This is a genomic window from Paenibacillus thiaminolyticus (assembly GCF_003591545.1).
GTDB lineage: Bacteria > Bacillota > Bacilli > Paenibacillales > Paenibacillaceae > Paenibacillus_B > Paenibacillus_B thiaminolyticus_A.
This window is the reverse complement of record NZ_QYZD01000021.1, coordinates 1-87,960: the sequence shown is the minus strand read 5'-3', so window position 1 is coordinate 87,960 and position 87,960 is coordinate 1. Positions and strand designations below refer to the sequence as shown.

74 protein-coding genes, 5 pseudogenes and 1 riboswitch are annotated in these 87,960 nt (G+C 52.8%); of the genes and pseudogenes, 62 read left to right on the top strand and 17 right to left on the bottom strand.

Annotated features, from left to right (window positions below):
• Positions 1 to 288: 288 nt before the first annotated feature.
• From DQX05_RS20475 to DQX05_RS20370, 22 genes are all read left to right on the top strand, one after another.
• Positions 289 to 567, top strand: coding sequence for a DUF1294 domain-containing protein (locus DQX05_RS20475; RefSeq protein ID WP_119795340.1), 279 nt, complete (start codon positions 289 to 291; stop codon positions 565 to 567).
• Positions 568 to 680: 113 nt separating this feature from the next.
• Entirely contained in the window at positions 681 to 1,115 is a 435-nt protein-coding gene (locus tag DQX05_RS20470; RefSeq protein ID WP_119795339.1) for a universal stress protein, read from the top strand.
• A 207-nt stretch (positions 1,116 to 1,322) separates the two neighbouring features.
• Positions 1,323 to 1,423, top strand: a riboswitch (purine riboswitch).
• Positions 1,396 to 1,539 carry a hypothetical protein gene (locus DQX05_RS30960; RefSeq protein WP_182914836.1) on the top strand — a complete coding sequence of 48 codons (144 nt, stop codon included), beginning with the start codon at positions 1,396 to 1,398 and terminating at the stop codon, positions 1,537 to 1,539. It overlaps the preceding riboswitch by 28 nt.
• An 81-nt stretch (positions 1,540 to 1,620) precedes the next feature.
• A complete protein-coding gene (purE, locus tag DQX05_RS20465) occupies positions 1,621 to 2,115 on the top strand; it encodes a 5-(carboxyamino)imidazole ribonucleotide mutase (protein ID WP_119795338.1) in 495 nt (164 codons plus the stop codon).
• Positions 2,112 to 3,311 carry a 5-(carboxyamino)imidazole ribonucleotide synthase gene (gene purK / locus DQX05_RS20460; RefSeq protein ID WP_182914835.1) on the top strand — a complete coding sequence of 400 codons (1,200 nt, stop codon included), beginning with the start codon at positions 2,112 to 2,114 and terminating at the stop codon, positions 3,309 to 3,311. The genes purE and purK overlap by 4 nt, the downstream gene beginning before the upstream one ends.
• Entirely contained in the window at positions 3,308 to 4,609 is a 1,302-nt protein-coding gene (purB, locus tag DQX05_RS20455; RefSeq protein ID WP_119795337.1) for an adenylosuccinate lyase, read from the top strand. The genes purK and purB overlap by 4 nt, the downstream gene beginning before the upstream one ends.
• 366 nt (positions 4,610 to 4,975) lie before the next feature.
• Positions 4,976 to 5,920 carry a phosphoribosylaminoimidazolesuccinocarboxamide synthase gene (locus tag DQX05_RS20450; protein WP_119795336.1) on the top strand — a complete coding sequence of 315 codons (945 nt, stop codon included), beginning with the start codon at positions 4,976 to 4,978 and terminating at the stop codon, positions 5,918 to 5,920.
• 15 nt (positions 5,921 to 5,935) lie between these two features.
• Positions 5,936 to 6,178: a phosphoribosylformylglycinamidine synthase subunit PurS gene (gene purS, locus DQX05_RS20445; RefSeq protein WP_087443057.1), complete on the top strand. Its 243-nt coding sequence runs from the start codon at positions 5,936 to 5,938 to the stop codon at positions 6,176 to 6,178.
• A 4-nt stretch (positions 6,179 to 6,182) separates the two neighbouring features.
• Positions 6,183 to 6,866, top strand: a complete 684-nt coding sequence (gene purQ / locus DQX05_RS20440; RefSeq protein ID WP_119795335.1) for a phosphoribosylformylglycinamidine synthase subunit PurQ — start codon at positions 6,183 to 6,185, stop codon at positions 6,864 to 6,866.
• Between the two features lie 82 nt (positions 6,867 to 6,948).
• On the top strand, positions 6,949 to 9,180 hold the full coding sequence (purL, locus tag DQX05_RS20435) for a phosphoribosylformylglycinamidine synthase subunit PurL (protein ID WP_119795353.1): 2,232 nt from the start codon (positions 6,949 to 6,951) through the stop codon (positions 9,178 to 9,180).
• A complete protein-coding gene (gene purF, locus DQX05_RS20430) occupies positions 9,165 to 10,637 on the top strand; it encodes an amidophosphoribosyltransferase (RefSeq protein ID WP_182914834.1) in 1,473 nt (490 codons plus the stop codon). The genes purL and purF overlap by 16 nt, the downstream gene beginning before the upstream one ends.
• Positions 10,638 to 10,966: 329 nt before the next feature.
• Positions 10,967 to 12,007, top strand: coding sequence for a phosphoribosylformylglycinamidine cyclo-ligase (gene purM / locus DQX05_RS20425; RefSeq protein ID WP_119795333.1), 1,041 nt, complete (start codon positions 10,967 to 10,969; stop codon positions 12,005 to 12,007).
• Positions 12,007 to 12,696, top strand: coding sequence for a phosphoribosylglycinamide formyltransferase (gene purN, locus DQX05_RS20420; protein WP_119795332.1), 690 nt, complete (start codon positions 12,007 to 12,009; stop codon positions 12,694 to 12,696). The genes purM and purN overlap by 1 nt, the downstream gene beginning before the upstream one ends.
• A gap of 424 nt (positions 12,697 to 13,120) precedes the next feature.
• A complete protein-coding gene (purH, locus tag DQX05_RS20415) occupies positions 13,121 to 14,668 on the top strand; it encodes a bifunctional phosphoribosylaminoimidazolecarboxamide formyltransferase/IMP cyclohydrolase (protein ID WP_119795331.1) in 1,548 nt (515 codons plus the stop codon).
• Between the two features lie 69 nt (positions 14,669 to 14,737).
• On the top strand, positions 14,738 to 16,036 hold the full coding sequence (gene purD, locus DQX05_RS20410) for a phosphoribosylamine--glycine ligase (RefSeq protein WP_119795330.1): 1,299 nt from the start codon (positions 14,738 to 14,740) through the stop codon (positions 16,034 to 16,036).
• 1,642 nt (positions 16,037 to 17,678) lie between these two features.
• Positions 17,679 to 18,041, top strand: coding sequence for a hypothetical protein (locus tag DQX05_RS20400; protein WP_182914833.1), 363 nt, complete (start codon positions 17,679 to 17,681; stop codon positions 18,039 to 18,041).
• Positions 18,042 to 18,063: 22 nt separating this feature from the next.
• Complete coding sequence (locus DQX05_RS20395) at positions 18,064 to 18,570, top strand: TetR/AcrR family transcriptional regulator (protein WP_259392139.1); 507 nt, start codon at positions 18,064 to 18,066, stop codon at positions 18,568 to 18,570.
• A 58-nt stretch (positions 18,571 to 18,628) separates the two neighbouring features.
• Complete coding sequence (locus tag DQX05_RS20390) at positions 18,629 to 18,862, top strand: hypothetical protein (protein ID WP_119795326.1); 234 nt, start codon at positions 18,629 to 18,631, stop codon at positions 18,860 to 18,862.
• 376 nt (positions 18,863 to 19,238) lie between these two features.
• Positions 19,239 to 20,069 carry an alpha/beta hydrolase gene (locus tag DQX05_RS20385; protein ID WP_119795325.1) on the top strand — a complete coding sequence of 277 codons (831 nt, stop codon included), beginning with the start codon at positions 19,239 to 19,241 and terminating at the stop codon, positions 20,067 to 20,069.
• Positions 20,070 to 20,238: 169 nt separating this feature from the next.
• Entirely contained in the window at positions 20,239 to 20,529 is a 291-nt protein-coding gene (locus tag DQX05_RS20380; RefSeq protein ID WP_119795324.1) for a hypothetical protein, read from the top strand.
• 249 nt (positions 20,530 to 20,778) lie between these two features.
• Positions 20,779 to 21,390, top strand: coding sequence for a DUF47 domain-containing protein (locus DQX05_RS20375; RefSeq protein ID WP_119795323.1), 612 nt, complete (start codon positions 20,779 to 20,781; stop codon positions 21,388 to 21,390).
• Between the two features lie 97 nt (positions 21,391 to 21,487).
• Entirely contained in the window at positions 21,488 to 22,489 is a 1,002-nt protein-coding gene (locus DQX05_RS20370) for an inorganic phosphate transporter (protein WP_119795352.1), read from the top strand.
• A gap of 96 nt (positions 22,490 to 22,585) precedes the next feature.
• Here DQX05_RS20370 and DQX05_RS20365 read toward each other — a convergent pair whose 3' ends face one another.
• Positions 22,586 to 23,215: an oligopeptidase gene (locus DQX05_RS20365; protein WP_119795322.1), complete on the bottom strand. Its 630-nt coding sequence runs from the start codon at positions 23,213 to 23,215 to the stop codon at positions 22,586 to 22,588.
• 305 nt (positions 23,216 to 23,520) lie between these two features.
• Here DQX05_RS20365 and DQX05_RS20360 point away from each other — a divergent pair, with 305 nt between their 5' ends.
• From DQX05_RS20360 to rlmD, 4 genes are all read left to right on the top strand, one after another.
• Positions 23,521 to 23,811 carry a YerC/YecD family TrpR-related protein gene (locus DQX05_RS20360; RefSeq protein WP_006678246.1) on the top strand — a complete coding sequence of 97 codons (291 nt, stop codon included), beginning with the start codon at positions 23,521 to 23,523 and terminating at the stop codon, positions 23,809 to 23,811.
• Between the two features lie 3 nt (positions 23,812 to 23,814).
• The gene (locus tag DQX05_RS20355; RefSeq protein ID WP_119795321.1) at positions 23,815 to 24,771 is read left to right on the top strand and encodes a sirohydrochlorin chelatase; all 957 of its coding nucleotides are present in this window, start codon (positions 23,815 to 23,817) and stop codon (positions 24,769 to 24,771) included.
• A gap of 188 nt (positions 24,772 to 24,959) precedes the next feature.
• On the top strand, positions 24,960 to 25,874 hold the full coding sequence (locus DQX05_RS20350) for a diacylglycerol kinase (protein WP_182914832.1): 915 nt from the start codon (positions 24,960 to 24,962) through the stop codon (positions 25,872 to 25,874).
• A gap of 1,094 nt (positions 25,875 to 26,968) precedes the next feature.
• On the top strand, positions 26,969 to 28,540 hold the full coding sequence (rlmD, locus tag DQX05_RS20345) for a 23S rRNA (uracil(1939)-C(5))-methyltransferase RlmD (RefSeq protein ID WP_119795320.1): 1,572 nt from the start codon (positions 26,969 to 26,971) through the stop codon (positions 28,538 to 28,540).
• Between the two features lie 57 nt (positions 28,541 to 28,597).
• Here rlmD and scfB read toward each other — a convergent pair whose 3' ends face one another.
• Positions 28,598 to 29,977 carry a thioether cross-link-forming SCIFF peptide maturase gene (gene scfB, locus DQX05_RS20340; protein ID WP_119795319.1) on the bottom strand — a complete coding sequence of 460 codons (1,380 nt, stop codon included), beginning with the start codon at positions 29,975 to 29,977 and terminating at the stop codon, positions 28,598 to 28,600.
• 97 nt (positions 29,978 to 30,074) lie between these two features.
• Positions 30,075 to 30,224 carry a six-cysteine ranthipeptide SCIFF gene (gene scfA / locus DQX05_RS20335; RefSeq protein ID WP_076321126.1) on the bottom strand — a complete coding sequence of 50 codons (150 nt, stop codon included), beginning with the start codon at positions 30,222 to 30,224 and terminating at the stop codon, positions 30,075 to 30,077.
• Between the two features lie 490 nt (positions 30,225 to 30,714).
• Here scfA and DQX05_RS20330 point away from each other — a divergent pair, with 490 nt between their 5' ends.
• The 9 genes and pseudogenes from DQX05_RS20330 to DQX05_RS20285 all read left to right on the top strand — a co-directional run.
• Positions 30,715 to 32,454: a S8 family serine peptidase gene (locus DQX05_RS20330; RefSeq protein ID WP_119795318.1), complete on the top strand. Its 1,740-nt coding sequence runs from the start codon at positions 30,715 to 30,717 to the stop codon at positions 32,452 to 32,454.
• A 484-nt stretch (positions 32,455 to 32,938) separates the two neighbouring features.
• On the top strand, positions 32,939 to 33,343 hold the full coding sequence (locus DQX05_RS20320; protein ID WP_119795317.1) for a DUF1259 domain-containing protein: 405 nt from the start codon (positions 32,939 to 32,941) through the stop codon (positions 33,341 to 33,343).
• A gap of 156 nt (positions 33,344 to 33,499) precedes the next feature.
• Positions 33,500 to 35,857 (top strand): helix-turn-helix domain-containing protein, encoded by a 2,358-nt coding sequence (locus DQX05_RS20315; protein WP_119795316.1) that lies wholly within the window; start codon positions 33,500 to 33,502, stop codon positions 35,855 to 35,857.
• 203 nt (positions 35,858 to 36,060) lie between these two features.
• Complete coding sequence (locus tag DQX05_RS20310; protein ID WP_119795315.1) at positions 36,061 to 37,272, top strand: M20 family metallopeptidase; 1,212 nt, start codon at positions 36,061 to 36,063, stop codon at positions 37,270 to 37,272.
• Complete coding sequence (locus DQX05_RS20305; RefSeq protein WP_119795314.1) at positions 37,247 to 38,662, top strand: MFS transporter; 1,416 nt, start codon at positions 37,247 to 37,249, stop codon at positions 38,660 to 38,662. Before DQX05_RS20310 ends, DQX05_RS20305 begins: the two co-directional genes overlap by 26 nt.
• 73 nt (positions 38,663 to 38,735) lie before the next feature.
• Complete coding sequence (locus DQX05_RS20300) at positions 38,736 to 39,923, top strand: amidohydrolase (protein ID WP_119795313.1); 1,188 nt, start codon at positions 38,736 to 38,738, stop codon at positions 39,921 to 39,923.
• Between the two features lie 303 nt (positions 39,924 to 40,226).
• A complete protein-coding gene (locus DQX05_RS20295; protein WP_119795312.1) occupies positions 40,227 to 40,667 on the top strand; it encodes a helix-turn-helix transcriptional regulator in 441 nt (146 codons plus the stop codon).
• Positions 40,664 to 41,854 carry a macrolide family glycosyltransferase gene (locus DQX05_RS20290; RefSeq protein WP_119795311.1) on the top strand — a complete coding sequence of 397 codons (1,191 nt, stop codon included), beginning with the start codon at positions 40,664 to 40,666 and terminating at the stop codon, positions 41,852 to 41,854. The genes DQX05_RS20295 and DQX05_RS20290 overlap by 4 nt, the downstream gene beginning before the upstream one ends.
• Before the next feature lie 6 nt (positions 41,855 to 41,860).
• Positions 41,861 to 42,238, top strand: a pseudogene (locus DQX05_RS20285) (M20/M25/M40 family metallo-hydrolase); the annotation flags it as partial.
• Here DQX05_RS20285 and DQX05_RS20280 read toward each other — a convergent pair.
• Positions 42,216 to 42,872: a class I SAM-dependent methyltransferase gene (locus tag DQX05_RS20280; protein WP_119795310.1), complete on the bottom strand. Its 657-nt coding sequence runs from the start codon at positions 42,870 to 42,872 to the stop codon at positions 42,216 to 42,218. The pseudogene DQX05_RS20285 and the gene DQX05_RS20280 sit on opposite strands and share 23 nt — an antisense overlap.
• A gap of 89 nt (positions 42,873 to 42,961) precedes the next feature.
• Positions 42,962 to 43,352 (bottom strand): annotated as a pseudogene (locus tag DQX05_RS20275) (hypothetical protein); the annotation flags it as partial.
• 259 nt (positions 43,353 to 43,611) lie between these two features.
• On the opposite strand from DQX05_RS20275, the gene DQX05_RS20270 reads away from it, so the two are divergent.
• From DQX05_RS20270 to DQX05_RS20260, 3 genes are all read left to right on the top strand, one after another.
• Positions 43,612 to 44,562, top strand: a complete 951-nt coding sequence (locus DQX05_RS20270; RefSeq protein ID WP_119795309.1) for a nucleoside hydrolase — start codon at positions 43,612 to 43,614, stop codon at positions 44,560 to 44,562.
• Positions 44,562 to 45,518, top strand: coding sequence for a nucleoside hydrolase (locus tag DQX05_RS20265; RefSeq protein WP_119795308.1), 957 nt, complete (start codon positions 44,562 to 44,564; stop codon positions 45,516 to 45,518). The genes DQX05_RS20270 and DQX05_RS20265 overlap by 1 nt, the downstream gene beginning before the upstream one ends.
• 113 nt (positions 45,519 to 45,631) lie before the next feature.
• Entirely contained in the window at positions 45,632 to 46,846 is a 1,215-nt protein-coding gene (locus DQX05_RS20260; protein WP_119795307.1) for a NupC/NupG family nucleoside CNT transporter, read from the top strand.
• 107 nt (positions 46,847 to 46,953) lie between these two features.
• On the opposite strand, the gene DQX05_RS20255 is transcribed toward DQX05_RS20260, so the two are convergent.
• Complete coding sequence (locus DQX05_RS20255; RefSeq protein WP_119795306.1) at positions 46,954 to 48,486, bottom strand: flavocytochrome c; 1,533 nt, start codon at positions 48,484 to 48,486, stop codon at positions 46,954 to 46,956.
• Positions 48,487 to 48,767: 281 nt separating this feature from the next.
• Between DQX05_RS20255 and DQX05_RS20250 the strand changes: the two genes are divergently transcribed.
• The 6 genes from DQX05_RS20250 (at position 48,768) to DQX05_RS20225 (ending at position 53,132) form a co-directional block, all read left to right on the top strand.
• Positions 48,768 to 49,319 (top strand): histidine phosphatase family protein, encoded by a 552-nt coding sequence (locus DQX05_RS20250; RefSeq protein ID WP_119795305.1) that lies wholly within the window; start codon positions 48,768 to 48,770, stop codon positions 49,317 to 49,319.
• 52 nt (positions 49,320 to 49,371) lie between these two features.
• Positions 49,372 to 49,569, top strand: coding sequence for a DUF2281 domain-containing protein (locus tag DQX05_RS20245; protein ID WP_119795304.1), 198 nt, complete (start codon positions 49,372 to 49,374; stop codon positions 49,567 to 49,569).
• Positions 49,559 to 49,900: a type II toxin-antitoxin system PemK/MazF family toxin gene (locus tag DQX05_RS20240; RefSeq protein WP_259392138.1), complete on the top strand. Its 342-nt coding sequence runs from the start codon at positions 49,559 to 49,561 to the stop codon at positions 49,898 to 49,900. Before DQX05_RS20245 ends, DQX05_RS20240 begins: the two co-directional genes overlap by 11 nt.
• 68 nt (positions 49,901 to 49,968) lie before the next feature.
• Positions 49,969 to 50,493 carry a DUF4241 domain-containing protein gene (locus DQX05_RS20235; protein WP_119795302.1) on the top strand — a complete coding sequence of 175 codons (525 nt, stop codon included), beginning with the start codon at positions 49,969 to 49,971 and terminating at the stop codon, positions 50,491 to 50,493.
• Positions 50,494 to 50,705: 212 nt separating this feature from the next.
• Positions 50,706 to 51,554 (top strand): AhlS family quorum-quenching N-acyl homoserine lactonase, encoded by an 849-nt coding sequence (gene ahlS, locus DQX05_RS20230; protein ID WP_119795301.1) that lies wholly within the window; start codon positions 50,706 to 50,708, stop codon positions 51,552 to 51,554.
• A gap of 414 nt (positions 51,555 to 51,968) precedes the next feature.
• Positions 51,969 to 53,132, top strand: a complete 1,164-nt coding sequence (locus DQX05_RS20225) for a copper amine oxidase N-terminal domain-containing protein (protein ID WP_259392137.1) — start codon at positions 51,969 to 51,971, stop codon at positions 53,130 to 53,132.
• Between the two features lie 102 nt (positions 53,133 to 53,234).
• Here the strand turns inward: DQX05_RS20225 and DQX05_RS20220 are convergent, their stop codons facing one another.
• The 7 genes from DQX05_RS20220 to DQX05_RS20185 form a co-directional block, all read right to left on the bottom strand.
• Entirely contained in the window at positions 53,235 to 54,023 is a 789-nt protein-coding gene (locus DQX05_RS20220) for a response regulator transcription factor (protein WP_119795300.1), read from the bottom strand.
• Positions 54,016 to 55,716 (bottom strand): sensor histidine kinase, encoded by a 1,701-nt coding sequence (locus tag DQX05_RS20215; RefSeq protein WP_119795299.1) that lies wholly within the window; start codon positions 55,714 to 55,716, stop codon positions 54,016 to 54,018. The genes DQX05_RS20220 and DQX05_RS20215 overlap by 8 nt, the downstream gene beginning before the upstream one ends.
• Positions 55,717 to 55,892: 176 nt before the next feature.
• The gene (locus tag DQX05_RS20210) at positions 55,893 to 57,548 is read right to left on the bottom strand and encodes an ABC transporter permease (protein WP_119795298.1); all 1,656 of its coding nucleotides are present in this window, start codon (positions 57,546 to 57,548) and stop codon (positions 55,893 to 55,895) included.
• Entirely contained in the window at positions 57,545 to 58,651 is a 1,107-nt protein-coding gene (locus tag DQX05_RS20205; protein WP_119795297.1) for an ABC transporter ATP-binding protein, read from the bottom strand. Before DQX05_RS20205 ends, DQX05_RS20210 begins: the two co-directional genes overlap by 4 nt.
• A 103-nt stretch (positions 58,652 to 58,754) precedes the next feature.
• The gene (locus DQX05_RS20200) at positions 58,755 to 59,777 is read right to left on the bottom strand and encodes an ABC transporter substrate-binding protein (protein ID WP_119795296.1); all 1,023 of its coding nucleotides are present in this window, start codon (positions 59,775 to 59,777) and stop codon (positions 58,755 to 58,757) included.
• Positions 59,778 to 60,512: 735 nt separating this feature from the next.
• A complete protein-coding gene (locus DQX05_RS20190) occupies positions 60,513 to 60,968 on the bottom strand; it encodes an S-layer homology domain-containing protein (protein WP_259392136.1) in 456 nt (151 codons plus the stop codon).
• Positions 60,969 to 61,256: 288 nt separating this feature from the next.
• Positions 61,257 to 61,823, bottom strand: coding sequence for an RNA polymerase sigma factor (locus tag DQX05_RS20185; RefSeq protein ID WP_259392135.1), 567 nt, complete (start codon positions 61,821 to 61,823; stop codon positions 61,257 to 61,259).
• Between the two features lie 354 nt (positions 61,824 to 62,177).
• Here DQX05_RS20185 and DQX05_RS20180 point away from each other — a divergent pair, with 354 nt between their 5' ends.
• The 4 genes from DQX05_RS20180 to DQX05_RS20165 all read left to right on the top strand — a co-directional run bounded on the left by DQX05_RS20180 (position 62,178) and on the right by DQX05_RS20165 (position 64,781).
• A complete protein-coding gene (locus tag DQX05_RS20180; protein WP_119795294.1) occupies positions 62,178 to 62,915 on the top strand; it encodes a M12 family metallo-peptidase in 738 nt (245 codons plus the stop codon).
• Positions 62,916 to 62,990: 75 nt separating this feature from the next.
• The gene (locus tag DQX05_RS20175; protein WP_119795293.1) at positions 62,991 to 63,629 is read left to right on the top strand and encodes a SurA N-terminal domain-containing protein; all 639 of its coding nucleotides are present in this window, start codon (positions 62,991 to 62,993) and stop codon (positions 63,627 to 63,629) included.
• 45 nt (positions 63,630 to 63,674) lie between these two features.
• On the top strand, positions 63,675 to 64,169 hold the full coding sequence (locus tag DQX05_RS20170) for a DUF4362 domain-containing protein (RefSeq protein WP_119795292.1): 495 nt from the start codon (positions 63,675 to 63,677) through the stop codon (positions 64,167 to 64,169).
• Positions 64,170 to 64,268: 99 nt separating this feature from the next.
• A complete protein-coding gene (locus DQX05_RS20165; protein ID WP_087443112.1) occupies positions 64,269 to 64,781 on the top strand; it encodes a ferritin in 513 nt (170 codons plus the stop codon).
• 93 nt (positions 64,782 to 64,874) lie between these two features.
• Here the strand turns inward: DQX05_RS20165 and DQX05_RS20160 are convergent.
• Together DQX05_RS20160 and DQX05_RS20155 are read right to left on the bottom strand one after the other, a co-directional pair.
• Positions 64,875 to 65,390 (bottom strand): annotated as a pseudogene (locus DQX05_RS20160) (sensor histidine kinase); the annotation flags it as partial.
• A 172-nt stretch (positions 65,391 to 65,562) separates the two neighbouring features.
• Entirely contained in the window at positions 65,563 to 66,834 is a 1,272-nt protein-coding gene (locus DQX05_RS20155) for a hypothetical protein (RefSeq protein ID WP_119795291.1), read from the bottom strand.
• A gap of 208 nt (positions 66,835 to 67,042) precedes the next feature.
• On the opposite strand from DQX05_RS20155, the gene DQX05_RS20150 reads away from it, so the two are divergent.
• The 4 genes from DQX05_RS20150 to DQX05_RS20135 all read left to right on the top strand — a co-directional run bounded on the left by DQX05_RS20150 (position 67,043) and on the right by DQX05_RS20135 (position 70,452).
• Entirely contained in the window at positions 67,043 to 67,741 is a 699-nt protein-coding gene (locus DQX05_RS20150) for a response regulator transcription factor (RefSeq protein ID WP_119795290.1), read from the top strand.
• Positions 67,738 to 69,105: a sensor histidine kinase gene (locus DQX05_RS20145; RefSeq protein WP_119795289.1), complete on the top strand. Its 1,368-nt coding sequence runs from the start codon at positions 67,738 to 67,740 to the stop codon at positions 69,103 to 69,105. The genes DQX05_RS20150 and DQX05_RS20145 overlap by 4 nt, the downstream gene beginning before the upstream one ends.
• A gap of 108 nt (positions 69,106 to 69,213) precedes the next feature.
• Positions 69,214 to 69,759: a PepSY domain-containing protein gene (locus DQX05_RS20140; protein WP_119795288.1), complete on the top strand. Its 546-nt coding sequence runs from the start codon at positions 69,214 to 69,216 to the stop codon at positions 69,757 to 69,759.
• A gap of 114 nt (positions 69,760 to 69,873) precedes the next feature.
• Positions 69,874 to 70,452: a PepSY domain-containing protein gene (locus DQX05_RS20135; protein ID WP_119795287.1), complete on the top strand. Its 579-nt coding sequence runs from the start codon at positions 69,874 to 69,876 to the stop codon at positions 70,450 to 70,452.
• Between the two features lie 58 nt (positions 70,453 to 70,510).
• Here the strand turns inward: DQX05_RS20135 and DQX05_RS20130 are convergent.
• Positions 70,511 to 71,529, bottom strand: a pseudogene (locus DQX05_RS20130) (LacI family DNA-binding transcriptional regulator).
• Between the two features lie 241 nt (positions 71,530 to 71,770).
• Between DQX05_RS20130 and DQX05_RS20125 the strand changes: the two are divergent.
• A pseudogene (locus DQX05_RS20125) lies at positions 71,771 to 71,883 on the top strand (butanediol dehydrogenase); the annotation flags it as partial.
• 507 nt (positions 71,884 to 72,390) lie between these two features.
• Here DQX05_RS20125 and DQX05_RS20120 read toward each other — a convergent pair.
• Entirely contained in the window at positions 72,391 to 73,119 is a 729-nt protein-coding gene (locus DQX05_RS20120) for a 3-ketoacyl-ACP reductase (protein WP_119795286.1), read from the bottom strand.
• A gap of 408 nt (positions 73,120 to 73,527) precedes the next feature.
• Between DQX05_RS20120 and DQX05_RS20115 the strand changes: the two genes are divergently transcribed.
• The 9 genes from DQX05_RS20115 to DQX05_RS20075 form a co-directional block, all read left to right on the top strand.
• Positions 73,528 to 74,466, top strand: coding sequence for a sugar-binding transcriptional regulator (locus DQX05_RS20115; protein WP_119795285.1), 939 nt, complete (start codon positions 73,528 to 73,530; stop codon positions 74,464 to 74,466).
• 541 nt (positions 74,467 to 75,007) lie between these two features.
• A complete protein-coding gene (locus DQX05_RS20110) occupies positions 75,008 to 76,189 on the top strand; it encodes an aldehyde dehydrogenase family protein (RefSeq protein ID WP_259392134.1) in 1,182 nt (393 codons plus the stop codon).
• 34 nt (positions 76,190 to 76,223) lie between these two features.
• On the top strand, positions 76,224 to 77,903 hold the full coding sequence (locus DQX05_RS20105) for a thiamine pyrophosphate-binding protein (protein ID WP_310735686.1): 1,680 nt from the start codon (positions 76,224 to 76,226) through the stop codon (positions 77,901 to 77,903).
• A complete protein-coding gene (locus tag DQX05_RS20100; protein WP_119795283.1) occupies positions 77,900 to 79,279 on the top strand; it encodes a class I adenylate-forming enzyme family protein in 1,380 nt (459 codons plus the stop codon). Before DQX05_RS20105 ends, DQX05_RS20100 begins: the two co-directional genes overlap by 4 nt.
• A gap of 14 nt (positions 79,280 to 79,293) precedes the next feature.
• Positions 79,294 to 80,001, top strand: coding sequence for a hypothetical protein (locus tag DQX05_RS20095; protein WP_119795282.1), 708 nt, complete (start codon positions 79,294 to 79,296; stop codon positions 79,999 to 80,001).
• The gene (locus DQX05_RS20090) at positions 79,998 to 81,161 is read left to right on the top strand and encodes a beta-ketoacyl-[acyl-carrier-protein] synthase family protein (protein WP_119795281.1); all 1,164 of its coding nucleotides are present in this window, start codon (positions 79,998 to 80,000) and stop codon (positions 81,159 to 81,161) included. Before DQX05_RS20095 ends, DQX05_RS20090 begins: the two co-directional genes overlap by 4 nt.
• Complete coding sequence (locus tag DQX05_RS20085) at positions 81,161 to 81,571, top strand: ApeP family dehydratase (RefSeq protein WP_119795280.1); 411 nt, start codon at positions 81,161 to 81,163, stop codon at positions 81,569 to 81,571. The genes DQX05_RS20090 and DQX05_RS20085 overlap by 1 nt, the downstream gene beginning before the upstream one ends.
• A gap of 17 nt (positions 81,572 to 81,588) precedes the next feature.
• Positions 81,589 to 83,550: a cyclic peptide export ABC transporter gene (locus tag DQX05_RS20080; protein ID WP_119795279.1), complete on the top strand. Its 1,962-nt coding sequence runs from the start codon at positions 81,589 to 81,591 to the stop codon at positions 83,548 to 83,550.
• 23 nt (positions 83,551 to 83,573) lie between these two features.
• The coding region (locus DQX05_RS20075; protein ID WP_119795278.1) for a non-ribosomal peptide synthetase at positions 83,574 to 87,960 on the top strand (4,387 nt) is incomplete at its 3' end.

The window sequence follows — 87,960 nt, the reverse complement described above, 5'->3', positions numbered from 1 at the left end:
CTGTACTCCTGCCGCTGTACTCCTGCCGCTGTACTCCTGCCACTGTACTCTTGCCCCTGTACTCTTGCTGCTGTACTCGCCACTATACTCCTTGCCCCTGTGCTCGTGCCACCGTGCTCCTGCCACTGCATTCTCTGTTGCCCCGTCTTGCCCCCCCATCCTTGTCCACTGCTTATGGGACAGGACAGCCTCTTCGTATGATTAGTCAACCAAGGATTCTTTCTTCGCAGTAGCCGCCTGCAGCGTCAAGTTGTATAATATTTGTAGGGGAAGGGGGATTCTTCATCTATGGACGGGACGCTGCTTGTATTTGTGTATTTGCTGGCCGTCAATATCGCAGGCTACCAGATGATGGCGGCGGACAAGCGCCGGGCGATTCGGCACCATAGGCGCATTCCTGAGCGGAGGCTGTTCCTGGCCGCCTGGCTGGGAGGTGCCCTGGGCGTGCTGACCGGGATGTACAACCAGCGGCATAAGACGCAGCATGTGACATTCACGGCAGGAATCCCATTCATCCTTATTGTGAATATTGTGGTGTTCGGTTATCTTTTTATCAAAATCGGGTAATAGAGGAGTATCGGTTCCGCAGGTGTGTGTCAACATATGCGATGTGGAACGTTCTTGGCTGTGCGATACTCTTATTACATAGCGTTGACTCTAAAGAAAGCGTGGTGGAATGTATGGTATTCAATCGGATTCTTGTCGCTTATGATGGATCGGAGCCATCGAAGAAGGCTTTGCGCCATGCCATCAGCCTGGCGGAGAACAATGCGGAAGCGAAGCTTCGCGTTGTGCATGTATTCCAGTTCCCGCAATATTTTATCGGAACCGCGTATGCGACGGCGACCGTCGAGACGAATGAAGAGCTGTACCAGTATGCCGAGCAGACGCAGGACGATGCGGAGCAGCAGGTGGCGCTGCTTGGCGATCGGGCAGAGGTGAAGCTGCTGCAGGGTCCTCCGGGACAATCGATCGTCGCAGAAGCCGAGGAGTTCGGCTGCGATCTGATCGTGATCGGCAGCCGCGGATTGAGCGGATTCAAGGAATTCGTGCTCGGCAGCGTTAGCCACCATGTCGTGCAGCATGCGAAGTTGCCTGTCCTCGTCATGAAATAACTTGATACCTTGGGAAGAACCGGCAGATGCGTATGCAGACACCGGTTCTTTTTTATTAGATAGGCATAACGAACTAAATCCGAACAATATGATATGTTACATGGATTATATTCGTATTTTAATCCTTGACATGGCTGTTACCCCTTGTTACACTGGAGTTGCTTGAACCATTGACGAATAATTTTTGAATTTTGAACTACGATTGATATAATTTCATCTTTCTGAACTCGTATAATTCCGGGAATATGGCCGGAAGTTTCTACCCAAGGACCGTAAATCTTTGGACTACGAGAATGACGACCAGACGGATACGCCGCAGGTCTGTTTGCTGCTGCCTGTCATCATGGGGCGGAAGGACGGACTTGGCTTCTTAGGCAGCCGGGGCTCCTTATTCTTGAGTTCGGAGATTGCGATCAGGGGGTAGCCATCCGCTGATTTTTTTATGTGCGTGACAGGGATTATTCGGAAGCAGGGCAAAAAATAGGGTGAAAGCAGGTGTACGACGATGGACAAGGACAACGTGCGGGTAGGCGTCATTATGGGAAGCACGTCCGATTGGGAGACAATGCGGCTCGCATGCGAGGTGCTGCAGGAATTCAATGTTCCGTTCGAGAGCAAGGTCGTCTCCGCCCACCGGACGCCGGACGAGATGTTCCGCTATGCCGAGACGGCGGAGGAGCGCGGGCTTCGCGTCATTATCGCAGGAGCGGGCGGGGCCGCCCATCTGCCCGGCATGGTCGCCGCGAAGACGGTGCTGCCGGTCATCGGCGTGCCGGTGCGGTCCTCGCAGTTGAACGGGATGGACTCGCTCCTGTCCATCGTGCAGATGCCGGCCGGCGTACCCGTGGCGACGGTGGCGATCGGACCGGCGGGCGCGACGAACGCCGGGCTCCTGGCCGTGCAGATGCTTGGCATGCACGATGAAAAGCTGCGCGCGCAGGTGGCAGCGCGCAGGGAAGCGGTGCGGCAGCAGGTGCAGGCCGCGGGGGACCTCGCATGAGGGCCCCTGCGGACGGCCGCATGCGGCCGCAGGCGAAGGCGCCGGTGCTGGCGCCTGGCGCGACGGTAGGCGTCCTCGGCGGCGGCCAGCTCGGCCGCATGCTGGCGCTGGACGGCGTGCGCCTCGGCTACCGCTTCGTCGCGCTTGACCCGGCGGCGGATGCGCCCTGCGCCGCGGTGGCCGACCTCATCTGTGCCGATTACGGCGATGAGGAGGGGCTGGCGGAGCTGGCGGCGCGCGCGGACGTCATCACGTACGAGTTCGAGAACGTGGACGCCCCCGCCGTCGAGCGGCTCGAGCGGGCCGCTCCCGTGCCGCAGGGCAGCCGCCTGCTTCGCCTGGCGCAGCATCGCCTGCGCGAGAAGGAAGCGCTGCAGGCCGCCGGCATTCCCGTCGCGCCGTTCGCGGCGGTCGCTTCGGCCGACGAGGTGCGCCGCGCGCTGCAAGCGTTCGGCGGCGGCGGCGTGCTGAAGACGGCCACCGGCGGCTATGACGGCAAGGGCCAGCGCACGCTGCGCCAGGAGAGCGAAGCGGAGGCCGCCTATGCCGAGCTGTCGGCGCTGGCCCCGGAGTTGGTGCTCGAGGCGTTCGTGCCGTTCGAGCACGAGCTGTCCGTCATCGCCGCCCGCAGTCCGTGCGGCGAGATCGCCGTCTTCCCGGCGGCGGAGAACATTCACCGGGAGCATATCCTCCACCTGTCCATCGTCCCAGCGCGCATTCCGGCCGGCGTGCAGGCGGAAGCCGAGCAACTGGCCCGCCGCATCGCGGAGGCGCTCGACGTGGTCGGCCTGATCGCAGTCGAGATGTTCCTCACCGCGGACGGTCAATTGCTGGTGAACGAGCTTGCCCCGCGCCCGCATAATTCCGGGCATTACACGATGGATGCGTGCCGCACCTCCCAGTTCGAGCAGCATCTGCGGGCCATCTGCAACCTGCCGCTCGGACCGACCGAGCTCGTCTCTCCGGTCGTCATGGCCAACCTGCTCGGCGAAGACGCGGCTGACATGGTACAATGGTTCCGTATGGACGACCCGGCTGCCGAGCGCTTCGGCGTAACGCCGAAGCTGCACTGGTACGGGAAGTCGGAAGCGAAGCCGAAGCGGAAGATGGGGCATGTTAATATCGTGGCCCCGAATACGGAAGCGGCGCTCGCTTGGATGAGAGAATCGAACATGTGGAGGAATACGAGACGATGATTGAACGTTATTCGCGCCCGGAGATGCGGGCCATATGGACGGAAGAGAACAAATTCAAGGCTTGGCTCGAAGTCGAGCTGTGCGCCTGCGAGGCATGGGCTGAGCTGGGCGTCATTCCGAAGGAGGATGCCGAGGCGCTGCGCGCCAAGGCGGGCTTCGATGTCGACCGGATTTATGAGATAGAAGCAGAGACGCGCCACGATGTTATCGCCTTCACACGCGCCGTGTCGGAGACGCTCGGACCCGAGCGCAAATGGGTCCATTACGGACTCACCTCCACCGACGTCGTGGACACGGCTTTGGGCTACCTGATGAAGCAGGCCAACGAGATTTTGGAGCAGGATCTGATCCGGTTCATTGATATATTGAAGGATAAGGCATTGGAATACAAGGATACGCCGATGATGGGCCGTACCCATGGCGTCCATGCGGAGCCGACGACGTTCGGCTTGAAGATGGCGCTCTGGTATGCGGAAATGCAGCGCAACCTGGAGCGGTTCCGTGATGCGGCGGACGGCGTGCAATACGGGAAAATCTCCGGGGCGGTCGGCACCTATGCCAATATCGACCCGTTCGTGGAGAAATTCGTCTGCGAGAAGCTCGGCACGAAGCCGGCGCCGATCTCGACCCAGACGCTGCAGCGCGACCGTCACGCGGAGTATATGGCGACGCTGGCCTTGATCGCGACGTCGCTCGACAAGTTCGCGACCGAGATTCGCGCGCTGCAGAAGAGCGAGTTCCGCGAGGTGGAGGAAGCGTTCGCCAAAGGGCAGAAGGGCTCGTCCGCGATGCCGCACAAGCGCAACCCGATCGGCTGCGAGAACATTTCCGGCCTGTCGCGTGTCCTCCGCGGATATATGCTGTCGGCATATGAGAATGTGCCGCTCTGGCATGAACGCGACATCTCGCACAGCTCCGTTGAGCGCATTATTTTGCCTGATGGCACGATGCTGCTGAACTATATGCTGAACCGCTTCATGAACATTGTAAAGAACTTGACGGTATTCCCGGAAAATATGAAGCGCAACATGCAGCGCACGTATGGCGTGCCGTTCTCCGGCCGCGTCATGACGAAGCTCATCGACCGGGGCTGGAGCCGCGAGCAGGCATACGACACGGTGCAGCCGCGCGCGATGCAGGCGTGGGAAGAGCAGCGCAGCTTCCGCGACATCATCGAGAGCACGCCGGAGATTACAGCGGTGCTGAGCGCGGAGGACATCGAGGACGCCTTCAACCCGTCCTGGCACTTGAAGCATGTCGATACGATTTTCGGCCAGCTTGGCTTGCTGGAAGGATAGGCTGAGTCTAAATTTCAATTCCTGCGGCGGTTCATTATAGAGGCGAGTCTATCAAGTGGAAGTCTATTCAAAACAAGTTGTGGAAATCTATTCAAAGCAAGTTAGAATGCAGGTTCACTTCATTTCACGTTCAATAATTTCAAGTCTATAAATGAAAAACTCAATACATGCAAGTTTATGCTTATTCGCCGCCCCCCTGTTTGCGGCGGATAAGCTGCTCGCGCAGGCCCTATCCCCAACGGGCCGAATGCGGCGAATGGCTCCCTGCCCTCCTGTCTTCCGGGAACCGTCCGCCGCAGCGGGAGCAACCAACGGGAGGGTAAGCAAGACGGCTTCAGCTTAGGAGAAACCGAGAGGAGCACAGGCATGTCTACCAACTCTATCGTATCAACGCTGGCGGATGCGATTCCGTTCCCGCTGCTTCACCGAGGCAAGGTGAGGGAGCTGTATGAATGGGACGCCGATACGCTCTTGATTGTCGTATCGGACCGCATTTCGGCCTTCGACTGCGTCCTTGAGCCGGCCGTGCCGGACAAAGGCACGGTGCTGAACCGGCTGAGCCGCTACTGGTTCGACCGGACGAAGCATATTATCGGCAATCATGTCATTCCTTGTGACGAGGAATGCCTGCGGACCGCATTGTCCGCCCGGATCGGCAACGAACCGGAACCTCATCAACGCATCTCATCTCTAGTATCCCTGTTATCTGAACGAATGACGCTCGCTAAGCGGGCGCAGCGCGTGGACTTCGAATGCGTCGTCCGCGGCTATGTCACCGGCGGAGGCTGGCGGCAGTATACAGCAAGCGGCGAAGTGAACGGCATCAAGCTGCCGGAAGGCCTGCGCATGAACGAGCGCCTGCCTGAACCGATATTTACGCCGGCGCGCAAGCATGACGAAGGCCATGACGAGGATGTCTCCTATGAAGTCATGGAGTCGCAGCTTGGGCCGGAGCTGGCCGGGCGGCTGCGTGACGCGAGTCTCCGGCTGTATCGATTCGCGGCGGAGGAATGCGCGGGCCAAGGATTGCTGCTCGCCGACTGCAAATTCGAATTTGGTCTCATTGATGGCGAGTTGGTGCTGATCGACGAATTGTTCACGCCGGACAGCTCCCGCTTCTGGGACGTCGGCAGCTATGCGCTCGATACAGATATCGACAGCTTGGACAAAGAGCCGGTCCGCCGCTATCTGGCCGCTTCCGACTGGGATCGGAGCAGCACGCCGCCGCCGCTTCCGGCGGAGGTCGTGGAGGCTACACGAGGACGTTATATCGCTTTATATAAACGAATAACCGCACAGAGATGGGCGTAAGGGGAGGAATTCACAGTGAAGGTAAAAGTGATTGTAACGACGAAGGCGAACGTGCTTGACCCTCAAGGCGCCGCGGTGGAGCGGGCGATGCATTCGATGGGGTACGAAGGCGTGGAGCATATGCGCATCGGCAAGTATATGGAATTCGAACTGGCGGCGGCGAATGAGGCCGAAGCGAAGGAACAGGTCGAGCGGATGTGCAAGGTGCTGCTGTCCAATCCGGTCGTAGAAGATTACCGATACGAATTGGAGGCGTAGAGCGATGAAGGTGGCTGTGCTTGTTTTTCCGGGATCGAACTGTGATATGGATTGCGTGCATGCGGTCCAGGATACGATGGGGGTCGGGGCGGATCGCGTCTGGCATACGGCGACGGATCTGGGTGGCTATGATCTGATCATCGTGCCGGGCGGCTTCTCGTACGGCGATTATTTGCGCTGCGGCGCCATCGCCCGCTTCGCGCCGGCGATGAAGGCGGTCGAGCAAGCCGCGAGGGAGGGGGCCTATGTGCTCGGCATTTGCAACGGCTTCCAGATTCTTACGGAGGCGGGGCTGCTGCCGGGCACGCTGCGGCGCAATGTGGGCCTCCAGTTCCGCTGTCATGCGGCTCCGATTCGGGTCGCCCGCCGCGATACGCCGTTCACGGCGGAATACGGCGAGGGCGAAGTGGTCAACATCCCGATTGCCCATGGGGAAGGCAATTATTATTGTGACGAAGAGACGTTGTGCCGCTTGAAGGAGCGGGGGCAGATCGTGTTCACCTACGAAGACAATCCGAACGGCTCGGTTGAGGATATTGCGGGCATCTGCAATGAAGCGGGCAATGTGCTCGGCATGATGCCCCATCCGGAACGCGCGGTCAGCGCCTGGCTCGGTTCCGAGGACGGCAGCCGGATGTTCACGTCGATTTTGAACGCTTGGAGGGAGAAGCATGCAGTCAACGCGTAACAATACGACCGCCGTATCGGCGGAACGGGCAGAACAGGAAGCGCGCCGGAAGCGGCAGTCTATGGAGAGCGCGCGTGACAATATGCGGCGGGAGCCGTCTCCGGATCAGATTGCGGCAGAGCGGCTGTATGCGGGCATGGGTGTAACGGATGACGAGTACGAGTTCATCTGCGAGCTGCTTGGACGCTGTCCGAACTATACTGAGATCGGCGTGTTCAGCGTGATGTGGTCGGAACACTGCGCGTACAAAAATTCGAAGCCGCTCCTGAAGCGGTTCCCGACGACGGGCGAGCGGGTGCTCGTCGGTCCGGGCGAAGGCGCGGGCATCGTCGATATCGGCGACGGCCAGGCGGTCGTGTTCAAAATCGAAAGCCACAACCATCCGTCCGCCATTGAGCCGTACCAAGGCGCGGCGACGGGCGTGGGCGGCATTATTCGCGACATTTTCTCGATGGGGGCCCGGCCGGTGGCCTTGCTCAATTCGCTGCGCTTCGGCAGCTTGAAGGAGGAGCGGGTCAAATATTTGTTCGAGCATGTCGTCGCGGGCATCGCCGGCTATGGCAACTGCATCGGCATCCCGACGGTCGGCGGCGAGGCGGTGTTCGACGACAGCTATGCCGGCAATCCGCTCGTCAATGCGATGTGCGTCGGCTTGATCAATCATGAGGATATTCAAAAGGGCGTCGCCAGCGGCGTCGGCAACCCGGTCTATTATGTCGGTCCTCCGACGGGACGCGACGGCATTCATGGCGCGACGTTCGCTTCGGAGGAACTGACGGCCGAGTCGGAAGCGAAGCGTCCGGCGGTCCAGGTCGGTGATCCGTTCATGGAAAAGCTGGTGATGGAATCGTGTCTGGAGCTGATTCAGTCCGGCATCGTGATCGGCATTCAGGATATGGGCGCGGCGGGCTTGACGTGCTCGAGCGCCGAGATGGCGAGCAAGGCGGGCAACGGGCTGGAGCTCGTGCTCGACGAGGTGCCGCAGCGGGAGACAGGCATGACTCCGTACGAGATGATGCTGTCCGAATCGCAAGAGCGGATGCTGTTCGTCATCGAGGAGTATAACGAGCCGATCGCAATGGAAATATTCGAGCGCTGGGGCGTGATCTGCCGCAAGGTCGGGCGCGTAACGGATGACGGCCGCTTGCGCTTGCTGTTCGACGGCGAGGTGGTTGCCGATATGCCGGTGCGGGGCCTGGTCGATGAATGCCCGGTCTATCACAAGCCGTCGCAGGAGCCGGCGAACTATGCGGCCAATCAGGCGCTGGATACGGCCGGATATCCGGAGATGACGGACGTCAATGCGGCGCTGCTGCAAGTGCTGGCCTCTCCGTCTGTCGCCAGCAAGGAGTGGGTGTACCGCCAATATGACAGCATGGTGCGGGCCAGCACGGCGGTGACGCCGGGCTCGGACGCGGCAGTCGTGCTTGTGCGCGGAACGCGCAAGGCGCTCGCGATGACGACGGACTGCAACGGCCGCTATGTGATGCTCGATCCGCTCATGGGCGGACGCATCGCGGTGTGCGAGGCGGCGCGCAATATCGTATGCTCGGGCGCCGAGCCGCTCGCTATTACCGACAACTTGAACTTCGGCAATCCGGAGAAGCAGGAGAACTTCTGGCAGATGGAGCAGGCGGTCGACGGCATGGCGGAAGCGTGCCGTGTGCTGAATACGACGGTCATCGGCGGTAATGTCAGTCTCTATAACGAAAATGCGCACGGAACGATCTACCCGACGCCGGTCGTCGGCATGGTCGGACTTGTGCATGATGCGGATCATATTACGACGCAAGGGTTCAAGCGCGAAGGCGATGCCATCCTGCTGCTAGGCCGAACGAAGGCGGAGCTGGGCGGCAGCGAGTTCCAATCGGTTGTCCATGGCGTGGCGGAAGGCCGTCCGCCGGAGGTCGATCTTGAGACCGAGCTGCGCCTGCAGCGGATGGTGCTGGCGCTCATTCAGGATGGCCTCGTGCAATCGGCGCATGACTTATCGGACGGCGGGCTGGCTGCGGCCTTCGCGGAATGCTGCATCAGCGGCGGCATCGGGGCGGCACTGGAGCTGGAAGCGGCCGGTCTGCGGAGCGACATCGCGCTGTTCAGCGAGAGTCAATCGCGCATCCTGCTCTCGGTTCAGCCGGGGCGGGCCGAGGAAGTGAAGGCACGCTGTGCGGCAGCGGGCATCCCGGTCGAAGGGCTTGGCCGGGTCGGCGGCGAGCAGATCGTCATTCGGGTGAACGGCAGTCCGGCTATCGAACTCCCGGTCCGGGAAGCGGAGCGGGTATGGAAGGATGCGATCCCATGTCTTATGCAATAAGCGGGGCTTATTATAACGAGGGCAGCGGCCGGGAAGGCCCGTTCGACCGGTTGAAAGAGGAATGCGGTATTTTCGGCGTCTTCGGTTACAAGGACGCGTCGACGCTGACGTACTACGGGCTGCACACGCTGCAGCACCGGGGCGAGGAGAGCGCGGGCATCTGCGTGTCCGGCGGCGATTCGTTCCGGTACCATCGGGGAATGGGACTGGTGAAGGAAGTGTTCGACGCCGAGCGGCTCGCGGAGCTGGAAGGCGATCGGGCAGTCGGCCATGTCCGCTACTCGACGTCCGGCGACAGCCGGCTGGCGAACGCCCAGCCGCTCGTTTTCAAGACACGGGACGGCGAGCTGGCGGTCGCGACGAACGGCAATATCGTCAACGCGCCGCAAATCCGCCACGGGCTGGAGCAGAAGGGCTCCATCTTCCAGACAACGAGCGATACCGAGGTCATCGCGCATCTGATTGCCCGCTCGGAGCATGACTTCGTACAGGCGGCGAAGGAAGCGCTGAAGGAGCTGGTCGGGGGCTTCGCCTTCCTGCTGATGACGAATGACCGGCTGCTGGCGGCATCCGATCCGCACGGGCTGCGTCCGATTGTGATGGGCCGCCTGGGCGACGCTTATGTGTTCGCCTCCGAGACATGCGCCCTGGAGGCAATCGGAGCGGAGCTGGTCCGCCCCTTGGAGCCGGGCGAGCTGATCGTCGTCGATACGTGGGGCCATCGCTCGGAACGGTTCGCGCCGGGGGCAAAGCGCTCGCTGTGCGCGATGGAATTCATTTATTTCTCGCGTCCTGACAGTCAGCTTCATGATGTGAATCTGCATACGGCCCGCAAGCATATGGGGATGCAGCTGGCGGAGGAGGCGTTCGTCGAGGCGGATATCGTGACGGGCGTGCCCGATTCCAGCATATCGGCGGCGATCGGCTATGCCGAGAAGACGGGAATTCCGTATGAAATGGGACTTATCAAAAGCAAATACACCGGCAGAACATTCATTCAGCCGAGCCAGGAGCTGCGCGAGCAGGGCGTCAAGATGAAGCTGAGCGCCGTGCGGAGCGTTGTCGAAGGCAAGCGGGTCGTCCTCATTGACGACTCGATCGTGCGCGGCACAACGTCGCGCCGCATCGTCAAGATGCTGCGCGAAGCCGGGGCGCGGGAGGTTCATCTGCGCATCGCATCCCCGCCGTTCCGCCATCCGTGCTTCTATGGTATCGACACGCCGACGAGCGAGGATCTGCTCGCTCATCGGCATACGGAAGAGGAGATGCGGAAGCTGATCGGCGCCGACTCGCTCGCCTTCCTGTCGAAGGACGGGATGATTGAGGCGATTGGCGGCAGCCATGCGGAGAAGCCGAGGGGCGGCTTGTGCCTGGCCTGCTTCGATGATGATTATCCGACCGGGCTGTACGGCGCGCGCGCCGCGGCAGGCGCGGAGGCGGCATCCGTCCGCCGGTAGGTCTTGAGGCCCAAGCGGCTCATAGAGAATCTACAAAGATAGGAACACCAAGGAAGAAAAAGGATGACGAAGTGCAAACGGGCCGAGCGCGATGGAATGCCTGATCCGGTTATGGCTGCGGCATTACGACATGATGATTAGTTCGGGAAATGCGCCTGAAGTCAGACGGTACAAAGGGATGCTAAAGCAGGCGGCATCAGAGGTATCACAATTGGTCAGAAAATGAGATGCACCGAAGCATCGCAGGAGCTAGGCTGGACCTGCGGAATTGCAGGAGGAAGGCGTCCCGCCTGGAGCGGGGCGAACCGGAGAGGGGAGACGCATACGTTATGTCTGAAGCTTATAAGCAAGCCGGGGTCGACATCGCGGCAGGCAACGAAGCTGTGGAGCGGATGAAAAAGCATGTGCAGCGCACATTCCGGCCGGAGGTGCTGTCGGGTCTGGGAGGATTCGGGGCGCTGTTCGGATTGGATGCGAAAAAGTATGAGGAGCCTGTGCTCGTCTCGGGCACCGATGGCGTAGGGACGAAGCTGATGCTGGCCTTCGCGGCGGATCGTCATGATACGATTGGCATCGATGCAGTGGCGATGTGCGTCAATGACATCGTCGTGCAGGGGGCCGAGCCGCTGTTCTTCCTTGATTACCTGGCTTGCGGCCAGGTGGTGCCCGAGCGCATCGAAGCGATTGTCAGCGGTATCGCCGAAGGCTGCCGGATGGCGGGCTGCGCCCTCATCGGCGGCGAGACGGCGGAGATGCCGGGCATGTACGCCCCGGGCGAGTATGATATCGCCGGCTTCAGCGTCGGCGTCGCCGAGAAGCGCCGCCTGATTACGGGCGAGACGATCCGACCGGGCGATGTGCTGCTCGGCCTCGCCTCCAGCGGCTTCCACAGCAACGGCTATTCGCTCGTGCGGAAGCTGTTCCTGGATCAGGCCGGCTATACCCTGGATGCGCGCGTAACGGCGGACGGCCGCACGCTGGTCGATGTGCTGCTCGAGCCGACGCGCATTTATGTGCGCCCGCTGCTAGAGCTGATGAACCGGGTTACGGTCAAGGGAGCGGCCCATATTACAGGCGGCGGCTTCCTCGAAAATATTCCGCGCATGCTGCCGGAAGGCACGGCGGCGCAGATCGATTACGGCACATGGCCGGTGCCGGAACTATTCCACCTGAGCCGCGAGATCGGAAGCCTAACCTGGACGGAGCTGTTCACGACGTTCAATATGGGCATCGGCATGGTCATCGCCGTAAGCGCGGACGAGGCGACAGCGGCGGAGGCCTGCCTGTTGGAACAGGGCGAGGCGGTATACCGCATTGGTACGGTTACGGAAGGCGAGCGCCAGGCTCGGATTCCGGAGGTGGGCTGCTGATGCGCACAGGAATTGAAGGGCAGGCGGCGGAATACGCCGGCACAGCGGCGCTGCAAATCACGCCGTCCGCCCGCACCTCCTCCCTGCCGCGAATTGCGGTATTCGCCTCCGGCTCGGGCTCGAACTTCCAAGCGCTGGCCGAGGCGTCGCGGGCGGGGCAGCTCGGCGGGGAGGTCGTGCTGCTCGTGTGCGACAAGCCCGGAGCCCGCGTAGTGGAGCGGGGGCGCGAAGCCGGCGTGCCGGCCGCAGTGTTCGAGCCGAAGCGCTATGAGAGCCGCGGACATTACGAACGCGACGTCCTGCGAACGCTGAGCCGGCATGGCGTACAATGGATCGCCCTGGCCGGATATATGCGGCTTGTCACGCCGGTGCTGCTGGAAGCGTATGAAGGCCGCATCCTGAATATCCATCCCTCATTGCTCCCGAGCTTTCCGGGCCTGCACGCGGTACGCCAGGCGCTGGATTACGGCGTGAAGGTGACGGGAGTGACCGTGCATCTGGTCGATGCCGGGATGGATACGGGGCCGATCGTGGCACAGGAGGCGGTCGCGATTGGCGAAGACGATACGCTTGAATCGCTGCTCGCCAAGATTCAGGAGGTGGAGCACCGCATTTACCCGCAGGTGGTGCGAAGTCTGCTAGCCGGGGCGCACGCCGGCCAACGGGCCGGTCAAGAGGACAAAGCATGATGCAATTGACTGCTGCACCGTTTCATTGAGGCTAGAGGCCTTGCGAAGTGACGGCTTCTGTTTCCGGGGAAATGATGCTTTTGATGGATAGTAGGATTTTCCCAAGGGGGCAGGATGGGTTACTGGAAGTCGCATCTGGACGAGGATTCTTTAACGCATTACAATGATAGCGGAGGAAAGTTTTTTGGTTATAAAATAGAATCGCCCGTGGAATAGCAGCCAGTCTACTACAGGCAAACTGTGACAACCCACAATAGCTTGTGAGAATCCACGGCAGCATGTGACAACGTGCAATAGCTTGTGAGAATCCATAGTAGATTGTGATTATCCACAATAGAGTGTGGCAACACGCAATAGACAGTGATATCGACGGAATATAAGTGATGGCTTGGAAATGGCGACTTGAATTAAGGGAGAGAGCATAATGACGATTCGTAGAGCGCTAATCAGCGTATCCGATAAGACGGGGATTGTGGAATTCGCACGCGCCCTGGCGGAAGCCGGCGTGGAGCTTGTGTCGACGGGCGGCACCAAGTCGCTGCTGGAGAGCGAAGGCGTTCCGGTTATCGGCATTTCGGAGGTGACCGGCTTCCCGGAAATTATGGACGGGCGCGTGAAGACACTGCACCCGGCTGTGCACAGCGGCCTTTTGGCCGTGCGCGGCAACGCGGAGCATACGCGGCAGATGGAAGAGCTCGGTTTGTCCTACATCGATCTGGTGGCGGTCAACCTGTATCCGTTCCAGGAGATGGTTGCGAAGCCTAGCGTAAGCTATGAGGAGGCAATCGAGAATATCGATATCGGCGGGCCGACCATGCTGCGCTCGGCCGCGAAGAACCATGCCGATGTGACGGTGGTTGTCGATGCGGCAGATTATGCAGGAGTGCTGGACGAAATCCGCCAGCAAGGGGATACGACGCTGGCAACCCGGAAGCGTCTGGCGGCGAAGGTTTTCCGCCATACGTCGGCTTATGATGCGCTCATTGCCGATTACTTGACGAAGCAGACCGGCGAGGCATGGCCGGAGCGGCTCACCATCACCTATGAGCTGGCGCAACCGCTCCGCTATGGCGAGAACCCGCATCAGGGGGCGGCATTTTACCGCCAGCCGCTGGCAGGCGCGGGCAGCGTCGCGACGGCCGAGCAGCTTCACGGTAAGGAACTGTCCTACAACAATATCAACGATGCCAATGCGGCGCTCTCGATCGTGGGCGAATTCGCGGACCCGGCTGTCGTGGCGGTGAAGCATATGAACCCGTGCGGCGTTGGTATTGGCCGTACAGTGGCGGAAGCCTACCGCAAGGCGTATGAATCGGACCCGACCTCGATCTTCGGCGGCATCGTAGCGGCGAACCGGCCGATCGATCACGAGACGGCGGAACTGCTGCATGAGATATTCCTGGAGATCGTTATCGCTCCCGATTTCAGTCCGGAGGCACTCGACATTCTCAAGCAGAAGAAAAATATCCGTCTGCTCCGCACCGGCACGGAGCCTGCGCCGTCGGAACGCAAGGCGGCCCGGCAGTTGACTTCGGTGGAGGGCGGATTGCTGGCGCAGGATACCGATGTGCATATGCTTGATGCCTCTTCCTTGACAACGGCGACGGAACGGGAGCCGTCGGCGGAGGAATTAGAGCAGATGTTGTTCGGCTGGAACGTGGTCAAGCATGTGAAGTCGAATGCGATTGTGCTCGTCAAGGACGGGATGACGGTCGGCATCGGCGCCGGACAGATGAACCGCGTCGGCGCGGCGTGCATCGCGATTGAGCAAGCCGGAGAGAAGGCGCGCGGGGCAGTGCTGGCATCGGATGCGTTTTTCCCGATGGGCGATACGCTGGAGCTTGCCGCGGCGGCGGGTATTACGGCAGTCATTCAGCCTGGCGGCTCGGTGCGTGACGAAGAGTCTATTGAGGTGGCGAACCGGAATGGCATGGCGATGGTGATGACGGGCGTGCGTCATTTCAAGCATTAGCACGAAAAGGCGACAGAGCGGTAACGAACCGGCTGAAGCGGAGATAATAGGAACGGGGGACTTCATCACATGAAAGTATTGATCATCGGCTCAGGCGGGCGCGAGCATGCGCTGGCATGGGCGCTGATGCAGAGCCCGAAGGTCAGCAAGGTGCTGGTGGCTCCGGGCAACGCAGGGATGGAGGATGTCGCGGAGAGGGTTCCATATCTGGTGACGGACTATGAAGGCATTGCAAAATATGCACTTCACCATAACATCGATCTTGTCGTCGTCGGCCCGGATGATCCGCTGGCGGATGGCATCGTCGATGTGCTGCAGGCGCACGGGGTGCGGGTCTTCGGTCCGGACCGCAAGGCGGCCGAGATCGAGGGCAGCAAGGTGTTCATGAAGGATCTGCTGCGCACCTACGGCATTCCGACCGCTGTTTATGCCGCATTCGAGGATGTGAAGGCGGCGAAGCAATATGTTTGCGGGCAGGCGATGCCGCTCGTTATCAAGGCGGATGGTCTCGCCGCCGGCAAAGGTGTCACTATCGTGCGGACCGTCGAAGAAGCGGAGCAGGTCTTGAATGAGGTAATGATTGAAGGCAAGTTCGGCGCCTCGGGCAGCCGGGTCGTCGTCGAGGAATTCATGCAAGGGCAGGAAATGTCGGTGCTGGCGTTCGTGGACGGCGAGACGGTGCTGTCCTGCGTGCCTGCCCAGGATCATAAGCCCGCATATGACGGCGACACCGGTCCGAATACCGGCGGAATGGGCACGTACAGCCCGCTGCCGCAGTTCCCGGAAGAGGTGTTCACGCGGGCGGTGGAGCAGGTGATCAAGCCAACGGTGCGCGCGATGGTGGCGGAAGGCCGCCCGTTCCGCGGACTGCTCTTCGCCGGACTGATGATAACGCCGGAAGGGGAGCCGAGGGTGGTCGAATTCAATGCCCGCTTCGGCGATCCGGAGACGCAGGTGGTGCTGCCCCGCCTGAAGACCGACCTGTTCGACGTGCTATGGGCCTGCACCGACGGCACGCTCGATCAGATCGAGCTCGAATGGCACGAAGAAGCCGCCGTATGCGTCATCGTCGCCTCGGAAGGCTATCCGGGCAGCTATCGCAAAGGAGATGTCATTACCGGGCTGGAGAAAGCGTCGAAGCGGGCGCTCCTCTTCCATGCGGGCACGGTTCGCGAGCAGGACGGGACATGGCGGACGAACGGCGGGCGGGTGCTCGGCGTCGTCGGACGCGGCCCGGATCTGACAGCTGCGAAGGCCAATGCGTATGAGGCGGTGCGCCAGATTCACTTCACAGGCATGCATTATCGGACCGACATCGCCGACAAGGCGAACCGCCAGTTAGCGGCGGGTTCCGTAGGCAAACTGTAACCTATCGTTGTCCTGATATAGAATAACGAGCCCGGCAGCGTATTTGCTTTTTTATCTGGGCAGGCATTAGAAAAATCGTGACTCTTGACCGCGTAACTGAGGTTGTGGAGTCACGGTTTTTTTATAGGCATGCGAATAGGTGTGTTTCAGGCTCTTATAGGCAATATCCCCGTTACTCAGGAGCTGGCTCTCTTCCCGGTCAGTGGCAACTCATACGTATGAAATCATGCTAACCTCCCATTGGAACCAACCGCTGTCGTGAGAACTGGTTATAGATCTGGTGAAATTGAGGCTGCCTGAAAAGGAGCGTGGACAAAGGCAGGTGAAGGGAGTAATGCTGTGTCTTGTACCTGACTAGAGAGGATATTAAAAGCAAAGGGAGCTGGAGGGAAATTAGCCTGACCGGATGGGAGAACGGAGCAAAGAATATTGGGAGGGATGTCTGAGCAGATGGGATACTGAAGTAAAGGGCGGAGAGCGGTCGTAGTTCTTTACATGAGGGTTGGGGAGTCGCGCTTTTTTGATGCGGCCTTTCAGATACTGTTACTGTGGTGACAGGCGAAGAACGTGATCTTTGGTTTGTCCTAGTAGTGAAAAACTATAAATGAACAGAACGGGGATGAGCTTAATATAAAAAGAAATCGATATACCGATTTTTGGGTTTGTGTTTTCCATTGCAGGTGGACGAATATCGTTGTTTCTCTGCTCTGCGCTAATCTTGTTATGTTAGCAAGTAGCCGGCATTGCGAATACATATGATATGGTTTTCATCATCAAGTTTTTTGCGGGTGTCGGCTTATGTAAACATATAATTCATGTTGGGTGACCGTGAATGCTATTTCCATGCGTAATTTTTCAATTTTTGAAAAGGAACCACTTGGCCCTGGTTTATAGCCAGCATATACAATAAGCGAAATTTGACCCGCGACAGCGATATAATAACTCCACGTTTCAAGAGAACCTCGTGTTCAATGTTCAGGCACATGTTATCACTAAGTTGAATGTGCATGATATTGCGCTTCATAAGTTCACCCCTATGGCGGATGATCTGGTTATTGGTGATATCAGCGATATGTCGGTATTGAGTGCGGATCCTCTGCCTATATTAGGCTTTTATTTAGGAATTAGTCAATCGTTATGGCACATATGCTTTTTATATTGGGTTCCCGTTAGTGAAAAATTTGGATACCAATGCCCGGGATTCCAGCACAAATGAAAAGGGTTCTATGCGTTTTCAGCAATTTGATTTTCATTTTTCTAATCAATCGCATGCGCAATTATCGCAACAAAAAGTTTTAAACATGGAGTTATGGATCATTGCAATACTACCTCCTTCAATTTTAACTTGTTGCTTCATCATCATCGGCCTTCTGGTTCAAATACGGATATGTTTTATTAGTCCCTCCTCTCAGCAGTGATTGCCTTATTGCCTTTCAGCCCATGACCCGACTCATGCTGGATTGGTTGTAACCCACAAATTTTTACAATATTATCCTAACATAATTGTTTCAGGTTGATTTTTTAAAGCTATTGATAAAATCGACAAAAATCTACATTTCTGTTTTCATAGGTCAATGTCGATCAGCCATAGGGAAAGACTGCGGCAATTCTCCGAAAAGGAGCAGGTCAACAGCCGGCGTCGGTGATTGTGAAGGAAGAAGGGAACGAGCTGACGGTGTCCGTGTCGGATCCGACGAAAAACCAAGGCAGCCTCATCCTCGAGATTGACAAGCCAGGGTTCGAGGTGCTGTCAAAATCGGATACCGTGACCGTCCTGGGGACGTCGCCAACGATTCAGCTGAAGGTGAACGCCGCCGGGTCGCTGGGGACGGCGCATCAGGTGAAGCTAACGTATGATGCGGAGGCGCCGGTTTATTTTTCGCCGGTTCAGGATGAGCAGCTAGCTCCTATTGCCGACGCCTTCGTATGGGATGGCGCCAATGCCAATACAAACTTCGGCAGCTCCACCTACCTGGTGCGAGGCCGGGCAGCGATTGTTTTTTGAAAGAAGCATTCAAGAGACGAGCATGGAACAGATCGCCGAAGCCGTACCGGTGGGGAAGATGACGATCTATAAATATTTTCAAAGCCAGGAAGGTCTGCTGGAGGCGATCATCGATCGCTTGATGGAGGAATCGTTCCAGCTCATGCAGACGGTGATGTCCGAGGCCAAGGACATCCGCGATCTGTTCGAGCTGCTGATGAATTACCGGGATTTCGGTCAGATCTCGCCCTTGTTCATTTCCGATCTGGTCCAGTATTATCCGGCCATCTTCACGAAATTGATGTCTTATCAGGAGAACCGGGTCATTCCCGTGTTCGAGGAAGCCTTGTTCCGCGCCCAGCAAGCCGGGCAGGTTCGCAAGGATCTGTCGCCCCACCTGATGGTGCTGTATATGATGTCGATGAAGGAATTCATGTCCCAGCCCGGGAGGCTGGAGGGCGGCTTCGGCCTGCGCACGCTGGCGGAGCAGCTTATGACGGTGCTGTGCCATGGCATATTGACCGATTGGGACGTGAAGCAGGGAGAATAATTTATGGCTGGTTCCTCATACTAATGTCGTAATCTTCGTACGATGGGAGGAACGACTGATGAAGGATCTGTATCCGCTGGGTCACGCGCTGACCCAGTTGTACTTGTCCCAGGAGCATAGCCGGGGGCAGGAGGAAGCCTCTGCCATGGAAGCGATGCATCGAGCGGAGGAAGCCGATTCTTCATTCGAGGGTGATCCCGATGCCATCAGTGACCATCTGCATGCAGGCATGTCAGACGGTGCGTTGGAAACGCATCAGATGGTGCAGCGTTCTTACGGGCTGTACGAGTAATGAATAGGCAGCTCTGCTTGGGCAGGGCAAGGCCGCAGTGCCGCGCAAGCGGAGGCTGCGGCTTTTTTGCGTTCGGATATGGCTTGGAGGACATCTTAACCTTTACAGGGTTGACACTGGGGCGAAGCAGGAGTACACTTATTTTAATAACATAGTAAATTAATCGGAATTATAAGATATGTGCTGCGCATCGGGTTGGACATTCGGGATGTCTAGGGGTATCTGTGGAATATCCGGGAGATGTCTGGGGCTACCTGGGGGATTCCTGGGGATATCCGGGAGATGCCTGGAAGATGACCGGGGGATGACCGGAGTCGAGCGGTGCGCGGATGCCGGAGAACAAGAACAATTGCGGCGGGAAAGGTGAGCAGAAGCGATGGAACGACATGTCGATATCCGGTGGCGGGACGAACGGTTGGCCGCTACGATACATTATCCGGGGGCGCGGGCGCCTTATGAATTGGGCGAGGAGAGACGCGTGCCGGTCACGATCATTTGTCACGGCTTCGTCGGGAGCAGAATCGGCGTCGACCGCTTGTTCGTCAATGCGGCGCGCCGGCTGGCGGAGATCGGCCATATCGTCATGCGCTTCGACTTCGCCGGCTGCGGGGAGAGCACCGGGGAATATGGGCGGATCGGTCTGGATGATATGATCGAGCAGACCGGGGCGGTGCTTGATTACGCACTCGGATGCGGCAACGTTGACCCGCAGCGGGTGACGATTATCGGGCATAGTCTCGGCGGCGCGGTCGCACTGCTGACGGCCGTCCGGGATGTGCGGGTGAAGCGGCTCATTCTCTGGTCGCCCGTCGCTTATCCGTTCAACGATATTGTCCGCATTGTCGGCCGGGAGCGGTATGATGAAGCGGTGACGCGCGGTCAGTCCGATTATTTGGGCTATTCCTTCACCCCGACGTATTTCGATGCGCTCGGCAAGCATCAGCCGTTCCAGGAGGCCCCGAAGTTCAACGGCGATGTGCTGCTTGTTCACGGAACGAGCGACGATGTCATTCCTGCCGACTACAGCTTTCTTTATCAGAAAATATTTTGGATGCGGGGCGACGGACAGTGCGATAAGGAGATCGTCTTCCAGGCGGATCATACGTACTCGAGCGGAGAACACCGGGAGAAGCTGTTCGACTGCACGCTGGAGTGGCTGAAGCAGTGGGAGAAGCGCCAGGAGGAATGGGCGAATTGGAGCATTTAGAATAGGAGTTCGAACGACGGAGCAAGCGCGGGGCGCTGCTCCGTTTTTTTTGTTGTGGAGTGCTCTGCCCGGGTCAGTCGCCAGGAGTTATTTTGCAAGGTGAAGCATAATCTATAAACAAATCTTGAGCAGGTGACACTATCGGCCTCGGAGCGCAGCGGATACCTCTATGAAGCGGCTAGTAAGCCGGTTCTTAATGCAATCGAATTCGGATCGGTATGACGATGAGGAAAAGAGCGGAAACTATACCCGATGGGTGAATGGGGAGCTGTATCTCGATAGTGAGGGGAACAGTGGCAGCCCGTACAGCTGGCGGCTTGGAGCGGCTTCCCTCCGGGTATTGGAAAACAGCGGGAGGCTGAAGGTGAAGCGGGAAGGAGGCCAAGTGGCCATGCCGTTCGAGCGGTACGGCTCGCAGGAGGGGAGATGGCGGCCGAGCGCCGAGGTCTGGCGGGGATGATAAGGGCATCATTCCATCTTGAAAAAAATTGCAATGAAAGCGCTTCTTTCAACCGTTTTTCGAAAAGTCATGAAACTTGTCGAAAAAGTATGATTTCTAGGTCTGGTTGCGGCTACAACATTCGACAAATGCTCACTTTCCATTTACGTTTTCTTTACAAAACCACCGGGTCATGTGATAAGATATGTAAGGCTTGAAAAGTTTGCAGTACCAGACATACGCAATATTGATTGCAAAGGAGATCGCGGAATGTTCAAGAAAAGGGACGTGTTTTTCGAAACGCTGCAAAATATGGCGGATACGCTCGTCCAGGCAGCGGAAACGTTCGCACAAGGGGTAGAAGATCTGCAGGATGTCTTAGCGTTCACGAAGGAAATGAAGGAACTGGAAAGCAAATGCGACGTTTATACCCACACCATTTTGACGGAGCTCAATAAGGTGTTCATTACGCCGATTGAGCGGGAAGACATCATGGCTCTGACAACGGCTCTGGATGATGTTCTGGACGGCATGGAGGCTAGCGCCTCGCGTTTCGACATGTACCAATTGCTTGAACGGGACGAGATCGTCGTATTATTTGCCGATGTCATCAAGCGCAGCGCCTTCGAGATTCAAAAGGCAATCCGCTTGTTGTCTGAAAAGAAACTTCTGGCTATTCGCGAGCACAATATTCGAGTCAACGAACTGGAGAATGCGGCTGACGATATTTACCGCCGCGGCATTCGGGCTCTGTTCGCAGATGTGACCGATCCAATAGAACTAATCAAGCGCAAAGACATTTATGAGCGGTTGGAGCAGACGACCGACAGCTGCGAGGATGTGGCGAATCAGTTGGAATCGATCGTCATGCGGAATTCCTGATAACTGTCGTAGCATAGGCAAGCTGAGGTACGAAGGAGGTTGGGGATTGCGCGGACGCATCCGGCTAACGGCTCTGTGCAATCGTGATTAAATGGGAATGGATGTAAATTTTTGGGTCATCGGAATCGTTATCTTCCTGGCCCTGGCGTTCGACTTCATCAATGGCTTCCACGATACGGCGAACGCCATCGCCACGTCGGTCTCGACGCGGGCCTTGCCTCCGCGCGTGGCCATTCTAATGGCAGCGGTGATGAACTTCGCCGGCGCGTTGACCTTCACCGGCGTCGCGAAGACGATCGGGGGAAGCATCGCCGATCCGGCGCAGCTCGACAACGGGCTTGAGATTGTTACTGCCACGCTTATCGCGGCGATTATCTGGAACTTGGTCACCTGGTGGTTCGGAATTCCGTCCTCGTCCTCGCACGCGCTCATCGGCGCTCTGGCCGGAGCGGTATTCGCGGGAGCCGGTGCCGGCAAGCTCAATCTGAGCGGCTTCAACAGCATTGTCATCGCACTTATCATTTCGCCGATTATCGCATTCGTCGTCGGTTATATCGTCATGACGATATTGAAATGGATTTTTGGCAGGCGCAGTCCGCATACCGTGAACAAAGGCTTCCGCACCTGCCAGATTATTACTGCCGCGTTCCAATCGTTCACGCACGGCACGAACGATGCCCAGAAGGCGATGGGGATTATTACGTTCGCGCTGGTCGCTGCCGGTCTGCAGCAGGATATGGAGGTTCAGACGTGGGTCAAGCTCGCGGCTGCCACCGCGATGGCGCTCGGGACCTCGATCGGGGGCTGGAAGATTATTAAGACGATGGGCACAAAGATATTCAAGATTGAGCCTATCAACGGCTTTGCCGCCGATTTGTCGGCTGCTTCCGTTATCATGACCGCTACGCTTACGCATCTGCCAATCAGCACTACGCATGCGATTACCTCCGCTATTCTGGGGGTAGGCTCTGCAAAGCGGTTCTCGGCGGTGAAGTGGGGCGTGGCTGGACGCATCGTGGTGACCTGGTTCATTACGATTCCGATCTGTGCGGGATTATCGATGTTGATCCTCAAAATCATTGATTTTCTGTTTTATTAAAAAAGGGAAAAGCCGGCTCGGTAGAGTCGGCTTTTTGATATGCCTGGGAGCTATGCTTCCTGTCTGTGTGGACGAGTGCCGTTCGCGGTGCGGGGGCTACTTTTTACGCCGTGGGGCGCTTCCCGTACGGCTGGCCGTCGATTTCCGGCGGTTGCCGCTTCCCGAGCGCGGGCTGCCGCTCGAATATTTCCGTCGTCTGCGCGATGCGGCGTCACCGTCCGCGGCGCTTAGCTTTTTTCCACCTCCTTTGCCGGGCAAAAGGGTTCCCATGAACATTTTGGCCACTGGCATGATTTGTTGGACGGTGCTCATAATCTTCTGCACTTTGCCCATCGTATCGACGATGCCGTCGATGCCTCCGAGCTTGTCGATCATTGATTTGAGATCGCCCATGGAGAAGTTGCCCAGGAGCTTTTTGTCGGGCTGAGCGGCCACCTCAATCGGCGTCTCGGCGACGGCATTGAACGGGACGATCGGCGCTTCCGGGTAAGGCGTATACCCGGACAACTCGGGATATCCAACAGGCAATCCGGGAGGAGGGCTGTTGAAGCTCCGGGTGTTCATGCGGATGCCGGCGGGGCGGGCCCGGGCCTGATTCCGGGCCGCCCGCTCCCTGGCCAGGGGAGATGTGGAATGCATCGCATGGGGTCCGCGCATGCGAGGCACCGACATCAGCTCCGCCGGATCCGGAATGCCAGGCCGCCCATTGCGGGGAGGTACTTTCATCTCATCACGACCTTTTTCATTAAAATCATCATGCGTGTGCGTGTTCAAAAAGACGGCGGGAGATTGCCGTATGACTTTTTGCACAATCGTCATATTTTGGATTGTAATTGTGGATAGGTTACTATACAGTATGTGGTAGGCGAACAACACGTGTGGACGATCGCCCGTGGGTGGACGCCCAATCCTTCGTGAAAGCGCTATTATGAATGCCTTTATTCATTAAAGCACGAACACGGTAACGCTTGAAAAGGCGATGTAAAGGCAGTACAATGAAATTACATGCGAAGAAGTAGGAGTGGATAAGGTTGCAATTGAAGAAATTGAATGATAAATCGATCGACCAGCTATTTGAAGCGATTTTGACGTTGGAATCGCTCGAAGAGTGCTATATTTTCTTTGATGATCTGTGCACGGTGAATGAAATCCAATCCTTATCCCAGCGGCTGGAGGTAGCCCGCATGTTGGGCAAGGGCTGCACTTATAATCAGATTGAAGCGGAGACGGGCGCGAGTACGGCGACGATCTCCCGCGTGAAGCGTTGCTTGAATTACGGCAATGACGGTTATAAAATGACGCTGGAACGTCTGGGGCGCTAAGCGATGCGCCTGGGCCTGTTGGTGATTAGCCACGGTTCTCCCGACAGTTCCTGGGTTACACTGGTAGATGAAGCGATGGCGCAGGCGGCGTGGCCGGAAGGGGTGCCGATCGCTTCTTCTTTTTTGGAATGCGTGCCGGGAAGGACGATTCAGGACGGCATCGATGAACTGGAGGCACAAGGGGTGGATGCCATTGGCGTCATCCCTTTGTTCATATCGGGCGGAAGCACGCATGTCGATGAGATAGCTTATGCGCTCGGCGTCACTTCGGCGCCGCTCGCCGACACGAAGCTGCCGCCGTTCCGCTTGCGGGCGCAGGTGCGCTACGGCCGCCCGCTGGACGGGGCGGCCTTGTTCGCCGCAGCTTGCGGCGGGGACGGGCCGGGCGATGATGGCCCGGCAGGCGAGCCCGAGGCGGGCACGGTCCTCCTCCGCATGGTGGAGGACCGCTTGCGCGGCCTCGGCGCCGGCGCGGGCGACGCGGCGCTGCTCGTGGCGCATGGCAGCCGCCACGAGCCGTTCGCGGGCCGCTGGCACGCGAGCCTGCGCCGCCTGGCGCGGCAGCTCGTGCAGCGCGGCGCTTGCGCGGCGGCGTCCCACGCGCTGCTCTGCTGCGAGGACATCGCCGCGGCGGCGCGCAAGCTGCAGCAGGCGCTGGCGGTGCTGCCCGCCGATGCGGGGCCCGGCCTGCTGGCGGGCGACCGCACACTGGCGGCGCGCGCGGCGCTTGCCGAGGCCGCAGCCCGGGCGGGAATCGGCCGCCGGGAGCGGCGCGTGGCGGTGGTGCCGGTGTTCCTTAGCACCGGCTATTTCACGGCGCGGGTTATTCCGGAGCGGCTGGGCGATATGCCGGCGCTCTACGACGGGCGCCCGCTGCTGCCCCATCCGGCCTTGGTGGAGTGGCTCTCCCGCGAGGGAGAGCGGCTGCTGGCCGGGATGAAGGCAGAGGATGGACGCTAGCGGCGGGGCTTGGGCACGCTCAGGCTTGAGCGGGAATGATGCTCGATGGCGCATTTCACAGTGATATGTTGGATTTTCCATAGTATAATCAAGTAAGGAATCAATCTGTGAAGGTGCCCGGCATCAGGGAGCTGCGGAGCAGGCATGGCGCCGGAATGGGAATAGAATGCAAACGGGTGACTTAAGGAATGATAAAAAAAGCAAGGTTAATCTATAACCCGACTTCCGGGCGGGAGGAAGGGAAGAAGCGGCTGGCGGATATTCTGCATATGCTGGATGCCGCCGGCATCGAGGCGACGGCGCATGCGACGGATGGCGCGGGCGATGCGACAGCCAGCGCGGCGGATGCGCTCGACCGGGGCTATGACATGATCATCGCCGCCGGCGGGGACGGCACGCTGAACGAGGTCATCAACGGCATGGCCGGCAAGCCGTCACGGCCGCCGCTCGGCATTATTCCGCTTGGCACGACGAATGATTTCGCCCGTGCGCTGGGCATCCCCCGCCATTGGGAGGACGCCTGCTCGATTATTACCCGGCAGAAGACGCGCGTCATCGATCTGGGGCAGGCGAATGACACGTATTTCATCAATATCGCGGGCGGCGGGTCGCTGACCGAGCTGACGTATGAGGTGCCCAGCAAGCTGAAGACGATGATCGGACAGCTGGCTTATTACATGAAGGGTCTGGAAAAGATGACGAGCCTGCGACCGACGGAGCTGCGCATCGAGGTGGACGGCCACGGCGTGTTCCATGAGGAGTTCATGCTGTTCCTGATTGCGAATACGAACTCGGTCGGTGGCTTCGAGAAGCTGGCGCCGGGGGCGCGCATCGATGACGGCCTGTTCGATGTCATCATGCTGAAGAAATGCAATCTGGCGGAGTTCATCCGCGTGGCTGGGATGGCGCTGCGGGGCGATCATATTCTCGATCCCCTCATTATCCACGTCCAGTCGAAGCGGGTGACGGTGACGTCGCCGGATACGGTGCAGCTGAATCTGGACGGCGAATACGGCGGGCTGCTGCCGGGAACGTTCCAGGTGCTGCCGTCGCATTTGCGGATTTTTGCCGACGTTTCGGAGGAGCAGCCAGAGCAAGGATAGGAATGGCATCCCGCTCGTCTGCGGTGGGCGCAGGCGGGCTATGGGGGAGCTGCCAATGTTGCGGGTGCCAACGCGGCCTTGCTTGTGGCCATGCTGCAGCCTCTCTTATGGCCTCGGGTGGTGCGGATGGCATTGCGGCCATGCTGAGGCCTCGGCTCCGGGTATGGCAATGGCGCTCTGGCCATTCTGTGGCCTTTGTTATGGCCGCGGTTGCTGCGTAGGGCTATGGGTTTGTGCCCTGGCTGGGGCGAATGGCGTTGTTCCTCTGTTATGGCCTTGGCTGGTGCGGATGGCGTTGCACCTCTGTTGTGGCCTTTGTTATGGTCGCGGCTGCGGCGTAGGGCTATGGCGTTGTACCTTTGTTATGGCCTCAGTCGGGGCGTGCGCATGCGTTGCGGAAGCTGGAGGGCTTGGCCTGGTGCCGATGAGGCGGTGCCAGGTCTTTTTTGATAAGATGGATGTGCTGGGGAAGGTTGCTGTTTTTTGATACCTGGTGCGATTACGGTGGCTGCTGCACTTGTTTGAAGGAAAGTAGTCCGGTTAATTGCGGGAATCCTGCAAATATACAGTAATTTTAGTCTTGTGCGTGTCAATTTTGTAGAATTGCTGCTTAGATGCAGTATTTTGAACAGAAAATCCGAATATAGGCGGTTATGAGGCGAGATTGATGTATATTTGCAGGATTCTTTTTTCTAAAAAGAGGGTTTGGTGGAAATACTGCACTTTTGCAGTTTTTTTCAGCTGTTGAAGGGAAGTTGAAGGGAAGTTGAAGGGAATTTGAAGGGGAATGGACTGGAATTAGACCATCGTCTGCATGAGAGTTCTGGTTGTATTTTGAAGCATGGCTCCTGAAGCGGCGGGATTCACGAACTTTAGGGAAGAAGCGCATGTCTCGGAAAGTACCTGAATACATGATGTGGCCATAGAGGATTCCGGCTTAGGATGTGTATTGTATATATAAGGCAGGCTCATAGCAGGCTTATCATACTTAAGCAAGATTCGGTCTTGGATGTCGAACGGGCTTGGTAAAAGGCATCACGAGAGAATCATATTGACATACAGGAACAGCAAGCGATAGAGCGGAGGATGTTGTAGTGACAGGGAAAAAGCTAGGCAACGGTGCGGAGCGCCGGAAACGCGGGGGAACGGCGGCAGCGGTCAGGGCGAGATCGGTCGGAGCGAAATCGGCTGGGGCGCGAGCGGCGGAGGGATCCGCGGCAAAGAAGCGCGGCCGGGTGGGACAGACGTCCGCTTTGGCTCCGGTAAGCAAGAATGACGAGGTCGTGCTCGATATTATCGGGCTGACCCATGACGGGGAAGGCGTCGGCCGGGCGGACGGCTTCACGCTGTTCGTCAGCGGCGCGCTGCCGGGGGAGCAGGTGCGGGCGCTCGTGCTGAAGGTGAAGAAGCAGTACGGCTATGCCAAAGTATTGGAGCGGCTCATCGATAGTCCGCATCGGGTGGAACTGGAGCATCCAACGAATGCGTACGGCGGCTGCCAACTGCAGCATCTGGAATATGGCGAGCAGTTGCGCTGGAAGCGGCAGCATGTCGTCGATGTGCTGGAGCGGATAGGCAAGTTCCAGGTGGAGCATGGAGCCGAGACTGGAGACGCAGACGGGCAGCCGCCGATTAAGGTGCTGCCGGTCATTGGAATGCAGCATCCTTGGCGCTACCGCAACAAGAGCCAGATGCCTATCGGGGCCGATCTGCGGACGGGCGAGCTGATTGGCGGGTATTTCGCGAAGGCGAGCCACCGGATTATCGATACGGATGTAAGCCTGCTCCAGCATGAGCGTAACGATGAGGCAATGCGCGCCGTGAAGCGGATTGCCCGCAAGTACGGCATCGCGCCGTACAATGAAGAGACGCACACGGGCCTCCTTCGTCATGCGATTATGCGTGTCGGCTTCCGCACGGACGAGCAGATGATTACGCTGGTGACGAATGGGGAGAAGCTGCCGCATGAGGCGGAAATTGTGGCCGATCTGGTTGAAGCGTTGCCGCAGTTGACAAGCATCTGCCAGAACATCAACACGAAGCGCACGAATGTCATCATGGGAGACAAGACCCGCGTATTGTGGGGCTCGGAATATATTACGGATTATATCGGGGACATCGCGTTCAAAATATCCGCGCGCTCGTTCTATCAGGTGAATCCGGTTCAAACGGAAGTGCTGTATGACAAGGCGGTGGAGTATGCCGGCCTGACAGGGAACGAGACGGTCATTGATGCATATTGCGGCATCGGGACGATCTCGCTGTTCCTGGCGCAACGCGCGAAGCGGGTGCTCGGCGTCGAGATCGTCGAGGAAGCCATCGCCGATGCGCGCCGCAATGCCGAGCTGAACGGCGTGACGAATGCGGAATTCGCCGTCGGCCCGGCTGAGGACGTAATCCCGCGCTGGAAGGAGCAGGGCGTAACGCCTGACGTCATCGTCGTCGACCCGCCGCGCAAAGGGTGCGACCAAGCCTTATTGGACATGATGCTGGAAATGCGTCCGGAGCGGATCGTGTATGTGTCGTGCAACCCGTCTACGTTATCGCGCGATTTGCGTATTTTGGCGGATGGAGGATATTCAGTGGTTGAGGTGCAGCCGGTGGATATGTTCCCCCAGACGGCGCATGTGGAGTGCTGTTCACTATTAGTGCGGAAAGACAATTAAATAGATGATGTAGTGGCAGAAATAGCAAAGAGGGGCCGGTGCCCCTCTTTCATCTATCTACATTCCGTTCTCTTCCATCGCTCTAATCGACTCGGCAACCTTCGCCATCATGGAACATTCAATTCGTTTGCGAAAAACATCACAACTAAACTCGTAGGTTCCGTTGATAGAGCCTGTCGCATGCAGGGCATTGGCGGGACAGCCGCCGCTGCAGTAGAGTTTAGCCCAGCAATCCTTGCACTCCGGCTTTGTGTAGCAGTTGCTCTCTTTAAATTGGCACTGCAGCTCAGGCCGCGTGATGCCATCCCAGATGTTCCCCATGCTGTACGCTTCATCCCCGACAAACTGGTGGCAAGGGAACAGCTCGCCCCATGGCGTGACAGCAAGATATTCTGTGCCTGATCCACAGCCCGTGATTCTCTTCTGGATGCATGGTCCCTCCGAGAGATCAAGCATGTAATGATAGAAAGTAAACCCTTTGCCTTGTTCGCTGCGCTCAATCATTTCTTTGGCGAGAATTTCGTACTGATTGTAAATCTCCGGGAGATCCTTCTCGGTAAGCGCATAGGGTTCCCGTGGATCACAGATGACGGGTTCCATCGAGAGTTTGTCAAAACCAAGATCTGCGATATGGAATATGTCATTGGTGAAGTCGACATTGTTCCGTGTATACGTTCCCCGAACATAGTATTCCTGGTCTCCGCGCTTTTGGATGAATTCCTGGAACTTCGGCACGATAGAATCATAACTGCCTTTGCCGGTAACGGTTGTGCGCAACCGATCATGAACCTCTTTTCTTCCATCCAGGCTTAAGACGACATTGTACATTTCCTGATTCAAAAACTCGGTAATCTCATCGTTCAGCAGCATACCGTTCGTTGTGAAGGTGAAGCGGAATTTTTTCTTCCATTCCTTTTCCTTGCTTCGTGCATACGTTACAATCTGTTTGACGACTTTCCAAGCCATAAGCGGTTCCCCGCCGAAGAAGTCAATGTCAAGGTTTCGGTGATGGCCCGAATGCTCTAGCAGATAATCGATAGCTCTTTGTCCAACCTCTAAGCTCATGATTGCTCGATCGCCATTGTACTTCCCTTGGCTGGCGAAGCAATAATCGCATGACAGATTGCAGGTATGCGCAACATTAAGACAGAGCGCCTTCACATACGTTTTTCGTTTTTTTAAATCAATAGACAGCTCCTCATACGCATCATCTGTAAAGAGTTGCCCATTGCTTTTAAGTTCCTCGACCTCTGAGATGGTCTCTCGAATGCTTTCCTCAGAAAATTGTTTTTCCTTCATTAAGGTCAGGATTTGTTCGGGAGTTGCATGCTCATAAAGCGCAATGATCTCATACGCCAGGTCATCAACAACATGCACTGAGCCACTATAGGTATCGATCACGATGTTGTATCCGTTTAGTTGATATTGATGAATCATACTGCGAATCAAGCTCCTTTTTGCCTACAAATTGCAGGCGGCTATCCAGTATAAACAACTTCGCCGTCCTTGTAAGGACGGCGGTGAGTTTCCATTTCTATTTGTTCATTGCGTTTTCACAACGCTGGTTGGCAACGCCACAGGATGTCTTGCAAGCAGACTGGCAAGATGTCTGGCAGGCGCCGCATCCGCCGTGTTTTGCAGTGTCCATCAGTTTGCGTGTACTCAGTGTTACAATTCTTTTCATGATGAATAACTCCTCTACCATTTCATTAGTTATATTAACTTGCTGCGTTAAATTATCGTAGCAACAACTTTGGATGCATATCAATCAAAAAGGTCACACATAAACATACCGTCAGCATTCCACACATGTATAGTGCTGTGAAGGGCAACTCAAATTGCATGTGCCTTTCCTATGTTTATGTATTCAGTAAAGGGACAAGTCCATGTTCAAAGTGGACTTGCCTCTTATTTTTTTGTTTACTTTTCCAAAAAAATGATGATAAAATGAAGTCAGTTGGGAAAAAGAGTAATTTATTTACCTAAAATCCCAATTAATTAATGGCGTTAAGAAGGGGGGGATCCAGGAGAAATCAGGGAGAAAGAACCGAAAAAAGGAGGTTGATAAATCTGAATCTTGAATGCGCTTTCTCAGCATCGTGACGAACTCTATTTCATCATGCTGAACACAGGAAAGCAGCACAAATTATTTATTCCGTGAAGGAGGGTTAATGATGAAGAAGTTTCTAAGCTCTGTTTTAGTCGCCATTTTGTTAATGGTAAGTTTAGTAACAGGGGTGTCGTTTGGCAGCCCGGCTCAGGGCTCGGCTGATTATATTGAAGGTCAGCTTGTGGTGTCGCTCGAGGAACCGTTCATGGATTCGAGCCAAAGCGTGGATGATATATTGATGGAAGCGGATTCGCTCACGGAGAGCGGTTTTACGATTGCCGATTCACTGTTCGGGCAGGATGCCGGCAGCTTCTCGGTGCAATCGCTGGATAGCGATGTAAGGGCTACGGCGATAGAAAAAATGGGATTGGTCTATTTGGTCGAGTACTCTGTAGAGGACTACAAGTCAATCGATTCCGCCAAAATATCGTTGGAGAAAACACTCGACAACCTCGGCTTCAATGTTCGGTACGTCACGGAAAACCGCAAAATGTACGCGCTTGAAACCGCAACCGTGCAGGATGTGTCACCTCAAGATATTCACAACAACCAACGTTGGCATTATGAGATGATTAAGGTTCCGCAAGCCTGGGAGATTACGACCGGGTCGAGCTCAGTGCGGATCGGCGTGCTTGACACGGGAATTGACAGCAACCATCCGAGCCTCAAAAATCTGGTGAACACTAGCTTGGGCAGCAGCTTTGTGGGCGGTACCACAAGCGATGGTAATGGACACGGCACTCATGTCGCTGGAACGATCGCCAGTTATGGATCGGTGTCAGGCGTCATGCAGAACGCGACCCTGATTCCTATTAAAGTGCTTAACGACAGCGGTTCAGGTTCGCTGTATGGCGTTCAACAAGGTATTGTTTACGCCGCTAATATTAGAGCCGATGTCATCAATATGTCGCTGGGTGGCGGCGGTTACGATCAAGGGATGGATGAGGCCATTCAAACGGCTGTCGGCTTGGGCACCATCGTGGTGGCTGCCGCTGGCAATGACGGACTCCCCAAAATTTCTTATCCGGCGGCTTACAGTAGTTCGATCGCGGTTGGTTCCGTGACCTCGAGCAGAACACGTTCAAGCTTCTCTAATTATGGACCGGGTCTTGATGTGATGGCGCCTGGGTCGAGCATATACAGCACATATAAGAACGGTCAATATACAACCCTGTCAGGCACCTCGATGTCAACCCCTCATGTAACGGGCGTACTAGGGCTAATGAGATCCGTCAATCCGAATCTTAGCCCTGCCGCGGCCGGAGATATTCTCCGGAATACAGCGCAGCCTGCCGGAAGCTCCGATCAGTATGGGCATGGTATTGTTGATGCGCACGCTGCTGTACTAGCGGCAGGCAGCGGTGACGACACGCAAGCCCCGAGCGCACCTGACAATTTAATATCCACGGATATAACCGACACAAGCGTATCGCTTACCTGGAGTGCTTCTACTGGCAACGCGGGCATAACAGCATATGAAGTATATAACGGAAGCTCGTTAGCGGCCACCGTGACGACTACTTCGGCGACGGTTACCGACTTGACGGCCAATACAACATATACTTTTACAGTTAGAGCGATAGACGCCGCAGGTAATCAGTCCGCAGCAAGCAATGCTGTAACGGTAACGACGGATTCCGGTTCGTCGCAGCCGTCTCCGACTACGCATTGGGATCCCGGTATGTCGTATAAGATCGGGGACGAAGTGACTTACGGCGGAGCAACGTACCAGTGCCTGCAAGAACATATTTCGATGGCGGGCTGGGAACCGCTTAACGTCCCGGCATTATGGTTAGAGAAATAGTATTGTTCAATTGATCCGGGGTAAACACTCCCCGAACAGAGCGCCTTCGCAGATCCGTCTGCAAGGCGCTTTTATTATTTCCGCGCATTAATAATAATTGGAAACGAATTCGTTGGACAGAAAAAATAAGGGCTAGGTGATTTATAATTTTTGAAAGTGATGTAAGAGGCTCTCTACTCTAGCTTGGATAATTTGTTTTAAGGATTCAGGCTTCACGGATACCACATGAGTACCATATCTCATAAAATAGTCAGCTATAAACTCCTGTTCTCCTGGATTCCGGAATGGGGATTGGATGTTAAGAAAAACGAATCATTTTTATTTAAACGTTTTGAAAAAGGCGCTTGCTTGCAGTAAAGCTGTTCGGGATAAGAAGGGTATTCGTTTTTATAAAAAATTAGTTAATCGTTGGATTAGGCGATAACCCGGTTCAATCCTGTTCCTGTACTCATACCTTAAATGAAGACAGGGGAGGAAAAGAAGTATGCCCAATAGCGGTTCACTTTGTGTGCAGTTCTCAAGGATTATCGGGGGTCAACCCGGCTTTGCCGGCGGAAAATGCGTCTCGACAATAAATCGCAAGCGAATAAAAGCAACGATTTTGGGGAAAAGATTTAGCGTAACGTCTTCTTTTTCGTTCGAATCATTAAATGAAAGAACGGGCAAAGCGCTTTGTGTAGGCAGAGCGGCCTTCTTAGAGAAAGAAGTCAATCCATTCATTACGGCGATTCGTAAACAAGGAATCAAAGTGACGTCTGTCCGTAACGAATGGCTATTCGAGCGGCCCCGCTTAATTTATGTCAATATTGAAGTCGTGGAAAGACCGCTTGTTTTCGCCAGAAAAGTCAGGCGATCGCTAAATGCGATTCATGAAGGTTTCAAGCCTTAATGCTTGAAGCCTTTTTGTCTGGAAATGGATGACTGCAGCGTCTGCACTTGTCTGGACAATAAAAATAGGCTCACGTAAACTTGAACTAAACCTGATGTTTTCAGCAAATGCTATCACCGTCTATATAGTCTAAACCAAGCCAAGGAGGCGTTCACCATGCCGAATGCAGCAACTAACAACAACTATGAGATCAGCATGGAAAATATTCGGTCGATGCCGCCAATGAGTTATTTTGGAACGAAGATTCTGTTCGTGATCAGCGGAAGCCTGACCGTGAACTGTACGGCTCGTGATTATAAGCTGCAGGCTCATGATATCTTGATCCTGAACCGCAATGACAGGCATGAGATCTCAAGTCAGGAGGATAATATCGTCATTGTGCTGAGCCTGACGGCCCAGTTCTTTGCCCAGCATGATAAATCGTACTTCTCCTATCACTTCGACTGCTTCTCGCGAGAGATGGACCGCGGGCGCGAGCAAATGGTCGCCCTTCTGCGGCGTTATGTTGCCGAGATTATGATTGCCTACTCGCGAACAGGCGCGCTTCCGAACCTGGAGTTGCAGAGCAGCTTATTCCAAATGCTGCTGCTGCTGACTCGTTTCTTCAAGACCGAGGCTCCTGTGCGGGAAGGGAGTTCTCACGATGATGAACGGATTATGCGCATCATTCAGGAGATTGAGCAGCGCTACGACGAGCCGATTACCTTAAATGAGATCGCACAGAAGGAGTATTTATCGGTTTCTTACCTCTCTCGATATTTCAAGAAAATGACAGGGTTTGGATTCGTGCAGTACGTCAATCTGGTTCGGCTGAAGCATAGTCTTGATGATCTGCTGCATTCCACGGATTCGTTATCTCATATTGCGTTGAAGCATGGATTTGCCAGCTCGAAACACTTCAATGCCGTGTTTAAAGCGGCATACGGGATGTCCCCCGCTCAATATCGGAAGGAGCATTCGGAGCACCAGGACGATGCGCAGCCAGCGGCTAATCATGCTTCCGAGCCCAGAACGGTGCTGCAATCCCCAGATATTCTGGCGAAGCTTGCCCAGTACATTGAGACAGGGGAGCAGATCTCGGATATTAGCGAGGCTGTATTTGAGAGTCGCCAGATCGAGCTTGACCCCATGCGACAGGAGGAAGTGGCGGCTTCCACGCATGTTCTCTTCATCGGCCAGCTTAAGGAGCTCCTCAATGAGAATGTCAAAGAGCAGCTTCTCATGGCACAGCAGGAGCTCCGCATCCGTTATATCGGAGTTCGCAACCTGATCTTTGGCAAGACGCTGCTTCCTGAAGTGGAAACGGACGAGTTGGTGGCTACCTCTACGCCGTTCATGAATTCCGATCTGGCCCTCCAGTTCCTGCAAGATCATCATCTTCATCTCCTGATCCGCATCGAATACCAGGAGATTTCCTCGGATGAGAACAAGTATTTCGAGCTGCTGGACAAGTTTATCCGTCACTCGATTCAGATTTATGGACGCGATACCGTAGCGAAGTGGCGCTTCATGTATTATGAGCCTCCTGCCACGATTGCCTCCCCGGAAGAGCTTCGGCGGATATATCTTCGCCTTCAGTCTCTAGTGAAGAGCAGGGAAGAGCGATTGCAGGTGGGGACCTATCTTCCTTTTTCCGAACGAACAGGGACAACGACGACACAGCATGACTGGCAATTAAGCCACGGCGACGTTATTGACTTCATTGCCTACGAGGCGAATCCGAACGAAGTCGTGGATTTCGATAAATCGGCTGACGATGATTTCACCGAGACCCAGGACTATATCCTCTCCGTGACGTCCAAGCTGAAAGCTTATTTAAGGAAGCATCGCATGGAAAAATCGCTGTTTCTTATGTCTTGGAATACGTTGACCGGGAATACGAGGTATACGAACGGAACGTTTTTCCGCGGTGCCTTAGTGATGAGGGCGGTGATGGATATAAGCCGTGAGGTCGACGCGATCGGCTTCTGGATCAATACGGAGCAGCATGAGGAGGAGCGCCGTGCCCGCAATATCATCATTGACGGGCTGGAGCTGTTTCACTTTTTCAATGGGAAGAGACCTGCTTATTACGCTGTCATGTTCAAGGAACGTCTGCGAGGACGAATTATCGCCCAGGGGAAAGATTATGTGATGACGGAGCATGCCGATGGATACCAGCTCGCGCTATTGAACTGCAATAACTTCAATCCTCGCTTCTCGGTGGAAGAGCTGTTCCTAAGACAGCGGAAGAAGGAGATGCATATTCGCCTGCTCGGCATGAAGCCAGGTGCGTATCAGGTTCGCAAATTCCAATTCGACCGCGATCACGGGGCATTGTATTCGGAGTGGGGGAAGTTCAATAGCAAGCATGGCGTCGATCAGGAGATTATGAATTATGTCATCAACAGATCCACCCCTTCCTTGAAAGTCATTGACGAGCAGATGAGCGCTGATTGGTCCTTTTATGTGTACCTGGACATGAATGCCATTCACTTTTATGAGTTCCGTAAAATGTTCGATGATATGAACTAAATCACATTTGACGAAAGTGGGTGAAAATCTCCCCTTCGGTTTTGTCCAAACTTGAAGCTCATACAAGAAGAGGGCAAAAACGAAGGACATGGGAGTGCAAAAATAGGGCCGAATGTAACCGCTTTCCTTCCTATAATAAAGGCATGAAAACATGTTTCTTCACTGGCCGGTGATAAGCATCATGTTATAGGAGGGCAGAGGTCATGAAGACGGAACTATTTAGACGACTGGACGAGAAAAAAGAACGCATCATCGAGATTAGACGGTATCTGCATGCGCATCCGGAGCTTTCCTTCCAGGAGGAGAACACCGCGAAGTATATCGCTGAATTCTATACAGATAAGCCCTGTGTCGTTCGTGAGCATGTCGGCGGCAACGGGGTTGTTGTCACGATTGATAGTGGCAAGCCGGGCAAGACCTTGGCGATCCGCGCGGATTTCGACGCGCTTCCGATTACGGAGCAGACGGGACTTCCCTTTGCCTCGCAGAATCCGGGTGTCATGCACGCTTGCGGCCATGATGGGCATACGGCTTACATGCTTGTCCTTGCCGAGACGTTAATGGAGATGAAGGATCAGTTAGAGGGCAAGGTCGTTATTTTGCATCAACATGCGGAAGAAACACCGCCCGGCGGAGCGATTCATATGATTGAGGACGGCTGCCTGGATGGGGTGGATCATGTGCTCGGCATCCACGTCATGTCTACCATGGAGACGGGAGGAATCTTCTACCGGGAAGGTCCAATCCAGACGGGACGCGCCTACTTCAAGGTGAAGATTCATGGCAAAGGCGGCCATGGCTCCTCGCCGCATATGGCCAATGACGCCATTGTTGCCGCAAGTGAATTCGTATGCGCCGTGCAAACGATCGTAAGCCGCCGCTTGAATCCGTTTGATGTCGGCTCCATTACGATTGGCTCTTTCGACGGAAAAGGAAGCTTCAATGTCATTAAAGACGCAGTCGAGCTGGAAGGCGATGTTCGAGCGATGACGGAAGAGACCCGCAGCTTGATTGAACAGGAAATTCGCCGCATCTTATCCGGGCTTCAAGAAATGTTCGGGATCACGTATGAGCTTGATTACAAAAATGACTATCCGGTTCTCGTCAATGATCCGGCATTTACGGAATTCGTGGTGAAGTCGCTGGCTCAGAGCGGCATTCCCGAGGTCACTTCAATTGAACGGTGTGAACCGCAGCCGCCTTCCGAGGATTTCGCTTATTACGCGCAACAGCGTCCAAGCGTATTTTTCTATGTAGGCGCGATGCCTGACAATGGAGAGTATTACCCTCATCATCACCCTAAATTCGATATCAATGAAGACAGCTTGCAGATTGCCGCTAAAGCTATGGGTGCACTCGTTATAGACTACATGAAAGAGGGCGGAAGAGATGAAGACATCAACAGTTCCGTATAAAGGCAGCGATAAACTTATTGTAGGGATTGTGTTCGGGGTCATTACCTTCTGGCTCTTCGCGCAATCCATGGTGAATATCGTTCCTGACGTTCAGGCGGATCTCGGCATCTCTCTGGATACGCTGAATATCGCCATCAGCTTGACGGCCTTATTCTCGGGTATTTTTATCGTCGTTGCCGGCGGCATGGCGGACAGGTTCGGACGCATGAAGCTGACGTACATTGGGCTCATTCTTAGTATTATTGGTTCCTTATTGCTCATTCTCGCGCATGGTTCCGGGATGCTGATCGCAGGCCGGGTTATCCAAGGTCTGTCTGCAGCCTGCATCATGCCGGCAACGCTGGCTCTGATGAAGACGTACTTCGAGGGAGCAGATAGACAGCGGGCGTTAAGCTTCTGGTCCATCGGATCTTGGGGCGGCTCCGGGGTATGTTCCTTCGCCGGCGGCGCCATCGCAACGTATATGGGCTGGCGCTGGATCTTCGTCTTCTCCATCGTGTTCGCTCTGCTCGCGATGCTGCTTATCAAGGGTACGCCGGAGAGCAAGGTCGAACAATCGGGTAGCAAGGCACGCTTCGACTTCGGCGGATTAGTTACGTTCATAATTACGCTCGTTACCTTGAACCTGATCATTACGCGGGGCTCCTCCTTCGGCTGGACAAGCCCGATTACCTTGTCTTTGGCTGCCGTGTTCCTTGTATCGTCGTTCATTTTCTTCAAAATTGAGTTCCGTCATGCGAATGGATTCATTGACTTTTCTCTGTTCAAAAATAAAGCTTATACCGGGGCAACCGTGTCGAACTTCTTATTGAATGCCGCAGCAGGCACCTTGGTTGTCGCGAATACGTACGTTCAGATCGGGCGCGGCTTTACCGCCTTCGAATCCGGGCTATTGTCCCTTGGCTACTTGGTGTGTGTTCTCGTCATGATTCGTGTCGGCGAGAAGCTGCTGCAGAAGCACGGCTCACGCAAGCCAATGATTACGGGTTCACTCATTACGGCGATTGGGATTGCCTTGATGTCATTCACCTTTGTCCCAGGCTTTCTCTATACGCTGCTCGTCTTTGTCGGCTTCATGCTATTCGGTATCGGACTTGGCATGTACGCGACGCCATCGACGGATACGGCGGTCTCCAATGCGCCGGAGAGCAAGGTCGGTATTGCGTCCGGGATCTATAAAATGGCGAGCTCGCTTGGCGGTTCGTTCGGTGTCGCCATCTCCGCAAGCGTGTATGGGGTTATCGCTGCCGCCGGTAGTATAGAGCTGGCCGCCATGGTCGGGCTGTTAACGAACGTTGCATTCTGTGTCGTATCCTTACTGTCGGTCATTATCACGGCACCAAAGGGCAGCAAACAAGAGAATACAGTTCTCGCTCCGGCTGCAAAATAAGAATGCCGATTAGAGAGCTTGGAGGTTTGGGATTAGATTAGAGTTATATAGAGATTCACAGGAGGATATGAACATGCGTGACCTATTATTAGCGCTGCTCGATGCACGCAAGGATGAGATCATTGCGATTCGCAGACATCTGCATACCCATCCGGAGCTATCTTTCCAAGAGGAACAGACCGCGAAGTATATTCGCGACTTCTACCAGGGCAAAGAGGTGAAGCTGGATACGGAAGTCGGGAACGGGCACGGCATTATCGTCACGATTCAAGGCGGCAAGCCGGGCAAGACGATAGCGCTGCGGGCGGATTTCGATGCACTTCCGATTCAGGAAGAGACGGGTCTTCCCTTTGCTTCTGAAAATCCCGGCGTCATGCATGCTTGCGGCCACGATGGGCATACCGCTTACTTGCTCGTGCTGGCGGACTGCTTGATTCAGCTCAAGGATGAGCTTCCTGGCACGATCAAGATCATTCACCAGCATGCAGAGGAAACGCCTCCCGGGGGTGCGAAGAGCATCGTGGAGTCCGGCCTTCTTGATGACGTGGAGCATATCTTCGGCGTTCACGTCTTCCCTACGGGGGATGTTGGCGAAGTGATGTACCGGAGCGGCTTTGCAATGGCAGGCCGCAGCTACTTCAAGCTCGGCATTCAGGGCAAGGGCGGCCACGGCTCCTCGCCGCATATGGCCAATGACGCGATCGTCGCTGCCGCGCACTTCGTCACGACGGCGCAGACGATCATTAGCCGCCGCCTGAATCCATTCGATACCGGCGTCGTGACGATCGGCTCCTTCGACGGCAAAGGAAGCTTTAACGTCATCAAGGACTATGTCGAGCTTGAAGGCGATGTGCGTTACATGACGACAGAGACCCAAGCGTTGATCGATAAAGAGATTCACCGTATCGTAAGAGGGATTGAAGAGACATTCGGCGTCCAAGCGACCTTAACCTATACGGCCGATTATCCGCCGCTCTACAATCATCCCGAAGTGACCGCGAACGTCGTTCGGTACCTGGAGCAGGGAGTCGGCGATTATTTGACAGCTATCCATGAAGGCGATATGCTATCCGGGTCTGAGGACTTTGCGTACTATTTGGAAAAAATCCCGGGCTGCTTCTTCTACATTGGCTGCAAGCCGAAGAACGCGGAGGAGGTCTACTTCAACCACCATCCGAAGTTCGATATCGACGAAGACGGGCTGCTCGTGGCCGCGAAGTCGGTGGCGGAAGTGGTGTGCGGGTATTATGGGTTGAAGTGATGGAACAGGGTTAAAATAGAATAGCGTTGAAGGTATCCCCTCGTGGTTAACATCTTGAGATTGTTGGTAATAATGATCTCGGATGTTGGGCCGAGGGGATATTTGTTTCATTAAAACGTGTCCTTTGTATTTGGCTTCAAAGTAACTCTTGAAAATGTCCATGACAGCAAGTCTTTGAAGATGTTCTACTTGTTCTGAATGTATGAGTACTTGCCACAATTTTTAACAAAAAATGTTGCCAACTGTTGCTAGATCTTCACCTTGGATCTTCTATATATTTAAATGTATATGGAGATGAAAAATATGATTGGTATGAATATTCGTGTTTTGCGTAAAAAGCATAAAATGAGTCAGGAACAATTAGCTGAGAAGGTGAACGTATCACGACAGACCGTAGCAAAGTGGGAAAACGGGGATGCCTTGCCCGATATTTTTAAATGCAAGCTAATCGCTGATATTTTTCAAGTAACCCTGGATCAATTATCCCGTAATATGAGTGAAGAAGAGGCGAATCGGCTCGGTCCCAAGGGGAAGCAGTTCTTTGGTGTTGTGGAGGTAGGAGATCGGGGACAGATTGTGATTCCCAAACAGGCACGCGAAATGTATCAGATTCAAGCTGGTGATAAGCTGATTGTCTTGGGAGAGGATGCGACAAAAGGAATTGCTCTCTTGAAAAGTAATGATTTCATGGAATTTGTGGAGATGATCCAAAAGGCTGAGCGGGAGGTAGATGAATCGGAATGAGGAAAATTGTATTTTTTTCGATACCCGCACATGGTCATACCAATCCGACCATTCCGGTGGTAACCGAGTTAGTCAATAGAGGACATCAAGTTTGGTATTATTCTTTTCTCGAATTTCAGGGGGAAATAGAAGGTGCCGGTGCTGCATTTATTGCTTGTGATGAATTCTTGCCCCAGCTATCCCAAAAAGAATTGAATCGTAAGGTTGGCAAAGATTTTGCAGCATTGATTGAAATGGTCGCCGATACGACCATTGCTTTGGATGAAAAGGTATGTAAGGAATTAAGGGAGATTCAGCCGGATTGTATTGTATCCGACTCTTTATGCTTTTGGGGAAAATTATTTGCAAAAAAACTAGGAATTCCATATATTTGTTCGACTACTACCTTTGCTTTTAATCAGCATACAGCCAAACTGGTGAGGCGGGGTTTTATAGAATTATGGAGAATGATCGTGGGTTTGCCCCGAATTAACAAAAAAATTCAGTTGTTAAAGGATCATGGGTATGAGGTAGAGAATTTTGTATCGATTATTCAAAATAATAATGAAACGGACACCATTGTCTATACTGCGAAAGAATTCCAGCCGATGGCAAGTACCTTTTCCGAGCGATATGCTTTTGTCGGACCATCCATCAGGCAGTCTCCGCCGGTACAGAATAATAAAAAAGATAGAAAAAATAGAAAAATAATCTACATTTCCCTGGGGACTGTACTTAATCAAAATCAAGATTTTTACCAAAATCTTATCCGGGCATTTGCAGATACGGACTATGATGTTGTGATGTCAGTTGGTGAAAAAACTGAGATTTCTTCTCTTGGCAACATACCCGGAAATTTCACGGTGAAAAACTTCGTGGATCAGATATCGATATTACAGACAGCAGATGTATTTATTACCCATTGCGGCATGAATAGTGCGAATGAAAGCCTGTATTTTGGAGTTCCCATGGTTTTATTTCCGCAACATAGCGAACAAAGATTAGTGGCTGATCGGGTTGCTGAACTGGGTGCAGGATTAAAATTGAAAGGAAAGAAACCCAAATATTTGGCAACAGCGGTATCTGAGGTGTTGGCGAATCGGACATATCAGGAAAATGCGCAGAAACTGTCAGAAACTTTTCAGAATGCTGGCGGTGCAGTAGAAGCAGCCAATGTGATTTTAACTAAAATTCGAGAGAAATCTTAATGGTAAATCGTAAGAGGGATTGAAGAGACATTTGGCGTACAAGCGACCTTAACCTATACGGCTGATTATCCGCCGCTCTACAATCATCCGGAAGTGACCGCGAACGTCGTTCGGTATCTAGAGAAGGGAGTCGGCGATTATTTGACAGCTATCCATGAAGGCGATATGCTAGCCGGGTCTGAGGACTTTGCGTACTATTTGGAAAAAATCTCGGGCTGCTTCTTCTACATTGGCTGTAAGCCGAAGAACGCGGAGGAAGTCTACTTCAATCATCTTCCGAGGTTCGATATCGACGAGGACGGGTTGCTCGTGGCCGCGAAGTCGGTTGCGAAGTGGTGTGCGGGTATTTCTTTTACTTGCGCTACGGTTCTCCGTGTTGTTTGAAACTGCAAGTTTTAAGTCCATTCTTTAACGATGTCCCTTTTGAATCAAGAATAAACATAGACGCATCTTGTCCCATGAATATTTTATTTCCTGTATAAAAAGTTCTGAATTGAATATCCCTATACCCTATTTTAGTCATAATGTCGGTTAGCTCTTCTGGATTAAATCCGTTATGAACAATATCTGAAACTATTTTTTCATTTTTATTAAAATCTACGACGAGTAGATGTCCTCCTTCATCAAGAACATCAAATAATCTTGATAAAACTAATTCAACATCATGCATATGGAGTAGAACCTGAGCCATAAAAATATAGTCGGCATGTAAATCCGATATACTTTCCTTTTCAATATCAAAGCATAAGGTATCTACATTCTGAATATTAAAATCAGTTATTTTTTGCTTTATTTGCTTAATCATGTTTTGTGACGTATCCAGAAAAAGCATAGAATTAAACTCGTGTAACAAGTTCATTCCGACAAGACCAGTTCCACACCCAAAATCAATAGCATTCTTACTTTTAGCGTCAACTAAATAATTACGGATGGCATCTGATGATACCTTTGCAATTTGGATTCTTTCAGGAGTGTCATATATATTAGCTATCATTTCAAACTTATCAGTATTCCCCATTATTATCTCTCCAATCAGGATCTGGTTAATAAACAAACCTAAACACTAAAAAAACTGTCAGTTTAGGATACGATTCTGCAAATCATAATTCAACTAATTGCTTCGTTAGTTGAATAAGGACTACACATTGATTTTGACCGTCGTAAACTGTCATATGTGTCCGTCATTTCAAATACAAATGATGTTAATAGAAATTCTTTAATATGTTAATTAGTGCTTTCATTACTACGACTATCGACAAATAAGAACCAACCTGTTCGTGACTAATTCCCCTGTGTTTAGATTTACCCCACGGTTGCGAGGTTTACGGTCAGTAATGCCACGTTGCCCCTTTCGAGAGTAAAGGAAATAGGTCTCGTCAATTTCAACGATACCTTCAAAATGGTCAAAATCCATTTGTTTTAAGGCGTTTAACAGTTTGTGCCTCCAATAAAAAATCGTAACCCAAGTAACCCCTACGATTTCAGCCGATTTTCGAACCCTTGTTAAACTCCCGAATGTTTGTTCTTACATCAATTATATCAAGAATTTGGTTAAGTATCAAAAATCAACATTTAACAGAGTCTTTTCATTAAGTATATATTTTTCAGAAAAATTTTAGTATTATTTTTAATGGAATCCGAATAATAATTGTTCATTTAATATTTTCGTTCGGGTTTACAACGTCTTATACATTAATACAAAGTTTACATTTACTGTTATTGTCGTGTCGATGTATGGGAATGGGAATGGAGATAAGATGAAGAAGAACATTTATTTTAACCATGATGGCGGCGTTGATGATTTAATTTCGTTATTTTTGTTACTGCACATGGACAATGTGGAGTTGACGGGCGTGTCGGTCATTCCGGCGGATTGTTACTTGGAACCGGCTATGTTTGCCAGCCGTAAAATCATCGATCGGTTCGGCAACGGCGGTGTGGATGTAGCCGCATCGAATTCCCGCGGGAAAAATCCGTTCCCGAAGGACTGGCGCATGTATGCGTTCTATGTTGACGCCTTGCCGCTTCTTAACGAATCCGGTAAAGTGGTGACTCCTGTAGCGGACAAGCCGGCACATCTTCATATGATAGACACGCTGCGCGCAACGGAAGGCAAGACGACCTTGCTGTTCACAGGTCCGCTTACCGACCTTGCACGTGCATTAGATATCGATCCGACGATTGAAGAAAAGGTAGAGCGCCTGGTATGGATGGGCGGCACCTTCCGTGAAGCGGGCAATGTGCATGAGCCTGAGCATGACGGAACGGCAGAATGGAACGTATTCTGGGATCCGGAAGCGGCTGCGCGCGTATGGGACAGCGGAATCGAGATTGATCTGGTAGCACTGGAAAGCACGAATCAAGTACCGCTTACGCTCGATGTGCGTGAGCGCTGGGCAGCGGAACGCAAGCATATCGGCGTGGATTTCCTGGGCCAATGCTATGCGATGGTGCCGCCGCTTGTTCACTTCTCGACGAACTCGACCTACTATCTGTGGGATGTATTAACGACGGCGTTCGTCGGCAAGAGCGATCTGGTGAAGGTGCAGACGGTGAACAGCATCGTGATTACGGAGGGCGCAAGCCAAGGCCGTACCGTGGAAACGGCGGACGGACGCCCGGTCCATGTCGTCTATGACGTGAATCGTGACGCATTCTTTGATTACATTACTGAATTAGCGAAAAAAGCAACGGAGAGGGATTTGTAATGTCCGAGAAAAAGCGAGTCATTATTGATACCGACACAGCTGGCGACGATACGTTTGCTATTTTAACCGCGCTTCACTATTTTCAAGTCGAAGGCATTATGATTACCGGCGGCAATGTTCAGTTCGATCAGCAGGTGGAAAATGCGCTCTACACCGTGCAAGTCGCGGGAAAAAGCGGGCAAGTCCCTGTGTACAAAGGGCATGAGGGCCCAATCATGGGGATCGGGCAAAAGGAGCATCGTACGGTCGAGGATGTGCACGGCAAGGATGGAATGGGGGATTCATTTTTCGAAAAAGCGGTTCAATCTCCCGAAAAAGGGCATGCCGTCGACTTCTTGATTGATGCGGTTCACAACAATCCAGGAGAGATCCATCTTATTGCGATTGCGCCGTTAACGAATATTGCGATGGCGATTAAGAAGGACCCGACCATTGTGCCGAAAATTCCGTATCTCTATATTATGGGTGGAACGAACAATGCGCTCGGAAATATTACGCCGAGTGCGGAGTACAATTTCTACGTTGACCCGGAAGCCGCCAAAATCGTGCTTCATTCGGGGATTCCGATCACGATGGTCGGATGGGAAATGTGCACGCAATATTCCATCATGGACGATAACGACCATGAAGAGATTGAAGCGCTGGGAACGAAGGGCGCGAAGTTTTTCAAGGACGTCAATAAGGTCGTGATGAGATTCAATAAAACCGTTCATCGACTGAACGGCACGACACATCCGGATACGCTGCTCGCAGCCGTAGCGGCAGACGAGAAGATCATGACGAAGTCCAATCTGTATCACGTCGATGTGGAAACCATCGGTGAGCTGACAAGAGGCTACAGCCTCGTGGATATTAACAATCGTCTGGAACGCACGCGCAATGTTCGCGTCTGTGAAGCGATTGATCGAGATGCTTTTAAAGAGATGTTGTTGGACGTGTTGAACTCCATTAACTAATGACTGCCAATAGCCGCTTTTTCATAGAGATAGCACTAAAATAAAGAGCGGCCGTTTGCAGCCCTTTCGCTTTACATTCTGGGTCATTGGCATGATGAAGAAAGGATAGGTATATGCAATACATTTGGGGACTTCTAGGAATCTTAGGTATTTTTTTGATAGCATTTGCGTTTTCGAGAAATCGCAAAGCAATAAATCCGAGAACGGTGATTGGCGCGTTTGCGATTCAATTCATTTTTGCATTGATCGTGTTGAAGTGGGAATTCGGCAAGAAGATACTGAACTACTTGGCTGCGGTCGTGCAGAGCATCATCGATTCCACGAATGCGGGAATTCAGTTCTTGTTCGGCGGGATACTGGGTGCGGAAAAGGCGGGCTTTACGTTCGCGCTTCAGGTATTGCCGATTATTATCTTCTTCTGTTCCTTGATCGCGGTTCTGTACTATCTCGGCATTATGCAGTGGGCAACGAAAATCATTGGCGGATTTCTGGCGAAGGTGCTCAAAACGAGCGAAACGGAATCGATGTCAGCGGCTGCGAATATTTTCCTGGGGCCGACCGAAGCGCCGCTTGTGGTGAAGCCTTATATTGAGAAAATGACCAAGTCGGAGCTGTTCGCGGTGATGGTTGGCGGACTGGCGTGCGTCTCCGGTTCTGTTCTAGGCGGATACGCGATGCTTGGCGTTCCGATTGAATATTTGCTTGCAGCGGCATTCATGGGAGCGCCGGGCGGCTTGCTGCTGGCCAAAATTATTATGCCTGAAACCGATCATCAGCTTCGGGTGGAACGGGTTAGCATGGTAAAAGATACGGAGTCCCGAAATGTCATTGATGCCGCGGCGCGCGGTGCCTCGGACGGGCTCAAGATCGCTGCCGGCGTAGGTGCCATGCTGCTGGCATTTATATCGCTCATTTTCTTAGTGAACATGATCATTGGCTGGGTAGGCGGCGTGTTCGGAATTGAGGCGCTGACGCTGGAGCAAATTCTAGGCTACCTGTTCGCGCCGCTTGCCTTCCTGATTGGTGTTCCATGGAATGAAGCGCTGCAGGCGGGTTCCTTCATCGGTCAAAAATTCGTGCTGAACGAATTTGTAGCATACACTTCGTTTGCGCCTGAGATTGCTCATTTGTCTCCCAAAAGCGTCGTCGTCATCAGCTTCGCGCTCTGCGGCTTCGCCAATCTGGCTGCGATTGCACTCCTCATTGGAGGCTTGGGCGGGATTGCGCCTTCCAGAAGACAAGATCTTGCCGAGATGGGCTTCCGTGCGGTCATTGCCGCAACCTTGGCTAACCTGATGAGCGCGGCGATTGCCGGGATGCTCGTGTAGCAGCACCGACACCATAAAAGTAACAACTGAGGAAATAAAACAAACGCTTGGGCTATGATGAGCCCAAGCGTTTATTGTGTGCTACGTGAAAAGTGGAAGCTGATATCTTATTGTGCTTGTACGAATTCAGCCGATTTAATGCCGGCTTGGCGGCCGAAGATGATGATCTCGGAAACGGAGTTGCCGCCGATACGGTTTTGACCGTGCAAGCCGCCTGTAAGCTCGCCTGCTGCGAACAAGCCCGGAATAGGTTGGCCGTCTTTATTCAACACTTCGGTGTTCGTATTGATTTTCACGCCACCCATGGTGTAGTGAATCCCAGGGGCGATTTTGATTGCATAGTATGGCGCGCCGGACAAGTCGTTGTCCATCGCCGTTGTTCTGCCGAACTCGGCATCCTCTTTATTCTTCACTGCGCTGTTCCATGTATCCATCGTAGCTGTAAGCTGATCTGCCGGAACACCAATTTCTTGGGCTAAAGCCTCGATCGTATCGCCCTGAATGACAAAGCCCATTTTTTCATACTGCTCAATCGCTTTAGCGCGGGATTTAACGCCGGAATCAAATACAAGAATAGCCGATTTTTCAGGCAGCTTATTGATTGCCGCCGTGACATTGTCACGAGTGTCCAGCTCGTTGGTGAACCGTTTGCCCTCGCTAGACACCAGGATCGCACCTTCACCGCGGACCGCTTCCCCGATGAGATAGGAGTTGTCCTGCTGTACCGTAGGGTGAACCTGGATTTGATCCATATCTACCGTTACACCGCCGAGTTTTTCAATCATCTTAATGCCGTCGCCGGTGCTGCCTTCTTGGTTTGTTGTCACAAGACCTTTCAGATCGGAGCGAACCTCGGCAATCATATCCATGTTAGAGCCATAACCGCCGCTTGTCACAACGACAGCATCTGCGGCAATCGTTTTTTCATCGTTATTGTTGAAAAGGACCTTAACGCCGTTTACTTTGCCGTCCTTCTCTGTAATTTCCGTTACATTTGCATTGACGAAAAGAGGAATGTCTTTCTCTTGAACATTTTTCACCAAGCCGTTCACGAGATATTGACCAACCGCGGAGCCGTCTTCAGGACGGTGTGTGCGCTTCTCGTTCATACCGCCCGTAATCGTGATATTGTTCAAGCGAATTCCGATCGAATCAAGCCATTCGATGGCACTTGCGGAATTGTCAACGAAGAAACGAAGCATCTCTGTGTCGTTCGTGCCACGACCGCCTTTTAAAGTCTCTTCGTAAAATAGATCATTGTCATCCTCAATGCCTTGCTCTTTTTGGAACTTGGTCTGAGAAGCATTCATACCGGAGGATGATTTCATCGTATTGCCGCCGGCAAGCGGCATTTTTTCGAAAATAACCGGGTTCATGCCTTTTTCTTTGGCTTCAAGCGCGGCAGACATGCCTGCACCGCCTGCACCGACAATGATGATATCATATTTATCTTGTAATTGATCGATAGGTGTATAGTTGGCTTGAGAAGCACCCGACACGGCCTCCGTTTCTTGGGACTCCGCCGGTTTTTCATTGCCCTGACTCTCGTTTTGATTCTGCTTCCCGCCGCTACCGCATCCCGCGATCACGAGCATGAAAGAGAGAACGAGAATCAACGTTGCTGCTGCTTTCTTCTTCATGATAACAACCCCCGTTTTTCTATGATGTTAAGTACACTTCATTTTAATATAATATCGTTCCTATGCATAGTGATTTCTTTCACAATGTTTTGAATTTTCTGTGATCATGCATCTGGTTTCTAGGATGAGGCGTGCAAGGCGACAAATAACATTTCATGATAGCCCGTATCTTCCAAATACAGGGGTTATATGTTATCATAATTTTTCTGGAAAATTACGATATTACGATTTGGATGCGAGTACCTAAAATCCAACATTGGCTTATAAGGAGGATATCGTTCATGAAAAATGTATACGTTGTCCGGCATTGCCAGGCGGAAGGGCAAGCTTCGGACGCGCCGTTAACCGCAGCCGGTGTGGAGCAAGCGGACAAGCTTGCGGAATTTTTGACGGACAAACATATCGAACATATCATTTCAAGCCCTTATGAGAGAGCCTACCGTACCATAACGCCCTTCGCCGATCAACATGGCATGGCAATCGCTCTGGATGACAGATTGACGGAGAGGGTGCTGTCAGGCAACAATCATCCCGATTGGCGCGATATGCTTCGGAAGACATACGATGATTCAGAGTTATGTTATGAGGGCGGGGAGTCGAGCAATACGGCGATGAAGCGTGTCAGCAGCGTGATCACGGAAGCGCTGGAGAGCGGATACAACAACGTCGTCATCGTGTCGCACGGCAACCTGATATCGCTGCTGCTGAAGCATTTCGACGACCGGATCGGCATCAAGGAGTGGGAATCATTGTCCAATCCGGATGTATATCATCTAACATTTGACAAGGATGCGCCATCATCCATCGAATATGGACATAATGATGGTAAATGACATGGCTTATGGTGTGTTATAATGGATTTATGAGGGAAAGGCGGTGCTATCTGTGGGCATAAATCGTGAAGAATTAAAGCGATTGATTGATCATATCACCGAGCAAGATGCAGCAGAAGTTCTTGATTTTATTGGCTATCTGAATATGAAGCGAGAACGCGAGGCAATTCGTAATCTAGAGCATGCGAGCGTGACCAGCATGGAGTTCTGGGATAATCCCGTCGACGATGAGGTATGGAATGATGTATAAGCAGGGCGATGTGTTACTTATTCCTTTTCCATACACTGATTTAACGGCTACAAAGCAACGTCCCGTTCTTGTCATATCCAATACTACGTATAATGAAACCAAAAAGGACATTGTAGTTGCGGCGATTACTTCAAATTTGGCAGAGAAGGATTACTCCATCCTGATTACGGCTGAGGATCTTGATGAAGGACACTTAAAAATAGATTCAGCAGTTCGAGCGGATAAGATTTACACCTTTTCAAATCGCATTGTTATTAAAAAGTTTGGGCATATAAAGCCCCAAGTGTTTAGTAAAGTGAAAGAACAGATAGATGAATTAATTCATATATGATGCAGCTTTAACCTCCAGTAAAGGAGGTTTTTTCATATGGGCGTGTTTTAAAAAGAAGGGAGATAGCCATGATTATTCCATTAGGCCAATTTGAAATTACATCCGGTAAAGTCGTTGTCTCCGATCCTTGCTACGAATTGAAAGAGGATTCGATCATTATGGGTGCGCTGGATAATGTACGCAATGGAATGTGGGCCGCTCATGTACAGAAAACTGAGGTTCGAGATTGGGGCGAAGCTTGCGCCAAGCTCATTGCTTACCACATATCGGCTGCTGACAAGCCAGATGAACTCGAATGGGTGAAGTGTCATTTTATTGTCGGCGTGGATAGCGGTCAAGCGGGGATCTTTGATGTCAGCAAGTATCGAATTCCGGATTCCGAAGCGCAAGGGGCGGAGCCCGATACGGACAGCGACTGGTATTTATCCTGCTGCGATATCACGGAAAGCGATGAGGAAGCCGGTGTCATGGACGGTGGCGCGGTCTCGCATTCCGGCATTGGAGATGGAGGCTATGCGGCGTATTATGCTGTGAATGAACAGAATCAAATTATTGGAGTCAAGATTATTTTCATTAAAGATGCAGATCTGTAAGAGGCGGCAATGAATATGACGGGAGTACCGTCCAATGCTTGCTGTAGATGTTCAAGTTATACGGTTAAAGCCCAAGCATAAGATGTCCTGACGGTGATCGGACGTTATTATGCTTTTTTGTCATGTCTCAAGTTTAGTTTATAAGTCTCCATCGCTGATCATAGAATCGAAGTGTACCCTGAGTCGTACATTACACATGGGAGGAAATGAACATGACGAATGTGATGAAAGCCCGCCCGAAGCTGTATGTCATGGATAATGGCCGCATGAGCATGGACAAAAACTGGTTGATCGGCATGCATAATCCGGCTACGATTCTAAATCCGAATGCGGCGGCGGAGTTCGTGGAATTTCCGGTCTATACCGTATTGATCGATCATCCAGCAGGGAAGATTTTGTTCGATACGGCCTGCAATCCGAACGGGATGGGCAAGGAAGGGCGATGGCCCGAAATGATGCAGCTTGCGTTCCCTTGGGCAGCGAGTGAGGAATGTTATCTGCATAACCGGCTGGAGCAGTTGAATGTCTCGCCACGGGACATCAAGTATGTCGTGGCCTCTCATTTGCATCTCGATCATGCCGGATGCTTGGAGCTGTTCACGAACGCGACGATTATCGTTCACGAGGATGAGCTGAATGGCGCGCTGCAATCTTATGCCCGTAACAAAAAATTAGGATCCTACATATGGGCGGACATCGATGCCTGGATCAAAAATCATTTGCAGTGGAAAACGATTAAGCGTACAGAGGATGGTTTAGAGCTGGCCGAAGGCATTACCCTGCTGAACTTCGGAAGCGGCCATGCTTGGGGCATGCTGGGCTTGCATATCGAAATGCCGGAAACGGGCGGGATCATCCTCGCTTCCGATACCATTTATACGGCGGAGAGCTACGGCCCGCCTGTCAGGCCGCCGGGCATTATGTATGATTCGATCGGGTACCGGAATACCGTCGAAAGGATACGGACTTTTGCTGCCCGAACGAAATCCCAAGTGTGGTTCGGACACGATGCGAATCAATTCAAGGAGCTCCGCAAATCAACGGAAGGATACTATGAATAAGAAGGCAAAGGAAGGCTTTATCCTACTATGAGCAGGTTGTAAGCAGACGGTCTTTCACCCTGATGACAACTGACGACCTCCCCCATACGGTAAACAGTGAAAAAGGAGTTCATATTGTGATGAATTCTACACTGTAGACCGGAGGGGGTTTTTGTGTATTCCAGGGGAATGCCCTGTTCTCTTACTACAGTACGGACATCCCGCTTTACAAAATTGCGCAACTTGGTTCATAGGTCGGATGTTCTGACAAATGCTGCATATTATATAATCCCTTTATGCGACATTCGTTCAATGTAACAGAGTAGAAAACCGAACCGCTCGGAGAAGCTGAGGTAGGATCATATGAGTTGTTTGAGAAAATTGTTTTTTTGCATGTTAGCTATCGTTTTAAGTTTAGGAATCGGTCTCCCCAATGTGAGTGCTTCCCCGATCCGAGTCACTGTGGACGGGCATGATGTGGCGTTCCCGGATGAACCTCCGTATATGGATAAGAAATCCAACCGCACGATGGTTCCCGCCAAATTCGTATCCGAAAAGCTTGGCGCAAACGTAAAGTGGAACGAGGCATTGAAGCAAATCACTTTTTCGTATAAAAATGACATCGTCACTTTGGGGATTGGCGATAATCATGCGCAGGTGAATGGCGAGACGGTAACCTTCGGCGGGGGAGCGACGGTCCAAAACGGCCGCATGATGGTTCCGCTTCGCTTCATCAGTGAAGTGTTTCATGCCGATGTAGATTGGAAGCCGGAGCGCAATCAGGTCATCATCACCACCTCTGTACATAATGTTCCCAAAGGCACATGGATTTGGGATAGCCGCATCATCGAGAGGGATCCGGACAAGCTGATCAACTTTGCAAGCGATAATTATGTGACCTCCGTGTATCTTCAGATTGATGCCGATATCGCTCCGACGATATATCAAGACTTCATTCGCAGCGCCACAGAGAAGCGTATCAACGTGGAAGCCCTGGCGGGTCGTCCCGATTGGGCCTCCAAGTCGAAGCAGGATCAAATCAAAGAGTTTATTGCATGGGTCCAAAACTATAATGCCTCCGTTAAACCCGAAGAGCGGTTTGACGGTCTGCACTTTGATATTGAACCTTATCTGCTGCCCGAATGGAAGACCGATAATAAGGCGATCCTGGCAAGCTGGATGGACAATATGAGGCTGATTGAGCAGGAAACGAAAGGGAGCGGCATGAAAATTACGTTGGACGTTCCTTTTTGGCTGAATACCGTAAAGGTTCCCGGCACGGAGTACAGCTTCAGCGCATGGTTATTGGAGAAGTTCGACTGCCTGGTGATTATGGATTACCGCAATTTTGCCTTAGGCAAGAATGGGATTGTGGAAAACGCAAACGCGATGATGAGAGAAGCAGCGACGCTGAACAAGCAAGTCATCGTTGCTGTGGAGACCGCTAAAAATATGGAGAGCGATCGGACATCATTCTATGCCAAGAGTATCGAAGCGATGGAAAAAGAGCTGCAAGCCGCTCATCAAAAGCTGACTCGTCATTCAAGCTATGCCGGCTTTGCGATTCATGAATACAGGAGCTGGGCCGCGATGAAGTAAGCAAATTCGCGTAGTAGAAAAACACCTCTTCATTACCTAGAGCGGAAGCGTCAAGCAATAGCCGCCTAGCAGGAAGAGGTGTTCTCTGCATGAGTTGCGATGTTACGCGTTCTTTTCTCTGAAATATTCTTGATACTGGCTTGGTGTGACGTGGGCGTACTTTTTGAAAATGCTGATAAAGTACTTGTAGTCGCTAAATCCGATATCCTGCGCTATCGTATAGACTTTGTTATCGCCTGATTTCAATAACTCCATCGACTTGTGGATACGATAGCGGTTGAGGAACTCATTGAACGTATAGCTTGTCTCTGCCTTGAATTTCTGATTCAAGTAATAGGCGCTTAAGTCAAGCTGGTCCACGAGGTCATGGATGCTGATTTTTTTCGCATAATTCTCCTGTACATAGGCGATCATTTGGGATACATACTTCGATGTCTTCGTTTCTTTCTCCAAAAATTTGCTGTGCAGAATCTCTTCGGTTTCTTGCGGATGATTGGAAATGACTTCGTATTTGCGCAGAAGATCGACTTTTTCTTTGGCAGATTCCAGCGCTGCAATCAATTGGTCATCCTCTAATGGCTTCACAAGGAACTCGGTCACGCCTAATTGTAATGCTTGCTTGGCGAGATGAAATTCATTGTAGCCGGAAATGATAATGCTGCTAAAGGTATGCTTCCGCAGTCCTTCTCGAATCATGGCGATGCCATCCATAATCGGCATGTTGATATCCGTAATGACAATATCCGGCTCAAGCTCACAGATCTTGTCATAGCCATCCTGTCCGTTAAGCGCTTCTTCGATCACGATACAATCGTATTCCAGCCAATCAATGCTGAATCGTATTCCCCTGCGGATCATATCTTCATCTTCAACCAGCAGAACTTTAAACATCATTTTCCCTCCATTCGTAAGGAATTGTCAGTGTCACACAGGTGCCTTTTCCTTGCGTGCTGGTGATGTGGATGCCGGAGTCCTCGCCATAGAGAAGCACCAGACGGCGATGAACATTATACAGCCCGATATGTTGCGTCGTGTTATTTTGACTTTGCAACAGTTGGTTGACCTTCTGCAGCGTCTCTTCATCCATGCCTTGACCGTTGTCGCAGACCTCCAGCATCAGCTTGCCGGCAGAAGGGTAGATCCGAATGTCAATGAGCACATTGGTTTGGTTCCGATAGCCATATTTGATAGCGTTTTCAATGATGGGCTGAAGCACAAGCTTGGGGACATATATATCATGGGTTTCCTCCGCTACGGAGATTCGGTACTCCAGCCGTTCATTGAACCGAATGTGCTGCAGCTTCAAATAATCCCGCACATAATTCATATCATCCTTCAGCTGGACGCTGCGATCAGGCCCGATGCTGTATCGAAGCAGTCTGGATAGCAGCATGACAATTTCCTGCGCTTGCTTGACGTCAATCTTAATCGCATAGCGCAACGTCTCCAGCACGTTGAATATAAAATGCGGATGAAATTGGGATTGCAGCTGCTTCACTTCAATAATGGTGCGGAGCTCGGACAGCTCTTTATTTTTCTCCATCAAATCCTTTAACCGATCCAGCATCGCGTTATACTCATCGCCGAGAATTTCGAATTCGTCATTCGTCTGGATATCGACATAGCCATTGAAGTTCCCCTCGCGCAGCTGTGCCAAAGCCAGAATTAATTTCTCGATCGACTCGGAATTGCGGGCAGACATTTTGTTCGACAAGAAATGAATGATAACCCATAACAGCAGGCTGGCCGCAAGGACAAAGACAGACACCGTATAGTAGGTGTAATGCTCGGATTTGTAGGAGTTGAGTGTGAGCACTTGAATGGGCGTGTCTGGTATCCATTTGGAATACATATAGTACTTGCCGCCGTGCAACAGAACATGTCCTTGATTGTCCAGCTTAGGGCTGAATTTGTTCAGGACGCCTTTGGTGACATTGCTGGTTGTGGCAATGATCGTGTTATGTTCATCGGTGATGATCGCAATTTCATTATTTTGTTCAAAAATAAGCTTCTGCATATCGGATTCATACAGTTGATAGACGATATAGCCTATCGTTTGCTTGTCCTTGACAATCGCTTTGCCGAACGTATAGCTCGTATCGCGATCATGGGAGTAACGAAAGCTGTTCATCTCGGTCAGTGTGTCGTCCGGTCTCTGATGAATCCGGTTAATGAGATTGCCGAAGGCAAAGCTGGCGTATAGTGCATCCGGCGACTCGGTGCTAGCCCGGAAGATGCCATTCGTATCGACGATATGGAAAATACTCTTCACCTTCTGGTGACTGTTGAATTCATAAAATTCGGAGTACACATGTTCACTGCCCAGATGGGTGGTCATATAGTTCATCACAGCAGGCGAGGCGGCCATGCGATTGATTTCTTCGTAGTACTGTTGAAATACCTCTGCCATGGACTGACTGATGGATTGGGCAGCCTCCGTTGTTTTTTGCGTCAGATTCATTCTTCCATTAATGATGGTGAAAATGAAAAACAAGACGATTAAAATGGCAAACGGAATAATCGTATAGAGTCGAAATAAGTGACGGGTTGACTCTTTGAAGTTCCGAATCTTTTTCTGTTCCATGTCATCCCCCTCCACCTATGATAGCCCTTCACTTCTTATTATAAGGACTTGCCGTTCATAGCTGATCATCCAAATACAACCAAGCCGGCCCTTAGTACAGGTACCGACTTGGATGTGTATATTTAGATTCGATGCCGAGTTACTTTCGGTATCACTTCGTGATCAAAAGCGACCTCTTAGAGCGAGAGTTCTTTTTGTCCTGAGAGCCTCAGGAACACCAGCAGCGATACGACCGTAATGATGGTAAGGATCGTGGACAGCGCTGCGGCCACGCCATAGTTCCCGCGTATGACCTCGGTATAGATAGCCACCGTAACGGTCTTCGTCTTGCCTGTATATAAGATGATAGAGGTGCTTAATTCCGTAATGATCGTAATCCAGCTCAATATCGCTCCGGACACGACGCCTGCCAGCATCATCGGCAGAGTAATCTTGAAGAACGTTTTCATCTTGGAAGCGCCCAAGCTGATCGCGGCTTCTTCAATCCCATCGCTAATCTGATGCAAAATGGCTGCACTTGATCGAATCGTATAAGGCAGGCGCCGAATGACGAACGAGATAATCATGATTAGTGCGGTTCCGCTTAGTATCAGTGGCTTATTGTTGAATGTAATCAACAAGGCAATCCCTAGGATAGAACCAGGTACGATATAAGGGAACATCGTGAAAATATCAAGTGTGTTCGTCAACGCATTCTTCCGGCGAACGGTTACATAAGCGATGAGTATCGCCAGCAGGATAATGACGACCAGCGAGATGATGGCCAGGAAGAACGTGTTCGTAATGACGCTGCCAATATTATTGAAGGCATCCCGATAGCTTTGCAGCGAGTATCCGTCAACGAAGATTCGGCCGTTCGATTTCTGGAAAGAAGTATAGATGACGTACAACTGCGGCAATAGCGCGATAAACGTATACAGATAGATGACGGCATGTGCCACAATATTGCCGATTCCTTTTTTCTTCTTGGCTTCAATCGGATGCAACGCACTCATCGTGAACGAGTTCCGATGGGAGATATATTTCTGCATCAGGAAGATAGCGGTTGCGAACAATACGACAATGACGCTGATTGCGGCTGCAAATCCGTCGTCACCGCCGACCTCACTGATGAATTCATTAAAGATCAAGACAGGAACGGTCTTGTATCCTTCCCCAATCAGCATTGGCGTACCGAAATCGGCAAGCGCCCGCATGAATACGAGCAGACCGCCGGCGAGCAAGGTTGGCGTAATGAGCGGAAGCAGCACCTTGCGCATTTTGGTGAAGCCTTTATAGCCCATGCTCTCGGCAGCTTCCATCAGCGATTGGTCGACATTTTTCAGCGCCCCGGATACATACATGAAGATGAGAGGCACCATTTGCAAGGTCAAGACTACTAAAATCCCCGTAAATCCATATATGTCAGGCATCGTAATCCCAAATGTGTTGCTGACGAAGCGGGTAATGACGCCGTTTCTCCCAAGCAGCAAGATCCAGGAGTAAGCTCCAATGAATGGGGCCGACATCGACGAGATCAGAATTAAAATCCGTATGGTTGAATTCCCTTTAATCTTAACGGTGGCCATGATATAGGCCAGCGGTGTTGCAATAATGGCCGCTAGGGCAGTTACACAGACGGTAACTTTTATACTGTTGAATAGTGCATTTAAATAGTAAGGCTTACTGAAAAACTTCACAAAATAAGCGAATGAAAACTCACCTGTCGTGCCGTTGTACACGCTCTTGACCAGCATCGTAAATAATGGCAGGGCCAGAAAAAGAATATAGAATAGAAAGATCAGGAACGAGATGTTAGTCCAGACGTCAAATCGTTTGTGCGTCCCCTTCATAGCTGACCGCCCCTTGTATAATTCAATTCACCTGTAGCATCGTACACATTGATTTTATCCGTCTTCACTTTCAAATAAATGACTTGGCCAGGCTCCAGGATTTGTGAGGTTTTCGACTCCTGTGTAATCTCTACGCGCTGACCGGATTCCAGATCGACGAAGTAATGCGTGTTCTGTCCGAGGAATACGCTGTGCACAATGGTCGCCTTCAAGCCGGATTGATCCTCGGTCATGATGAATTCTTCCGGCCGAACCGAGATTTGGACGTCAAGCTCGGCTTGCTTATTCGATGCTGGCACTTGAATGTTAGAGAGCTCTTCCGAATAACTTGAACCGATATGCAGTTGATAGCTGCCTGCTTCTCGCGACAAGCTTCCTTCGATAATGTTCGTGCGTCCGATGAAGGTAGCAACGAATACGTTCGCAGGACGTTGATAGATTTCTTGAGGCGTGCCCAGATGCTGAATGATGCCTGATTTCATTACCGCAATGCGATCGGATACGGCCATCGCTTCTTCCTGATCATGCGTGACGTAGACGGTGGTAATGCCGACTTCTCGTTGAATGTCTTTGATCGCGTTCCGCATATCGACCCGCAGCTTCGCATCCAGATTGGACAGCGGCTCATCCATCAGCAGCACATCCGGCCGGATAACAATCGCTCTCGCTAGGGCAACGCGCTGCTGCTGGCCGCCGGACAGGTTCTTCGGCATGCGGTCCTTGTATTGTTCGATTTGCACGACCTGCAAGATTTCATCCACTTTGGAGCTAATCTCCGCTTTGGATAATTTTCGATTCTCCAGCCCGAATGCGATATTTCCTTTGACCGTGAGGTGAGGGAAGATGGCATAGTTCTGGAAGACCATTCCGATATTCCGCTTACCCGGTTCGACCTGATTAATGACACGCTCGTTAAAGTTAATCGTTCCGCCTTCAATGCTGTTGAAGCCGGCAATCATGCGCAGCAGTGTAGTCTTGCCGCATCCCGAAGGACCAAGAAGGGTGAAGAATTCACCCTTCTTAATCTCCAGGGACAACTCAGGAATGACGGTGGTATCGCCATATTTTTTTATTAGGTCTTTGATTGTTATTGTCACGCTCATTGTTGTCACCTAACCTTTTAGAGGTAGTCAAAAAGTCCGCTTTTGAGCTCGATGCTACTCTTCTCGGTGCTGAAAACCGGACTTTTTGACACGCTATTATAGTTTATCTGATGCTTGTGAACAGATTGATATACTGCTCGATGATTTCGGATTTATGCTCACTAACATAGTCCGTATCTTCATCGATCATGTGGATGTCGGCAAGTGGCGTCATGTAGTCTCCAAGCTGCGCATCGATACGAAGCGGCCGGTTCGTCAGTTCCGTGCCGAATGCGTCTTGCGCTTCTTTGGATAGGATGAAGTCGATGAACTTCTTGGCATTGTCCATGTGCGGCGCGTCTTTAATAATAGCGGATGCAGCATCCAGGAATACGGCGCCTTCCTTTGGATACACGACTTCTACAGGTGCACCGTTGCGGACATAGGTGCTGGACGGATCTTCATAAGTTAAGCCGACAACATATTCACCGTCAGCCACGCTCTTATGAACGGCGCCGGAACCGCTTGCAACTTTACCATCCAGGTTCATGATCAATTTGGCAACATAGTCCCAGCCTTCTTGACTCTCATAATCGCCGCCCATTGCCTTCAGCATATTGGTGAGTTGGGCGAAGGCGGAGCTGGAGCTTGCCGGGTCGGCAGATGCAATTTTCCCTTTCAGCTGCGGATTCAGCAAATCTTCATAGCTTTCAATTTTGATATCGCCGATGAGGTTCTTATTTACGAGCAGCACGCTTCCGTCTGAAATGTAAGGCGTGGCGAAGCCCGTCGTATTGCGGTGGCCTTCAAGTAAATATTGATCTTCCGGCGATACGTAAGGCTCGTAGAGGTCGGCATTTTCACGGTAACCCGCCATGGAGCCGCCGAACATCACGTCTGCGTACGGGTTATTCTTTTCCGATTGTAAACGCTTAATAATTTCGCCTGTTCCAGCCGTTACAAGCTCAACCGTAATCCCTGTTTTCTTTTCGAACATTGGAATGATGGTCTTGATGATCTCTTCGCTATTCGGACTGTAGATGACGAGTTTATTGGATGATGCTGCATCCGACTCGCTATTTCCACAACCACTAAGCGCCCCGACAACTAGCATGCAAGCTAACAGCAACATAGAAAACCTTTTCATATTTATTCCCCCTGAACGAAAATCGTTTAGTTGCAACTTCATTGTAGCAAGACTGGTACCGCTTACAGAATCCCACGATCCGAAAACATTGTCTAAAATTCGCAAGTGATCTTTGAATATAAAAGGTTAATAAACAGGTTATTTTCAAAGAGTTGGTAAATCGTAAAGAAAAGCCGTGGAATTGGGATTTCTTCAGGAGGGAACATCCGGTTGAAGGGGATTGGGTTTTCCTAGAAGACAGAGACCTTATGAAGAGTGGTCTCTTTATCTCTTCGGAATCGAACCATCAAGGAATACCCATGAAAAAAATCTAATGGGGGAACATTCTGCTTTTACTCCAATCATAATCAGGTAGTGATGTGTAAATGGAGGAGCAGCGGATCTGGTGACTTGCATATAGGAATTAAGGAGGCTTACCGTTCTGGCGGACAATTGAAAGAACAAAGGAATTAACCTCGCAAAAAGCTTTTATCAAACAGAAAGGAAATAAAAGCGGTCACGCTGCTTCTTGCTTTGTGATAGAATTCCGAATCCCCAAATAAATTATGCTGCTAGAGGCCAAAATTTAAAAATCTTATCGGATGAGCTTCCGAAAGTCCCGCCTTCTAAGGCGAGCGGATTGGCGGAAGTGATGGAAAGCTATAGCGGGCAGAAGGTCAGGCAAAAATAAAAAAGAGGGGCAGCCCCCTCTTTTCGAACTCTATCATCTCTATATTGGCCCTTATTCGGCCGTCTTCATGCCTCCGTACCTGCAAACTTCTCGAATAGATTGTTCAGCAGAACAAAGGTCTGTTCATAGGTGAGCACTCCGTCCGGATTGAATTTCTGTCCGTCCGCTCCGACAAACAGCGCATGCGCATTCATAAGCAGCGTTGCAGCCTGCTGGCGTGTAATGCTGCCGGATGGCGTGAACTTCGTCTTGGAGGTTCCGTTCATGAGCCCATTGTTGTACGCTTTGGCGATGTCTGCGTTCTTCGTATCCTGGAAGGGCGCTGTCCCTTGAGCAAGCGGCGTGGCCAACATATTTTCGCAGAGCTTCACCGTTAACTTGGCAAAATCGCTCCTTGTAATGGGCGACTGGTAAGCATGATCGTAGTTCAGCGGAATGATGCCGTTGCTCTTCGCTTGTTGATAGCCGGGCAAGGCCCATGAACTGACGGCATCGCCCTTGGCGGGCTCCCGGACCTCCACCTCGATCCAACTGCCTTCCTGGATTCGATGACGACATAGCTTGTTCCTTAATCCATACCTGGTATTATTCTTCCGCCATTATATAATCTCTGTCGTAATTTAGTCCCTGGCCATCTGGGTCCCCGCTGGAAGCCATAAATTCTTTGTCGAAAGATAAAGGAAAATGCAGGATTAAAGCGAATTCTTGTACCTGTCTCATAATCCTATTGTAAACAGACGGGGGACACTCGGTATGAAATGGCTTGGGGTGTACATGTTCGCGGTGGAGAGAGTGAGACTTGGATGATGTCACTCATCGGGAGGAGCCCATTTTTGTAAAAAGTGACGGAGCAATTTTTTGCGGGCTCTCGCCAAACGTTGGGTGAGGACGGGTTCGGTTAATTGCAGCTCTTGGCAAATTTGCCGGTAAGATTTGTTTTCGATATAGAACAGCATCAGTATGGTGCGGTAATCCTCTTTGAGCTCGGCTAACGCTTGGTGAAGCAGTTCGTCTCTTACTTTGGTTTCTACGGCGCTGGCCACGCTTACCTCATGTGATGCCTTGGCATCCATATACGCATGCGCTAGCTTTGCAATTTTACGGTTTTTGTTTTTTTTTCGCAGCCAATCCAGTGCGGTAGTCCGTGCGACTTGCTTCACCCACCCCGGAATATTGATGTCGGATTGCAGGTGGGGACCTTGCATCGATGCCTTAAGGAAAGCCTCTTGAATAATATCCTCGGTAAGGGAACGATCATGTGTCTTGAAATATATGTCCTTGTACACGAATTGATAGAAGGAACGATATACCCATTGTTGCGTGGCAGGATCTAGGCTGGCAAATGGGCTTCGCAACAGATAATACCACTGTTCCATAAAACCCCCCCTTATTGCCAATTCTCCTTATTTTTCGAATTTTAGCTGCGGATAGACGCAGACTATCTAATCGCAGTATACAACAAAAAACGGAAAAAATCTTAATATTTACATAGTTTCTTTATTGTAGTCAATATTTTTGTTTGATAAAAATAGTAGAAAATTTTGGAGATTCAGCGTTAGTTTTTGCTAAATTCCAACGTTATATAAGTAAGTTGTTGAACAATGGCTGGACTGACGGGTGTGCTGACGAGATAGGTCATTGATCGCAACAGGCTTGCAATGAAAGGGGGGAAAGCTCGAACCGAGTAGATTGGCCGAATTAAAATATGAAAATAAAAGGAGGAATTTGTAATGAAGAAGAAGCTTGCTATTCTATTTGCGTCGCTCTTGCTCCTTGTGTCAGCCAGTCCAATGTATGCTGCAGGTCATAGCGGTCATGATCACAATAGCGCAGCAGTCAACAGTAGCTTAGAAGTAAAGCTGAAGATGCCTGGACAGGCTGCGCCTTATGTCGGGGAGGCCATTGTTGAATATGATAGACCGGCTTTCAGAATGGCCGATATTACCGTCAATGTCACCTCTCCTGTCGATCAGAAATGGCGCTCTACGTACCAAAACTATGCAAATGAAGTCAATCGAGTGGTTGCTCGTGCCGGCACGGCCTTGAAGGAGCAATTCGGCATCAACTTCTTGTCCGTGGCTCAACCTGTATGGCAGTCTTCTTCAACCACCAGTTCCGGATTATTGAACGATGCGCGGAACAAACACGGTTTGACTTACAACGGCAATCAGAAGGCGGATATTATGATTGCGTTCTCGGGCCTCAAACCTAGCGATAATTCCAATATTGCGGGGATCGCAACGCTTAGCAGTCCTTACTCCACCATTTTTGACAACGGGTATAGTACCAATGCGGAGACGACACAGCATGAAGCGGGGCATATGTATGGTCTGCACCACGATGAAGAAGAGAGAAGTTCGGTTTATGACGGAAAGAATTGCGTGATGACGGCCGTTGGCTTTGGGTTTATCGATCGGTTCTGCAAAGGGCATCATGCCGATTGGTATGCTGCTAGGAACATGTATTAATAGGAGGCGGTAACGATTCTTCCTTCTCAATTCATAGAATTGGGAAGGAAGTTCTTATCATAAGGGGGTGTGCTGATGCACTTTAAAGGAAAAAAGATCGTTTTTTGTCTTTTTGTTTTTCTGTTCAGCTTTGTGATCATCAGTTGTTCGGCCAAGTCTGACTTTTCGCTGATTCAGGTAAATGGCGAGATCATTTCCCATGAGGAGATTCAAAATGTGTTACAGCGCTATGAAGATAAAGGGGAATTCATCAAGGTCTCCGAAGAAGACGTCGTGAATAGCGCAATTGAAGAGGTTCTTGTGCTCCAGGAAGCCGGTAAATTAGGAATTACGGTGGATGAAGCCGAGTTAGATCATAAAATGGATGCTTTAAAAAACATGAATCAGAACTTGTTCTACGATCTGGCCGTCAAGCAATACGGGGATATCGACAACTATAGAGAGGCATTAAAGCTACGAATGCTGTATCAAGGGACGAGGGACAAAATCATGTCTGATTATGTAAAAGACAATCCCATTGATGTCGAGCTTGTTAAAGCGGAAATGGTATCCGAAGGGGTAATTCAAGATAAAAGCGAGTATGATAAAGAAGAAAATCGCGCTTTAGTCAGTCAATTTACTCATAGCTATGTCCTGAAGAAAGGAAAAGAGCACTTTGATGAATGGGTTCATTCCTTAGTGGGAAATGCGAATATTGAATATGTATATCGATAATCCCCGTTTACTGCGGGGTATTTTTACGAGGACAGGGGGATATGAATGGGGAAATTATGGGGTGCTCTCATGACGGGCATCGTCATTCTCAACGGATGCTCCTATTCGCCATCGAATCATGATCTGCCAGGTCAGACGGGAACCGCTTCAAATCATGACGCCATTGGTGAGACAAAACAAGCGTCGAGCGAACCGGAAGCTCAAGATGATGAGATTTTCTGGAGCCATAAAGAAATTCGCAACCTGCAGCGGTTGGATAAGTTTATGGAGAACGTGAATCACAAAATAAAGGATGAAATCAAGGTTCTAGCGAGCACCAAAGAAGGCGGAGTCATCCGAACGAATCTCGCATTCGATGGCAATGCCATTCAAGTCACCGTGAACGGCACGCAAGAAACTTATGATCGGATATCGGTTGAGGAACGGTTCAGTGCACATTATAACGGGACTTTCATTGAATACTGGGTTAGCCGAAAAGATGATGAGAGCAACAAAAAGCTCATTCTCCAAATTCATCCCGATCTTCAGCGCAGCCAATAATTCCCTTTACATCGCTGACATTTTCCAACATACTGAGAATAGAAGGAAGCGGGATGTGCTTGCTTCTCATCTAGACAAGCTATTTAGGGGAGTGATCCGATGTTAAGCGACAAGCTGCTTGCGAAGTTGAACGATCAAATGAATTATGAATTTTATTCTTCCCAGGTGTACCTGGCGATGGCGGCTTATTGTTCGTCGGAGAGCTTTGACGGGTTCGCGAACTTTTTCATCGTGCAGTCGGAGGAAGAGAAATTCCACGGGATGAAAATTTACCACTTTATCAATGCATTGGGCAAACGGGCCATTGTCAGCGGCATGGACCATCCGCAGAATGAGTACGGCTCCTTGCTGGACGCCTTCGAGCATTCCTATGAGCATGAACAGACGGTGACCAAGCGAATCTATGAATTGTCGGATATCGCGTGGGATGAGCGGGAGCATGCGACAATCAATTTCCTCAAATGGTTCATTGACGAGCAGGTAGAGGAAGAAGCGACCTTCGACAGCATCATTCAGAAGCTGCGCCGCATTGATAATGATAGCAATGCCTTCTATATGCTCGATGCCGAGCTCGCGAAGCGCACCTTCACGCCGCCGGCCGGCGAAGCGTAAGCTGCATTCACAACAAGAAGCTGCTTTCCCTGAACAAGTTCATGGGAAAGCGGCTTTTTTGCTGTGCCCGGCCCCAACCTCTCATGGAACCCACTATCTTCTTGGCAGCGCAATTCGGAATATCGTGCCATGCCCGCCGGCTGTGCTCTCCAGTCCGCCATCCAACACATCCAAGCGAATCCTGCCCCGGTGCTTCTCGACAATATGCTTGGCAATCGTCAGACCGAGCCCACTTCCTCCATCGCTTCTCCGGGATTGATCGCCGCGGACGAAGGCATCGAATATTTTGTCCTGCAGCTCCGGCGCGATGCCGATGCCGTTATCGGCGATGTCCGACACCTCGGTCGTAAGCGGATAGTCCGGGAGCTCCAGCTTGGACAGCTCGAACACATCCTCGATCAAGGCCGCCACGAGCTGTGTTTTATCTTGAATTAGGTCCAACGTTTTTTGCTTCTTGTCTTCATCATGAATGAGCCCCAACTGCAATGCTTCCACGTAGCCATGGATCGTGGGAATCGGCGTTTTCAGATCATGGGAAATGACAAGCATCCGCTGCTTGTTGGCCTCCAGCCTTTTCTTCTCCTGCTCGGTCTTCTCCAGCCGCTCTGAGGTCACTTATAGCCACTGCATTTCGCGGGTAGTGTTGCAGCCTTTACGCTTATTGGGAAAATGGATTCGGGCGGGGAGGAAGATTACGTGTCGGAATGGCACATTGATTCTTGTGGAACCGGTGTGCAGTGACCATTAACCGACACGGGCCGAGGAAGGCTTTTCCTTTCCCCTACAAGCTATTCAACTCCACCACGTCCCCGTTAGCAGCCTTTACGCCATAGTGACAATCCAGCTTGCCGCACAGCAAATACTTGTTCCGCTGCGGATCATACACATAGACAGGCGTTAATTCGAGGCGGCCCTTGAGTTTGTCGAAAGCCTCCTCGTGGCTGACGGCAACCTTTTCTTCGAGCTGGAATTCATCGAACATGGAGAGCAGCGGCGCGTTATCCATATAATTGATGACCTTGTAGCGATGAGGATCGATGAACAGGAGCAGCTTCCGCTGAAAGATCCGATTGCTTGGCGTGCTCTGTCTCAATATGGCTTGGATGTATCCTCTTTCCCGCTGCAAGCTTTTGAGGATCCACTGCCCGGAATCCTGCGGATAGAGCTGGGGCAATGCAGCTTCGACAGCGTCAATGCACTTGGCTTGTTCCGCCTCCGTAATTGGCAAGGATTCGGGATGCGGCTCACGGGATTCCGCTTGTTCCAGCGTGACGGTCTCGTGCAGAACGATCTCGATTCTTTCCAAAGGCTCCGGTTCCGTCGTCGGCTGCTCCCAGGTCATAAGCTTCTCGATATTCACGCTCATTGCTGCACCTCTGTTGATCTCGAACGGGATGGCGGTTACGCCGTCATTGGCAATATAGATTTCCTCCAGACCGTACACCGGAATAATCCGCCGCTCCTCCAGCAAGGGAAGCTCCAGCAGCTTCAATTGCTTCCTCGCCAGCAGCTCCACCGCTTCCAGCGTAAGCGTATAGTCCGCTTCTTGCAGAAGGGAACGGTCCGGGAATGTTCCGTACACACTGTAAAAGGTGAGCTTGCCCTCCGTGTCGAACTGAAGCTCGGCCCGCCCGCCGGGAGAGAGGGGCACGCCGTCGATGCATTCGGTAAAGTGATATTCCCCTTCCTGTTCCTTATCCAGACAGAACTGCTTGCCATACGCGATCCCGGCTTCCGCTTCAATCCACCGGATGACCTCATTCAAGCCGGCCTGTTGGAATGGCCTCCCCGTTGCCAATGACTTCCCGCCCACAAAAATAACGCTTATATATTGGCGGGTATGCAAATTTACCGTAATGACGGCAGTTCCCTCCGGATTGCTATCTTCCTCCCATTCCGTGATGTGAGAAGGGAACCATTCCATGCTGAGAAAATAGTTGGTCTCGTTCAGCAGCGTGACTTTGCGGTACAATTGATGGGAATGCAGGTCATAGTTGTCCAATCCGAATTTGAGCTGCGCGGAATCAATCCATTCCTTGATTCGCTTATCCATTGCGGGGCCCTCCGATAATCTTTGTTGCTTTCATCATACCATTCCGAATCGGTGAACATGAAGCAGCGGCAGACGAGGGAGCCTGCTTGTTATGACAGGGTTCCTGTTTTCTGGGAAATGATGACTTCGTGTTAGACGGAATACAGGGCACGGTTTATACTAAATTCGAAAGCCAAGAACCTATTCGCGGAGGAGAAACGAGGCCGATATGGACAAGCCTAAAATATTGATCGTCGAAGACGAAGAGAAAATTGCCCGCGTGCTGGAGCTGGAGCTGACGTATGAAGGGTATGAGGTAGGCAAGGCACTGGACGGCCTGGAGGGGTTCCGGCTGTTCCAGGAGCAGTCCTGGGACCTGATATTGCTGGATGTGATGCTGCCCGGCATTAGCGGAATCGAGCTGCTGCGCCGTATCCGTTCCCATGATCCGCATACGATGGTCGTGATGCTGACCGCGAAGGACTCCGTGGAGGATAAAGTATCGGGCCTTGATCTCGGGGCCAATGACTATGTGACGAAGCCGTTTCAGATGGAGGAACTGCTGGCGCGCATTCGCGCCTCGCTGCGAATGAGACGGATGCCCCCGGCCGCCGAGATCCAGCCCGAGTGGATGACGGTCGCCGATCTAAGCTTGAGCGAGCTGACGCATGAAGTGAAGCGCGGGGAGGACCGCATTGAACTGACGCCCCGCGAGTTCGACCTGCTCGCGTATCTGATGAAGCATGCCCGGCAGGTCCTGAGCAGGGAGCAGCTCTTGGATGGAGTGTGGGGATACGACTATTACGGGGATACGAATATCGTGGATGTCTATATTCGCTACCTGCGTCATAAGGTCGATAAGCCCTATGATACGGCGCTGATTCATACCGTGCGCGGAGTAGGCTATGTGCTGAGGGATACGAGATGAAGCTTCGAAATAAAATCAATCTATACACATCAGTATTGTTCATCGCGCTTATCCTGATAGTCAACGCGGCCATTTATTATATTTTCAGCAGCATGATCCTGGACCGCGAAGCGAACAGAGTGGCCGCCGAAGCGCAGCAGGCGCTGGCGGGGATCAATCAGGCCGGCACGTCGATTCCGCCCGATGAGCTGCTGCGGGCCTATGTGCCGCTCCATGGCATTCTCCAGATCGTCAATGCGGACGGAAGCCGGGGCGCGGCGGTGGCGCCGCCGGAGCTGAAGGAGCTTCGCGATTTCCCCGTTGCTTATTATCGTCAGGAAGAGCGTAACATAGTTACCTACCAGGGCATCCCGCATGTCTTCGTGTCGATTCCGATTGTATGGCATGGCGGCGAGGTAGCCAACCTGCAAGTGACGGAAAGTCTGAAGCCTACCGCCGACATGCTCAGTATTTTGCGGGTGGTCCTGATTCTGGTGTCGGGGCTCGCTATCCTGCCCGTCCTGATCTCGGCCAAGCTGCTGAGCAACTTCATCACCCGCCCAATCTCATCGATGATTGCGACGATGCGCGATATCCAGCGAAGCGGGCAGTTCAAGCGGATTCCGCTGCCGAAGAAGTCCAAGGATGAGCTCTACCAGATGGGCGACACGTTCAATCATATGATGGATCTGCTCGAAGTCAACTACGAGAAGCAGGGCCAATTTATTTCCAATGCATCCCATGAGCTGAAGACACCGCTTACGATTATCGAATCCTATGCATCCCTGTTGAAAAGAAGGGGGAGGGAGCAGCCCGAGCTGTTCGACGAGTCGGTCGAGGCGATACATTCGGAAGCGATTCGGATGAAGGATCTGACCCAGCAGTTGCTGCTGCTGGCGAAGCATGATGAGATGTGGAAGGTCACGATGGAGCCTGTTGATCTGGGGCAAGTGGTTGAAGACTGGGTCCGCGCTTTTGAGAAGGCGTACCACCGTGACATTACGCTCCAGCAGGAAACAGACGTGATCATCGACACGGATGTTCAAAAATGCAAACAATTATTTTATATTGTGATGGATAATGCGCGCAAATATAGCGAGGAAGCAATCGGGGTCCGCATCAAAAAAGAAGGCCGAACGGCGGTGGTCGAGGTTAGCGACAGGGGCATCGGCATCCCGGCGGCTTCATTGGACAAGGTTTTTGACCGGTTCTACCGGGTCGATAAGGCCAGAACAAGAGCGAAGGGCGGCTTCGGCCTGGGCCTGGCACTTGCCAAGGAAATTGCCGAGGTGCTGGAAGCCGATATTCGCATCGAGAGCATTGAAGGCCATGGCACTATGGTTCGAATCACCTTTAAAAGGGCCGCAGAAAAGGGGCGGTTTTGATCGCGGAGTTATCCAATGTAGAGCACCGCAAGCTCATCGATTTCTCATGTTGCTCATGTATACTGAAGCAAAGCCGGTGAGGGAGTCTGGAAATAGGGAGGCGCAATCATGAAAAAAGCATGGCTAGGCGCAGCCGTAATCGCGTTCTTCGCCATTGTGGTCTGGCAGCTTGTTCGCCTGATCACCTTTGCCGAGCCTTTGTCCGCGGCCGAAGCTGCCAGCAAAGTGAAGGAAATGTACAAGGGCGAAGTCGTGGAAGTCAGCGAGCTTCCGCGGGCCTACCGGGTTACGATGGAATTGAGTACGGGAACGTATGAAGTCGATATTGACAAGGATAAAGGAAGCATCGGCGGGATGACCCGAACACAGGCCGCACCAGAGCTGGAAGCGAAGCCGCCTGCCGTACAGCCGGATAAGCAGAAGCCGCCCGCGGCATCGAAGCCGGAGTCCGAGCCCCAGCAACGGATTACGGAAGACGAAGCGGCCGCTATCGCGCTCAAGCACGTGAGCGGAGAAGTCGATGACATCGACCTGATTCAGTTGGACGGCGTCGCTTATTACCTGGTCGAAATCGATCGGGAAGATGGCGAGGATGGAACGGTTCAGATCAACGCGATAACCGGAGAAGTCAAGTCGGTAACCTGGGATGACTGAGGCCGCTCGGCAAGGTCGGCTGCTTCTCAGCAAATTCTCATTTTTCTATCCGCGTTTCCTCATTTTCGTTGTCTATAGTAAGGGTAACACCTTAAATGAAGGAGGCAGCAGGATATGAAGCGTACATTTATCGCCGGTATGGCAGGCTTATTATTGCTTGGAGGGGCCGTAGGGGCAGCCGCGGCCGCAGGCAAGGCGAACGGGGCCGTCAAGAGCTCATCGTACGGGAGCGAACAACTTATAACATCGAAGCAGGCAGAGGAGATAGCTCTTCGGGAAGTGAACGGCGACATCCGAAGCGTCGAGTTGAAAAAGGAGAACGGCCGCATGGTATTCGAGGTCGAAATCAGAACGGCAGACGGCCGTGATGACAATGAAGTGACATTGGATGCTGTGTCCGGCAAGGTGCTCCAGGTCGAATGGGATGATGACGATGATGCGGACGATCGTAAGCGTGAGCGCCGCCAGGGCCAAGCTCAGGATCGGACGGCAACCATTTCGAAGAAGCAAGCGATCGCCATCGCACTTCAGGATACGCCGGGCAAGGTGATTGAGGTTGATTCCGACAAAAACGTCTACGAAATCGAAATTCGAAACGGAAATCTCGAAGTTGAATACAAAATTGACAAGTTTACGGGCAAAATTGTGGAGAAAGATGTAGATGACGACGATGATGAGTGGGACTTTGATTAAGGCGGCATAAGGCGGCAGAGGGGACGGGCTCCCCTCTTTTTGCATGGCCGGACCTGCGTCAATCCAACTGCCGGGAAGTCCGGGTCATCGATATGCTGGACTCCCTCACGATAAGGCGCGGCTCGAATTGAACCCGCTCATACACGCCCTGCTTCTGCTCGATTATCCGGTTCAGCAGCAGCTCCGCGGCTACTCTAGCGACCTCGGCGCCCATAATCGAGACGGAGGTCAGCTTCGGCGTCGTGATCGTACCCCAGAAAATATTGTCGATTCCGACGATGGCGATATCTTCAGGCACACGGACGCCTAATTCCTTGAACCGGTTCAGCAGTCCGATCGCAATCATGTCGTTGCCCGCATACACGGCGTCCGGCATATGCGTCAGTCCGGCGAAGTAATCCGCGGCCTTCATTCCGGTCTGCAGCGAGAAATCGTCGCCGAAATAGACGAGCGAAATATCGACTTGATGCAAAGCGTCTTCATAAGCGAAGAAGCGCTCCTCGATAATATCCTTGGGCGCGCCCGCGTACGCAATTCGCGTGCGGCCGATGTTGAGGAGATGCTCCATCGCGAGCCGGCCCTCCTGGGCGGACATGCTCACGATATCGGCTTTGATATCGGCCTCCATTTTTCGCCATAGTTAATAATTGCAATCGGATTTGTTGATCCAGTCCTTCAACGTTTTCGGATAGGCGAGCGGCAGCAGAATCAGGCCATCGACATGAAGCTTTTTGGCTTCCTTCAATAGTTCCAGCTCCGCGCGCGCGTTGCCCAGCGTATTGATTTGAACGACGCGGTAATCGTAATGCTTGGCGGCCTGCTCGATCGCATAGGCGATTTCCGGAACGAACGCATTCCGAATATCCGGGACGGCGAGCGCCATTTGCTTCGTCTGGTGCACCTTCAAGCTTTGGGCAGAAGTGTTGGGAATGAATCCAGCTCCTCGACGGCGGCCATCACCTTCGCCTTTGTCTTCGCGCTAATGCCTTCCGCATCGTTAATCCCTCGCGAGACGGTCGCGATCCCGACCCCCGCCTTGGCGGCTACGTCCTCTATCGTTACTTTGTTGCGGCCCATTCCTCTGTCCTCCTGCCTTCTCTGGAATTGCTTCCATCTGCATCATGTGAACAAATCAAGAACATGATACCATAGAATCGTCTTTCTTCATTATCATTTCACAAAAACAAGGAATAGAATTGACATTAACGTGCATTGTGACATATTTAATATCGGAAACGTTTGCGAAGTGATCATTTATTTTCCATACATTCAATCTATCGAACCACTCATTATCTACACGTCCAGGGAGATGATCGCAGTGAAAGCTTTGAGATGGCATGGCGTGAAGGATTTGCGCCTGGAGAACATCGAGGAACCGAAGGCTCTCAAAGGCAAGTGAAAATAAAAGTCGAATGGTGCGGAATCTGCGGCAGGTCAAAATTTTGGTTAAAGCGGATTAATAAATATAGACGGATACAGACCGGATATACGCCGGATCTCTGCGTGAGCGGGGCTCCGGTTTTTTCTTTTTCTGTCGCTTAGCTTGCCCTAATACATCCGGCAGCCGGCAAAGCGGTGGAACATGGAGCTGGAGCGAAATCCTGCGATAATGCAGGAATTTACGCCATTATAGCGGGTATTTGATGAAATTGCTGCAAAAACGCACCATTTTATCCGATTTTTGCTTTTATTCTATAGGTATGGCTGAAATTGATGCAGTTTTGCAGGAATTCATGTCACGGAGTAAACGTCATATAGAAAAGCTGCATTTTAGCAGTTTTTTGGCAAGTCGAGCATGGAGAAGAAGGGAGCTGTCTACCTGCAGCAGGCTAAAAAACTGCTTATGAGACAGCCCCTTCATATGGATGGATATCACAGGCAAAAAATAGGACCGAAGGGCGAAAATGCCCCTCTTTTTCATAGGAATGGCCGGAGGCCTTACTGCGGATTCGTCGTCCAGATGCCAGCTGTCTTGACGAAGACGCGCTGCGGCAGCTTCAAGGCGGCGAGAGCGAGCTCGGCGACATCCTCCGACTGCATCATCCGGTCTTCATCGCCAATTTTGAGCCCGGCGTTGACGGCCAGTTCGGTATTGACGGTGCTTGGCGTGAGCGCTGTCACGCGAATGTTGTGCTTGCGCACCTCCTGCATCAGCGCCTCGGTCAAGCCCATGACCGCGAACTTGGATGCGTTGTAGGCGGAGCCGGTCGCGAAGCCGCGTTCGCCCGCCGTCGAAGAAATATTGATAATGCTGCCTTCGTTCTGGGCGATGAGGCCCGGCAGCACGGCGCGCGTAACATAATAAGTGCCCATCAGGTTCACCTGAATGATGCGCTCCCATTCCTGCACCGGCATGTCGGCGAGCGTGCCGAACGAGGCGATGCCGGCGTTGTTGATGACGATATGAATCGGGCCGAGCTGCTCTTGAATAGAAGCGACTGCATGGTCCACTTCGGCTTGCAAGCCGACATCGGCTGTGGCGATCGCAACCTTGACATCGTATTGCCCGGCCAGCTCGGCCTTCAATGCCTCCAGATCAGACTGCGTGCGGGCAATGAGCCCGAGGTGCGTGCCTTCCTTGGCAAGTGCGACAGCTAATGCTTTGCCGATTCCTTTTCCGGCGCCGGTAATGAGGGCTGTCTTGTTCGCGAGATTGTTCAGTTCCATAGGTACGTCTCTCCTTTTTGGGTTCATTATTTGCGCCGATAGCGCATGGTACATGCCAACTCACTCCGATCCTGCAGATCCCGCGTTAGCGCTGCCCATGTAGGGTCCGCTGTCTTCGGATGATGTAGGTTCACAAGGGGCGTGCTCTCTTTATTATAGGTGAACCAGCGGACAAGATCATATCCATTGTTCATCTTATTACATCTTATTGGTAATACGGCATCATATGGGGCGGCATCATGCGGCGCGGCAGGGTACAAGAGCCGATCCCCGCCCCTACGGTTTAGGGTTCGTTTCAATGATTGAATTTGTATGGTAGTATAGTGCTAACTGCACTGCACTATCGTTTATTTTTGCAGGCAAGAAGCCAGAGTGAAGACCATAATTCTACAGAAGCGGGTTGTCATAATGGATCAGGATAAACGGCGGCTAAGTATCGAAGCTGCAAGAATGTACTACATGTCGGATTATAGTCAAATCGAGATCGCATCCATGCTCGGCGTCTCCCGCCCGACGGTATCGAGACTGCTTCAGTATGCCAAAGATCAGGGGTACGTTCGCATCAATATCGTCGATCCGCTCGAGGATCTGGATGAATTGGGAGAGCGCGTCAGGCAGAAGTACGAACTGGATACCGCGCTCGTATGCTTCTCCCCCTTGAATGAGTACCACGAAATTCAGAAAAATATTAGCCAAAAAGCGGCCGACTATTTGGTGGAGACGGTTCAGGACACGGACATCATCGGCGTAACCTGGGGGAGAACGATGCACGCTGTGGCGGTGCGGCTGCAGGAGAAGCTGGTGCGGGGCGTCGAGGTTGTTCAATTAAAAGGCGGCATCAGCTACTCCCACGTCAATACGTATGCGGCGGAGACGGTCAATTTATTCGCGGCGGCGTTCCAGACGATTGCCAGATATTTGCCGCTTCCCGTTATATTCGACAGCGTTGCCCTGAAGCAGATGGTGGAGGAAGATCGGCATATCCACCGGATTATTCAATTGGGGAAGCAAGCCAATATCGCGGTCTTTACCGTAGGCACCGTGAATGATGATGCGCTGCTGTTCCAGTTGGGGTATTTGAGCAAGGAAGAGAAGAAGCTGCTGCAGCGCACCGGTGTCGGGGACATCTGTTCACGCTTTTTCGACAAGGATGGAAACATATGCAGCGAAGATATTAACAACCGGACCGTCGGAATCGATTTGCCGGATCTGCGGAAGAAGGAGAAATCGATTCTCATTGCCGGCGGCCAGCATAAGGTCGAAGCGATACGGGCCGCGCTCATTGGCAAATACGCCAATATTATCGTAACGGATCAATTCACGGCTCAAGCGTTGCTGCAAGCATAGCGTGCCACCATCAATCGGCATGACCAAAATTACGACTTTCATTCCGGAGTGTCGGAGGAGAGTCGTATTTTTTTGTGTACCGATTCATAGGAAGCAATGGCCTTTTTTTTACTGATTTAATTTTTTCTTAATATGGAAATCTGAGTGTTATTCTTGACTATTCTCTTTCTTTGCAATATATTGGGATAATCAGGAATAAACTACTACTCCAATAGCGTAGTCACCAGAAGAAGCACGAACTCCTCAGCTAACAACATCGTAAGAAAATATCACTGCATGTCATCTCATGATTAAACAGCAATGGACAGAGAGCGCGAAATTAAAGTACGAGTAGGGGCTGGCTATCCAGCCCCCTTGGGCATGGCCGGAAACGGCCGCCGCTTGAACCGGCATCGATATGTGCAGCTAGCGTCTCCATCACAACATAGAAAAGAGGCCTAGTTTTAACATATTAAATTATTTATAGTAGATTTCTAAAATATCAGGCAAAAGGTTGTGATTTCTTGCTATGTTAAAGGCGCGGGAAGGCAGGATCAAACAGATGGAAGCATTGGCTTCTTGTCTTGAATCCCATCGGACAGAGGTGCGGACGATGTTAACCCGAATCTCTACATATCGCAGCGCAGAGGCAGAGATTGACTCCAGTATTGCCGTATTAAGGGGGGCGGCGGAGGAAATTGCCTCCTATAATCCCTCTTTTATCGACAAAATGGCCGTTTTCCATTCGTCCAACAACATCTTGTACTCATACATCCTTTACGGAGTGGTTCCAAGCGCTTACTGCAGCCGGATTTGCATCCGGCCCTCTTCCCAAGTGAGCCTGCCGACCCTGGATGTCCATCGCTGGATCGGGGAGCGGGTTTCCTTGCCGATCGAGATGCATCCTGTAGGGCAGGTTGAGTTCCGGAGGAGCATGAAGGACGCGGATGTCGTTGTCTTTACGGGAGATTATTACAACAGTCTGGAGGTTCAAGCCGAGTTTCCGTCTTCCTTGTTTCTCTTTTTCGGATCGGGGATCAACCCGTTCATTGTCGGCGCCCAAGCGGATCTCGGGCCGGCCGTCCAAGCGACGGTTCAATCCCGCCTGTACAATTCGGGACAAGATTGCATGTGCCCAAATGTCTTTTTTGTTCACCGGGAGGTGAGGAGTGACTTCGTCGCCGGACTGCTTGACCAGGTTCGTCAGGTGAAGACGGGCGTATCCGTGGATCAGGACACGGTGGTTAATCCGCTCATTTATGATGAGATTCCGCTGCTGGCGTCGCTGTTCTTGGATAAATACCGGGACCGGATCATCCATGGAGGTCAGGTGGATATCAGCCGCAAGCTGGTCGAGCCGACGATTCTCCTGTCTGCGATAGATCGGATGCCCGAGGTGGAGGAGCACTACTGTCCCATCTTTAACGTGGTTGAGTACGGCTGCGCGCAGGAAGTCGCGGAGTGGATTTTCTCGGAAGAGCGGGCGGAGTCCTCCTTCGGCGCCTGTTTGTTCGGGGAACCGGAGTTGATCGAAAAGCTGAAGCCTAGTCATATGCTTGCGCTCAATGCGACCTTGTTCGATATCGAGAACGGCAATCGGCCATTTGGCGGCTACGGCATGAAAGCGAGCTATGTCCGTTATAAGGATCGGACGGTCAGCGAGCCGCTGCTTATTTCGGAACAAGTGGCGCGTTTTTTCCACAACTCCCGCAGTATAACGACAGCAGGGTACAGCAGCATCTAATCTATTGCCATTTTTCAGGATAAGGGGTCGAACGATGTCTATGGATGGGGAAATTTGGGGCTTATATGCGAAAATTCTAGAAGAGTCAGGAATATCTTATGTGTTTGGCATGGTAGGCGAAGGAGAAGGGCTGCTGGAAGCCGCCTCCCAATGCAGCGGGCTGACCGCTTGCACGGCAAGAGATCAGCGCATCGCGGTCGGCATGGCCATGGGATATGCCCAGATAAGCCGGCGGCCGGCCGTGTATACCGCCAGTCCGGGGCCGGGTCTGGTCAATGGACTGCTGGGTGTGTTGGAAGCGCATTCAGGCAGCGTTCCTCTGATTATCATCTCCAGCGGCACCTCGCGGAAAGCCAAGGGGACGGGCGCATTCCAGGAGTTCGATAGTCTTCCGATGATGCAGGCCGTGACGAAGTGGTCCTACCGCGTCGAGCATGAGAGCAAAGCGCTCTGGGCGCTTCAGCGGGCCTTTCATATGGCCGTGAACGGAAGGCCGGGCCCTGTCTATCTCGAAATCCCCCATGATCTTGTGAAGGGGCCTTACTCCTTAGATCTGGAGACTGGCCCATTGCCGCTTGCGCCCGCTCGCATCCGACCGGCCGCCGACTTGATCGAGCGGATGTCCGGGCTCTTGCATGAAGCGGAGAAGCCCGTCTTTATCGCGGGGGGCGGATGCAATGACAATTCCGTGGGGGCTTTGTTCACCGGTCTTGCCGAGCATTATGGAGCGGCCATGTTCACGACGGCTTCCGGCCGGGGAGTCGTAGACGAGCGGCATCGCCAGGCGTTCGGGAATGTCGGCTTGTATACGCTGCCGGAGGCCAGGGCTCTGCTGGAAGAGGCCGATCTGTTCCTCGTGATCGGCTCGCAGCTGGAGGAGACGGCGCTCTTGGGCTGGGAGGAGACAGCGGCTGGCCGCTTACTGATTCATGTGGATTGCGATTATAGCAGCCTCATGCGCTCGTTGACCGGAGAGCTTCCGGTGCTCGGAGACGCTTCCTTGACGCTGCAGGCTCTGCTTGACGCCGTCCCGGCGGATCGCGGTCAGAAGTCAAGGGACAACTGGCTTGAGCGGCAGCAGCAGGCCAAAGCAGCGTTAATCCGGCTATGGGGGCAGGCCGACTATGAGCGTTCGCCGGTCCGCAGCGCCTTTCTTGCCTTGACGGAGTTCGATGCCGACGGGGTCATCCTGGTGCAGGATAACGGCCTGCACGATATGTGGGGCTACTCTTACCCGATCTTCACCTCGGCTGCCGGGAGAACGCTGGTACCGGGAGAGCAGACCGCCTTGGGCTTGCCGATGGGAGCGGCGCTCGGAGCCAAGCTGGCCTCCGCCGAGTCCAGCGTCGTAACGATAATCGGCGACGGATCGTTCGCGATGGGCCAAGGGGCGCTGATTACGGCGGCGGAACGCCGGTTGGGAATCACATTCGTCATCATTAACAACCAAGGGTATTCATGGCCCCGGTTCCAGCAAGCTAAGGCGGGGTATGACATCGGGTGCGAGTTCGTGCTGGGCTCCGAATTAGAGCCACAGGTCCGCACCCTGGGAGGATACTTCGCCAAGCCGCGCAACCATGAGGAGTTGGCGGCGGCCTTCAAGGAGGCCAAGCGGAGGAATGAGAACGGTAACTTCGCGCTCATTGAAATCGAAACGGGATGGGATCAGGATCTTCCTGTGACGGTCCTGGAGCAGTATGGTGACTTCCAATGAAAAATGAATCCTTGCAAATTTACATTGGAACCCGTCATTACTCAGATCAATTTCAACGACTTTTGGAATCATTTATCGAATCGTTGCATCGGGAACAAGTGTCCGCACGCGCTCTGGTCGGTTTATCGGTTCAAGATCCGCTGCTGTTTCTCGCCGCTTATCTCGGATGCCGGCGCATCGGCGCGGTTCCGGTTCTTATCGGCATTCATCCCGATGCGCAAGCGCGGCTGCGGGAGCTGCAGCTCGCCTATTACTGCCATGAACAAGAAGGCGCATTGCACTTGGAGCGGCTCGGCTTCGATGCCGGCGCCAGCTTGCCCGATGACGTCGCGGTCATTATCCGGACGACCGGCTCGGTCTCCGGCATCCCCAAGTTCGTCATGTGGACCGAGCAGGGGCTTCAGTACCAGCATAGGGAAACGGTCAAGCGCCTGACCTATACCATTCATGACCGGCTCTGTGTATGCGTGCCGCTGTGGGGGGCTTACGGCGCTTCGGTCGTGAACATACTGGAACATCACGCCTTGACGCTTATCCTGCCGGAGAGCATCCGGCCCGCTTCGCTTATCCGGCTGTTCAAGGAAATGGAGGTCACCTTGATGGAGGGCGCTTCTTCGCTCTACAGCATGCTGGCGGAGTACTTCTCCAAGCATCCGGAGGCCGCCCGCGAAGTAGAGCGGGTTCGGAGCTGGGGATGCGGCGGAGACATCCTTCCGGTATCCCTGAACCGGAAATGGATCGCAGCCGTAGGACTGCCGCTGCTGGACGGATACGGGCTGTCGGAAGCGGGCCCGAATGTGGCGCTAAGCGCGGTGAACGATTACAAGCTGGGCTCGGTCGGCCGGCCTTTGGACGGAACGGAGATACGGATAGACGGGAAGGGAGAGCTGCTGCTCCGCGGCCCTGGCATCATGAAGGGCTATTACCCTCTGGACTATGACGGGGAGCAGCCTTTCACCGAGGACGGCTGGCTTCGCACCGGAGATTTGGCCGCGGTGGACGAAGACGGATATCTGACCATTCAGGGCCGGATCAAGAACATTATTGTCGTCAAGGAAATGAACGTCAGCCCGGAGCATGTCGAGCAGACCCTCCGCCAATGCGGCGGAATCCGGGATGCCGCCGTGGTCGGCATTCCCCACACAAAAGGCGGAAGCCGCCTGGTCGCCCTGCTTCTGGCAGAGGAGAACGGCTACAGCCTTGATCGGGTGAAGCGGCATGCCCGAGAACATCTGGAGCTGGCCAGCCGCCCTTCCCAATATAGAGTCATTGAACAATTTCCGATGCTTCCTAACGGGAAAATCAACCGTCCGGCTCTGAGAGAGCTGGCCGCCAAGCTTTTTGGTGAAGAAGTAATGACTGCCCCGATGTCATGATGGAGGGAAAGAATATGGACCAATCACCGGCAATCTCGGTCGTGATGGGTATAGAAATGACCATTGTGAATGACGTTCCGGTCTGCCGCTGGCATACCGGCGCGTCATTTTCCGGCATGAGACCGTCCAGGTTCTCGATGCCGAAGAGCAAGTATGCCGATGCCGTTGCCAAGCATTTATGCCAAGGGCTGCACGCGATCATGGAGGAACTGGATCTCCAAGGGATCCTTCCTCCGCCTGCCGAACGGGGGCTGCTGCTCAATATTTCCAATTCGACCTGGATCGATATTGCGCGCTATGCCCAGGCGTTGGACAGAGGGAAGCGGGCCGTCCGCCCGCATATGACGATTTCCTTCGAGAGCAGCTTGCCGACGGCGCAGGCGAACATACTGATGCGGATTCAAGGCCCATCCGCCACGCTGGCGGATCGTTACGGTCACAGCGGCAATAAGGTATGGGCGCATAATATGCTGATCGATCGAATGGCCTCCCTCATCTTCGCGGCCGATGTGGAACGAGACTATGGGCAGGAGGACAGCGGCGAACGATTTTCCGGCAGACTCAGCATCTCCGCTTTGATGAGAACAGCCGATCTGGGCTCCTGCGTGCCAATGGCAAGCTATGAACCGCAGGCCGGAACGGCGCGGACGATGAAAGAGGAAGCGGAGCCGGTGGCTGCCCTGCCAGCACACTATCCGGAGCGGAGAGGGAGCGAGAGATGAAGAATAGAGTAGCCATCAGCGGCATGGAAGTGATTTCTCCTTTTGGTTACGGACGACCGGTCTTCGAGAACGGATTATACTCGGGCACGTCCGCCATTGGCGACATTACGCGTTTTGATACGGCTATATTCCGCAGCCGCCGGGGCGGGCAGGTGCCGGAGCATGGCCCGTCTACAGAGAAGCCGTCCCGGCGCTTCTTATCCTATGTTATGAGCCAAGCCTTCCATGCCTCGGGACTTACCGAGGCAACCGGCAGCCGAGAGCTGGCGGCCGGTTTGATCCTCCCCGTGGTAACGGGCCAGACGGAGCATTCCTTGAGCGAAGCGGCGGACGATTGGCTGGAGGAACCGCTGGAAGCGATCGCCGATCCGGAGGCGTTCCTTCCCTTCGGGAGGGTTCACCGGATAACTTCAGCCTGCGCTTCCATCAGTTCGGCCCTTGCGATGGGGTGGAGCATGATACGGCACGGGCAATTGGACATCGTTGTCATCGCGCGGGCGGAGATTTTGAATGTGTATGATTTTGCCTCGATGGATATTGTAAGGGCGATTTCACTCACGGACGCGAGACCGTTTGACGCGGAGCGGAACGGAATCATGATCGGAGAGGGCGCGGGGACGGTGATTCTGGAATCGGAGAGAAGCCTGGCGGCAAGGCGTGGCCAAGCTCTCGCCTGGCTCGACGGGGCTGCCAGCTACGTCGGCGGCGCGGACTTGAACATGATTGACCTGGACAAGCCGTGCGTCGTCGAGTGCATGAAGATGTCTCTGGCCATAGCGGGGGCGGACAGAGCCGACTATATCCATGCGCATGCCACGGGGACGCCGCAGGGCGACGCTTACGAAGCCGAGGCGCTGTTCAAGGCGATGGACGATGCCGGGAACATCCCGGTCAGTTCGCACAAAGGCGCCACGGGACATTTACTGCGATGCTCCGGATTTCTGGGCATAGCCGCCGGCATCGCGAGCCTGCGCACCCAGTGCCTGCCGCCGACGGCGGGGCTGGAGATTCAGGACCCGCATATTCGGGCCCGGCTGCTCACCGAGCGTCTCCCGCAGAAGACGTCAAGCGTTCTGGTGAACAATTTTGGCTTTTGCGGCAATTATGCCTCCGTGTTTTTGCGCCACAGCGAAGCCGAATCCCCGGGGAGGGTAACCTGATGCATTTTTCTGCAATAGAGAGCTTGATTCCGCATCGGGTCCCTTTTCTGTTTGTGGATCGTCTGGTTCATTTGGAAAAAGGAAAAAAGGCGGTCGGAATCAAGCATATTTCGTTAAGCGATCCGTATTTGATGGAGGCCGGGGGAAGGAAAGTGTTTCCCGGCGCGCTTGTCTTGGAAGCGTTGGCTCAGGTGAGCGCCATCGCCGAAGGGAAGGAAAGCGCGGACGGGCCTTTACCGCTCTTGGCGGGCTTGAACGGCTTCGAGTTCACCCGTCCGGTCTATGCAGGCGATACGCTTCGGCTGGAAGCGGAAATTATCCGCAAACGTAGGGGCTTTGCCATTTCCAAGGGAACTATCTGGATCGGTGAGATCATGGCTGCCCACGGGGAAATCTTGTCAAAAGACTAAGTTGGAAGGTGACTTCATTGCAAACCGCGGGAAATCTGGTCATCAATTTGGAGCAGGCTGCTTTGGGGCTATTGCTCGTGCTAGGAATATTTGTCATCGCCATGCTCGTTGTACTGGGCAAAACATGGAAGCAGATCGCCCGCAAGGAGCGCAGGTTCGCCTTCGGGCCCACAGCGGCCATCAAAATCGTGCTGGGACTCATCCTCTATGGATTGTTTCTCGTCGTCTGGGATCGTGCGCCTGCCATGCTCAGCAGCAGCTATACGTGGGCGCGGCTGGAGGAGTGGGCTCCGGCCCGCATGGTCTATGTCTATTGGCTCGCGCACGCCTTTGCCGGCTTGCTCCTGTTGTATTACGCGATCACGTCATGTTTTCGGGCCGCCGACGGCAGAAACTTGGTCCCGGTCATTCTTGGCAGCATAATCAGCGGCTTAACGAACACATTTGTCATCTATATCATTAATCAGACCTTCAATTACGAGAACAATTTCGCTAACGGCCTGTTCTACTATTTTATTTTCGGCTTGCTGGTTCACGTCATTGCCGAACGCTTTATTCGCACCCGAATTGCCGTCATCACGAATAAGCTGGTCTATGAGAAAAGGGTGCAGTTGATCGATAAGACGCTTCGCATTCCTTTCGAGAGACTGGAGCATTTCGATAGAGGGAAGATCAATGCGTGTCTGAATAACGATACCGAGAAAATCAGCGAAGGCATGCATATCGCCGTTACCGGCGTGACCAGCATGGTGACGATTTTTTTCTGTCTCATCTATTTGGGCATGATGAGCGTCTGGGGGCTGCTGCTCTCGCTTGGAATCATCGTCGTCACGGTCATCATCAATCTGGTCATCGGCGGCCAGGCACACAAATTGTACGAGCAAACCCGCGATATTCAAAACGTGTTTTTCAACTACATCCACGATCTGCTGCACGGATTTAAAGAACTGGCGATGAACAAAAAGAGAAAGAAGGATTTTCAGCGCGGAATGGAGGGCGCCTGCGACGATTACCGGAATAAAGGAATGAAGGCCGATCTGAAATTCGCCAACGCCTTCATCGTGGAAGATTTAATCTTCCTGTCGGTCGTCGGCTTAGTAGCCTTCGTATTCCCGCTGCTTTTTGCGGAAATCCGCGGCGAGGTGCTCTATAACTACATTTTTATTTTTCTGTATATGACAGGTCCCGTAACGTATTTGCTTTATTCCTTTCCGCAAATTTTGCAAATCCAGGTGAGCTGGAAGCGGATCCAGGACTTATTGAAGGAAGTGACAGAGCTGGAGGAACAGGGCTACGAAGAGGCCGATCCGTCTGCGCCTGCTTCCGCCCCGTCCCTTAAGCTGGAGCTGGATGGGGTCGTGTATGCCTATAAGCATGCCGAGGGTGACCAATTCTCCATCGGGCCGATCGATTACGAATTCCGTTCGGGAGAAGTAACGTTCATTACGGGCGGGAACGGAAGCGGGAAATCGACCCTGGCCAAAATTGTGACGGGGCTGTACCGGCCGGATGAAGGAACGGTCAAGATCAACGGCGTGCCCCAGGATCCGGGCAGCATCCGGGAGCATATTTCGGCGATTTTTAGCGATTTTTATCTATTCGACCGGTTATACGGCATCGATATCCAGGGACGGGAAGAAGAAATTCAGCGGCTGCTGGAAATTCTCCAAATCAATGACAAGGTCCGGATTACGAATGGAGAATTCAGCACGACGAAGCTATCGACAGGACAAAAAAAGCGGCTGGCTCTCCTGGTCACTTATTTGGAGGACCGTCCGATCTGCTTATTCGACGAGTGGGCGGCCGATCAAGACCCGGAATACCGGAAATACTTCTATCTTCACCTGCTGCCGGAATTGAAGAAACGGGGGAAATGTGTCATCGCCATCACGCATGATGACGGATATTTCCATACGGCCGATCATGTCACCAGGATGGAGCTGGGCAAGCTGGACAGCCTAGAGGTGCGGCACGCCTAAATACAGTGCGGAGGTATGCGCGGATGGAGAACAATTTTCCATTATCCCATGGACAAAAGGGCATCTGGTATGTAGAGCAGCTATATCCTCATACCAGCATTTCTAATAATGGAGCGGTAATTAAGCTAAATTCCGGGGAGGGCATTGACTTCCCCGGCCTGAATCAAGCCATTCAATCTTACATTGCGGCCAATGACAACCTGCGGCTGCGATTAAGCGGACGGCCTACGGGCGAACTGATGCAATATGTAGCCGCGTACACGCCGGCGGAAGTGCCTTTGTTGGATTACAGCGGGGCAGAGGCGCGGGAGGCGGAGGTGCAGGAGCGGATTTACGCTCAACTGAATGCGCCGTTTCCACTGTTCGACGCGGATTTGTTTTATTTCGCCATCTTCAAGTTGAGTGACCATGACGCTTGGATTTATCTCAATATCCATCATGTCATCTCGGATGCGGTATCGATCATGCATGCCATTACGAGCATTGTTGATATTTACCTGGACATCCGGCGCGGAGCGGAAGGACAGCCGGAGCCCTATGCCTCCTTTCTGGACTATATGGAGCGTGAAAAGCAATATGAACGCAGTGAGCGGTTCAGAAAGGACCGCGACTATTGGGAGGAGATGTTCGCCACGTCGCCGGAGGTAACCTCTCTCAAGCCAAGCGACATTTATCGCACGAATCCGGCATCGAGGCGAAAAACGGTAGTCGTTCCGGAAGACCGCCGGCGGCTGCTGGATGCTTACGCGCAAGAACATCAGGTCTCGATCTTGAATCTTTTTCTTTCCGCCATATTCATCTACCTGCATAAGATGACGTCCAAAACGGATATTGCCATCGGGACGATGTACGCGAACCGAACCCGGCCGAAGGAAAAAGACTTGTTCGGCATGATCGTCAGCACGATCCCGCTGCGCTCCGACGTGAACCCGAATATGGCATATCAAGATTATTTGAAGACGTTGTCCGTTCAGCAATTGGGCATGATGCGGCACCAAAAGTATCCGTATCCTTTGATTTTGGAGTCATGGAGAGAGCGGCATCAGGAAACGGGATATTTGTATTCCATTTCCTTTCAGCATATCGAGTTGAACTTGCCGCCGAAGGACGGCATTCATTATGAAGTCGACTTTCTGTATAACCAGGCCGAGATCAATGACCTGGCCTTCCATTTAATCCGGCACGGGAAAAAGGAGAACACGCTCAGCTTCGACATCGATTATCGCATTGAGCTGTTCACCGATTCCGAGATCGATCAGATGATGTCCCGTATTATGACCCTGCTTCACAATGCGGTGTCCTCTCCCGGACGGAAAATCGCCGATCTTGACATGCTGACCGAGCAGGAACGGCAGGCATGCCTGGCTTCCTCGCATTCGAAACGGCGGAGCTATGACCTCTCCCGCCCTTTTCACTGCCTGTTCGAGCGGCAGGCGGCACAATCCCCCGACAGCGTGGCGGTCGTAAGCGGGAAGCGGACATTGACCTATGAGCAGCTAAATTCCAGGGCGAATCAACTGGCGTGGGATTTGCGCAGAAGAGGAGTCGTTCCGGAGAGCCGGGTCGGGATTTTGGCCGGGCGCTCCTTCGCCATGGTCATCGGCGCGCTGGCGGTCATGAAGGCGGGCGGGGCTTACGTGCCGATCGATCCCGAATATCCGCTGGAGCGCATTCAAGCCATCCTGCGGGACAGCGAGGCGGGGATTCTGCTGTGCGAGCAGGGGCTGATCGATCCGGCCGAGGTTCCTGCGGAAGCCGTCTTTTTCGACCGGCCGGAGATTGAGGCGGAGCGCCGGGACAATCCGGAGAACCGGAATTCGCCGGACGACCTATGCTATGTCATATACACTTCGGGAACGACAGGCACTCCCAAAGGGGTGATGATCGAGCATCGCAATTATGTCAATTTATCTTATGCATATAAGGATACATATGGTCTGTCGGAATCGATCCGGCTGCTGCAGATCGCGAGCTTTGCCTTCGACGTGTGTGCCGGAGACATGGCCCGGGCGTTACTGAACGGAGGGCAACTGGTGCTGTGCCCTTCGGAAGTCAAGACGGACCCTGCGGTGCTGTACCGGATGCTGGAAGAGCACCGAATTACGATGGTGGAATCGACGCCGGCCTTGATTGTTCCGTTTTTGGATTACATATACGAGAACCGGATGGAACTTTCTTCTCTCCGGCTGATCGTGATGGGAGCGGACAGTTGTCCGGCGGAAGATTATAAGCGGTTGATCGGGCGCTTCGGAAGCCGCATCACAATCTTGAACACATACGGCGTGACCGAAGCGACGGTGGAAACGAGCGTGTACGACGTGAAGCCGGAATACATTGCCGACTCGGGCATTACCCCGATCGGGAAGCCGCTTCCGAACATGTCCATGTATATCATGAACGAGTATGGCAACCTCCTCCCTCCGGGTGTCATCGGTGAACTGTACATCGGCGGGCTCGGAGTCGGACGCGGTTACTTGAACAAGCCGAAGCTGACGGCGGACAAATTCATTCCGCACCCTTATTCGCCTTCCGAGAGGCTGTATAAGACCGGAGATATGGCGAAATGGCTGCCGGACGGCAACATTCACTTTGTGGGCCGCAATGATGACCAGGTCAAAATCCGGGGGTACCGGATCGAATTGGGCGAGGTCGAGTCCAAGCTGCTGCAGTGTGACCCTGTGAGAAGAGCGGTTGTCACCGCGGCGGACAGCAAAACCGGGCAAAAATATTTGGCCGCTTACTATGAGGCGGAAGCGGAGCTTCCTGCGGAGCGGTTGAAGGAGCATCTGCTTACTGAGCTGCCTTCGTATATGGTGCCTTCCATCTTTATTTGGATGGAGCGTCTTCCTCTCACGATGAACCAAAAAATCGATCGGAGGGCGCTGCCCGCACCTGACGAGTGGATGGGCGCCCATGCGGATGCATCCCCGATGACCGACGCGTTCGAGCTGGGCCTGGCGCAGTTGTGGAAGGACATACTCGGCCTGGATGAGGTAAGCAGGTTCGACGACTTCCTCGATCTGGGCGGTCATTCCTTGAAAGCGGCGCTGCTGATGACCCGGATCCAGAAGCGGTTCGGCATTCACATGGCCTTGCGGGATCTATTCCTGAACACGCGGTTCCAGGATATGGCCGCCTTCATCCGTACCGCGGCGCCCGCAGCTTATGCGCCGATCGGCAAGGCGGAAGCGAGGGACGCGTATCCGGTGACCGCGGCTCAGCAGAAGCTGTATCTTCTGTCAGCGCTGGCGGACGATTCCATCGTGAACAATATGCCCTTCGTCATGAAGATAGAGGGCAAGCTTGATCGCCAGCGCATGGAGCTGGCGCTGCAGCAGCTGATCCGCCGCCATGAAGCGCTTCGCACTTCGTTCGACATGACCGGCGGCGAGCCTGTCCAGCGCATTCACGAGGAAGTCGAGTTCAGCCTTTCGTGCCAGACATGTAAGCCAGAGCAGGCGGAGCAGATCATCCGCGAATGGATCCGTCCGTTTTCGCTGCACGAGGCCCCGCTATGGAGAGCGCAGCTTCTCCGGCTGGAGGAGCAGACGCATTTGTTCATGCTGGACCTGCACCATATCATTTTCGACGGATTTTCGCTGCAATTATTTATGCAGGAGCTGCTGCATTTCTACCGGCATCAGGCCGGCGCCGGCGAGGAGCTCCCCGCGCCCCGCATTCAATATAAGGATTATGCCGTCTGGGAACAACAGCGGCTGCGGTCGGGGGAGCTTCAGCCATTGGAGCAATACTGGCTAGACGCCTTATCCGGGGAGCTTCCTGTCCTGCAATTGCCGACGGATTATGCGAGACCGCCGTTTCAGGCTTATGAAGGGGCTTTGTTCGAGTTCGATTTGAGCGCAGGGACAGTGCGGGCGCTGCGGCAAGCATCCGCCGAGCAGGGGATGAGCGTCTATACGATCCTGCTCGCCGCCTACTTCATTCTTCTTCATAAATATACCGGACAGGAAGACGTTGTCGTGGGGGCGCCCTCGGCCGGGCGGACTCATGCTGATGTGCAGGACGTGTTGGGAATGTTCGTCCGCATGCTGGCGCTTCGGAGCCAGCCGCAGCCCGGGCGCTCTGTCCAAGCGTTCCTGGAAGAAGTGAACGACATCGTCATCGGGGCGCATGACCGCCAGGACTATCCGCTGGAGCTGCTGCAGGACCGGCTTTCTCTGCGGCGGGACCCGAGCCGCCATCCTGTCTATGAGACCGTCTTTGCGTGGCAGACGGTGGAAGCGCTCTATCCCCGCACGGAGGAGCTGGCGTTCTCTCCGTATGAGTTCAGCTATAACGTGTCCAAGGTGGATTTGACCCTGGAGGGAGCGGAGCTGAACGATACGATCGGCTTCCGGTTCGAGTACAGCACGAGCCTGTTCGCGCGGGAGACGATCGAGCGGATGGCCG

What these genes read in the sequence shown, in the direction of transcription:
- DQX05_RS20475 (WP_119795340.1), top strand. Translation starts at nt 289, where the DNA reads ATGGACGGGACGCTGCTTGTATTTGTGTATTTGCTGGCCGTCAATATC.
- DQX05_RS20470 (WP_119795339.1), top strand. Translation starts at nt 681, where the DNA reads ATGGTATTCAATCGGATTCTTGTCGCTTATGATGGATCGGAGCCATCG.
- purE (WP_119795338.1), top strand. Translation starts at nt 1,621, where the DNA reads ATGGACAAGGACAACGTGCGGGTAGGCGTCATTATGGGAAGCACGTCC.
- purK (WP_182914835.1), top strand. Translation starts at nt 2,112, where the DNA reads ATGAGGGCCCCTGCGGACGGCCGCATGCGGCCGCAGGCGAAGGCGCCG.
- purB (WP_119795337.1), top strand. Translation starts at nt 3,308, where the DNA reads ATGATTGAACGTTATTCGCGCCCGGAGATGCGGGCCATATGGACGGAA.
- DQX05_RS20450 (WP_119795336.1), top strand. Translation starts at nt 4,976, where the DNA reads ATGTCTACCAACTCTATCGTATCAACGCTGGCGGATGCGATTCCGTTC.
- purQ (WP_119795335.1), top strand. Translation starts at nt 6,183, where the DNA reads ATGAAGGTGGCTGTGCTTGTTTTTCCGGGATCGAACTGTGATATGGAT.
- purL (WP_119795353.1), top strand. Translation starts at nt 6,949, where the DNA reads ATGCGGCGGGAGCCGTCTCCGGATCAGATTGCGGCAGAGCGGCTGTAT.
- purF (WP_182914834.1), top strand. Translation starts at nt 9,165, where the DNA reads ATGTCTTATGCAATAAGCGGGGCTTATTATAACGAGGGCAGCGGCCGG.
- purM (WP_119795333.1), top strand. Translation starts at nt 10,967, where the DNA reads ATGTCTGAAGCTTATAAGCAAGCCGGGGTCGACATCGCGGCAGGCAAC.
- purN (WP_119795332.1), top strand. Translation starts at nt 12,007, where the DNA reads ATGCGCACAGGAATTGAAGGGCAGGCGGCGGAATACGCCGGCACAGCG.
- purH (WP_119795331.1), top strand. Translation starts at nt 13,121, where the DNA reads ATGACGATTCGTAGAGCGCTAATCAGCGTATCCGATAAGACGGGGATT.
- purD (WP_119795330.1), top strand. Translation starts at nt 14,738, where the DNA reads ATGAAAGTATTGATCATCGGCTCAGGCGGGCGCGAGCATGCGCTGGCA.
- DQX05_RS20395 (WP_259392139.1), top strand. Translation starts at nt 18,064, where the DNA reads ATGGAACAGATCGCCGAAGCCGTACCGGTGGGGAAGATGACGATCTAT.
- DQX05_RS20390 (WP_119795326.1), top strand. Translation starts at nt 18,629, where the DNA reads ATGAAGGATCTGTATCCGCTGGGTCACGCGCTGACCCAGTTGTACTTG.
- DQX05_RS20385 (WP_119795325.1), top strand. Translation starts at nt 19,239, where the DNA reads ATGGAACGACATGTCGATATCCGGTGGCGGGACGAACGGTTGGCCGCT.
- DQX05_RS20380 (WP_119795324.1), top strand. Translation starts at nt 20,239, where the DNA reads ATGAAGCGGCTAGTAAGCCGGTTCTTAATGCAATCGAATTCGGATCGG.
- DQX05_RS20375 (WP_119795323.1), top strand. Translation starts at nt 20,779, where the DNA reads ATGTTCAAGAAAAGGGACGTGTTTTTCGAAACGCTGCAAAATATGGCG.
- DQX05_RS20370 (WP_119795352.1), top strand. Translation starts at nt 21,488, where the DNA reads ATGGATGTAAATTTTTGGGTCATCGGAATCGTTATCTTCCTGGCCCTG.
- DQX05_RS20365 (WP_119795322.1), bottom strand. Translation starts at nt 23,215, where the DNA reads ATGAAAGTACCTCCCCGCAATGGGCGGCCTGGCATTCCGGATCCGGCG.
- DQX05_RS20355 (WP_119795321.1), top strand. Translation starts at nt 23,815, where the DNA reads ATGCGCCTGGGCCTGTTGGTGATTAGCCACGGTTCTCCCGACAGTTCC.
- DQX05_RS20350 (WP_182914832.1), top strand. Translation starts at nt 24,960, where the DNA reads ATGATAAAAAAAGCAAGGTTAATCTATAACCCGACTTCCGGGCGGGAG.
- scfB (WP_119795319.1), bottom strand. Translation starts at nt 29,977, where the DNA reads ATGATTCATCAATATCAACTAAACGGATACAACATCGTGATCGATACC.
- scfA (WP_076321126.1), bottom strand. Translation starts at nt 30,224, where the DNA reads ATGAAAAGAATTGTAACACTGAGTACACGCAAACTGATGGACACTGCA.
- DQX05_RS20330 (WP_119795318.1), top strand. Translation starts at nt 30,715, where the DNA reads ATGAAGAAGTTTCTAAGCTCTGTTTTAGTCGCCATTTTGTTAATGGTA.
- DQX05_RS20320 (WP_119795317.1), top strand. Translation starts at nt 32,939, where the DNA reads ATGCCCAATAGCGGTTCACTTTGTGTGCAGTTCTCAAGGATTATCGGG.
- DQX05_RS20315 (WP_119795316.1), top strand. Translation starts at nt 33,500, where the DNA reads ATGCCGAATGCAGCAACTAACAACAACTATGAGATCAGCATGGAAAAT.
- DQX05_RS20310 (WP_119795315.1), top strand. Translation starts at nt 36,061, where the DNA reads ATGAAGACGGAACTATTTAGACGACTGGACGAGAAAAAAGAACGCATC.
- DQX05_RS20305 (WP_119795314.1), top strand. Translation starts at nt 37,247, where the DNA reads ATGAAGACATCAACAGTTCCGTATAAAGGCAGCGATAAACTTATTGTA.
- DQX05_RS20300 (WP_119795313.1), top strand. Translation starts at nt 38,736, where the DNA reads ATGCGTGACCTATTATTAGCGCTGCTCGATGCACGCAAGGATGAGATC.
- DQX05_RS20295 (WP_119795312.1), top strand. Translation starts at nt 40,227, where the DNA reads ATGATTGGTATGAATATTCGTGTTTTGCGTAAAAAGCATAAAATGAGT.
- DQX05_RS20290 (WP_119795311.1), top strand. Translation starts at nt 40,664, where the DNA reads ATGAGGAAAATTGTATTTTTTTCGATACCCGCACATGGTCATACCAAT.
- DQX05_RS20280 (WP_119795310.1), bottom strand. Translation starts at nt 42,872, where the DNA reads ATGGGGAATACTGATAAGTTTGAAATGATAGCTAATATATATGACACT.
- DQX05_RS20270 (WP_119795309.1), top strand. Translation starts at nt 43,612, where the DNA reads ATGAAGAAGAACATTTATTTTAACCATGATGGCGGCGTTGATGATTTA.
- DQX05_RS20265 (WP_119795308.1), top strand. Translation starts at nt 44,562, where the DNA reads ATGTCCGAGAAAAAGCGAGTCATTATTGATACCGACACAGCTGGCGAC.
- DQX05_RS20260 (WP_119795307.1), top strand. Translation starts at nt 45,632, where the DNA reads ATGCAATACATTTGGGGACTTCTAGGAATCTTAGGTATTTTTTTGATA.
- DQX05_RS20255 (WP_119795306.1), bottom strand. Translation starts at nt 48,486, where the DNA reads ATGAAGAAGAAAGCAGCAGCAACGTTGATTCTCGTTCTCTCTTTCATG.
- DQX05_RS20250 (WP_119795305.1), top strand. Translation starts at nt 48,768, where the DNA reads ATGAAAAATGTATACGTTGTCCGGCATTGCCAGGCGGAAGGGCAAGCT.
- DQX05_RS20240 (WP_259392138.1), top strand. Translation starts at nt 49,559, where the DNA reads ATGATGTATAAGCAGGGCGATGTGTTACTTATTCCTTTTCCATACACT.
- DQX05_RS20235 (WP_119795302.1), top strand. Translation starts at nt 49,969, where the DNA reads ATGATTATTCCATTAGGCCAATTTGAAATTACATCCGGTAAAGTCGTT.
- ahlS (WP_119795301.1), top strand. Translation starts at nt 50,706, where the DNA reads ATGACGAATGTGATGAAAGCCCGCCCGAAGCTGTATGTCATGGATAAT.
- DQX05_RS20220 (WP_119795300.1), bottom strand. Translation starts at nt 54,023, where the DNA reads ATGTTTAAAGTTCTGCTGGTTGAAGATGAAGATATGATCCGCAGGGGA.
- DQX05_RS20215 (WP_119795299.1), bottom strand. Translation starts at nt 55,716, where the DNA reads ATGGAACAGAAAAAGATTCGGAACTTCAAAGAGTCAACCCGTCACTTA.
- DQX05_RS20210 (WP_119795298.1), bottom strand. Translation starts at nt 57,548, where the DNA reads ATGAAGGGGACGCACAAACGATTTGACGTCTGGACTAACATCTCGTTC.
- DQX05_RS20205 (WP_119795297.1), bottom strand. Translation starts at nt 58,651, where the DNA reads ATGAGCGTGACAATAACAATCAAAGACCTAATAAAAAAATATGGCGAT.
- DQX05_RS20200 (WP_119795296.1), bottom strand. Translation starts at nt 59,777, where the DNA reads ATGAAAAGGTTTTCTATGTTGCTGTTAGCTTGCATGCTAGTTGTCGGG.
- DQX05_RS20185 (WP_259392135.1), bottom strand. Translation starts at nt 61,823, where the DNA reads ATGGAACAGTGGTATTATCTGTTGCGAAGCCCATTTGCCAGCCTAGAT.
- DQX05_RS20180 (WP_119795294.1), top strand. Translation starts at nt 62,178, where the DNA reads ATGAAGAAGAAGCTTGCTATTCTATTTGCGTCGCTCTTGCTCCTTGTG.
- DQX05_RS20175 (WP_119795293.1), top strand. Translation starts at nt 62,991, where the DNA reads ATGCACTTTAAAGGAAAAAAGATCGTTTTTTGTCTTTTTGTTTTTCTG.
- DQX05_RS20170 (WP_119795292.1), top strand. Translation starts at nt 63,675, where the DNA reads ATGGGGAAATTATGGGGTGCTCTCATGACGGGCATCGTCATTCTCAAC.
- DQX05_RS20165 (WP_087443112.1), top strand. Translation starts at nt 64,269, where the DNA reads ATGTTAAGCGACAAGCTGCTTGCGAAGTTGAACGATCAAATGAATTAT.
- DQX05_RS20155 (WP_119795291.1), bottom strand. Translation starts at nt 66,834, where the DNA reads ATGGATAAGCGAATCAAGGAATGGATTGATTCCGCGCAGCTCAAATTC.
- DQX05_RS20150 (WP_119795290.1), top strand. Translation starts at nt 67,043, where the DNA reads ATGGACAAGCCTAAAATATTGATCGTCGAAGACGAAGAGAAAATTGCC.
- DQX05_RS20145 (WP_119795289.1), top strand. Translation starts at nt 67,738, where the DNA reads ATGAAGCTTCGAAATAAAATCAATCTATACACATCAGTATTGTTCATC.
- DQX05_RS20140 (WP_119795288.1), top strand. Translation starts at nt 69,214, where the DNA reads ATGAAAAAAGCATGGCTAGGCGCAGCCGTAATCGCGTTCTTCGCCATT.
- DQX05_RS20135 (WP_119795287.1), top strand. Translation starts at nt 69,874, where the DNA reads ATGAAGCGTACATTTATCGCCGGTATGGCAGGCTTATTATTGCTTGGA.
- DQX05_RS20120 (WP_119795286.1), bottom strand. Translation starts at nt 73,119, where the DNA reads ATGGAACTGAACAATCTCGCGAACAAGACAGCCCTCATTACCGGCGCC.
- DQX05_RS20115 (WP_119795285.1), top strand. Translation starts at nt 73,528, where the DNA reads ATGGATCAGGATAAACGGCGGCTAAGTATCGAAGCTGCAAGAATGTAC.
- DQX05_RS20110 (WP_259392134.1), top strand. Translation starts at nt 75,008, where the DNA reads ATGGAAGCATTGGCTTCTTGTCTTGAATCCCATCGGACAGAGGTGCGG.
- DQX05_RS20105 (WP_310735686.1), top strand. Translation starts at nt 76,224, where the DNA reads ATGTCTATGGATGGGGAAATTTGGGGCTTATATGCGAAAATTCTAGAA.
- DQX05_RS20100 (WP_119795283.1), top strand. Translation starts at nt 77,900, where the DNA reads ATGAAAAATGAATCCTTGCAAATTTACATTGGAACCCGTCATTACTCA.
- DQX05_RS20095 (WP_119795282.1), top strand. Translation starts at nt 79,294, where the DNA reads ATGGACCAATCACCGGCAATCTCGGTCGTGATGGGTATAGAAATGACC.
- DQX05_RS20090 (WP_119795281.1), top strand. Translation starts at nt 79,998, where the DNA reads ATGAAGAATAGAGTAGCCATCAGCGGCATGGAAGTGATTTCTCCTTTT.
- DQX05_RS20085 (WP_119795280.1), top strand. Translation starts at nt 81,161, where the DNA reads ATGCATTTTTCTGCAATAGAGAGCTTGATTCCGCATCGGGTCCCTTTT.